Origin of the sequence: Cellulophaga sp. F20128 (genome assembly GCF_023015805.1) — a bacterium.
Lineage (GTDB): Bacteria > Bacteroidota > Bacteroidia > Flavobacteriales > Flavobacteriaceae > Cellulophaga.
Genome location: NZ_JALKBA010000002.1, coordinates 57,672 through 173,014, shown reverse-complemented (window position 1 = coordinate 173,014; position 115,343 = coordinate 57,672). Strand labels below are relative to the sequence as shown.

The following is a 115,343-nucleotide window of genomic DNA, read 5'->3' as shown; positions in this document are numbered from 1 at the left end:
AGTTAAAGCTATTAAAAGCAAACTACTTTTGTAATTAATCATAAAGGTACTCCTCTTATTAAATTGAATAAAGATGTTCATTCGGTTGGCTAAAATGCTTAATATGGCTGTCATTTTTTTGATATATTTTATACTTAATTTATGTTTATCTTTCGTTTTACAGTGCTCTAGCCTCAATAAAACCATATGTTTTAAGAATTTACAAAGGATATGTTTGAGTTGTCCATTTTTTTTAATTGTTCCGATAATAGGATTGCAATAAATAGCACTCCATTTTTCTTAGTAGGTGTACTTTATATAAACCCAAGCTGTAAGGTTTTGTACTATTTAATAACAACACTTTAATTAGGCTTTCAAAATCAAAATTCTATTTACTCATAAAATTCCACTGTAAAGCGCCGTAAGACCAATTACTTTCAGATTTTAAATCAGCAATAGTTCCCTTTAATTTACCGTTGTTTTTAACTGTTTTTAATATTTTTTGCGAGTACGCTCCCTTCTCATAGTCATAGGATTCCCCATCGTCGTCATATAAAATAAATTCATTAGGAGTATTACCATATACACGAACTTCTAAAGTTGTATTATTTCCCCATTCCGATGTATTTCTAATGGGCTTCATCATTGGAATAATAGCGCCCTCTTTTACATACAACGGAATTTTATCTAAGCCATGATTCGCTGTAATAATACCTCCATCACCTACAAGTTTACCCGTATAAAAATCATACCATTTTCCCTTTGGCAAAACAACTGTTCTTGTTTTTTGACCAGCAAACATTGGAGCCACCAAAATACTTTCTCCCATCATGTACTGATCTTTAATTTCTTTTTTTAACGCTGCAACATATGGGTTCTCGGTAGAATTTAAATCGCCTTGTTCAATCAATTCAGGGATATGCGTAAAGCCTTCTTCCATAGCCATAGCTCTAAATGGAGGAGTTCCCTTGAAATAATAATCTGAAAAAGTAGTATAGATATAAGGCAATAACTGCATTCTTAAAAAAGCAACATCCTGACAATATTCATAGACTTCTGGATATGACCAAGGTTTGGTACCGTCTGCCCATGCATTTATCATTGCCATCGGTGAAAAACAGACCGATTGCATGCGTCGTATCCAATCTTCTGGAGAACCTGAACTTCTAACTTCTGGCGTCCAAAGCACGCCAGCGAAACTACTGTTAATTAAGGCTGTTATAAAGTCTTCATGCTTGTAATAATCATTGTAAAGAACATAAGGTAAAGAAACGGAGCCTACATTTCCGGCTCTAACCAAACCATAGGTTCTTGTGTTTTGTTTCCTATACAAATCGGCACTCCACTTTTGAGTTAATGTACCATAAATAGAACGCATAGTTTCGCCATCTAATCCCGATGGAAATTGCGCATAATCTGGCCACAACCACCTGTCGAACCCATCTACTTCATCAATTTTAAGACCACTAACACCTACTGAAACTACATTTTTCTCAAACTGTTGAGTCATAATTTCATGTGCCTCAGGCACTAAAAAATCAGGAACAATTCCAGTCCATACCGTATGAGTTGCCGTAAAAGGTTTAATTTTTTCATAAATAGAAGAACTTGGAGAAACATACGGATTAATCCAAGAGTTTAAATGAATCCCTTGATTTTTCATATCCTCAACGAATATTTTCGGATTAGGAAATCGTGTATTATCCCATTCAAAAGTACATGGGTATGATTTACTATGCCACCCGGGTTCTAATCCAACAACATCAATGGGGAAATTATTATTCACGAATCCATTTACTTCTTCCTGAACTTCTTTTTCTCCGTATAAAGTAGGGGTTCTTTGCCAAAACCCAAGCCCCCATTTTGGAGGTATAAAACCACCACCACAATATAAATTAAATCGTTGAACGGTTTCCTGAATGTTTTTTCCAGCAAATAATACCAATTCAACCCCTTCATCGGGAATGACCAATTCAATATTATCAGATTTTGGTTGAGGCGTCCATTTTTTATCGGTATTTCTATCTCTAGACACATCTGGATTCTTACTATCTTTGGTAACGCCCGTACCCATATACACATCAATATACTTGGCCGAATTGATTAATAACCCATACCCGTTCGTAGAAACAAAAAAAGGTGTAGGCGCATGGGTTCTACCATTATCTTCACCTCCGTAATGGTCCATATGCAAACGCATAATACGACCTCTTTGCTCTACAGTTTTAAAATTTAAACCCAAACCAAATATTCTTTCACCATCCTCTAAAGGAAGTCTTACATAGGTTTTTCCATTTTTCGAAAATGCCTTTATTTCTGATTTTTCCAAAGGAAAATCTGATCCTTTAATTTTTGACAAAGCTTCTTCTCGGGGTAAAGCACCAGAAGTATTTAATAAATTATATTCTTGAGGAGTATTAACAATAGATTTCCAAACCCCGTTATGGAGATTTGTCCACGATGGACTATCGTTTAGTTCAGTAAGTAAATTATGATGTTTCTTTTGCTCACATGATAACAAGCCAATAAAAAGGCTTAGTACAATTAGTTTTTTTACCATTGTATCGTATTTATAGTTTTCTTAATATCTCCTATTTTTAATATAAGTCGTATTTTTCAAATTTTAATTCATAGCTACTATTTCGGGTGTATCTATGGTTTATAATTTACGCTTGCCTTTTCACTTCCTTCAAAGTACTATCAAATTTAATTTTCAATATGCCTATAGCTGTTTATTTTTTTGAACAAAAATTCACGATCATTTCAGGGCCAGCAACTCTTCCTTTACCTTTATAATCAAACTCTATAAGGTTTTGACCTTCAGTTATGGCAATACTGCCACCCGGAATAACCACTTCATTCTTAATTTGATGATCTTCAGAATACTGCATATACGTATCGCTTCCCTTATTAACAATATAATCACCCGGTTTTAATGTAAATGGCATTACAATTTTTTGAGGCCCCACCTTGACGTAAATGCCATTTACCACCTCTTTGGATAGTTTTGGTAGGCGAATTACAAATTGTAATTTTTGTGCTGGACCAGCACTAAAATATTTCCAGATAGAAGCTGTTGGTTGCCCTGGCTCTGTTGTTACATTCAAATGCTTATAATCTATAGAAACAGGAGCTTCTGAACTACTTTTTAATATGGATGTTGGCAATGTATTTACCTCTTCTTCACTTTGAGAACTTTCACCTTCAGGCTCCCATGACTCAATAAACACCAGTTGTAAGCTATCCTGGTTTTGCTCAAGACCATAGAAGGTATACGGATCGCGAAGTTTTTCCTTTTGGGCTTCGGTAAATAGTCCTTTCATTCTTGCCTCTTCCCACTTTTTAATTTCTGCCAATATGGAACTAGCTTCCTTATTCACCTCTTGAAAATTAGGGCTGATGTAAAAATCGACACCTGCATCATAACCAGTACCCAAGCCCATAACCCATTCGATATCCTTTTTAGTGGTTTTTGCATTGATGCTAAATTGCCCCATTTTACGCGGTAGCAAGTCTTCTTTTAATGCTTTTTGAACTTCTAATCTGTGGCTTAAATGTGCCTCTCTAAAATTATCAGATGTCCAAGGTTCGCCCCAACTTTCATTCGAAAAATAATGCCATCCAAAATGGGTAACATCAGACGAATTAGCAACAATATTGGGATTCTTTAGATTATCATAAAAAACCTTTACAAAACGATCGCTCCCATAGCGTCCATGACCACTTGCTAAACCACCTTCAATACCATCAAAACTAATACGCTTCAAATTAGCCTCATTAAAGAATTTAGCTAGATTTTTAGCCATTTGATCTTGTAGGTTAATATCAGGAAAAAATACTTTATAGCCGTGCGACATAAGTCGACTTACCTGTGCTCCCTTTTTATGTTCAACTGCAATGGTACCAAAAGCCCCACGCTTACAGTCTTTTAAAACCAACTTACCATTGGCCGTTGCAAAAGAGTACTCTATAATTTCATCACCTATTCGAACTGCGGTATGCTCACGCCACCTTGGGTTTACTTTGTCTAAATCCGGTTCGTAATATGCAGGTCTCATCAGCTCATCATGCAATACCAATTCATCATCAGTTACAGATATACTTTTTTCAAGTTTTGTGATTCCAGCCAACACTAAACCCGGATGAGGTTTAGGAGTAACTAAAGGATCGTTTGTAGTTATAAAATTTGTTAATGTATGAGCTCCCAAATTAATTCCGTGCTTTTCTGCCTCATCCGTACACTCCCTTACGGACTGATAACCGTTGGGGAAATCCTTTTCTGAAACCTTAAAAGTTCCCCAAGTTTCAAAAATTCCACCGTGATAGATACAAGTAATACCCGCTTTTTGAGCAATATCAATACATGCATCAATATTATTCACATTAAAGGACATAATAAATTTGGAAGATGTAGAATACTTTGAAGTTTTATTCCATGTATCTCCATTTTTTATATGAGGTAAGTTTTCTTCGAGCACAATTTTCTCTAGTACTTGCGTAAGATTTTTAGAGGGAATGCAATACATTGCAAACTTAGCTCCAACTAGTTCAGCATCGCTATCGTTTACAGGTACTGCTTGTCCTAATTTTTGCTCCCAATTGTCTACAATTCGGTAGTTAGAACGATCCCGCACAAAACCTGTTAAGCTAGCACCACCATCAATCTTCTGAGCGGCATTTCCAAACCTTTCACGTGTTCCAATTTCAAATCCACCACGACTTTTAAGGTTAAGTCCCATAAATCCAATGGCTGTTTGATCATCATATGCGATCCCAATTGATTGCCCAATTTTTTCAGAAGTTAGTACATGATATGGGCCCCAAATTATTTTTTCAATTAATTTCTCACTAGTAACCTCAATAATCTCATAGGTTAGATACTCTTTTTTAGAAGTAACCTTTATACTAATTTCTGCTCCAAGTTCATCAAATTTAAATTGCAACACATCCCCACTACGTTTCCAACTTTGTATAGGATAATCCACACCTTCACTCACAACGGTTATTAGAGAAATAGCAGATCCAGGAATTAATAGATTCTTCCCCGTTTCCTTATCTAATAATTCTGTTAATTTACCTTCTTTGTCTAGGGTGATTTTGAAAGAATTATTCTCAAGAAGTTCCTTGTATTCAGTGTTAATACAGCTAGTTGTAAATAGTACACTTAGTACTATACAAAATAATTTACGCATAAAATTCATTTATTTACTGTTTAAAACTTATTTTAAATTAAAAGAAATCAGAGCAAAGTACCTCTTTACTTTTATTAATTCCAGATGAAAAATTACTACGAATATATTAGAATCAAAAAGTAAAACCTATGGTTATAAACTCAAAATTTCCTAATTTTAGTTGGCGGCTATAAAGCACCTTTGTGTTTAACTCTTGCGTAAAATTTTACCTAAGCTCCCATATGTCTTCAAATTGGATGGAAATCACCCCTACATCCTAAAATTTATATTTAAAGTTTTTACAATAGTATCAAACCAGGGTACGAAACAAATATAAAGGCATTTAAAATCATTTCATTCTAAAATTTAGGCATAAAACAGCACTATATGCTCAATATATTGTAATATTAAGGCTACTAACATCATAAATTTGCTGCATTGCGATCAATACAAGTAGAACAATTTAAACCATCACAGGGTATTTCCTTTGACATTAGCGTTTATAATACCCTAGACTCAAAAGGACCAACTGTCTTGAGAGTACATGAAGATTATGAGTTAACCGTGCTTTTTAATTGTTCAGGAAAAAGAATTGTAGGGAATAGCATCCATAATTTTTATGGAGAAGATATGTTTTTATTAGGGTCCAATCTTCCCCATTCCTTAATAGTGGACAGTCCTGAAAAAGGAAATGCCGTCTGTATTCATTTTACAGAAGAGTCTTTTGGACAAAATTTCTTCAATATTCCACAAAATGCTAACATCAAAAAATTACTTTCCAGAACTTCCCTGGGATGTCACTTTTTTGGTTCTGAAGTTATAGAAATAAAGAAAAAAATGAAATCCATTAAGAGCTTAAGTCCCTTTCATCAGATGATTTGTTTTTTAGAAATGTTGCATACCCTTAGTAACGTAAAGGAATATTCGGTATTGAGTAGTCCAGGCTATCAGCCCACAACAAAAAGAAAGGAATCCAAAAGAATGTCACTGGTCAACGACTATATTTTAGAGAACTTTACCAAAAAAATAACCATTGATGAACTTGCCGATTTAATTAATGTTTCTCCAGCAACTTTTTGTAGACTTTTTAAAAAATCGATGAACAAGAATTTTTCTGAATTTATTACGGAAGTCCGAGTGGGGCACGCCTGTAAATTACTTATGGATTCTGACCTTTCAATTGCAGAAGTATGCTACATGTCTGGTTACAACCATTTAACCCATTTTAACCAAAAGTTCAAACATACAATGAGAAAGACGCCTAAACAGTATCGAAATGATTTTCAACTGGGCTATGAATATTAACCAAATAATTCTTTTCTTTTTTTATTACTGCCCAACACAAAATAGTAGCTTGATTAAAAACAAAGAAAGGCTTCCAATTTCTTGGAAGCCTTTCTTTGTTACTGTGGGCCCTGAAGGATTCGAACCTTCGACCCCCTGCTTGTAAGGCAGGTGCTCTGAACCAACTGAGCTAAGAGCCCTTTTCACTTGTGTTGAAATTAATTTCTCTGCAAGCGAGTGCAAATATAGAATAGTTTTTCATTTACCGCAAAGAAAAAAGAAAAAAAATTAAACAATTTCTGCAACCACAAATGTACTACCTCCAATATAGATAATATCCTCTTTGCTCGCTTGCGATTTAGCAAATTTAAACGCTTCTTTTACAGACGAATAAGATTCACCGTGTAGTGAAAACAAACTGGCCTTTTCTTTGAGCTCATTGGCATCTAATCCTCTTTCTATTTTTGGAGAACAGAAAAAATAAATGGCATTTTTAGGAAACAAGGGTAAAATGGAGCTCAAATTTTTGTCTTTTACAAAACCCAAAACAATATACAACTCCTTATAAGATTGTTTTTTCAATTGAGACATGGTTAATGAAAGTCCTTCTGAGTTGTGTGCCGTATCGCAAATAACAGTAGGCTCTTCCTGTAAAATCTGCCATCTCCCCAACAGGCCAGTATTTTCAACTACCTTTAACAATCCGTTTACAATATGCTTATGTTGCACTGTAAAGCCTTTTAAGTTTTGTAATACTACTAGCACCCCTTTGACATTCTTCTGTTGGTACTCGCCTAACAAGGATGTAACGTATGTTTTCTCAACATCTGTAGCAAAACATATACTTGCATTCTTAGCTGCTGCTATGGCTTTAAAAACGGCCGCAGTTTCTTCTTGATACTCACTCACCACCACCGGAACTCCTTCCTTTATGATGCCTCCTTTTTCAACCGCTATTTTTTCAATAGTATCCCCTAAAAAATCAGTATGATCTAAACCGATATTGGTAATTAAAGAAACTTCTGGAGTAATAATATTGGTAGAATCTAACCTACCACCTAAACCAACCTCAATAATTGCGATATCTACCTGTTCTTGTGCAAAATGATCAAAGGCCATACCAACTGTCATTTCAAAAAATGACAGTTTATTTTCATTGAAAAATTCTTTGTGATTGGTTATAAATTGAACAACCGATTCCTTAGCGATTTTTTTTCCGTTAATTCTAATGCGTTCCCTAAAGTCTTTTAGATGTGGAGAAGTGTACAAACCTACTTTATAGCCCGCTTCTTGCAAAATAGAAGCCAACATATGACTGCTAGACCCTTTGCCGTTTGTACCTGCTATATGAATACTTTTAAAATGATTTTCTGGAGAACCCAAGGCCTTAGAAAACAATTTGATGTTGTCTAATTTACCATTAAACGCTGCCTTCCCTTTATTCTGATAAATAGGAAGTTGCGCAAACATCCACTCCAATGTCTTGTTATAAGTCATTAAGTACAATTAAAATTTATCAAAAATAGTACGAAGTCGATTGTGTTTAAAAATTATTCCCCCAATTTGAAGTTAACAACAACAAAACCTGTTTGCTGACTAGGAGCATTAGAGTCTAAATTCCATTTGTGCATAAAAGCCGTTTTTTTAGCTGGCTCTAACAAACAAGGATGACTATTGGTCGTTCCTTTTACACCGGGAACTGCACTAATTACTTTTCCGTTTCTATCTACAGTTATTTTAACCACAACCCTACCCTCTTCATTGCAGTCTTGCTTTACCTTTCCTTTATTAACTAAAGACCTACCAGACAAGCCATAGCCACCAGAACCACTTCCTGACCCTGGAGCACCATAGTAACTCGTGGCATAAGGATCACCTGCGGGATCACCTTTATCACCAGCCTTATTATCATCTCCTTCTCCACCTTCTACCGCTCCATCAGACTCACTTAGTCCTCCAAAAAGATTATCGACTTGATCTCTTTTTGCCTGCTCTTCTTTTCTTTTTCTATCAGCTTCTGCCTTAACTGCAGCCACCCGTTCTTGTTCTTTTTTATCTGCTTCAGCTTTTGCCTTCTTGGCTGCTACTTCTGCTTTACGTTTGGCTTCTTCTTTTTGTTTAATTACAATAGATTCTTCACTCTCTTGGGTAATTACCTTTTCAGCTTCTTGCTCTACAACAGTTTCTTCTTTTGCCACTTCAGGTTCGGTAATAGGCTTTACCTCCTCTACCTCTTCTTCTACCTCTTCTTGAGCAGTTTTTGGAGGCTGGGATTTAATTTTTTCTTTGGGCTGTACCTCCCCTTTTCCAAAATCCATCTGACCAAAATTAATGGCTATTCCTTTTTCTTCAGGCGGATCCAAATAGGTTAAACCGACATAAAAAAGCAATAGAAGGAATGCACTTAACAATAGTGTTGTAAGTGTAAAAGATTTTTTCTTGTGTTTCGTATCTAATAATGACATTAATTAGGTCGCACTGCCATAATAACTTTGTAATTATTTCTATTGGCGATATCCATAACGTTGACTGCCTCTTTAACAGGTACGCTTTCTTCTGCCCTAAGAATAATTGTAGGTTTATCTTGACCTTTAAGTGCTTTCTTTAATTCAATTTCTATATATTTCCCGTTAATTTTCTCATTGTTTACAAAATATTCCAGATTTTTATTGATACTTACTGAAACATTCTGTGTATTGGTCGATTTCCCCTTTGCTTTTGGCAGCAACAAATCTAGCGCATTGGGAGAATTTGATGTTAGCATAAAAAATACTAACAACAAAAACACGATGTCTGTCATTGAAGACATGCTAAAATCTGGACTTACTTTATTTCTTCCTTTTAACTTCATCTATAGAAATTTAAAGCGGTTCATTTAACAAATCCAGAAAGTCCATTGTATTTGCTTCCATAGAGTGCACTACTTTATCCGTTCTGTTTACAAGGTGGTTATAACCAATATAAGCTATAATACCCACAATTAAACCAGCAACTGTTGTTGTCATTGCCGTGTAAATACCAGATGCCAAAGAGCCCATTTCTGCTTGCCCACCACTGCTTGCCATTTCATGGAATGCCAAAATCATACCAATTACGGTTCCTAAAAAACCAATCATTGGCGCAGCACCAGCAACAGTTGCCAATATACTTACATTTTTCTCTAGTTTGTACACCTCTAAGGTGCCTGCATTTTCTATAGCTGTATTTATATCATCTAAAGGCTTACCGATACGCGATATTCCTTTTTCTGTTAACCTCGCTACGGGAGAATCTGTTTGGGCACATAACATTTTAGCAGCATCTAGCTTCCCGTTCGTAATGTGATCCTTAATCTGATTCATGAAGTTCTTATCTATTTTAGAAGCTGCCTTTATAGCAAAAACTCTTTCAAAATAAATATACAATGCAACAAACAAAAGAATGCCCAATATTGTAATTATAATAATACTCCCTGCTCCTCCATTTACAATTAAATCTATGACAGAAAGTGTTTTTTCTTCGGAAATACTTTCTCCTATCCCCGCAGTATCAGCATCTTGAAACAATACCATATTTTTTCTCTTATTTAAGTTGCACTTATAACGTTATTTTGCGAATAAAATTATACGTTTAGTATAAAATCTCTAATTAAAATAAAAGCTAGAGCTCCTCCAAGGAATCCAACCAAAGCCAACCAAGCTATTTTTTTGAAATACCAAAAGAAATCTATCTTCTCCATACCCATTGCCACAACCCCTGCAGCAGACCCAATAATTAGCATACTACCACCTGTTCCAGCAGAATACGCTATAAAGTGCCATAATGGATCATCCATTGCTTGTGGAAACATACCTAAACTTGCAGCTACTAAGGGTACATTGTCTATAACAGCCGAGCCAGCTCCTAATAACATAACAACGATATCAGAATTTGGTATCGCAGCGTTGAGGCCTTCTGCAAAATGAAACAACATTCCTAAAGATTCAAGAGCTGCAACTGCCAATAATATTCCTAAGAAAAATAGGATACTCGGCAATTCTATTTTTGCCAAGGAGTGATGCACTGGACTATGGTGAGAAGCCGCATTGCTTTCGCCTGCATCTACCGAAGAAATATTGAATTTCGTATTACTATATATCTCTGCAAAGGTAGCAACCACAGCTAAAGAAAGCATCATACCTACATATGGTGGCAAATGCGTTATAGTCTTAAAGAAAGGAACAAATACAATTGCCCCTAATCCAAGATATAGCATTGTAGAACCAAATTTACTTTTTACAGCCACCTCTTCTTCAACACTACTCTCTATATTACCCTTAAATGCCTTAAATCTGCTAGCTATTAAAACAGGTATTACCATACACACAATTGAAGGTACCAACACATGTTCTATTAATTGAGCCGCCGAAACTTTATTTGCAATCCACAACATGGTTGTTGTTACATCACCGATGGGCGACCAAGCACCACCAGCATTGGCAGCAATAACAATCATCCCCGCAAACCACAAGCGTGTTTCTCTTTCTCTAATCACTTTCTGTAAGATTGTAATTAGTACAATTGTTGCCGTTAAATTATCAATTATTGCAGACAATATAAAGGCCAAAATGGAGAACAACCACAATAATTTTCTTTTACTCTTGGTTTTTATAAAGCCCTTTATTGTAGCAAAACCATCAAAATAATCAATGATTTCTACAATGGTCATCGCCCCTAATAGAAATACTAATATTTCTGCTGTCTTGCCAAGGTGATGCAGGAGAATCTCATCAATATGTGAAGGCACCAACTGCCTCAATGCAGCATCAACCTCAAATACAGGCATATGAGCAAGAGCTATTACAGCCCACAATAATGCCATCATTGCCAGTGCCGGTATTAGCTTATCTATTTTTAGATTATGCTCAAGGGTTATTGCTAAGTAGCCAACGAAGAAAATAATAATTACAATGGTCTCCATGTTTTATTTGGTTTTGGTTTAAATTAATTGTTTTAATGCTATTTCAAAAGCTGTTTTACTAATATACTTCCTAGATGCATTCTTTTTGAATACATTCTGCAATGCCCTTTTTATGGTTTCTGAGGTATCATTAAATACCAATTCATCATCCATTGCCACTCTTCTTTCCATAAAATAAGCAAACACCCTGGCCATACCACAATTTGATATAAAATCTGGGATTACACTAACACGCTCATCTGTATACTCCATAATAGGGCCAAAGAAAATTTCTTTATCGGCAAATGGTACGTTAGCCCCACAAGTTATCACTTCCAATCCCGTTTCTATTAATTGTGTAATTTGATCTTTTGTGATTAACCGAGATGCCGCGCAAGGTGCAAATATTTCTGCTTGCAACTTCCAAATTCTTTCATTTATTTCTTGAAAAGGAATCGTATGGTCTGCAACCAATGTATTCCCTTTTTTAGCAAGATAAAGTTCTTTTATTTCTTCAAAAGTAAAACCCGTTTCATTTATTAACCCTCCATCTCTATCAATGATACCAACTATTTTAGCACCCATTTGACTTAAATAAAACGCTGCTGCTGCCCCAACATTTCCAAAACCTTGAATTATAGCTCGCTTCCCCTGTATAGTTCCGCCGTAAATATCGTAGTAATGCTTTGCTGCTTCTGCTACTCCAAACCCAGTAATCATATCAGCCACGGTATATTTTCTCTTAAGTGAGGGAGAGTACTTTTCACTTTCCAACACCTTTATAACGCCCAGTCGCAATTGACCTATTCGGTTTATTTTATCGGCTTCTGTCGGTTTAAAGTGGCCATTAAAAACACCCTCTTGCGGATGCCAGACACCAGCATCTTCTGTGATGGGAATTACCTCATGTATTTCATCGACATTTAAATCGCCTCCTGTGCCGTAATAACTTTTTAATAGCGGTGCAACGGCATTGTACCAACGTTTTAACACACCCGCTTTTCTCGGGTCATTGGGATTAAAGTTTATTCCGGATTTTGCTCCACCAATAGGAGGTCCGGAAACCGTAAATTTAACTTCCATTGTTTTAGCCAAAGAAAGCACCTCGTTCATATCTAAGCCTTCACGCATTCTTGTGCCACCACCGGCAGCACCTCCGCGCAAAGAATTAATAACCGTCCACCCTTCAGCCTCTGTTTCTGAATCTTTCCAGTTAAAAACTATTTCGGGTTGTTTATCCTCGTATTTCTGTAGTAATTCTCTCATTGAAATAATAAAAATTATGTGATTTTTGTTAGGCACTCCTAATTCGTATTGTAAAACAATCTCCCTATAGGAGCTAATGCTGCCTCATAATTTTAGTATTAAATCGATTTTAAAATCTAATCTCCAACAAATATAAAAATATTGCTGTGTTTTTTAAGATTTAACACCCACAGAATGTTAAATATTTATTTAAATTTACTTTCACATCATTTTACATGTAGAATACATCCAGAATACTACATTATATATTTCACAATATAAACGTATATTTGCAACTTATAATTAACATTATCTCAATAAAATGGACTTTAAATTAACAGAAGAACAGTTAATGATTCAACAAGCGGCAAGAGATTTTGCTCAAAACGAACTTTTACCCGGTGTAATTGAAAGGGATGACGCTCAAAGATTTCCGAAAGATGAAGTTAAAAAAATGGCAGAGCTGGGCTTTTTAGGAATGATGGTAGACCCAAAATACGGCGGCAGTGGCCTAGACACATTATCCTATGTTTTGGTAATGGAAGAATTGTCTAAGGTAGACGCATCTTGCTCTGTTATTGTTTCTGTAAATAATTCATTGGTTTGTTGGGGTCTAGAAACCTATGGTAGCGAAGCACAAAAACAAAAATATTTAACACGCTTGGCTACAGGAGATTGTATCGGGGCTTTTTGCCTTTCTGAACCAGAAGCTGGTAGCGATGCTACCTCTCAAAAAACAACAGCCCTAGACAAGGGAGATCACTATATCTTAAATGGCACCAAAAATTGGATTACTAATGGTAGTTCGGCAGAAATTTACCTTGTAATTGCCCAAACAGACATTGAAAAAGGACACAAAGGCATTAATGCGCTCATTGTTGAAAAAGATGCTGAAGGTTTTGAAATTGGCCCTAAAGAAAATAAATTAGGCATACGAGGAAGTGATACACACTCTTTGATTTTTAACGACGTTAAAGTCCCTAAAGAAAATAGAATTGGCGAAGATGGCTTCGGATTTAAATTCGCTATGAAAACACTAGCAGGTGGCAGAATTGGTATTGCCGCACAAGCATTGGGTATCGCTGCCGGGGCTTATGATATGGCCAGAGATTATTCCAAACAGAGAAAATCTTTTGGCACAGAAATCTGCAACCATCAAGCCATTGCATTTAAACTCGCAGACATGCACACCTCTATAGCTGCCGCTCGAATGTTAGTTTACAAAGCGGCCATGGACAAGGACAACCATGAAAACTATGATTTATCTGGCGCAATGGCAAAATTATATGCATCTAAAGTAGCTATGGATGTTTCTGTGGAAGCAGTACAAGTACATGGAGGCAATGGTTTTGTTAAAGACTACCATGTAGAACGCCTGATGAGGGATGCAAAAATTACCCAAATTTATGAAGGCACCTCTGAAATTCAAAAAATTGTAATTTCCAGGAGCATATTAAGAGATTAGCAATTATAGACATCATTTACTACTTAAAAAGAGGCTACTTAAATAATAGGTAGCCTCTTTTCGTTTTTTTTACCAAAACATCATTATCAAAATCATAATTTAGCTAGACAAAAAATATAATATTTAATGTATTCCGGCAATTTTATCACAAATGATGAATTTTTTATTGGATTAACCTCTTAGTGTTAAACATAATTTAGCATTTGTGGTATATTTGAAGAAATACGACAATTATATGAAGCTGAAAAAACAAGGGTTATACCTTCCAGAATTTGAACATGACAATTGTGGAGCTGGATTTATCTGTAGTCTAAAAGGTGAAAAATCTAATGACATTATACATAAAGCATTAGAGATATTAGACAAATTAGAACACCGTGGCGCGGTTAGTTCCGATGGAAAAACAGGGGATGGCGCTGGTATTTTAATAGATATTCCACACGCTTATTTTACAGAAGTTTGTAGTTTTAAATTACCCGAACCAGGAGAATATGCTGTTGCCAATGTATTCTTACCTCAAAAAGAGAATCAACGAAATTTTTGCATTGCTGCATTTGAAGAAAACATAAAAAAACAAGGTTTAAAGCTTATTGGATGGAGAGATGCTCCAGTAAACAAAACAGTTCCCGGGCGTATCGCTATGGAAACAGAACCTTATGTAAAACAATTATTTATAGGGAAAGAAAATTCTTCGCAAGATTATTTTAGCTTTAACCTGAAACTATACATTGCAAGAAAAGTTACAGAACATACTATTTTAAGCTCCAAACTGTCGGAAAGTGAATTTTTCTATGTTCCTAGTTTATCAACCAAAATCATTATTTTTAAAGGCCTTTTAATGCCGCAAGACATTAAGTTTTACTTTAAAGACTTAATGGACCCTAGAGTTGTGACACGTTTGGCATTAGTACACCAAAGATTCTCTACCAATACCTTCCCAACATGGGATTTAGCACAACCATTTAGATACATGTGCCACAATGGAGAAATAAATACACTACGTGGAAATGTATCTAGAATGCGCTCGCGAGAAGAGTTATTAAAGAGCGATTTGTTTGGCGATGAAATAAAGAACATATTACCAATTATATTACCAGGAAAGTCTGATTCGGCTACCATGGATATGGTAGTAGAATTGTTATTAATGACTGGCCGTTCTTTACCCGAAGTTATGATGATGTTGGTTCCAGAAGCTTGGGAGAAAAACCCAGACATGTCTCCTTCAAAAAAGGCTTTCTACGAATACAACTCTTGTATGGTAGAACCTTGGGATGGTCCTGCTTCAGTTCCGTTTACAGACGGAAACTACATTGGCGCCGTATTGGACAGAAACGGTTTACGTCCTTCTAGGTACACGGTTACCAAAGACGGTTATGTTATTATGTCTTCCGAAACGGGAGTTGTAGATATTAAACCAGAAAACATTCAATTCCATGGTCGTTTAGAGCCTGGAAAAATGTTCTTGGTGAATATGGAAGAAGGTAGAATCATCAATGATGAAGAAATTAAAGAAGAAATTGCACAACTTCGTCCGTATGAAGAATGGTTAAAAAACAACCTGGTTCACTTAAAAGACATTCCTTATAATGATTGTCCTTTGTTCTTAGGAGAAGAATCATTAGAAAAAAGAAAATCTCTTTTTGGATACACCTTAGAAGATATCAATACAATTATCTTACCTATGGGGAAAACGGCAAAAGAGCCAATTGGCTCTATGGGATCTGATACCCCAATTGCTGTATTATCTGAAAAACCACAATTACTATACAACTATTTTAAGCAGTTATTTGCGCAAGTAACCAATCCGCCTTTGGATGGTATACGAGAAGAATTAATTACAGATATTAGCCTTACCTTAGGTAGTGACTATAATATTTTCGATTTCACTGAATTGCACTGTCGCAAATTAAAAATTCAAAACCCTGTGATTTCCAAGGAAGATTTGGATAAGATAAAAAATTACGATGTTAGCCCAGATTACAAAGTAAGGTCCTTAGAGATCTTATACAATATATCACGTGGACACAATGCCTTGGAAGAAGCCTTGGCATCTCTTCTGGATCAGGCTTGCAAAGCTATAGATGACGATACCAATATCATCATCCTATCGGATAGAGGAGCAAACAAAGATAGAGCACCAATCCCAGCTTTATTAGCTCTTTCTTTTGTAAACAGTGGACTTCAAAAATTAGGAAAGCGTTCTAAACTCAGTATCATTGTAGAATCTGCAGAACCTAGAGAAGTACATCATTTTGCCTTGTTATTTGGATATGGTGCAAGTGCCGTAAACCCATACCTCGTAAATGAAATAATTGCCGAACAAATTGAAGAACACGATATCACAGAGTTCACCCAAGAGGAAGCAATTAAAAACTACAACAAAGCTATAGGCAAAGGGGTGTTAAAAGTTATGAACAAGATCGGGATCTCTACCTTAAATTCGTACAGAGGATCTCAATTGTTTGAATGTGTTGGAATAAACACCAAGGTAGTAGAGAAGTATTTCCCGAACACACCCACAAGAATACAAGGTATTGGCTTGTACCAAATTGAAAAAGAAATAGCCAAAAGGCATCTTAAAACCTTCAACAAAAAAGAAGTTGCAGCCAATTTAGAATTGGAGATGGGTGGTGCCTACAGATGGAGAAGAGATGGTGAAAAACATCTTTTTAACCCAGAGACTATTGCTAAACTTCAAAAATCTGTTCGTAATAATGAACCAGACACCTATAAGGAGTACTCTAGCTTAATAAATGAACAGTCTAAGAATTTAATGACCATAAGAGGTTTATTTGAATTCTCTAATTTTGATCCAATTCCTATTGATGAAGTAGAGCCTTGGACCGATATTGTAAAGCGTTTTAAAACAGGTGCCATGTCTTATGGCTCTATTAGTAAAGAAGCGCATGAGAATTTAGCTATCGCAATGAACCGAATTGGTGGAAAAAGCAATTCTGGAGAAGGTGGGGAAGACGCAGAACGTTTTTATAAAAACGAAACTGGCGATTGGAGAAATAGTGCTATAAAGCAAGTTGCCTCCGGTAGGTTTGGTGTTACCTCAAATTACCTAACAAGCGCTAAGGAAATACAAATAAAAATGGCTCAAGGTGCCAAACCGGGTGAAGGCGGACAATTGCCTGGACCAAAGGTTAATCCTTCCATAGCAAAAACAAGAAATTCTACCCCTTATGTAGGTTTAATTTCACCACCACCACATCACGATATTTATTCTATTGAAGATTTATCACAATTAATTTACGATCTAAAGTCGGCTAATAGAAAAGCTAGAATAAACGTAAAATTAGTGTCTGAAATAGGAGTTGGTACCGTTGCAGCGGGTGTTGCAAAAGCAAAAGCAGATGTAATTTTAATTTCTGGTCACGATGGTGGAACCGGAGCATCTCCCCTAACCTCATTAAAACACGCTGGTTTACCTTGGGAACTAGGAATTGCTGAAGCCCAACAAACCTTGGTTATGAACGACTTAAGGAACAGAGTTGTTGTAGAATGTGACGGACAGTTAAAAACAGGACGTGATGTTGCTATTGCTTGTTTATTAGGTGCCGAAGAATTTGGTTTCGCAACCGCACCACTTGTCGCTTCCGGTTGTATTATGATGCGTGTTTGTCATTTAAATACATGCCCTGTTGGTATAGCTACTCAGAATCCAGAACTGCGTAAGAAGTTTAAAGGGAAACCAGAGCACGTTGTAAACTACATGTATTTTATAGCCCAGGAACTACGTGAAATTATGGCACAATTAGGTTTTAGAACCATCAATGAAATGGTTGGACAGGTTCAAAAACTAGACAGAAACAAAGCCATAGAGCACTACAAGGCAGACGGGATAGATTTAACCCCTATTTTACATCAGATAAAAGTACCTTTTGGGACTAAATTATACAATACAGAAAAGCAACAACATGACATTAGTAAGTCTATAGAGTTTAAAATTATAGAGAAAGCTAATCCGTCATTATTTAGAAAAGAGAAATTAACCTTGGATTACCCTATTTGCAATACAGATAGAGCTATAGGCGCCATTATAAGTAATGAAATTTCTAAAACCTATGGTGCAAAAGGATTGCCTATTAACACCCTACGATTAAACTTTACAGGATCGGCCGGACAAAGTTTTGGTGCATTTGCCACTAGAGGATTAACTTTGACTGTAAACGGAAACACGAATGACTATTTAGGAAAAGGACTTTCTGGAGCTAAACTAGTTATTAAAGTACCAGAAGGAGCTACTATAGTTCCGGAAGACAATGTTATCACTGGTAACGTAACTTTATATGGTGCTACTGCAGGTAGAGCGTATATTAATGGAAAGGCTGGTGAGCGTTTTTGTGTTCGTAACTCTGGCGCAAAAACCGTTGTAGAAGGTATTGGGGATCACGGTTGTGAATACATGACTGGAGGTATTGCTGTGATCTTAGGCGAAGTAGGCCGGAATTTTGGTGCAGGAATGAGTGGTGGTATTGCCTATGTTTATGACAAGAATAAAACCTTTGAAAAAAACTGCAACAAAGAGGCTTTAAATTTATTGCCTGTTAATGAAGCAAAGGATATTGCTGAACTAAAAGACTTAATTGAAAGTCACTACAACCATACGATGAGTCCTTTAGCACAACAAATACTGGAAGACTGGGAAGATTGCTTACCTAAATTCGTTAAAGTATTCCCTGAAGAATACAGACAAGCATTATTAAGATTAGAAGAAGAAAAAGCTAGCATTATATAAATCGATACTATGGGAAAGATAACTGGATTTTTGGAATTCGATAGAAAAATAGAAGACTACGCTCCTGTTGAAGAGCGCATAAAAAATTATAAAGAATTTACACAGCCATTAAAAGAAACTGAATTAAAAAATCAAGGAGCACGTTGTATGGATTGTGGCGTTCCCTTTTGTCATAGCGGATGCCCGTTAGGCAATTTAATTCCCGATTTTAATGACGCTGTCTACAAAGGAAAATGGGAAAAAGCAGCAGACATATTACATTCCACCAATAATTTTCCTGAATTTACAGGAAGGTTATGCCCGGCGCCTTGTGAAGAAGCCTGTGTACTAGGAATTAACGAAGACCCGGTTTCTATTGAAAATATTGAAAAAAATATTGTAGAAACTGCTTTTTCTAAAGGATGGGTTGTGGCACAACCTCCAAAAACAAGAACAGGAAAAAAAGTTGCAGTAGTAGGCTCTGGTCCGGCAGGATTAGCAACAGCCCAACAACTAAATAGAGCAGGACATTTGGTTACTGTTTTTGAGCGCGATGCAAAAGTAGGCGGATTATTGCGTTATGGCATTCCAGATTTTAAATTGGAAAAAAATATTATCGATCGTAGGGTTAAAGTCTTGGAAGAAGAAGGCATTGTATTTAAAACTAACACGCATATAGGTGTCGATATCAAGGCAGACAAACTAAAGGAAGACTTTGATGCCATAGTACTTTCTGGTGGAGCAACCGTGCGTAGAAACCTACCAATTAAGGGAGCCGATTTAAAAGGAGTGGTACAAGCAATGGATTTTCTTAAGCAAAATAACAAACGTGTTGATGGAATTACGGATCTTGGCGAGGAACTAAAAGCGACAGACAAAGACGTTGTTGTCATTGGTGGTGGAGATACAGGATCTGACTGTATTGGCACATCAATTAGGCATGGAGCAACCTCTGTTTCTAATTTTGAAATCATGAGCAAAGCAACTCCCGAAAGACCGGAGGATCAGCCTTGGCCATTTTGGCCTATGCGTTTGCGCACAAGCTCATCACACAAAGAAGGAGCCGATCGCTTTTTTAGCATTTCTACCAAAGAATTTATTGGTGATAAAGACGGCAACCTAAAAGGATTAATTACTGCTGAAGTAGAATGGATTAAGACACCTGGACAAAGACCTAGCTTAAAGGAAGTTCCCAATACCGAAAAAGAATGGAAATGTGAACTTGCATTACTCGCTATGGGTTTTACAGGTTCTGAAATGACGGTGGCCGAGCAATTGGGTTTACAATCAGATCCAAGAACAAACATTAAAGCATCGATCCAAAACTACATGACCAATGTACCCGGTGTATTTGTAGCAGGAGACCAACGCAGGGGACAGTCTTTAATTGTTTGGGCTATTTCAGAAGGAAGAGAAGCTGCACACCATGTAGACAAATTCCTCATAGGAAACTCCACATTACCCCTGAAAGGTGATGGCGATTTACCAAGAGTATAAGTAAACAGGACGCCAAGCGTTCTACATACATTATTGGCTGCCAATTTTTTAATTGGCAGCTTTTTTATGGATATAGACTACAAAAATCAACTTTTTTCAACACGGCTACAATCCATCTCAATGATAGTATCGTGCTAAATATTTAAAACCCAAACTACCTTCTACACCAGGGTAAATTGGATCTAAGCTATATTCTACATTTAACCAGTTAACGAAGTTGTTTGGCCTAAAATAAAGATTCAAACACAATAGATCCTGCGAGACCAAAACAGACCATTTTTTTTCATCAAAACACCAATTTGGTTGTCATTACCACCTAAAAGCAGCTGTTAATTGATAAATAACGGACTGTAATTGCACCAATAGTGCAATCTAAATATACAGACAATCAATCCTTTAACTGTAGTAAATATGCCCATTGGGCAGCCAAATTAATTTTCTTTGGTTAAAAAATTCGAAAAAGAAAAGAATGAATCCATAAAAATATAATGATTATTTTATAAAAAGTTAAATTGTATTGATATTATTCTATCTTTGCACTTTAATTAAAAATAATATTATGAGTAACGGTACAGTAAAATTTTTTAACGACTCTAAAGGTTTTGGATTCATCACTCCAGACGATGGCAGTAAAGACGTTTTTGTTCACATCAGTGGATTAACTCACGAAATAGCTGAAGGAGACAAAGTTAGTTATGACGTTGAAGAAGGAAAAAAAGGACCAAATGCAATTAACGTTGAAGTCCTTTAATACTATAAAGAATTTAACACATTACATTTTAAAGCCTGTCTAAATAGACAGGCTTTTCTGTTTTATATACTTTCCGTAACCACTTTCTATTCACAGCAATTTAGTACTTTTGTAAGTACATCAACACCTAAACAATGAGCAATACTAAAATAGCACCTTCATTATTAGCAGCAGATTTTGGAAACCTACAACGCGATGTAGAAATGGTGAACCTTAGTTTGGCAGATTGGCATCATATCGATATTATGGATGGCGTTTTTGTACCCAATATATCTTTTGGTATGCCTGTTTTAAAAAACATTGCTAAACACGCCACCAAAACCTTAGATGTACATTTAATGATAGTAGACCCCGATCGCTACATTAATACCTTTGCTGATTTAGGAGCCACTAATTTAACGGTTCACTACGAAGCTTGTCCGCACCTGCACAGAACCTTACAAGCAATTAAGGCCGCAGGAATGAAAGCAGGTGTAGCCTTGAATCCACATACTACTATAAACCACTTAGAAGATATTATTGCCGATATTGATATCGTTTGTATTATGAGTGTTAACCCAGGCTTTGGAGGACAGTCTTTTATTGAAAATACCTATACTAAGGTAAGTGCTTTAAAAGCCTTAATTACTAGTAAAAATGCTAAGACCCTTATAGAGATTGATGGTGGAGTAACCGATAAAAATGCCAAAGCCTTGGTTGAGGCGGGCGCGGATATACTGGTTGCAGGCAGTTTTGTTTTTAAGAGTAACGACCCAACGACTACTATTAAAAACCTTAAAAAAAGCATTGCGTAGTGAATAGATTGGACATTGTAATAATTGGAGGCGGACCTATTGGAATAGCCTGTGGATTAGAAGCTAAAAAAAACGGACTCTCTTATCTTATTCTAGAAAAAGGATGCATTGTTAATTCATTGTATAACTATCCTTCAAAAATGCAATTCTTTTCTTCTTCGGAAAAATTAGAAATAGACAACATTCCATTTATTAGTAATGAGGCCAAACCAAAAAAGAGTGAAGCTTTAGAATATTACAGAAGAATAGTAAGCACAAACGATTTACACATACATCTATTTGAGAAAGTAGAAACTATTACCACTGAGGATGAAGGTTTCACCATAACAACTAGCAAAACAACCTATACAGCCCATAATGTTATAATAGCTACTGGATTTTATGATATTCCCAACAAAATTAATGTGCCTGGCGAAGACCTTCCTAAGGTATCCCATTATTACAACGACCCACACTTTTATGCTAAGCAAAAACTAGCAGTGATAGGAGCAAGCAATTCTGCCATTGATGCCGCCTTAGAGTCTTGGCGCAAGGGAGCAGAGGTTACTTTAATTATTAGAGGTCCGGAGGTTGGTAAGCGTGTAAAATATTGGGTACGCCCAGACATTATAAACAGAATAGAAGAAGGTAGCATCAAGGCTATCTACAACGCCACCATCACCGAAATCACAGCAACTGAACTACAAATAGATACTCCAGAAGAAAAAATAACACTTGCAAATGATTATGTTTTGGCCCTTACCGGCTATCGACCAAATTTTAATTTCCTGACATCCATTGGCATCGACTTGTCTACAGATGGAAGAAAGATACCAAGCCACAACCCTGAAACAATGGAAACCAATATCGCCAATATTTATTTAGCGGGTGTAATTTGTGGCGGACTTGAAACGCACAAATGGTTTATAGAGAACTCTAGAGTGCATGCCACAGCTATTGTTAAAAACATACTGCATAAAAAAGCACTATAACCCAATTTAAATTTGTGTTATAGTGCTCTTAAAAAATTGTTAGCAATTCTATTTTACTGCTTTTATTATATCTAAAGCCGCTTTTACATCCTTGGTTAATTTTGCGTAGTCTTTATTTTGTAAGATTTCTTTCGAAATTAATTTAGACCCCATACCCACACAAGTTACTCCTGCATTAAACCAACCAGAAAGATTCTCCTTGTCTGGCGATACTCCGCCGGTAGGCATTATACTTGTCCATGGACTTGGTCCTTTGATTCCTTTAACAAAATTAGGCCCATACAAATCCCCTGGAAAGAGTTTTACAATTTCACAACCCAGTTCTTCCGCTCTTGCAATTTCTGTTAAAGAACCACAACCCGGAGACCACAATACTTTTCTGCGGTTACACACGATCGCTATATCCTCTCTTAAAACTGGAGTTACTATAAAATTAGCTCCTAAAGACATATACAAGGAAGCTGCAGCCGCATCTGTAATTGAACCAACGCCCATAATCATTCCCGGCAATTCCTTGATGGCGTACTTTGTTAATTCGGCAAAAACTTCATGTGCAAAATCACCTCTTGCCGTAAATTCGAGCAAGCGTGCACCACCATCGTAACAAGCTTTTAAAACTTCTTTACCTAGTGCTATATCACTATTGTAAAACAAAGGAACCATTCCTGTTTCCTTCATTACTGTTGCTACTTCTATTCTAGAATATTGCGCCATATTTAATCTTTTATAAATTATCGTGCTACACGACCAGAGGCATCACCTCCCATTAATTTCTCTACCTCTTCTACGGTTACTAGATTTGCATCGCCCTTAATGGTATGTTTTAAACAAGAAGCAGCTACTGCAAAATCTAATGCATTTTGATCGTTTTCAGGGTATTTTAACAAGCCGTATATTAATCCGCCCATAAAAGAATCTCCACCACCTACTCTATCCACAATATCTGTTATTTGATATTGGCGGGTTTCGTACATTTTGGTACCGTCATACAGAACACCAGCCCATGTATTGTGTGATGCTGATATAGAACCTCTTAATGTGGTAATTACCTTTTTCGCTTTCGGAAATTTATCCATCATCTGTTTACAAACAGACAAGAATGCTTCCGCTTTTACATCATGCCCTTGGGTGGTTATATCTAAACCTTCTGGTTTAATACCAAAATGCTTTTCTGCATCTTCTTCGTTTCCTAAAATAACATCACAATAGGAGGTTAATTCGGTCATGATTTTTTCTCTATCTCCTCCAAATTTCCAAAGCTTAGCCCTGTAATTTAAATCTGTTGAAATAGTGATCCCCATTTCACTAGCTACTTTTACAGCTTCTAAACAAGCATCGGCAGCACCCTGAGAAATAGCCGGCGTAATCCCAGTCCAATGAAACCAAGCCACATCTTTAAACACTGATTTCCAATCTATCATTCCCGGTTTAATCTCTGCAATGGCTGAATGTGCTCTATCATACACCACCTTACTCCCTCTACTTACCGCACCCGTTTCTAGGAAATAAATACCCAAGCGATCGCCACCATAAATAATATGATCTACACCAACGCCTCTCTTGCGCATTTCCATCATGGCGCATTCCCCTATATCATTTTTAGGCAAACGTGTCACAAAATCCACAGGAACACCGTAATTAGCCAATGAAACTGCTACGTTAGATTCTCCTCCACCATAGACAACATCAAAAGAATTGGCTTGTGAGAATCTTAAAAATCCAGGAGGTGCCAATCTTAACATGATTTCACCAAAGGTTACTACTTTTTTCATTTTTAAGTTTTTGTGCTTCTTAATATTCCAAATTTATCGATTTATTATTTATTGGACCTAGGATTAAAAAAAATATAACAAAGTAAATGCTGTATTGATTTTTTCATACACTAACAAAGCCTTCTAACTATTCTGAATCCCTAGGTATAAATTACGCAGTAAAACCATAAGCGTGTACTCGTTTAACTCAGAGTAAAACCATATCAACGCCAAAGGTTATACTAAAAAAAGCGAGTTTCTAAAAAGAAACTCGCTTTAGTATTCACCTATCTTGGTGACTCAATTGTGACCCCGGAGGGATTCAAACCCCCAACCCTCAGAGCCGAAATCTGATGCGCTATTCAGTTGCGCCACGAGGCCATTTTAATACACCGCAAAATTACATTTTACTGTGAATTAACCTAAATTATATTAATTTACTTTTCACAATAGAAGAAATGGTTTTACCATCGGCCTTACCTGCTAATCTTCCAGAAACCACACCCATTACTTTTCCCATATCTTTCATTCCTTGGGCTCCACTTGCTGCAATTACTTCTAAGACTACCTTTTCTATCTCATCTTCCGACAATTGAGCAGGTAAAAACTGAGCAATAATTTCGGCTTGTGCCAATTCTGGTTCCGCCAAATCTGCCCTTTTCTGCTCCAAATAGATAGCAGCACTATCCTTACGTTGCTTTACAAGCTTTTGAACTATTTTTATTTCTTCATCCTGAGATAGTTCCGTTTTAGCACCAGCCTCTGTCTGCGCCATTAACAACACAGATTTTATAGCACGTAACGACTCCAATGCCACTGCATCTTTAGCTTTCATTGCTTCCTTCATAGCGGACATTACTTCTTGCTGTAAACTCATAACCAATTATTTTTGGACTGCGAAGATAAAAAAATAAACCCAAAAACTATAACTGCTTTTGGGTTTATAAACTACTTTAATTCGTAAGCTGATGCTACTAATCTACATTATCATGCAAAAAAGAATTATTAGAACGCAATTGAATTTCATCATTATCATCCTCACTTAACGAAGTACGTGACACTCTATTTTCAGGGGAGTTCTGATTTAAATTTATTCCTTGACGCAAATAAGCTGGTTTATTTTCCATATCATTTACATTATTGATATTGTTCTGGAATTTATGGTTGAAATCTTTTAATTTTCTTCTACGAACATCTGCCCGATCCTTTAAAAGCTCTTCTATAGGTGTATCCATAGGATCTATAACCCTATCTTCCTTCACACTTTCTTTAGCGATTGTTTTTTTCTCAAAGACTATTTTGTCTTCAACAATTTTAGGATTGTATTTTTCCGCCTTAGATTTTGCACCTGTCAATTCATTTTCTAACTCCATATAATCATCCAAACTATATCGAGTTTCTCCCTCTTTGTTGTATTCTAAAACGGGTACAACCTCTACATGCTCCTTAACATCCATCTCCGTAACATCATCGTCTAGGCTAAATGAAATAACAACCTCTTGCTCATCTTCCTCTTTTACTCTTTTTTCTGCTTTAGGCATATCAAAACTAAAAGCAAACTGATCTTCTTCTTGAACTACCTTTACCTCCTCAGCGTCTACAACATTTATATCCTTTACATCTATAATGACAAAATCATCTTCTTTAGTCCCTTCTGCAACCACCTCGTCATAAAAGACATTGAAGTTCTTAATAAAATTCGTAGTCGGAATTAAATCCATATCTGGTTGCTCATCTGCAACTAGGGTGTGTTTAATCACCGCTTCTTTTACAGGAGCTACTTCTTCTGGCGCTACAACTTCATAAACAACATTAGCATTAGCTGGTGTTAAATTATGCTCTGCTTTTTGCTCATCTCCTAGGGTATGAATAATTTTTTTTGACTCTGTATTGACAATATCATCTTGCTGATCTATATTAAAACCCGTGGCAATAACGGTAACTCCAATGGCATCTCCAAGGTTTTCATCCTCACCAACACCCATTATAATGTTTGCTCCATGACCCGCTTCAATTTGAATATGATCATTGATTTCACCTATTTCATCAATCGTGATTTCCTGAGCACCAGAAACTATTAAAAGCAATACATTTTTAGCTCCTGCGATCTTATTATCATTTAACAACGGAGAATCTAAGGCCTTCATTATCGCTTCTTGAGCTCTAGAAGAGCCTGAAGCATTTGCAGACCCCATTATTGCAGTTCCACTGTTAGAGAGTACGGTTTTAGCATCCCGTAAATCTATATTTTGTGTATAGTGATGCGTAATAACTTCGGCAATACCTCTTGCTGCAGTTGCTAAAACTTCATCGGCCTTAGAGAAACCAGCTTTAAAGCCTAAGTTGCCGTATACCTCTCTAAGTTTATTATTATTAATAACGATTAATGAATCTACATTTGCACGAAGTTTTTCTATACCAGTCTGAGCTTGCTGGCATCTCATTTTTCCTTCAAACAGAAAAGGCATTGTAACAATACCCACGGTAAGGATATCCATACCTTTTGCTTGTTTTGCAATTATTGGTGCAGCACCTGTACCGGTACCACCACCCATCCCAGCTGTAATAAAAACCATTTTGGTGTTCTTGTCCAACATATTTTTTATGTCTTCCATGCTTTCAATGGCGGCTTGTTCACCAACCTCTGGATTGGCACCTGCACCTAAACCTTCTGTTAAAGTAACACCTAATCTAATTTTATTAGGCACACTACTATTATCAAGCGCCTGTGAATCTGTATTACAGACCACAAAATCTACTCCGTTGATACCAGCTTGGAACATGTGGTTAATGGCATTGCTACCACCGCCACCTACGCCAATGACCTTAATTACGTTACTTTGATTTTTAGGCAAATCAAAAGAGATACTACTTTCTAATTCAGTGTTCTTGCTCATACTATTTTTTTACTGATTCATTTTTTTATTCTTCGATGCACTACTCGGCATTATCCAAAAAGTCTTTCAACTTGTCGGACCATTTTTCAAAAATGGATTTACGTTCTATTTTTAAGGCTGACTTAGGTGCCTGTCCAGAAGTTGACCCCGCTTCTACATAGGGACCCTCTTTATTTACACTCTGATTTTCAGCTACTTCTACTATCTTTTTCTTGGCATTTGTTTCTATAGCATTCATTAACAATCCAACTCCTGTGGCATATAACGGACTCGCTATATCCTGATCAGAGTCTCCTGCCAAATGCTCATTGGGATAGCCTATTCGGGTATCCATCCCTGTTATATATTCTACCAATTGCTTTAAGTGATTTAACTGGCTGCCACCACCCGTTAAAACAATACCACCAATAAGCTTTTTCTTTTGGTCTTCATGCCCGTAATTCTTGATCTCCATATACACCTGCTCTACGATTTCAACCACCCGAGCGTGTATAATTTTAGAGAGATTCTTTAAGGTTATTTCTTTCGGTTCCCGTCCTCTTAAGCCTGGAATAGAAACAATCTCATTGTCCTTATTTTCACCTGGCCAAGCAGAACCAAACTTTATTTTTAAAAGTTCCGCTTGCTTTTCTATGATAGAACAGCCTTCTTTTATATCTTCAGTTATAACATTTCCTCCAAAAGGGATTACTGCAGTATGCCGAATAATACCATCTTTAAAAATTGCAACATCGGTTGTACCACCACCTATATCGATTAAGGCAACACCTGCTTCTTTTTCCTCCTGACTTAAAACAGCATTTGCAGAAGCCAAAGGCTCAAGCGTTATACTCCCTAATTCTAAGCCGGCACTCTTAATACATCTACCCACATTTTTTATGGAAGACACCTGACCAACAACTACATGAAAATTAGCTTCTAGTCTACCGCCATACATTCCTATAGGCTCCTTTATTTCTGCCTGTCCATCTACCTTATACTCTTGAGGCAACACATGTATAATCTCCTCTCCAGGAAGCATTATTAATTTATATACCTGATTGCACAAGCGGTCTAAATCATCCTCATCAATAACCAACTCAGAATCACTTCTGGTAATATAATCGCTATGTTGCAAACTGCGAATGTGCTGTCCCGCAATTCCAACAACTACAGAGCTTATCTTTAAGCCAGAACTCGCTTCTGCTTCTTCAATAGCCTGTTGTATTGATTTTATTGTCTGGGTAATATTGTTTACTACACCTCTATGTACTCCTAAACTTTTAGATCTACCAATACCCAAAACCTCAATTTTACCGTATTCGTTTTCCTTACCAATTATGGCTACAATCTTTGTAGTTCCTATGTCTAACCCTACTGAATATTTAACTGGTTCCATAACTTATATTTTGGTGCACACCACTTGATTATTATACTCTAAACTAACAGCCTTGTACTTATCTAAGGCTTGGTCCTTTACTGCTTTTCTATAAAAAGCTTTGTAATTATTAAACTTTCCTTCTAGATTCTCTAGACTACCTACTGTGACTACAAAATCTTCTAACCTAAGCCGCAACTGTATCTTGTCTTTTTGAGTGATATGAATCCCAATAATATCTTTTTTTAAAAAATTATCTGCATTCACAAACTGTATCAACTTAAAACAATCATTAAGACTTTCATCCGTAATCTTACCCGTAATTATAGGCACTCTTGCAGAGTGATTTTTTGACAATGGCATACGTTTACCTTCATCATCCAAATAAAACTTGGAATTCCCTTCTATACGCCCCAAAGGTTTGCGCTGAATGATTTTAGATGTAAGTTCCCCATTTACAGCAAGATAAACCTGAGCACTTTTAACCATTTCATTGGCTTCTAAAACCTTTTCTACCGTATTCAAAACTAGCGCATCTTTTGGCACGTTTGTAAGACTACCTAAATTTTGTATTAACAATTTATTAACCGTTTGGTGCGTGATAAATAAATTGTCTTCGCCTATAAATTCTATCGTTGAGTTTTTTACTTTTTTAGCATCATTCCTATGCCCAGAAAAAGCATAAACCCCTGATAACAAGAATAAAAGAAAACCTATCTTTGTATAATTCCAGTTTATTTTCATACCTCAAAAGCATTTTTAATTTTAACAACTTCTTGTCCTATATCGCCTGCACCCATAACCACAAGCACCTCTGGACTTTGATTTTTAATTTCATGAATCAAATCTATTTTCGTACAGATTTTTTTATTCGGATTTTTTATTTTAGACAACAACCATTCCGCAGTTACTCCTTCAATAGGTTCTTCTCTTGCCGGATAAATATCCAGTAAAATAATATTTTCAAATTTTGATAAACTCGTCGCAAAATCATCAATAAAATCCCTAGTTCTAGAAAACAAATGAGGCTGAAAAACAGCCAGTGTTTTTTTATTTGGATGAATTTCTGAAATGGCATCATACACAGCATTAATTTCAGTAGGGTGATGGGCATAATCATCTATAAATACAAAATCTTCTCTTTTTATACGGTATGAAAATCTGCGTTGCACTCCTTTAAAAGTATCCAAAGCAGCAGCTAGGGCCCTAGGAGATTTTCCGGCTTCCAAAGCCATTGCAAACGCCACCAAACCATTTAACAAATTATGCCTTCCTGGCTTATTAAAACGCACCCCTTTTAACAACACATCTGGTGTTTTAATTGAAAATACGTAGGCCCCATTTTGCACTTCAAGGTCAGTAATGCAAAAATCTGAATCATCATCAATCCCATAGGTAATACCTTCTAACCGTAATCCATTGCGAACAAAGAGCTTACCATCAGGTTCTATTTTGTTGGTAAAATCTACAAAGGCTCGTTTTAGTTCTTCCCCATCCCCATAAATATCCAAATGGTCTGCATCCATTGAAGTAATACATGCCACATTTGGCGATAATTGCAAGAATGAACGGTCAAACTCATCGGCTTCCACAACCGAATACTTCGTTCCTTCTACTAAGAAATTACTATTAAAATCTTCAGAAATCCCACCCAAGAATGCGGTTAAAGGAGCCCCTGTTTCATAAAGCAAATGAGCCAAAATACTAGAAGTTGTAGTTTTACCATGGGTACCTGCAACTGCAAAACAAAAGCTATTTTTAGTAATGATTCCCAAAACTTCTGATCGTTTTTTGACATCGAAGCCTTTCTCAATATAAAAATTGAGTTCTTTAAGGGTTTTAGGTAAGGCTGGTGTATACACCACTAAAGTACTGTTCAAATCTTTAAATCGGTCTGGAATATTTTGCACATCATCCTCAAAATGAATAGCAATATCGGTGGCAGACAAAGCTTCCGTTAAGGGAGTCTGTGTTTTATCGTACCCAGCTACTTCTTTACCTATGAACTTAAAATAGCGTGCCAAAGCAGACATACCAATGCCTCCAATACCCAAGAAATAAACACTATGTATGTCCTTTAAATTCATTTTTTTACTAATTTTTCTACTTCAAAAGCTATGCTTTTTGTCGCCTCTGGCAAAGCTTGTTTTTTTATATTGTCAGCTAATGCTTGTTGTTTTTTATCATCCTTTAATAATGCTGTAAAAACTCCCATAAAGTCCAACTCCAGATCTTTCTCTTTAAGTAAGATTGCTGCATCTTTAGCCACATAAGCCAGTGCATTTTTAGTCTGATGATCTTCAGCAACATTGGGCGATGGTATAAAAATAACCGGCTTGCCAACAATACTTAATTCTGATACAGCCCCAGCTCCGGCTCTTGAAATAATAATATCTGCAGCAGCATAAGCACAATCCATTTTATTTAAAAAATCGAACACCAAAACCTCCTCTGTTTGGAGATTTTTATACGTTTCATAATACAATTTCCCGCATTGCCAAATAACCTGAACTCCCAAGGATTTAAACAAAGGCAGCTGTTCCTTTATGAGTTGATTAACCCTTTTTGCTCCCAAACTACCCCCCAAAACAAGTACTACCAGTTTTTCTGGATTCAACCCAAAAAAATGCAAAGCCTCCGTCTTAGAAATCTTTAGCTCTACCAAATCTTTACGCACTGGATTTCCAGTTTTAACAATTTTATCCGCAGGAAAAAACCGTTCCATATGATCATATGCAACACATATTTTCTTCACTTTAGACGCCAATAATTTATTGGTGATACCTGCATAAGAATTTTGTTCCTGCAACAGGCATGGAATATTTTTAGCTGCTGCCATACGCAGGAGCGGACCACTAGCAAATCCTCCGGTACCAATTACTACATCTGGTTTAAATTTCCGGACAATACCTCTAGCTTTAATTAAACTACTCACCAACTTTATAGGAAACATCATATTTTTAAACGTCAACTTTCGTTGCAATCCCGAAATCCACAACCCTTCTATCTCATACCCTGCCTGTGGCACTTTCTCCATCTCCATTCTATCCTTTGCTCCCACAAACAAAAACTCTGCCGTAGGAAACATCTCCTTAAGTTCATTGGCTATGGCTATTGCCGGATAAATATGTCCGCCCGTACCTCCTCCAGATAATATGAATTTATAATTGTCCACTTAAAACTTCTAAAGGGTTAGTCTCATCTATATCTTCCAATTCTTTATCTGCATTTTTATTACTTGCACTCAATACCACGCCTATTGCCAAACATGTCATCCAAATTGATGTACCACCACTGCTTATCAGCGGTAAAGTCTGCCCTGTTACCGGAAACAACTCAACGGCTACCGCCATATTTATAAATGCCTGAAATACTATAGGCAACCCAACACCAACCACCAATAACTTACCAAATACAGTTGGGTTTGCATTTGCTACAACAACGATCCTAAACAGCAACAAGAGGTAAAAAAACATTAAAGTTAACCCCCCTACCAAACCATATTCTTCAACAATAATGGCAAAAATAAAATCTGATGAACTCTGTGGCAAAAAGTTTTTTTGCACGCTTTTACCCGAGCCTTTCCCTACAATTCCACCTGATGCAATTGCAATTTTAGCCCGTTCTATTTGGTAATCTTCTACAGAATCTTCTCCATTTAAAAAATTAGAAACTCTATTTTCCCAAGTATCAATTCTATTGTCAAACAAATCTGGAACAGCCTTAGCTATTAAGACAAACAGCGCCAAACTTGCGATCCCCGTACCAACAATCATCAACAAATACCGAATAGGGTATCCTCCTAAAAAAGTCAACATCAATACCATAAAAAACAGAATTGCGGCTGTTGAAAAATTTGCCGGAAGTATCAACACAATGACCAAAAAAACAGGAATCCAAAGGGGTAAAATACTTTCCTTAAAAGTAACCACCTTATCCTTAATTTTTGCCAGGTACCGAGCTACATAAATCATTAATACCACCGTTGCCAATGTTGATGTTTGAAAAGAAAAACCAACAAAAGGTATGTTAATCCACCTACTTGCGTTTGCTCCTCCAATGGTTTTGCCTTGAGCCAAGGTATATACTAGCAAAAGCAATACCAAGGGCAGCGCAATCATAGATAAGCCTTTAAAAAAATGCATCGGTATTTTATGCACCCCAAAAATAATCCCAAAACCGAGCAACAATAAAAATGCATGCTTCACCAAATGACTCACTGTAGTGCCATTGCCAACCACATACACCAGATTACTACTAGCACTATAGACGGGTAAAAATGAAAACAGAGCCAATAGGGCAACGATGCCCCAAATAGCCTTATCTCCACTAATATTTTTGATAAAATGCAACACCCCTATAAGTTTTTAACCGCTTCTTTAAATTGATTTCCTCGATCTTCATAATTTGTAAACAAATCGAAACTAGCACAAGCTGGGGACAACAAAACAGTATCTCCACGCTCTCCTATTTTATAAGCCACTTTTACAGCCTCTTCCATTGCACAGGTTTCAACTATTAAATCTACCACATTCCCAAATGCCTCCTTAATTTTTGAATTGTCTACACCCAAACAAACAATGGCTTTTACCTTTTCTCGGACTAACGGCATCAACGATTTATAATCATTACCCTTATCTACACCACCAACAATCCAAACAGTTGGCGTTTTCATACTGTCTAAGGCATAATAGGTTGCATTCACGTTCGTAGCTTTAGAATCGTTTACATATTGCACATGTGCAATTTTTAAAACACTTTCTAAACGATGGGGAGCACCTTGAAAATTTTCAATACAAGCACGTATCGTTTCTTTTCTAATTTGCAACAATTTCCCCGCAGCAGATGCAGCCATTGTATTCTTAAGATTGTGTTTTCCTTCTAAAGCTAAATTATCAGTCGTCATCTGTATCGTTATATTTTGGGTTGTTATATTAATTTTATTCTCCTTGAGAAATGCTCCTATTTCCAACTCTTTCTCTATGGAAAAGGGTATTAATTTTGATTTTACTGGATGCTTTTCTAACCAATTTACAAGCACGGTATCATCGGCATCGTAGATTAAAAAATCTTCTTCGGTTTGGTTTTGAGCTATTTTAAATTTTGATGCTATATAATTATCAAACTCATATGCATACCTGTCCAAATGATCTGGCGTAATATTGGTTATAATGGCGATATGCGGTTTAAAGTCTAGAATACCATCGAGCTGAAAACTACTAATCTCCAACACGTAGTAATCAAAGTTGTTTTCCGCCACCATTTTAGCATAACTATCACCAATATTCCCTGCCATTCCCACAGCTAAACCTTCACCTTTTAAGATATGATTTACCAACATTGTTGTTGTAGTCTTTCCATTGCTACCCGTTATTCCTATTATTGTTGCATCCGTATACTTAGAAGCAAATTCAATTTCAGAAATCACAGGAATGTCTAATTCTACCAACTTTTGCACCAAGGCCACCTTATCGGGTATGCCAGGGCTTTTCATCACTATATCCGCATTAAAAACCTTAGCCTCTGTATGCTGTTCCTCTTCCCAGTCAATTTCAAAATGTTCAAGAACCTTCTTGTATTCCTCTTTTATTTTGTTATTATCAGACACAAAAACTTCGTATCCTTTTTTTTGTCCTAAAAGCGCCGTACCCACACCACTTTCACCCGCTCCAAGTATTACCAGTCTTTTCACTATCGTACTTTTAGGGTCACAAATGTTAGTATTGCCAGTAAGATGCTCACAATCCAAAAACGGGTAACAATCTTACTTTCGTGGTATCCTTTCTTTTGATAATGATGATGCAAAGGCGCCATTAAAAAAATACGCTTACCCTCACCACTTCTTTTTTTCGTGTACTTAAAGTAGGCCACCTGAAGCATGACCGATATTGATTCAGCAAAGAAAATTCCACACAACAATGGGATTATAAGTTCTTTGCGAACAATAATGGCAATTACAGCAATGACTCCTCCAATTGTAAGGCTACCAGTATCTCCCATAAAAACGGTTGCAGGAAATGCATTATACCACAAGAATCCAATTAAGGCACCTACAAAGGCGGCTATAAACACTACCAGCTCACCAGACCTAGGAATAAACATAATATCTAAGTAATCTGAGAAAATGATATTACCAGAAACCCAAGCAAAAATACCAAGTGTAAATACAATTATTGCCGAAGTACCAGCTGCCAACCCATCAATACCGTCGGTTAAATTTGCGCCGTTAGATACCGCTGTTACTATTAGCATTACTATTGGAATAAATATTAACCACGCATAATCTGCGGCTCCATCACCCATCCAAGAAATAAAAGCGGTATAATCTAATTCATTGTTTTTTATCAAGGGAACCGTAGTTGTCATTGATTTTATTTCAGGCACAGCTATAGGAATCGCAGTAGATCCTTTTTGAACAATACCTGCAATTGCATTTTCCTTAATTGTAACTTCTGGATGAAAATAAAGCGTAGCCCCTACAATTAAGCCCAATACCACCTGACCTAATATTTTAAACCTTCCTTTTAAGCCCTCTTTATCCTTTTTAAAGGTTTTAATATAATCATCTAAAAATCCAATTGCCCCCATCCACAGCATGGTAACTATTAATAAAATGACATAGATATTATCTAAACGCGCAAACAGTAATACCGGAATTAAGGTTGCAAGAATAATGATTAATCCCCCCATCGTAGGAGTACCAGCCTTTTGCTTTTGCCCATCTAAACCTAAATCTCTTACCGTTTCTCCAATTTGTTTCTTTTGAAGAAAAACGATTATTTTTTTTCCGTAAACAGTTGCTATCAACAAGGAAAGCATAACCGCCATAGCCGCCCTAAATGTTATAAATTGAAACAAGGTTGCCCCTGGCAATTGATATTCTTTTTCTAAAAATTCAAATAAATAATATAACATACGGTGTGTTCCTTATCTAACTAGCCCTATTTATCTAAGCCAATCAATATTTTTTTTACAATTTTAAAATCATCAAATTCTATTCGAACTCCATTCGTTTCTTGATAGGTCTCATGGCCCTTTCCTGCAACAAGAATAATATCCTTGGCATTCGCCAATTGGCAAGCTGTTTTTATAGCTTGTTCTCTGTTTTCAATAGTCAGAACCTTACGTACATTTTGAGCCTCTACACCCGCCTCTACTTCTTCTAAAATGACAGAAGGCGATTCTGTACGAGGATTGTCTGATGTAAAAATCACCTTAGTACTCATCTCTGAGGCAATATGACCCATAACCGGACGTTTAGACTTATCTCGATCCCCACCGCACCCCACCACGGTAATAACATTTTCATTTCCTGTCCTCAACGAATTAATCGTTTTCAATACATTTTTTAAGGCATCCGGCGTATGGGCATAATCAACAATTGCCGTTATTTTTTCTTTTGATATATAATATTGAAATCTTCCATCTACATTTTCCAACTCACTTAAAAGCCGTAGAATTTCCATTCTTTCTAAGCCCAACAATTCTGCAGTAGCATAAATTGCCAGCATATTGTAAGCGTTAAATTCACCGATTAATTTAGACCAAAATTCATTTTCACCGATCTTTAATAATTGCCCATCAAATTGATTCTCCAAAATTTGAGCCCTAAAATCGGCATAGGTTTTTAAGGCATACGTTTTCTTTTTAGCCTTGGTATTTTGCAACATAACAGCGCCATTCTTATCGTCTATATTGGTCAGCGCAAAACTCTTTTTAGACAAGCCATCAAAGAGCATTTTCTTGGTATCTCTATACTCTGCAAAGGTTTTATGATAATCTAAATGATCATGTGATAAGTTTGTAAATAGAGCACCTTCAAAAACCAAACCTTCGGTTCTTTTCTGGTGAATACCATGTGAACTAACTTCCATAAAACAGAACTCGACTCCTACATCACTCATTTCAGAGAGCGCTTTATTTATGGTAAGCGCATCTGGTGTTGTATGGGTTGCAGGCACTTCTTTTTCATCAATCATTATTTTTATGGTTGACAATAACCCCACTTTAAAACCTGCCTTTTTAAACAACTGGTACAATAAACTCGTAATTGTTGTTTTACCATTGGTTCCGGTAACACCCACCAACTTTAAATTCTTAGAAGGGTTCCCGTAATAATTAGCAGCCATTATGGCCAATGCTCGGTTTCCATTGGCTACTTGTACATAGGTAACTCCATTGACTAAAGTTTCTGGTAATACCTCACAAACAATTGTATTTGCTCCAGCCTTTAAGGCAATGTCTATATAGTTATGTCCGTCTACTAACGTCCCTTTTATTGCAATAAACAGATCATCTAATCCTACTTTTCTAGAATCAAAACAGATCGCATTGATCATACTATTGGTGGTACCGTTAACAGCAACGATACTTACGCCATACAATATGTCTTTAACTAATTTCACGATAATTCTAGGGTTATTTTAGACACTCCTTTAACTGCTGTACCTTGGGTAACAGACTGACTCTTTACTTTTCCATTTCCTTTAACCTCTACTTGCAATCCTAAATTTTCTAAAAGAGAAACAGCATCCATACCACTCATTCCTTTTACATTGGGGATACTTGTGTGTTGTTTCTGAGCCGTGGTGTAGTACGATTTGTATTCGCCTTCTAAAGCCGTAGCATCTATTTCTAAACCTTCTATGATATCTGTTTTAGGTGATGTTGCATACACCTTATGCGCAACGGACTTAAAAACAGGCCCCGCCACATCTGCTCCGTAAAAGCCTGCAGATTTATTAGGCTCATGTACAACTACAATACACGAATATTTAGGGTTATCTGCTGGAAAATAGCCAGCAAACGAAGAAATATATTGCAACTTATCTGGATCTTTAGTCACATAGTTTTTTTGCGCTGTTCCTGTTTTCCCGGCCATAGAAAAGTTTGGCGAATACAAGCTATGTCCGGTTCCTTTTTTGTGCTCCACTACATTTTTTAACAAAGCCTGCACTTTCTTTACCGTTTCTTGAGAACAAATAGCCTCATTAATTACCTCCTTATCAAACTTATGAATTGTCTTGTTCCACTCTTTAACTTCTTTTATAAGTCTAGGCCTAACCATTTCTCCATCATTAGCCACGGCATTATAAAAAGTTAATATTTGCAAGGGAGTTAAAGAAACCTCATACCCATGAGACATCCATGCCAGAGAAATACCAGACCAACCTTTATCTCCAGGATACCTGATTACTGGTTTTCCTTCACCAACAATTGGCAGGTCTAAATCTCTATTCAGATTCATACTCATTAATCGATTAACAAATCGCTCTGGCTTATCTTTATAGCCGTTGTGAATTAGTTTAGCAAAAGCCGTATTGGAAGAGTATTCAAAAGCTTTAGCTAAAGAAATCTCTCCATACCCTCCCCATTTTGAATCTCTTACTGTTCTGTCGTAAATTTTCCAACGCCCGTTTTCCGTATCGATCACCGTACTCGTATCTGCAACCTTATCTTCTAAGACAGCAACCAAGGACATTAATTTAAAGGTAGAACCCGGCTCCGAAGACTCGCCTATAGCATAATTTAAGCGCTCATAATACGTATTCTCCTTGGTGAGCCCTAAATTAGAAATTGCCTTCACTTCTCCTGTTGCAACTTCCATAACAATAACACAACCGTGATCTGCCTGGTACTTTTCCAATTGCCCCAACAAGGCATGGTGCGCAATATCTTGGATATTAATATCAATGGTAGAAACCACATCATACCCATCTTTTGGCTCTACATCGTTATCTGGCCCTATGGGTTTCCATTGGTTTTTCGCTATTTTCTGTTTTAATCGTTTACCCTCTGTGCCTCGCAAATATTCTCCAAAAGCACCTTCTAATCCAACCCTGGTGTAATGACCTTCCTCATCTACACGTTCATAACCCACACTTCGTTCAGCAATTTTTCCTAACGGATGCTCACGCACTGTTTTTTGCTCCACAATAAGTCCACCTCTATTTGGGCCTTTTTCAAACAGCGGTAATTTTTTTATTTTGATATACTCTGAATAATCTAAATTTCGAGCAATAAGCTTATACCTATTCTGATTAGACTTTGCTTTTCGCAGTAATTGTTGGTAATAAGATGACGGTTTACCCAACATTTTACCCAAAGCATCAGACAAGGGCTTTACATTTTCATTAAAATCCGAATTGTGCACCGTAACAGCATCAAAGCGAATAGTGTATTTGGAAACAGAGGTTGCCAATAAACTACCATCATCAGAAATAAGATTGCCGCGATTAGGTTCAATAACAAAAACACGTTCGGTACGGTCCAATGCCAGTTTATTATACTTCTCACCATCAACCAACTGAATGCTAACCAATTTCACAGCCACAGCCACAGCAAACAAGAATAGAACACCTGCTACTATATACAAACGGGTTAATATTTTTTTTTCTGTTGTTGGCACTATTTTATGGGTATTACTTTTATTTTCTTTGGTGGTGTTTCTGACGGATATAATTCTGATTTCTGAACCTCTTTTACAATAGAAGATTCTAATTTTAATTCCTGCACATTTGAACGACCATCTAAAAACTGACTACGCAACTCCTTAACTTCTTCATTCAAGGCTGCAATTTTATGCACCTTACCATCTGCACTATGTGCACTAGCAATCATTAAAGCCGCCAAAAAGGATGCAAAAAAAATAAACATCCAATTTTTAGGAGCATCACCGCTCACCAAAAATTTTCCTTTTAAAATGTCTAAAAATCGAGTCCTCATAATTACTTTTTCTCGGCGATTCTCAATTTTGCGCTTCTGGCTCTATTGTTCAATTTTATCTCTTCTCTAGACGGAATTATTAATCCCCCTACTTTCTTAAACGGAACATCAATATTTCCATAAAAATCCTTTTCAGGCTCCCCATCAAACTGTCCAGCTCTAATAAATCTCTTCACCAATCTATCTTCTAAAGAATGGTAACTAATAAGACTTAACCTTCCTTTGTCATGCAACAGTTCTTCTGCCTGTTCTAAAAATTCTTTTATAACCTGAATTTCTTGATTCACTTCTATCCGAATAGCCTGATAGATTTGTGCTAATATTTTATGCTCTTTAAATCCTGGTAAAAACTTAGCCAACACCTGCTTTAACTGGTCCGTTGTTTTAATTTCTTGCTCTCCCCTTGCCTCTACAATAGCTGTTGCCATAGCATTGGCATTTCTTAAATCTCCATACTGAAACAAAACCTGGCGTAAATCATCATAGGAATACCGGTTCACCACATCATGGGCAGACACCTTATTCTTCTTACTCATTCGCATATCCAAATCAGCATCAAAACGAGTTGAAAACCCCCTATCTGCCACATCAAATTGATGCGACGAAACTCCAAAATCACCCAAAATTCCATCGACCTTACGCACGCCATAGAATTTTAAAAACTGGGTAACAAAACGAAAGTTTTCATTGATCAACAAAAACCGATCATCTTCAATGGTATTCGCCAAGGCATCTTCGTCTTGGTCAAAACCAATCAACCTCCCTTTTTCACCCAACCTACTTAAAATTTCCCTAGAGTGTCCTCCACCACCAAAGGTGACATCTACATACACTCCATCTTCTTTTATGTTTAGTCCGTCTACAGACTCTTTTAACAAAACCGGGTTATGATAACTCATCTTCATCTCCTCCCATCACTTCTTCTGCCAAGGCTGCGAAATTTTCCGCATCCTCCTCAATTACTTTTTCATAACTATCCTTATCCCAAATCTCAATAATGTTTATTGCAGAACTCAACACCACATCTTTTGAAATGCCCGCAATCTCAACTAAGTTTTTCGGAATTAATAGACGCCCTGTAGCATCTAATTCTACTATTTTTACACCTGCCGAAAAACGACGTATAAAATCATTATTCTTTTTCTTAAATCTATTTTTCTTGTTCATCTTCTCCATTAGAAGATTCCATTCATCCATAGGATACAGTTCCAAACAAGGCTGAAAAACAGAGCGTTTTACAACAAAACCTTTGTTTAGAACGCTAGCCATCTGACCCTTAAGAGCTGTGGGTACCATGACCCTGCCCTTAACGTCGGCTTTACATTCGTATGTTCCTATGAAGTTTACCATTTAAAATCAGCTGAATTTTAAAACTGATATCAAAGATAAAAATAATTACCACAAATTACCACTAAATACCACATTGTTAATAAGTTTCCCCACCCAAAAGTCAACTTCTAGACTAAAAGCTTAAAAAACAAGATGTAAGGAAGTGGTAAAAATAGGATGGAGTATAAAAAAAGAATACCCAAATCTTTTTGCGGAAATACCTATATTTGCTAACTAATAGTATAATAGCTATCCTTTAATGGAAAAGATAATTATCACAGAAGACAAATACCGATATATAGAAATTGGAGAAGGCACACCTATCATTATACTACATGGTTTAATGGGCGGACTTAGCAATTTTAATCGTGTAATGGAACATTTTCCTGAAAAAGGATATAAGGTTATTGTACCAGAATTACCTATTTACGACAGACCATTATTAAAAACTACTGTGAAGAGTTTTGCCAAATTTGTCAAGGAATTTATTGAATACAAAGGATTAGATAATGTTATATTATTGGGAAATTCCTTAGGGGGACATATTGGGTTATTGCACACCAAAATGTTTCCAGAAAGCGTTAAAGCATTAGTAATCACTGGAAGTTCTGGGCTTTATGAAAGCGCAATGGGTGATGGTTACCCTAAAAGAGGTGATTATGAGTTTATAAAAAAGAAGGCACAGGATGTATTTTATGACCCAGCGGTGGCGACCAAAGAAATTGTAGATGAAGTATTTGCCACAGTTAATGACCGTATTAAATTGGTAAAAACCTTAGCAATTGCGAAAAGCGCCATAAGACATAACATGGCAAAGGATTTGCCAAAAATGCATACGCCAACCTGTATTATTTGGGGAGAAAATGACAATGTTACCCCTCCAAATGTTGCCGATGAATTTCATAAATTGTTACCAGATTCTGATTTGTTTTGGATAAAAGAATGTGGACATGCTCCAATGATGGAACACCCGGAAGAGTTTAATACAATTTTAGATGCTTGGCTAAAACAGCGTAAATTTTAATAAAAAAACAAGTATTCCACAACTAAAAATATTCTTTTGAAAATTAAATCAGCTAGCTTTGTTATCAGTAATTCTAATGTGCGTTCGTGCCCTAACGAATCCATTCCCGAATACGCTTTTATAGGAAGGTCTAATGTTGGAAAATCTTCATTGATAAATATGCTAATGCAAAAGAAAAGCTTAGCAAAAACTTCTGGAAGACCAGGAAAAACACAACTTATCAATCATTTTAAAGTGAATGATAATTGGTTTTTAGTAGACTTACCAGGCTATGGTTATGCTCGTGTTTCTAAAAGAGACAAGAAAACTTTTCAAAAATACATCACAGATTATTTTTTAGAAAGAGAGCAATTAGTTTGTGCTTTTGTTCTAATTGATATACGCCACGAGCCACAAAAGGTAGATTTAGAATTTTTAGAATGGATGGGCGAAAATCAAATTCCATTTGCCTTAATTTTTACAAAGGCAGACAAACTAAAACCGCAAGTAATTAAGAAACAAGCCGAGGCTTATATTAGCCAATTACTTTCTGGCAGTTGGGATGAAGCTCCCCTCTACTTTGTAACTTCTGCTTCTAACACCCTTGGAAGAGAAGAAGTTTTAGAGTTTATAGATGGAATTAATACCGATTATTTTAAGGCTACCGCAGTCAAATAAGCTATACCACCAACTTCTCATTTATTAAACCTATAAGAGCCTCAGCAGTACTTATCGCATTTAATTCCTCTGCAGATATAACGATTTCTAAAGATCCGTCTAGCTCAGTAAAAACAACAGGCAAGCTACCATGTAGTGCTTTACTCTTAGGGAACCGTTCCTTAAATTCATCCTTATGAAGAAATTCAAGTTCCACCGCTGTGGTTTCTCTAAAATTTTTCCAAACTGCATTTTCTTTAAACACACCAAAAGTTATATCGCACAGCTTACAATTATAGGTAGCGGGACTAAATATTTTATGAGCACTATCTAAAATAGAGTTCCCTATACCAGAATTGGCATTATAGACAAACACTAATTTTTTAAAATCTTTAGGAACCATTGTATCAGGTATTGGTTCTAACTACAGTCTAAAACCATCCAAAAAACTTACACATCTACAAGATTAATATTTTGTTAATTTTACACTTTCAAACAACAAAGTACCTTACAATTGGGTATTTTCGCATTGCTATGAAGTTAAGAGAGATCCTTTTGTCGGTTTTTAGCCTAGTTATGATTGGCTTCCTTTTCTTAGGATCCCAAAACATACACGCTTTTACCTACCACTCTGCTGATGAAGCCAATGATGTTATTGTTCATTGTGAACAATGTGATTTCATTTACACCAACAACCACACTTCTTTTATAAATCACGGTTGCACACAACTTACAATCTATCCATTAAAGGAGGTACGCGCTATTTTTGCAATTACTTACAATGCGCCTTATACTCAAAGTACACATACATCCTATTACTTAAATAGGCCTCCTCCAGCAAAACGATAAGTACATTCCATTTTTTATTTTTCTTCTTTTTACACAAAAGAAGCTGTATTTATTTATAACAAAATCATTTATTATGCGAAATACGCTAACATTACTGTGTTTGCTAGTAGCTAACACCATACTGTATGCACAAGACTGCAACAACATCCTTATTGGTGAGGTTATTGATTACCACGACAATACGCCTTTATCTAATGCTACAATTCAAATACAAGGCAAGGAAAAGCATTATTTATCAGACGCTATGGGAAAGTTTACGATAAAAAACCTCTGTAATGGCACTATAGAATTAGAAGTTTCTCATCCTGAATGTAGCACCCGTTTTATCAGAATAGAAATTTCAGGAAACACCTATAAACAAATTGTTCTAGAGCACCATTTAGAGGAATTGGATGAAGTAAAGGTTACAAGCAGCACTATAAATAAAACCAATTCCGCACAGGAAAACATTTTAAAAACTGATCAGCTAGAACGTTTTAGCGGCAATACCCTTGGCGATGCCCTAAAGCAAATAAACGGCGTGTCTAGCTTAAGTACAGGATCCAATATTGTTAAACCTGTAATACAAGGACTTGGCGGTAGCCGTATCCTAATTCTCAACAATGGCATTCGCATGCAAGATATGGAATGGGGAGATGAACACGCACCAAACATAGACCTTAATTCTGCAGAAAATGTAACCGTTGTAAAAGGAGCTGCTGCATTACAATTTGGCGGCGATGCCATTGGCGGCATCATTTTGTTAGACCAGAATAGAATTCCTAAAAAAGATTCAATTTATGGAAAAACACTACTTCATGGCATATCCAACGGCCAAGGCGGCAACATTTCTACAGCACTTACTAGAACCTATAAAAATGGGGCTTATATAAAAGGGCAGGCATCCTACAAAAAACTAGGTGACGCAGAAACTTCCCAATATATTTTATCCAATACAGGCGTATCACAACTCGGTGCATCAATCGATTTTGGAAAACTAAATTTTGAAGAAGGCTGGAATGCCTATTATACTTATTTCAATACAACTATTGGTATTTTAAGAGCTTCCCATATTGGCAATGTAGACGATCTTATAACAGCAATAAACAACAATGAACCAACCATAGTCAACAACTTCACCTATACCATTAATGATCCTCATCAAGAAGTTAGTCACCACTTAGGAAAACTAAATTATTACAAACGTTTTCAAGGCGTAGGAAAGCTAAACGTGCAGTATGATTTACAACAAAATCATAGGTATGAGTATGACATACGTGTTGGTGATGATAAGGACAAGCCTGCGTTAGACTTAAAATTAACAACACAAACGGTAGCTGTAGATTTTAAGGCAGATTCTTATGACAAGAAAAAAATAACCTTTGGAATTTTAGGAAGGCATCAAGAAAACTACGCCAATCCAGAAACCGGTGTTCGTAGGTTAATACCTGATTACAAAAAGGCAGACTTTGGAGCGTTTACCACTATGGAATACCAACTCTCTGACAATAGCTCCATAGATGCGGGATTACGATATGACTATAGTAAAATTGATGCTAAAAAATATTACCGCACTTCTAGATGGGAGGAACGCGGGTATGATACTGATTTTTCTGAAATTATCATTGATGATTTGGGAACCCAATTACTCACTAATCCAATATTAGAGTATCATAATTTTTCTGGCTCAGCGGGGTTACATTACATTTTCAAAAATAATGACCAATTTCGGTTTAACTATACGTTGGCCCAACGCACACCCAACCCAGCTGAATTATTTAGTGACGGCTTGCATCATTCTGCTGCACGAGTAGAATTAGGCGATTTACGTATAAAAAGTGAAACTTCACACAGATTTGCTGCTTCAATCAGCAAAGATGACCTTAGCTGGGGATACGAACTATCGCCCTACATCAATTTTATTTCAGATTTTATATTGTTAGAGCCCACGGGGATAGAATTTTCTATTCGCGGTGCATTTCCTGTATGGGAGTACAGGCAAACCGACGCAAGGCTTATAGGTATTGACGCATCAATGTATGCCCTTTGGTCTTCTAATTGGCGTACAGATCATCAATTTTCACTTACAAAAGGTAAGGAGACAAATAACGATATGCCACTAATTAACATGCCGTCAGCTAGATTCCAAAACGGAATTACGTACACAAAAAAAGAGTGGAATAACTTTCATATCGAATTACAAAGTGAATATGTTTTTAAGCAAAATGAGTATGTGCCAAATATTGATGTGTATTCACCCCAGCAAGACCAAGAAGTAGAACTAAAAATTAACACTCCTCCAAATGCATATCATTTATTAAAACTAGATTCAGAAATGAAGTTTAATTTTGACAACAAAGCACTAACCGTAGGCTTAGGTATCACTAATTTTTTAAATACAACGTATCGGGAGTACCTGAATAGACAACGTCTTTTCACTGACGACTTAGGAAGATCTATTACACTTAAACTAAAATTTAATTATTAATTTAAATACACACAAAAATGACAATTACAAACACAATTTTCAAAAGCATTAAAAAAGCAAGTATCGTTGCATTTTCTAGCATTGCATTATTTTCTTGTTCTGATGATGATGACGCGCCAGAAGCAGTAAACGAAGAAGAAGTTATAACAACGGTAACAATAAACTTAACTCCTATTGCAGGGGGAGACGCAATTACGTTAATGTCTCAGGATCTGGATGGCGACGGACCAAATCCTCCTGTGGTAACAGTTGAAAATTTAGCCGCAAATACAACTTACAACGGAACTATTACTTTACTAAATGAAACCGAAAGTCCGGCGGAAGATATTACTGAAGAAGTTGCAGATGAGGATGATCATCATCAGTTTTTTTATACCGTTTCCGGATCAATCAACAATACAACTTACTCGGATACAGATGAAAATGGGAACCCTGTAGGAATAATGTTTACCTTATCTACCGGTGATGTTGGTGCCGCCACATTGGGCGTAACACTTAGACACGAACCTAAAAAACCAAACAATGGTACTTTAGCAGATGCAGGTGGTGCTACAGATGTAGATCAAAGTTTTTCACTAACAGTAGAGTAGGCAGAAAACATATATAACAAAAAACTCCTAGAAAAGTCTGGGAGTTTTTTATTTTATTCTACTACCTTAATCTTTTGCTAGCTCCAATTTTTCAGCAAAATAATCGCAAAAATCCTTCATTGTGGCGGTCATTTTTTCATCTTGAGTAGCTTTCATAAAGGTATCAGATAAGGAAACCAACGTCTGATGAAAAAACAATTTCATTTCATCTACTGGCATATCTTTTGTCCATAAATCTATTTTTAAAGACTCTTGGTTTTTACTATCCCACACAGATAAAAGCATAGCTTTAGCTTCTTCATTGTTAATTCCTCCATCTTGGGCAGACCAATTTAAAGTTTCTGGCACTCTATTTTCGTCTAATCCCACGGTTAGTGTAATTTCTGAAGTATGTATTTTAGACATTTATCGTTTTGGTTTATAATTAGATTTTTTAAAAATTTCTGTGGCAGGCAATTCCAACAACTGTTGCAAGGTTACATTATTGTTTTCCATAAAAGAGCGCACTATTTGCCAACCGAGATAGCGCCCTAATCTACCTGGGGATTCGCTGTCCAATTCCAATTGAAATTTAGAAAAAGGAGCAGGGTCTAAAAAGCGAAGTGCTAGTTTTTTATCCGTACTATACAAATATTCATTCTCTATAAAATTACGCCATATTTGTTCCTCATTAATAGCAGCCCAATCCATATCTTCTTGGGAGTATTTTATCTTAATGGCATCGCTTTCAAAAGGAATTAATTTGTCTTTTAAATACAATACCTTTCCATAATATACGAGTTGCGCCAAAAATGTTCTGTCACTGCTTGGGTACGCCACTACTTTTTTAGAAAAGGCACTAGCAATATCACTAAGCAAGTACTTCTGATCTAAACCAGCGGCAATGTATTTTTGAAAACCTTGATAAAATTTATGTTCAGGGCCTAAATAATTATCCAAACCCAACAATACTAATTCATTGGTTATGATCACTGGGTTATTGTAGTCTACATTAGAAATTACCGTAACCACTTTTGGTAGTCTTTCTTGGGGAAAAGCATACAAAACATGTTTGTAAAACCGTTCTATTTTTTCTGCTTCTTCCTTAAAATCTCCAAAAGCACCTTCTACTTCTTTCAATATAGAAATCTGAAGGGTATCCTTTAAATTGTTAACCCATATACTATCTGGGTATTGCTCAGGAAACAAATACGGATACTTTTCTTTTAATAAAGGGATGTCACTTGCTTGAGCTGCTGCTATTTCCCTATCAAATCTGGAAATAGTTAGATCTACCTTTATTTTATTAATTTCTTGGGCTTCTTTAGAATCTTCTTTACACCCAAAAAAGAGTGCAAAAAGGACAAAAAGTGCGTAAATAGGCTGTTTCATTCAAAAGTAATTGAGTTAACATTATAATATTAAGATGTTACACTTTATTTTTACGCTGACAAAGTTAATAGTTTTCAACGTAATAAAGGTGTTCTATGCAAACAGAAAAAGTAACGAATCATATTGTAAGCTGGCTTAAAGATTATGCAACCAAAGCCAATATTAAAGGTTTTGTCATTGGAATATCTGGAGGAATCGATTCTGCCGTGACTTCTGCCCTGTGTGCCAAAACAGGTTTGGATTTACTTTGCCTAGAAATGCCTATTCACCAAGCAGAAAATCAAGTTTCAAGAGCCGCTAGGCATATTGAGTGGCTGCAAGGGAATTACAATCATGTAGAACGACAATTGGTAAACCTCACTCCTGTATTTGATAGTTTTATAGACACACTACCGAGCGTTGCAAATGAAGATGATCGGTTTTTATCGCTCGCAAATGCAAGAGCACGGTTGCGAATGACCAGTCTTTATTACTTTGCAGGCCTGCACGGTTATTTGGTAGCAGGAACTGGTAATAAGGTAGAGGATTTTGGCGTTGGCTTCTACACCAAATACGGTGATGGTGGTGTAGACATTAGTCCTATTGCGGATTTAATGAAAAGCGAGGTCTATGAAATAGCCCAGTTTCTCGGTGTGAATTCTGACATTATAAAAGCAGCCCCTACAGATGGACTTTGGGGAGACGATAGAACTGATGAAGATCAAATAGGTGCTTCTTATCCAGAATTAGAATGGGCTATGTTAGCCGATGAGCAGGGAATGAATACTGACCATTTTACTGACAGACAAAAAGAAGTATTTGTATTATACAAAAAGTTGAATACTGCCAACCAACATAAGATGAATCCAATCCCTATTTGTAAGATCCCCAATGGATTAAAATAACCAATCAACCTATATTTTGTAAAATAAAACGAATAAAACGCCAATAATGCTTATATTTAACAATTAAAAAAGACTTTTGCTCTTGAAATATATGATTTAACCTGACTTTTCTTGTATGAATTTTATTATCTAAACAGGAAGTAAGCTTAAATTTTAATAAAACAAAAGAAATGAAAACAGTATTTATTGCAGATAGCCATCCTGTTGTACAAGTTGGAATTACACAAGTTTTAAATAATGATACAGGCTTCAAGGTAATTGGCACCGCTAATTCTTCAGCAGAGCTTTTTTACAAATTGGAAAACGAAATTCCTGATGTTTTAATGTTAGAGATGGATTTTCCTGAAATAAATGGGATTGCCTGCTTACGAAAAATGAAGAAGAGCTATCCAGACGTTAAAGTTCTTATGTACAGCGGACAGTCTGAAGACGTTTATGCCATTAGCTCTATTAGAGCCGGCGCTCAAGGATACCTATCAAAGTCTGCCGATTTAGATTATATTGTTGCAGCCTTAGAAAAAATTAGTGATGGAAAAATGTTTATCACCAATGAATTAGCACAGCGACTTGCCTTTGACGAAGGCACTCAAAAACCTAGGAGATTGTTTAGAAAACTATCTACAAGAGAGGTAGAGGTCCTAAAAATGCTTGCTAGTGGCAAAAGAAATAAAGATGTTGCCGAAGGCCTTAGCCTAAATGAGAAAACGATTAGCACCTATAAGGCGCGTTTAATGAAAAAATTAAATGTAGATAATATGGTAGATTTATTACAACAAGCGAAAGCTTTAGATATTTACTAGTTATTTAAAATTTTATCAAAACAAAAAACCAGCAATATGCTGGTTTTTTTGTTTTGATTTCTTATTGGAATATTTGCTTTACGAAAGTACGCGAGCTAATTTTTTACCCAACAAAACGTTCAGCTGTAAATACCCCATAATTTCTTCCAGAGTTTCTGCGTTGTCATTATCTAGTACTTGCGTTTTCTCCTGAAGGGTTCCAATTCTCTTCTTAATGAGGTAACACCGAAGCGTTAATATTGTTTCACTAACCAACTGCCCTATTCCAGATGATTTTTCCTTGGGATATATCTCTTTGCGCTCCCAATCATGTAATATGTACTTTTCTTCTTCCATTAAAATGGATGAAATCTCTATCACCAATTCTTGATCTAAGTTAGCAATGAACTTATTGGCTTCAAAATGTTCTTTCTCATTCAATTCTTCCATCAATTTAAAATAAATACTTTTAAATTTCTGATTGGCAAGCTCAATTTCATCTTCCTGCAGGTCTAAATATATTTTCTCATAAACCTTAGATTTTATTATTTCTTTCTCCAGCACCAATTCTCCCTTATCATCTTCCTTTAACAACAAATCATCAAACTCTTGTTGTGTGTCACCATACAACAAGAGTAATTCTATAATTTTCTTTTCCAACAAATACTGTACATCTAGTTTTTCTTGAACTGGTTCATTCTTAACAACTTCAAAAGATTTTTGCTCTTGTCGCTCTTTCTTATGCGTATCGGCAATGTCTTTTTTTCCAATTTGAGCCAGTGTATTAAATAGAACAGCTTCCGAAATGTTCATTAAACTAGCACACTCTTGAATGTATATTTCCTTCTTTATCTGATCTGGAATTTTAGAAATACTTTGTACTATATCCCGAACTGTTTCTGCTCTTTTTATGGGATCATTCGCCGTTTCCTTTATAAGCAAGGAGGCTTTAAATTGTATAAAATCTTTAGAATTATCTTCTAAATATTGAGTTACATCTTCAAGGGAGTTGTTTTTAGAAAAACTATCAGGATCTTCACCTTCCGGAAAGGTACAGACCCTAACATTCATTCCTTGTTCTAAGATTAAATCTATCCCACGTAAAGAGGCTCGCAACCCAGCCGCATCCCCATCAAACAATACCGTAATATTCTTGGTAAGCCTGTTTATTAAACGAATTTGGTCTGATGTAAGAGCCGTACCACTAGAGGCTACAACATTCTGTATGCCTCGTTGGTGAAATTGAATAACATCGGTATAACCTTCTACTAAATAACAATTATCTTCCTTTGCAATGGCTTGCTTGGCATGGTAAATACCATAAAGCACTTTGCTTTTATGGTAAATATCACTTTCAGGAGAGTTTAAGTATTTCGCTGCCTTTTTATCACTCGTTAGAATACGACCTCCAAAACCCAGCACCCTTCCACTCATGGAATGGATTGGAAACAAAACACGCCCCTTAAACCTATCGAACTTTTTAGCCTCTTGGCCTTCTTGAGGTTTTACAATGGTTAACCCTGTTTTCTCTAAGTATTCAATTTTATACCCCTTGCCTAATGCTGCCGTTGTAAAAGCGTCCCACTGGTCTAAACAATAGCCTAAACCAAACTTTTTTATGGTCTCCTCGGTAAACCCTCTTTCTTTAAAATAGCTTAACCCTATGGCCTTTCCTAGCTCACGTTCCCATAGTACTTCTGAAAAGTATTTTTGTGCATATTCAGAAACCAGGTACATGCTTTCCTTTTCATCAGCCTGCTCCTTCTCTTCGTTTGTACGTTCGGTTTCTTCTATTTCAATATTGTACTTTCTCGCCAAATATTTAATGGCCTCTGGATAGGTAAAATGCTCGTGTTCCATTAAAAAAGCAACCACATTCCCCCCTTTACCACTACTAAAATCTTTCCAAATTTGTTTTACAGGTGATACCATAAAACTTGGTGAACGCTCATCTGTAAACGGACTAAGGCCTTTGAAATTAGAACCCGATTTTTTTAGCTGTACAAAATCACCAATGACCTCCTCTAAACGAGCAGTTTCATACACTTGATCTATGGTAGATTTTGATATCAATTTTTGGAAGTTTTTTTACTGGGGTAAATATACTGAACTCTGTTTTATGATTTCATTCTAATGGATTAAAATAAGAACTAATTCTATAAAATAGACTAACAATAAAAAAAAAGCCCTAAAACAAAATTGATTGTTTTAGGGCTTTTTATTTGGCACGCATTTATTTTTACAAATCGAACCGAAGCCCTATGGATATATTGTGTTGTTCCACCAAGGCATTGGTGAAAATTGGATTTAAATCATACTTCACATACAACTGTGTTTCTCCCACGCCCATATAAGCACTTAGTCCGTAAATTAAATCTGAGGTATTGTAATCTCTTTTAAACTTATCCTTAGTACGGTCACCATCTACTTTATATTTTAGTTTTTGCCGCGTTCCAATACTAAAACCACCATAAGCTCCAATCCCAAACCTAAATTTTTTATCCAAATAGTATCGCATACTGTTGTCCTTGACAACCTTATTAGACCCGCCAAATTCTAAATGCACAGGAAAAACTAAATTATCCATTCGCAATTTTGATTTTTTTAGGTTATACTCAAATTCTTGCAATTCTGTCTGCTCACCATTTTCAACAAAATACTGGTTATCTTTAGCTTTTAAACCATTAAACTGAAAAGAAAAACCGTAGTGCAAGCGTACCGCATTGGTGTGCTTAAACACTCTTGTTCTCCAGGTTACGCCCATTTCAAAAAAGCGACTACCTCCAATTTTGTAAGGAGAATCATCTAAAGACTGCCCATCAATTATGGCGTTATTTAAACCTATAGCCCAAACAAAATCTGACTTTGTACGGACATCATACTTTACAGAGTCCTTTGTTCTATTTCCCAGTAAAACCGATTTATCATTGAGTTTCAAATCAAAAATTTTAACTTCCAATTTCGATCCCATAGAATCGGAAACTACTTCAGTTGTTCCATTTCTTTCTAACAATGCTATCTTATTCTCTAAAATAGCTATTCTGTTTTCTATATTTAAGGCCCTATTTTTTGCCGCCTCCGCCTTTAAGTTTTGGGCTTCTTGCGCCGTAATTTCATTTTTAGTAAAACGTTTGTTTATGGCTTCAATTTCTAATTTAAGTGCCTCTTTTTCAAACATTCTAATTTGTTCCTTTTCCTTTATCAACTGTTCAACTTTCTCTTGAACAGTTTCTTGAGCTACCACATTTTGCAGGCAAAAGGAGCTTAAAAATAAGGCGATGTAAAGTGTAATTTTTTTCATAATGATTAAATTTTAGCTGTGTTTTATCGCCCTTCCAACATCTCAACCTAAGGAAATGTTAGAAGAACTCAATAAAACTTTGATTGATGAATGTTCTTAATTATTGCGATCTGCCACTGCAGTTTTTAATTTTAGGTATCCCTTTTTAAGGTTGTCAAAGATTTGATCTCTGAAGGTTTTATCTAGCTCATCTTCAACCTCTAGAAGCAAGGCCATAGCATCTACAGAAATACCTGCCTTTACCGCCTTTTCTGTCAGTATTTCTTGTTGTGCTTTGCGCAAGAGCGCATCTACTTCGGCATCAGAAACCACAATATTATTTTTTTCCAACAAGGCTAGTTTTTGCATCACTCCACTAAGCTTGGTATCTACAAGGCTATTTCCGGGCATACTATCTGTAAAATCAGGCACACTTTTAGCTTCATTTTGCACAATTACCCTTGGAGATGTTTCTGGCGAAAGTCTTTGTTTTGGTATATTTTTAGGCTGCTTTTTGGCTAATGGCGCTATAGTTTCTTGCTTTTCAGCGGCTTTAACGATTGTCTCCACCAACTGTTCTTGGTCGCTTTCTGTTTTAGGCTTAACTAAATTTAACTCCTGATCAACTTTAGGTTCAACATCAACTATTTGAGGTGTACTTCCTGTCTCTGGGGCTTTATTCACGAACCAAACAGTTGCTATCACCAAACCAATAAGGCAGGCTGCAATTGCATAATAAGGCATTTTTATTTTCTTGGGCTTTTCTTGCTGCTCCAATCCATTGGCAATTTTAGCCCATACGTTTTTAGAGGGTTTTATGTCCCGCTCTTTTAACTTATCTCTTAAATGCTCTTCAAATTTTAAAGGTGCCATTTATTTTATTTTTTAGGATTCAAACGATATGATTTCCGTTTTTTTAATTTTTTCCAATTGTTCTTGCAACATTTTCCTTGCCTTAAAAAGTTGCGATCTTGATGTATTTTCTGAAATCTGTAATTGTTCGGCGACCTCACTATGGGAATACCCTTCTATAGCATAGAGTACAAATACTATTTTGTATCCATTAGGCAAGGCATCTATAAGCATTTGTACTTGCTCTACATCCAAGTCTGGAGCACTTGTAATATGTTTTGGTGCTGATCGCTCAAACACTTCATCATCAAATACGATAGGCTTTTTTTTGCGCAAAAAGGTGATACTCTCTCGCACCATTATTTTTCGAACCCAGCCTTCAAAACTCCCTTCAAACTTAAATGTATCTAAATAGGTAAACACTTTTAAAAATCCCCCAACCATAACATCTTCCGCAAATTGGAGATCTTTCACATACTGTCTACAAACGCTCAGCATTTTAGGAGCATAAGTAGTGTACAAACGTTCTTGCGCTTCCCTGTCTGCCTGGGCTGCCTTTTTAATAAGGGTTTTTTCGTTAGTATACAGTGTAATTATTTTCACGATTAAGGTCTTCTTTCTATATAGACAACAGACGTTCTACAAACGTTGCCTGCAACGGAATAATTTTTAAAATTAAATTATACCGAACTGATTTACAAGACAATAAAAGTATTATTTTTTTCTATCAACTACATAGCTCACCATAAGTACAAGGGAACTTTTATAGTCAGAGGCAGGATATTTATCTAAAAGGAGGAGTGCTTCCCTTTTAAAAGTGTTCATTTTTTCTTCAGCATAGGTTAGCCCACCGCGTTCTTTTACAAAAGCAATGACTTCTTTAACCCGCTTTTTGTCTTTATTATATTTCTTCACTGAATTGATCAACCAGCTTTTTTCTTTTTTAGAGCAATTGTTTAATACGTGGATTAACGGCAATGTCATTTTTTGCTCTTTAATATCTATTCCGGTTGGCTTGCCTATTTCCGCATCACCATAATCAAACAAATCATCTTTGATTTGAAAAGCCATTCCAATAAGCTCTCCAAATTTCCGAAACGTTTCAACATCGTCAGAATCTGGACTTACAGAACAGGCGCCCAGGCTACAACAAGCAGCGATAAGCGTTGCTGTTTTTTGTCGGATGATTTCATAATAGATGTCTTCCGTAATATCTAACCTTCTTGCTTTTTCAATTTGCAGTAATTCGCCTTCACTCATTTCTCGTACTGCGACGGAAATAATCTTTAAAAGGTCAAAATCACCATTGTCAATAGAAAGCAATAAACCTTTAGAGAGTAGAAAATCGCCCACTAAGACAGCAATTTTGTTTTTCCACAAGGCATTTACGGAGAAAAAGCCACGTCGTTTGTTACTGTCATCCACCACATCATCATGCACCAAAGTAGCGGTATGTATGAGTTCTATTACAGCTGCCCCCCGATAGGTTCGCTCGTTCACTGTACCACCAGAAACCAATTTGGCGGTAAGGAACACAAACATAGGTCGCATTTGCTTGCCTTTTCTATTTACAATGTAATAGGTGATTCTGTTAAGTAAGGCAACCTTAGACGACATGGATTCATGAAACTTTTTTTCAAAAAGTTCCATTTCCTTATTTACAGGTTCCTTTATTTGTGCTACGATTTTCAAAAAGGTAATTCGTTGAATTTGGAAAGGCAAAAGTAACTAAAATATTATACTCCCTAGCATAAGTTAGACTACCGTTATTAAAATTAGGGTAAAGGAATAATGACGACCTTATTTCTTAGCTTTTATTCGCTAATTGTCCACAAGCTGCATCGATATCTTTTCCTCTAGAACGCCTTACTGTAACCGTAATTCCATTGCGCTCTAATGTTTTTACATACATTTCTATGGCCGCATTTGAGGCTTGTTGAAATTCTCCATCATCAATAGGGTTGTATTCTATTAAATTTACTTTTGATGGGGCAAACTTGCAAAAATCTACCAAGGCATTGGCATCGTTTTGGGTGTCATTAATACCCTCCCATACTACATACTCATAGGTGATTCTACTTTTGGTCTTAGCATACCAATATTGTAAGGCTTCGCGTAAATCTTTTAATGGAAACGTAGCATTAAACGGCATTATAGAAGTTCGTATTTCATCTATAGCCGAATGCAAAGAAACTGCCAGTTTAAATTTCACGGCATCATCTGCCATTTTCTTAATTAATTTTGGCACACCCGAGGTAGATACAATTATTCTTTTAGGCGACATCCCTAAGCCTTCCTCAGAGGTAATCATCTCTATTGCCTTTAAAACATTATTATAGTTCATTAAAGGCTCTCCCATGCCCATAAAAACGATATTACTCAACTTGCGATCAAAATACAACCTACTCTCGTTGTCAATAGCAACCACCTGATCGTAAATCTCATCCGGATTTAAATTACGCATGCGTTTTAATCTAGAGGTAGCACAAAACCGACAATCTAAACTACAACCAACCTGACTAGAAACACAAGCCGTTGTTCTCGTTTTTGTTGGAATTAAAACCGATTCTACAATTAAACCATCATACAATTGTACCGCGTTTTTTATAGTACCATCGCTACTGCGTTGCATTTGATCTACCTTGATATGGTTTATGACAAAATGAGCATCTAACAACTGCCTTGTTTCCATAGAAACATTGGTCATGGCTTCAAAGGAATGCGCTCCCTTGTGCCATAACCACTCGTATACTTGATTGCCTCTAAAGGCTTTGTCGCCTTGGGTTACAAAAAAATCTCGTAATTGATCCTTGGTTAATGCCCGTATGTCTTTTTTCTTCGTTTTTTCCACACTATTAAGGTAGTCTATAAAAGTTAATCCCGCCAATTTCTATGCAATGATAGAAAACAGGCGGGATTTAATATATTTAATTTGAATACTTATTTAAACAATAAGCATTGCATCACCGTAAGAGTAAAACTCATAGCCTTCTAAAATGGCCTCTTTATAGGCTTTCTTCATTAAATCATGCCCTATAAATGCAGAAACCATCATAAGTAAGGTAGATTTAGGCAAATGAAAGTTAGTTACCATACAGTTCGCTATACTAAAGTCATAGGGAGGGAAGATAAACTTGTTGGTCCACCCTTCATAAGTATTTAGTTGACCACTAGTAGACACTGCACTTTCTAGACCACGCATTGCTGTTGTTCCTACTGCACAAATTCTACGTTTCTTAGCTTGCGCATTATTTACAATCTCTGTTGCTTTCTCATCAATAATGAGTTCTTCACTATCCATTTTATGTTTAGAAAGATCCTCTACTTCAACTGGGTTAAACGTTCCCAAACCAACATGTAGCGTTAGCTCAGCAAAATCGATACCCTTGATTTCTAATCTTTTTAACAAATGCTTCGAAAAGTGCAAGCCAGCTGTTGGTGCTGCCACTGCGCCTTCATGCTTTGCATAAATAGTTTGATACCGCTCTTCATCAGACTCTTCTACATCTCTTTTGATGTACTTTGGAAGTGGTGTTTCTCCTAATTCTTTTAATTTTCTTCTAAAATCTGTATAAGAACCATCGTATAAAAAACGAAGTGTTCTTCCTCTAGACGTCGTATTATCTATAACCTCAGCTACTAGCGTTTCATCATCACCAAAATACAGTTTGTTTCCTATTCTAATTTTACGAGCAGGATCTACTAAAACATCCCATAAACGCTGTTCAGCATTTAACTCGCGCAATAAGAAAACTTCAATTCTAGCACCTGTTTTTTCTTTATTACCATACAAACGAGCAGGAAAAACCTTTGTATTGTTTAAAACCATCACATCTCCCTCATCAAAATAATTGATAAGGTCTTTGAACATTTTATGTTCAATTTTTCCGGTTTCCCTATGGATCACCATCAATTTAGCTTCATCCCTGTTTTCTGATGGGTATTCTGCTAATAAATTGTCTGGAAGTTCAAAACTAAAGCTCGATAATTTCATTTAGAATAATTTTAGTAATCATTTTTGAGTTTGCAAATATACTATCATCGCATAGGCGTTGTCAAGTAAAACACCATTTAATTACTATGATGCCTCTATTATATTAAATTGAAGTTGCTTTAAATCTGTCCAGAAATCTGGATATGATTTTGAAACAACACCCGCATCGTTAATGAATAGGGATGTTTTTAGAGCTAAGGGGGCAAAAGCCATGCCCATTCTATGGTCATTATAAGTATCTATGGCGATATCTTTATTTATAGAATTTGACGGCTCCAAGGTTAAACTATCATTAGTAACAACAATAGTTGCTCCTAGTTTTGATAATTCGACCTGCAAGGCCTCCAAACGGTCTGTTTCTTTAATTTTTAAGGTATGTAATCCTGTTAAATGACAACCAAGCCCTAATCCAAAGCAAGTTACCGCTATGGTTTGCGCTATATCTGGTGCATTGCCCAAATTGAATTGCAACTTGGTTTGCTGTTCGCTTTTAATTTTTTTCAAAACAATATGGTGTTCCCCAAAAGTAGTTTCCACTCCGAATTCTGTATAAATCTCAGCCAAAACGCTATCTCCTTGCAAACTATCTTTTTTATAGGCCGATAATTTTATTGATGTACCTACTTCACCTAAGGCAACTATACTATAAAAATAAGAGGCAGAACTCCAATCTGATTCTACAACCATAGTAGTGGCAGGAATTGTTTGTTTTGACGCCACTTTAATGGTATTGCCTTCAAAGGAATTCTCCACACCTATTTGTGATAGTAGGGCTAATGTCATTTTTATATAAGGCACCGATGTTATTTTACCAACCAATTCTAGTTCTAGACCATTTTCTAAACTAGGTGCAGTGAGCAATAAGGATGAAATATATTGACTGCTTATGTTTGCAGGAAGACTAACGTTTTTCTTGTGTAATTTTTTTCCTTTGATATGTAGCGGCGGATACCCTATATTATTAGTGTATGTTATATCTGCCCCTAAAGCGGTTAAAGCATCTACCAAAACTCCAATGGGTCGTTCTGTCATTCGTTTAGACCCGGTAAGCACAACTTCTTTTCCTTCCTGGGATGAAAAATACGTTGTTAAAAAACGCATGGCAGTTCCTGCGTGATGAATATCTACTTCACCCTTAGAGATCGCAATCCCTTTTTCCATGACTTGGGCATCATCTGAATTGGATATGTTTTTAATCTCAATATTTGGATAGAGTGCTTTTAGTAGAAGTAAACGGTTAGATTCACTTTTACTGCCTGTTATTTTAATTGCAGACTGTAGCAAATTAGACGGTGGTGGGGAAAGGTGTAATTTCAATGTTATTGTTTTAAAAATGTAATTATTTTAACTTCTCGTTGTTGTGATGCCTATCGTGATCTCGCTTTGTTTTTATGTCGAGCTTTTTATCAAAGGCCTCTTGTAAATTTATTCCGGTTTGGTTTGCCAAGCACAGCACTACAAAAAGCACATCTGCTAACTCCTCCCCTAAATCTTTAGATTTGTCTGACTCTTTTTCACTTTGTTCTCCATACCTACGAGCGATGATCCGGGCAACCTCACCAACTTCTTCTGTAAGTTGTGCCATATTGGTAAGTTCGTTAAAATAACGTACGCCATGGGTTTTAATCCAAGCATCAACGGCCTCTTGTGCGTTTTCTATATTCATTAGACTTTTATTAAAACTACTTTTTCGTTTTCTTTTTCAATTAATTGTTTAAAATACTCTTTTAAAACATCGTAATAAACTGGCGTTATAAGCGCATTATTCATTGTTGTTCTTACAAGTAACTGCACTTGTTTTCCGTTCTCGGTAATCGTAAACATAAAACTTCCTAAGTTCTCAGGCAAGGACATGGATTTAGCCTCAGGTAAAGAGGCTACCTTATAACCCTCTGGTAAATTCACCATCACCCGATACGTGTTTTCTGATGGATACCCAAAATCTATAGGAAATTCTCTTTTCTCCATTTTAAATGGATTTTCAGCGGTTCGTAAAAAGAACAATGGTGAAAAATAAATCTTATCGCCGATAATATCGGCTTGATTTTCCTTTACAAATTTAAAGGTTTCTGTAATAGGCATCTCTAATTCCTTGGCGTTATCCACTTTAAAATCTTCAATCTCCATTTCATATTTATTCTCTAATTTTTCAATAAAATTATCTTCATCAGCACCGTTAAAGACATCCCTATACAGTTTAGCATCATGTAATGTTTTAACATTCCGAATCATCCCTGTTAGGCTTGCATCTTCCTGCAAATTGGCCAACACATTTTTTGTCTCGGACGACAACGCATTAGGATATAAATTTACTTCTAAAGATTCTTCTCCTTTTTTGATCATTCTACCACGCCAATTCAAAGCCCTTACAGGCAATACATTGGGCAAACTATTAGTATCTGAAGCATCTAATAACACCAAACTATTACCTATATTTATACCCGCTATTACATAATTATACCCCTCCCTCGTAGGAAAAATAGCAACGCCGTTCCCTCTTGTACTTACCAAAATTGGATTGGCATCCAAACCAGCATAGCGCAACATAGAGGTTAACATTAAATTGACATCTGCAATATTTCCCGTTTGCTCTTTATAGGCTTTTCTAACCCCTAAATTGGTATTGTATCCGTAATACCCATTCCACTTTACCCTTGATTTTACATAATTAAATAGGAGTGCAAGCTTGTTAGCTGGATCCGTAACTCCCTCAATTAATACATCAATATCATCCTCATAATATCCGTTTTTATTAAGCTCCTCTCCAAACCTCGGATTATCGTAAATGGATTTTACCACATCTTCCCAGGTGGTTGAATAATACTTGGGGATGCTATTTGGGTATTTTACATACGATAATTCATATTTTACAGTAGATCTATAATTATCTATATTATTCACATAAGGCTCTTCCCGCATAGCCGGCACATTGGCTAAAGTATAGGTATGAATGTGATCTATATATTCTAATTTATTGGCATTAAAAGAGGTAACATTACCAGATCTGTCTGCTCCACTCGAGATTATAGTTTTACGATTAGTAGTCTTAACTGGACTCACGCTCAAATATCCCTTAACATTAATCTTAAAATTATAAAACTCCGGTGCACTAAAGCTAGCCTCTATTTTATTAATAGGTACATTTTCTTGCATTACATACTCATCTACATTGTAAATAAAGGGAGAGGTTATTCTATATTTATATTCTACTACAGTACCTTCTTTTACATTGGGCATTGTAAATTTAGTCTGATCGTAATAATCGGATAATTCAGTTTCAAAAATACCGTCTTTCTTTAATTTGGATTCTTCTATTTTACCTTTTACCAAATTATAAGAGGCAGCCTTAAGGCCCGTAAATTTTTCTTTGTTGCCCTGGTTAGCCCTATACAAATTAACTTGCTTTGTAGCGTAATCAAACCCCTCTTTGTCATAAATTTTAATACGCTCATAAATTTCAGTAACCACCTGAAAACCTTCACTATCACTAAATTGAAAAAAAGTAGTTCGCTGTTTGAATAAAAAAGCAGCACTGGCTGAGGAATCTATGGGATGTGTTTTCTCTTCCAATTCCAATTTAGACACCTTGCCATAATCGAACTCTTGAGCCATGGCAACCTGGCTTACGACTAAAAATAAGGCTATTCTTAAACACTTCTTCAACATAGATTTTGGTTTATGGCTGGTTAATCTCTTTTAATCAGTACAACCTTGGCACTGTCTTCTAGTGAAACTTTCTTTCTAAAATCTCTATAGTCTTTATATTTTTCTTTAGCATATTGTCCATTTTTAATGAATAAACTGCGCTTATACCGAATACTATTTTTGTCTTCTGACAATTCCAAGCTTGTTGTATACAAACCAAATTCGTTCTCAATAGTAGTGCCTTTAGGCATAGCTTCAACCTCATAACCAAGGGGTAGGAAAATTACAAACTCGTCTTCATCAAAGTATCCCCTTTGTATTTCTAATGGAAATTTTCTATTCCTTTCCCGATCCGGAACATTCTTATTTTTATTGAATACATTAGGCATAAATAAAATTCTATCTCCACTTATAGAACCATAATTTGCGGCGGTAACCTGTACCGTTTCCGTAAAGACTATTTTATTTTTATCGTTCTTAAAACCAAACTGGTCGATGTTTAAATTATTGATATACCCCCAATACGATTTGTAGTATTTCGTAATATCATTGGCTGCTTTATTTTCCAAATAAAACCGATCATCGTATTGAATTCCTTTGGTTACTATATCTACGACAGCTGCAATTTCCCCATCCTTATTCAGGGTGATTTCTGCTGTGGTGGATTGATGATTATCTTCTCCCACATAGGTTGTGGTCGTCGCTATTTCTCCTCCATCTGGCTTAATAATTAAAACCTTTCTACCATCTGTAAAGTCTCCTATAAATCCGAAGGGGTGAATCTGAGATGTACAATCTATCCAATAATAGTTGCCTTGATACGGAATTGCTAAAATTACGTGATTCCCATCTGCCAAGGAAGCAAAGTCGTCCTCAAAGTCAACCTTATAATTCCCTGCCTCAACATGGGTATAATAAGAGGTGACACCAACGGTTTCTAGGAGCGCTTTGGTATAATTAGACAAACCTTTACAGTCTCCGTACTTCACTCTATCAACATCTATAGCACTGATGGGTTGCATACCCCCAATACCAACTTGCACACTAATATATCTGGTATTGTCCTGCACGTATTGATACACTATTTTAGCCTTCTCTAAATTGTCTGTAACTCCATTTGTTAAGGACTTGATACTGCCTTTTGTACTTTCTGTTAATTCATCTCTACCGACAATAAGATTGTTATACATCCATTTTCCTAAATCATCCCAAGTATGTATACTGGCATCATAACCCTCATAGGTGAAATTTACTGGCCTGATGATTAACTTAGGTGCAATCTTACCAAAAGACGGACTTAAACTTTCCTGCCTATAGGCTGCAATATTCTTGGCTTCATAGACGATACTATTCTCATTGACCGTCTTTACAAATTGAATCCCCTCCAAATTTTTTTCTTTTATCTCTGGTTTTAAGTCTTCCTCATCAAAAAGAAAGCTTATTTTACTCTTTTCGGTACTTACTAAATACCCGTCTAAAAAATACCAACTTGGGATGATTTCTCCTGTATTAGGCGTAGTATATTGGTAGTTAAACTCCATCGTATAAGGATACTTTACCGGAGTATAATTTAAATATTTAACTCTATAATCTGAGTATAGTGTGCCTCCGTCTACGGCGCTTACGTCTGTAAAATCTTTTTCCTTAAACTTATCCAATTCATTCCCGAATTGGTCATAAGCCACTGCATATAATTTATTTATTTTCCTACTATTATCATACCCAACAGAAGTTTGAATGTCGCTATCTCCATATTTATTTAAAACGGTAACAACTCTTCTTAAGGTTACCTTCATTTCTTTTTTTGAAGTGGTATGTATAACCATCTCATCTGAACGAACTACAGCATTCACATTTTTAGTTAGGCTTTCATCAATAAGAATGGATTGGTATTCATTGTTCTGTGCAGTTAATAGATCAAGAAAGAAAAGAAAAACAATGAAGGTATATATGCGCATGGTTATGGTTAGGAATTGCCTAAATATAATAAATCGAAATTTTAGAACAAACTGATTTTTAAAATTACTCTTTATTTTTTGAATCGATGAGAATGGTAACCGGACCATCATTTAATAAATCGACCTTCATGTCTGCACCAAAAACACCTGTCCCTACTTTTTTACCCAAGTCCTTTTCCATTTGCTTTACAAATTGCTCGTATAGGGGTACTGCTAACTCTGGACCTGCAGCTTTAATATACGAAGGTCTATTTCCCTTTTTTGTAGCCGCATGTAATGTAAACTGACTTACAACAATAACATCACCTCCTATTGCGGTGATCGATGTATTCATGACACCATCTTCATCATTAAAAATCCTAAGATTTGCAATTTTGCGAGAAAGCCATTCAATATCTTCTTGAGCATCGTTATTTTCAATACCCAATAAAATTAAAAGACCACTATCTATTTTTGAAATTAGCTTCCCTTCTACGGTTACACTTGCCCGGGAAACTCTTTGTATTACTGTTCTCATTTTCCTTCTGCGTAAATATCTACTCTATAATTTTCATCCTCATCGGTTATCATTTGCACATAACTCTTATACCTACTCCAAGCAATTTTATCTGCTTCTAACGCATCCTTAATGGCGCACTTTGGTTCGTCTATATGCAAACAATTATTAAATTTACATTGATCCTTTAGCTTAAAAAATTCAGGGAAGTAATCTCCTATTTCCGCTTTATCCATATCTACAATACCAAAACCACGAATCCCAGGCGTATCTATGATTTGAGCTCCAAAATCTAAGTCGTACATTTCTGCAAAGGTTGTGGTATGTTGCCCTTGCATGTGTTGTTCAGAAATTGCTTTGGTTTTAATATCTAGTGTACTGTCTATGGTATTGATTAAGGTGGATTTCCCAACTCCGGAATGTCCAGAAAACATACTAGTTTTTCCTGTCATTAATTCTTTCACCTTTGCCACGTTATGCCCTGTTTGGGCTGAAATTCCAATACAATGGTAGCCAATATTTCTATATAAGGCTGCCAAGTATTTAACTTCTAACAGCTCTTCTTCATCATAAGAATCTATTTTATTAAACAATAGAACCGCAGGAATCCGATAGGCGTCTGCTGTAATTAAGAACCGATCTATAAAACTTGTAAATGTCTGTGGATTGTTTAGGGTAATCATTAAGAATACCTGATCTAAGTTGGCAGCAATGATATGGGTCTGTTTGGACAAATTAACAGATTTACGAACAATATAGTTTTTTCTGCCTTTAATCTCCGTAATGGTTGCGTTGGTTTCATCCCCACTTTTTTCGAGATCAAAAGCTACGCGATCCCCTACCGCGATAGGATTTGTACTTTTTATCCCTTTTAAGCGAAACTTCCCTTTTATTCTGCAATCATAAAACTTCCCGGCATCTGTTTTTACAGTGTACCAGCTGCCTGTAGATTTATAAACAGTTCCTATCATTATTCGTTATTTTTTACAAAGAAACAATATAAGCAATATACTACACTATTTTTTTTACCGTTTGATTTTAATAATTAAATTAAAATTCCATGAAAAAATTAGTATTTGTTGCCTTTATTATTTGCTGCACCACTTTAGAGTTGTCTGCACAACAATTTAAAATTATTACCAGTGTAGAATCTATAGTTCCTAACGGATTAGGACGTTCTAGACTAATCTCAGCGAATGAAGATAAGGATTACAAAGAATTTACATCTACACAAACTGAAGAAGACAACACTAGAAACAAGTCTAAAAGAGATGAGATTAGAGTTAAAGATTTTGATGAAACCAAACTATTAAACTTTTATAATATTGGCGGCATAAGGTTCCAGAATATTGCGGCGAATGATGCTATTATTTCTTCAAAGATCAATGCGATGATACAAGAAGGATGGGAACTTGCTTTTGTAACTAGCGCTGTTGAAAGCGAAGGCGGCAAAGGCGATGGCCAGGGCATTTTTATTACCCGTTATATTTTTAAAAAATAATAATTTTACCAAAAATTTAAATAAAAATCCCGATGTTACCATCGGGATTTTTTATACTCTTTTTATCCGTTTACTATTTTTTCCTGGTGATTTATAGACTCTTGGTGTATTGCCTTAAACATTTTTAAAACAAACTCTTCACTTAATCCTTTAGATTCCCCTTCAAGAATCATAGCGCCTAAAATCTGGTTCCACCTGGTAGATTGAAGCACTGCAACATTCTTTTGCTTTTTTAAAGCACCAATACCATCAGAAATTTTCATTCTTTTTCCCATTGTATCAATCAACTGAGAATCAATAACATCAATTTGAGCTCTTAAATTACTCAACTCTTTATTGTATTCTGCTTCTGGATCAGACTCTTTTCTAATTTTTAAATCGCGCATAATTTGCACTAACTTGTCTGGTGTTACTTGCTGTGCAGCATCACTCCATGCATTATCAGGATCAAAATGAGTTTCTATCATTAAGCCATCAAAATTAAGATCTAAAGCTGTTTGTGAAACATCAAAAATCATATCTCTGTTTCCTGTAATATGCGAAGGATCACTAATTAAAGGTAAATCAGGGAATTTGTTTTGAAACTCAATAGCCAATTGCCACTCTGGAATGTTTCTATATTTTGTTTTTTCATAGGTTGAAAAACCTCTATGAATAGCACCTAAGTTTTTAATACCTGCTGTATACAAACGCTCAATACCACCCAACCACAATGATAAATCTGGGTTTATAGGATTCTTTACCAAAACAATTTTATCTGTACCTTCCAAGGCATCTGCAATTTCTTGCATGATAAACGGACTTACAGTAGATCTAGCACCAATCCACAATAAATCTACGTCATTTTCCAACGCTAATTCTACGTGTGCTCTGTTTGCTACTTCTGTTGCTGTCTTTAATCCAGTTTCTTCTTTTACCTTTTTTAACCATTTTAATCCTAAAGCGCCAACGCCTTCAAAATTTCCTGGTCTTGTACGTGGTTTCCAAATACCTGCACGGTAATAGTTTACATCTGTATCTTTTAGTTGATGTGCAATTTTTAATACTTGCTCTTCTGTTTCAGCACTACAAGGTCCTGCAATTACTAACGGATGGTCCAATTTCATATCGTCCAACCAAGTTCTCATTTGTTTTGAATTTTCCATTTTACTATTTAGTTTTTATTCTGAGGGATTCCGTTTAATATTTCTTTTATTTTATTTGCTTCACGCATTTCACTATAAATGCCTTTAAAATTGTCCTCAACAATCATTTGCTTAAAGGCTTCTAAATTTTGTATATATTCTTCTAATGTTTCTAAAACATTTTCTTTGTTCTGTTCAAAAATTGGTGTCCACATAGCGGGTGAACTTTTAGCCAATCGCACTGTACTTTCAAATCCACTACCGGCCATATCAAAAATATCGCGTTCATTTTTCTCCTTTTCAATCACTGTTTTCCCGAGCATGAAGGAACTAATATGTGATAAATGAGAAACGTAAGCAATGTGTTTATCATGCGCCTCCGCATTCATATACCGAATTCGCATTCCCATTTTCTGAAAAAGATCCAAAGCCTTTTCTTGTAATTTAAAAGCCGTTTTTTCTACCTCACATATAATATTTGTTTTGCCTTCAAACAAATTTTCAATCGCAGCAGAGGGGCCAGAGAATTCGGTTCCAGCTATAGGATGACAGGCTAAAAAATTTCTTCTTTTTACATGATTATCAACTACTTTACAGAGCAATGCCTTTGTAGATCCGGCGTCTATAACTATGGCATTATCATGAACCGCATCTAAAATTATAGGCAACTCGCGCACCAACACATCTACTGGGATACTTACAATAACAATATCGGCAATTGCTAAATCTGCATACGAAGCTTTCTCATCAATAAGACCTAAGGCAAGTGCTTCATCTACATGCGCCTCATTAATATCCACACCATATATTTTAGCAGCAGGATTAAATCTTTTGATATCCTTGGCCATTGAGCCTCCTATTAATCCTATGCCAATTACAAATACATTCATCCCTACCCTAGTCTCTTAATTGCTTCTTTTATTTTTTCCTCAGTTACACAGAGTGAAAATCGAATATAACCTTCTCCATTACTACCAAAAATGGTTCCTGGGGTTAAAAAAATATTTTTATCGTACAAAATGGCATCTATAAATTTTTCTGAAGAAACACTATCTTCAGGTAATTTAGCCCAAACAAACATGCCAACAGCATTTTTGTCATAGCTACAATTTAATTTATCTGCTAATTGAAAAATTAATTCCCTACGAGCTGTGTACACCTTGTTTAAATCTTGAAACCACTGCTTACTACTCTGCAAGGCTGCAATGGCTCCTTTTTGTATGCCGTAGAACATACCCGAATCCATATTGCTTTTCACTTTTAACACCGCTGTGATATGGTCACTACTACCCAACACCATGCCCACACGCCATCCGGCCATATTAAAGGTCTTACTCAAAGAGTTTAATTCCAAGGTACATTCTTTTGCTCCTTCAATACTTAAAATGCTTTTTGGCTCATCATTTAAAACAAAACTGTATGGATTATCGTTCACCAATAATATGTTGTTTCTTTTTGCAAATTGCACCAAGGCAGCTAACTGTGTTGTTGTAGCTGTTGCCCCTGTTGGCATGTGAGGGTAACATACCCACATTATTTTAACCTTAGATAAATCTTGTTTCCCTAATGCTTCCAAATCTGGAAACCATTGGTTTTCACCTACTAAATCATAGTATTTAGGTACGGCACCTACTAAATTAGTTACAGAAGTATAGGTTGGGTATCCAGGATTTGGAATTAAAGCCTCATCTCCTTCGTTTAAAAAAGCCATACTAATATGAAGAATCCCTTCCTTAGAACCCATCAACGGCAAAATTTCATCCTCTGGATTTACACTTACCTGAAAATTAGTCTTATAAAAATTGGCAATGCCCGCTCTTAGCTCTGGCAAACCTTGATAACTTTGATATTGGTGAGCACCTGCATCATCAACCGCATTTTTTATGGCAGCAACAACACTAGCGGAAGGCTCCAAATCTGGACTACCGATACCCATATTAATTACGGGTCTACCTTCTGCCATTAATCCACGTACTTCTCTCAATTTTTTAGAAAAATAGTACTCCTGAATATGGGCTAATCTATCAGCTGTTTTCATACTCTAGCGTTTTTATATTCTCCTAATACTTTAAATTCTTCTGCCATTATTTCTAACAGAGCCTTTGCTTTTTCGTAATGCGAATATTTATCAAAAGTAACATCCACAAAAAATGAATATTTCCAAGGTCGTTCTATAACAGGCAAGGATTGCACTTTGGTTAAGTTTAAGTTACAGTCGCTTACCACATTTAATACCGCTGCCAAACTGCCGCGTTTATGATCCAAAACAAAGCGTAAAGAAGCTTTATTAATTGCTGTTTCCTGAGTTGTTCTATCTTCCTTTGAAAGCACAATAAAACGGGTAGAATTATTACTTATCGTTTGTATTTCTGAAGCTAAAACTTCCAGGCTATATAATTCTGACGCTACTTTAGGAGCTATTGCCGCTATCCCTTTTAAGTTGTTTTTTTGAATCCGCTGTGCTGTTTCTGCCGTATCTACAGATTCTACCAATTTTATATGAGCGTGACTTCTTAAAAATTCTTTGCATTGAAGCAAAGCCATGGGGTGCGAATGCACTTCTTGAATGTCTTCAATTTTCTGCCCCGCCAAAGCCATCAAATGATGATGAATATTTAGGTAATGCTCTCCAATAATATGCAGGTTATTATTATATACCAAAGCATAATTAGGTATGATAGAACCTGCGATGGAATTTTCTATAGCCATAACAGCCTCATCGGCATAGCCCGTCATAAGTTGATGAATTAACTCATCAAAAGAAAGACATTCTACCAATTCTACCTTATTACCAAAATACTCATTGGCAACTTGGTGGTGGTTAGATCCCTTTATACCTTGTATTGCAATTCTTAATGCCATTTCTATTCTTATCCTATTATTTTTAAGCATAAAAAAAGTCCCGTTTTTCACGGGACTTTTTTATTATATCTATATTACAAAATATTACAACAGTCCCTAACCTCTCTTAAAGAAGTAAAAATAAAAACCGTTCCAGAAATATCTTGTATTCATTATTCTTATAATTATGGGGCTAAGGTAGTTATTAAATTTAAAAAACAAATTTTATCCTACATTTTTTTTAAACCTAACACAATATTTAATATCCTTATGTATTTTTTTAACAAAAAATTAAAAGACGTTTTTTTAAAATGTTAAGGTTTTGTTAACGAAACAATGGGGAAAGACGGTATTTCCAACAAATTATTGAATTACAATTTTACAACTGAGTTTTGTATTATTTACATTATTTTTGATGAAAATCTATAGCTATGTCTATTTCCGTAGAGAATATTTGCAAAAATTTTGGAACCCAAAAAGCACTAAATAAGGTGTCTTTCAATATAAATAAAGGGGAAATTGTTGGCTTTCTTGGCCCTAATGGAGCAGGTAAATCTACCTTAATGAAAATCCTTACCACTTATATATTGGCAGATAGCGGGGAAGCGGCAGTAAATAACTACAATGTTACCGACAAAATCAATGTACAAAAAAGCATTGGGTATTTGCCAGAACACAATCCGTTGTATTTAGATATGTATGTAAAAGAGTATTTAGCTTTTAATGCTAATGTATACAATGTACCCAAAGAAAGAATTGCAGAAGTTATAGCACAAACCGGGCTTACGCCAGAGGCACATAAAAAAATTGAACAATTATCCAAAGGCTATAGGCAACGGGTTGGGTTGGCCGCTGCTTTGTTACACAACCCAGAAGTTTTAATTTTAGACGAACCTACAACGGGTTTGGACCCAAATCAGTTGTTGGAAATTCGGAAACTGATCAAGGACATCGGAAAAGAAAAAACCATTTTACTATCTACACACATTATGAAAGAGGTGGAAGCGGTATGTGATCGTGTAGTCATAATAGACAAAGGGGTTATCGTGGCTGATAAAAAACTAACCGACTTGCGCGAAAATCAAGAACAGGTAATTGAGGTGGAATTTGATTATCGGGTTGAAGAACAACTATTGCAAAAATTACCCCATGTAGTGCAGGCAAAAAATACTGGAGGTTTTGTCTATGAAATTGTTTTTGACACCACAAAAGATATGCGACCCGTAGTGTTCGATTTTGCACATGACAATCAGTTAAAAACACTTCAATTAAGTAGAAAGAATAAAAATCTTGAAAGTTTGTTTACGGAGATTACTGGATAGTCTCTTTGGTTTTAGCCACAAACATTTCTACCACCCTATCCAGAACTTCCTGGATATTAGGATTGGTGCCATTGGTTAAAATACAAACCACCACCTCTTCTTTGGGATATACAAAAAAATTAGAGTAGCCTCCTACCCCATTTCCTATATGCCCATAATAGGTTCTACCCATAACATCTGAACTAACCTGCCAACCCAAGCCGTAATAGGTAGATACTCCATTTATGGTTGCTGCGGTTAAAAACGCATCTTTTATGCTTTCAGGAATCAGAGAATTGTTTAGAAATGCGTTCCCTAATTTTAGAATATCTGAGGTGGTGGACAAATACCCGCCACCTGCCAGCTTAAAAAAATTATTTACCGACATTGCCTTTCTAAAGCCTGTCCTATTTTTAGTATAAAATTTTGTTGTATTCGACTTAGAATTTCCTATTACTTCCGGAAAGGTATTGAACATCTGCAAGGGCTGCAACACCTTTTCTTGCACATATTTTTCAAAGGGCATTCCGCTTGCCTCTTGTATGGCTAAGGAAATTAACACCCAATCATAACTGGTATACTGATACGCAGTACCCGGTTTAAACAATAGGTCATCATCCTTAAAAATCACGAGACTGTCTTCTATGGTGTACGGTTTATTTAAGCCATATTCTGTACCCCGATACCCTCGAATACCGGCAGTATGACTTGCCAATTGCCGAATACTAAAATCGAACTCTTTTTTGGGATAATACGGAACATAGTTATAAAACGAGGCATCCAAATCTATTTTACCTTCAGCTACCAATATAGCCAAAGCTGTAGCTGCAATAGGTTTGGAAACACTTGCTATTCTAAAAATAGTTTCTTGGGGAATAACCGGAATTTTATTTTCAAGATCTGCAAAACCATAGCCTTTTTCAAAAATGATTTGATTGCCCTTGGATACCGCAATTGATATCCCTGGAACTTTGTTTTCAGTGATCAAAGACTGAAGCAACGCATCAGCTTCTTCAAATGCAGTAGTTTTTCCTTTTTGGAGTAATTTTGACCCTCTTAAGAAGCCTTTTAGGAAAGCGAATAATGATTTCACACTAGTGTATTAATTTCTAAAGATCAGTCTTCCTTTGTACAATTCGGTTACGGTTACCGATGGTGGTTCTGTAAAACTGATCACATCTCCGGTTCCCCTAATTTCTCCACTGATAGCTACTTGCGGATTTACCAGCATATCGTTAGAGCTTCTATGATTTACACGTACGTTCTGCGCTACTAAATTTTCTGCACTCAGTCTAGAATCACCCGCTGCAAAGGTGATGTTAAAATTCTCCGTACTTCCATTTAACTTAAAATAAGCCAACCCATTGGAGACAATTGAGACCGTAGTGTTTTGTATTTCCAAATTAAACAAGCCACTGGTAGAATCTGTTTCAGGATTGTTAAAACTTTCAGATACTAGCACTAAAGAATTATAGGTCAACACCCCGTCACTACTAATATCTAAACCGGTGCTACTTCTAATTTCTGTAATATTAGGAGACGTAATATAAAATTTGGTAATCCCATACTCTCGTGTAAAATTACAAGCGTTACTGTTACGTAAAACCAATCTCCCATCTTCAACAACTGCGCTAATATCATTGCGAAGAAACTCGCCTGTTTCTACTTCAACTTTCTGTTCCAGTCCTTGTTTTACTATGAGTTCTATATTTTCAAAAACGATAATCTTTGAAAAATCTGGAACTGAAATTTCCTCCCGCATTATTGCTCCTGCATTCTGAAAACAATCAGACACATGTTCACTATTGCAACCTAAAAACCCAATTGCAATACCAAAAAACAATACCAATCTATTCATTATCTTCATACCATTACCATCTAATACCTACACCAAATTCAACCGCTTCTGCCTTGGCTCCGTGCGATTTTAAGGTTATTGCTCCAAATACTTTATTTCCAAAATAACGTTTTAATCCAATTCTATTGTATACCCTACCTTCAAAATCAAACGGATAATAAACATAATACCCCAACTGGGTGATCACAGACATTTCATTAATATACAACTCATGTCCTAAAAACACACCTACTCTTTTATAATCGTCATTGGGCTGCACATTCAACTCCGGAAAGGCAATGGATTTATAAACGATTAATTCTTTTAAAAAGTTAGAGAAAAACACATCTGCGCCAATTTGCAAACCGCTTTTTCTTCCAATTCGTTTGTCGGCATAGGCCGACAAAATATAAAAGGGTGATTGCCCCATATTAATAACATCACTCTCATTTAATCCGCCTCTAAAAACAAAATTGTAATGCACAGGTTCTTTAAAATCTGTAGTATCTGCTATGGTTGTATACTCAATCTTTTCTCCCCCATCCAAATCATAGGTAAGTCCCGCATTAAAGGCAAAGGTATTGGTAGAGGTATTCGGGGCTTTAAAATTAGCATTGGAATAATGAATGACTGAAATTCCTGCCTTAAATCCTAATCCTTTGTATATATTTTCCTTCTGATAATTCAACATCAAATAGGTAGAACTCATAAAGTGAGATCCGTAGGCATTGTTCCTAAAATTGGTTTCCTTGTTGTAGGGGTTGGTGGTATAGGCGATACCTTGCCCCATTCTAAATTGAATATTACGCTTTAAAAAGTAAAAATTATAGTGGGCATACACACTGTAATTTTTTCCCAAGGTACTATTATTCATATCCTGATATACAAAGGAAAAGCCTACATCTGGATAGTTAAAATGTTGCTCCCATGCCTCAGCACCGTAGGTTTTTCTATTGTAACTTAGAATTAAACCCGCAGGATGCGCCTTAATTAAATGTGAAATATCATTATTATGTAGCAATATAGAGCCATAAAACTGATTGGCATCTACAACAATTTTACTGTTTTGCTGTGCATAACAGCCTATTGAAAACAGCGTTAAAAAGAGAAATTTTATTTTCATTGCGTGCAAAAGTAGGGATTTTAGTTGATGGATAACTATAGACTAGACATTCAAAATTAAACCATCAAAATCTACCTCTTAAAAAATCTCCTGAGCAATCGCTTTAATATTATCAGATTTCCCCATAGAATAGTAATGCAATACCGGAACTCCCGCTGCTTTTAATTCTTTGGATTGCTGTATGGCCCACTCTATACCTACTTGGCGCACCGCTTTATTATCCTTACAATTTTCTACCCCATCTATTAAGTCTTGTGGCAGGTCTATTTTAAATACCTGTGGCAATAATTGCAAATGTCTTTTTACAGCAATGGGTTTAATCCCTGGAATTATAGGTACATTAATACCAAAATCTTTGGCAGCGGCAACAAACTCAAAGTACTTTTCGTTATTAAAAAACATCTGGGTTACCACATAATCTGCCCCAGCATCTACTTTTTGTTTCAAGCGTTTTAAGTCGGACAATAGAGAAGGAGCTTCCATGTGTTTTTCAGGATAACCGGCAACTCCGATACAAAAATCTGCACAATTATCTGTTTCTATCACTTCATGTAGATAGGAACCACAATTTAATTTCTGAATCTGATCTACCAAACTTACAGCGTATTGGTGTCCGCCTTTGGTAGGTTCAAAATATTGTTCTTCTCGCATGGCATCTCCGCGCAAGGCCATCACATTATCTATACCTAGGTAATGACAATCTACCAAAAGGTACTCTGTTTCTTCTCTTGTAAATCCACCACAAAGCACATGCGGTACAGTATCTACATTGTATTTGTGTTTTATAGAGGCACAGATACCCACGGTACCCGGGCGCATGCGCGTTAGTTTTTTATCTAACAACCCATCCCGGTCTATATAAATATACTCTTCCCTAGAGGTTGTAACATCAATAAACGGAGGCTTAAACTCCATTAAGGGGTCTATATTATTGTATAATTCCTGAATGTTCCTTCCTTTTACTGGCGGAATAATTTCAAAAGAGAACAATGTTTTTCCCTTTGCGTTTGTGATGTGATCCGTTACTTTCATCTGTCTATATTATCTCTTTTTTGGCGTTCCTATCGGTCGGGCTATCGGTAGTCGCTTTTTAATGCTTGCACTTCGGCTACGCTCAGTGCCCACATTACAATAGCTTCAACAATACCTCTATCCCTAACGCAATACCGCTATTTTAATCGTCCGCAATATTTGGTGCTAGCCATCGTAAAGCGACTTCTAATTCTATATTTTTTCGCGTTGCAAAATCTGCTACTTGATCTTCCTTTATTTTTCCTACTCCAAAATAGCGTGCTTCCGGATTTCCGAAATAATACCCAGAAACCGATGCTGCTGGCCACATCGCCATACTATCTGTTAGTTCTACCCCAATGGCTTCTTTTACATTTAAAAGCTCCCATATGGTTGGTTTTTCTAAATGATCTGGGCAAGCAGGATATCCTGGTGCGGGCCTAATGCCTTTGTATTCTTCTTTGATTAAAGCCTCGTTGTCTAAGGTTTCATCCGTAGCATAACCCCAGTGTTTTAATCGAATTTCTTTGTGCAAACACTCAGCAAAAGCTTCCGCTAAACGGTCTGCTAACGCCTTTACCATGATAGAGTTATAATCGTCTAAATTCTTCCGAAATTCCTCTGCCATTTCTTCGGCTCCAAAACCGGTACTCACACAAAAACTGCCTATATAATCCTGTACTCCACTTTCTTTGGGTGCAATAAAATCTGACAAGGCAAAATTTGGTTTGCCTGCATATTTTTTTAATTGCTGACGGAGGGTTCTAAACGTATAGGTTTTACTTTCCCCCTCTGCTTCACTTGGAGCGCTTACTTCTATATCATCGTCATTGATGGTATTCGCAGGAAATAGTCCAAAAACAGCTTTGGCTGTGAGTAATTTTTCATCAATGATTTTGTTCAACATGGTTTTGGCTTCGCCAAACAATTCTGTTGCCTGTTCCCCAACCACCTCATCGGTTAAGATCGCTGGATATTTTCCGTGCAGCTCCCAGCTTCTAAAGAAGGGTGTCCAGTCAATAAATTCTTTTAACTTACTTAAATCATAGGCTTCTATAACTTGAATCCCCAATTGATTTGGTTTTACAATTTCTGATGTATTCCAATCAATTTGATATTTATTTTTTCTGGCGCCTGCAATGGTTAGGTATTCTTTATGCTTACCACGCTTTAAAAACTGCTTGCGAAACTCTTCGTAGTCTAATTTTATGGTCTCCTTGTATTTTTCAGCGGTTCCTTTTTTTAATAAATCGCCCACTACCGTTACCGCTCGTGAGGCGTCATTTACATAAACCACTGCATTTTTATACTGTGGGTCTATTTTTACAGCCGTGTGCGCCTTACTTGTTGTTGCCCCGCCTATAAGTAATGGGACTTTAAAATTTTGGCGCTCCATCTCCTTGGCCAAGAATACCATTTCGTCCAAAGAAGGTGTTATTAAACCACTTAATCCAATAACGTCTACTTGTTCTTCTTTTGCTTTTTGAATAATTTTTTCTGGTGGCACCATCACCCCCATATCTACAATCTCGTAATTGTTACATGCTAGCACCACACCCACAATATTTTTACCAATATCATGCACATCTCCCTTAACGGTTGCCATTAGTATTTTACCTGCATTTTTGGAATCTCCTGCTTGCGGATTTCTCAATTTTTCCTCTTCTATATAGGGCAACAAATAGGCTACTGCCTTTTTCATTACACGGGCCGATTTTACCACCTGTGGTAAAAACATTTTTCCGCTACCGAACAAATCACCCACCACGTTCATCCCTGTCATTAAATGCCCTTCTATAACCTCTATAGGCTTGTCTACTGCCTGCCGTGCTGCTTCAACATCTTCTACAATATATTGATCTATTCCTTTTACCAAGGCTCTGGTAATTCTACTCTGAATGGGTTCTTCACGCCACGATAAATCGACCGTATTTTCTTTTGCTTTGCCAATTACGGTTTCTGCAAAATCTAGGAGTCGCTCTGTAGCATCATCTCTTCTATTGAGCATAACGTCTTCTACGCGTTCCAATAAATCTTTTGGAATATCGTCATAGACTTCTAACATGGTTGGGTTTACAATCCCCATATTCATACCCGCTTGAATGGCATGGTATAGAAATACCGAATGCATGGCTTCTCGTACTGGGTTATTTCCTCTAAACGAGAACGACACATTACTAACGCCACCACTTACATTACAATGTGGTAGGTTTTGACGCACCCAAGCTGTGGCTTTTATAAAATCTAAGGCATTGAGCTTGTGCTCATCCATTCCGGTGGCCACGGGAAATATATTTAAATCAAAAATAATATCTTCCGGTGCAAATTTTACTTTGTTGACCAAAACATCATAGGAACGTTTTGCTATTTCTATACGCCTTTCGTAATTATCTGCCTGCCCCACCTCATCAAAAGCCATGACAATGACTGCTGCACCATAGCGCTTAACCAATTTTGCATGCTGAATAAATTCTGCTTCTCCTTCTTTAAGGCTAATAGAATTTACCACACATTTGCCTTGGACTACTTGAAGTCCGGCTTCTATAATTTCCCATTTAGAACTATCGATCATTATGGGCACTCTAGAAATATCTGGCTCTGCAATAACAAGATTTAGGAACTTAACCATGGCCTCCTTGCCATCTATAAGTCCGTCATCCATATTAATATCTATGATCTGCGCCCCACCTTCTACTTGGTGTCTGGCAATATCTAGGGCCTCTTCAAAATTTTCTTCTTTTATTAACCGTAGAAACTTTTTAGAACCTGCCACATTGGTACGCTCTCCAACGTTTACAAAATTGGTATCTGGTGTCACCACCAAAGGTTCCAATCCACTTAGTTTTAAAAATCTAGGTATTTGTTGATCGTTGTTCGTACTCATTATATATAATGTTCTACTATTGGAAATGGTTTGTAATAATGGTGCAATAATGCCTTCCATTGTTGATATTCCTTAGATTTTCTAAATCCTTCTTCATGATCTTCTACAGTCTCCCATTGTACCAATAGTATGTATTTATTGCTGACTTCTATGCACTTTTTTAATTCATGTGAAATATAACCATGGCTTGCTGCAATTATCTTTTGAGCTTCCTTAAAATTTTTCTCAAAATCTTCCGAAAACCCAGGCTTAATATTTAAAATAGCAACCTCTAGAATCATAATTACTTCCTTAATTTCTTAGGACAAAAAACCATTAACGGTCTTCAAAAACTGACCTTGGATCATAATCCTTCACCAAATTGGCAATGGCACTAATATGTTCTGGTGTTGTACCACAACAACCGCCAACGATATTTACCAATCCTTTTTCTACGTATTCTTTAATCTGTTCTGCCATTTGCTCTGCAGTTTCATCATACTCTCCAAAGGCATTTGGTAGACCTGCATTTGGGTGCGCAGAAACCCCAAATTGGGTCTTTGCTGCTAGCACTTCTAAATGGGGTACCAACTGATTGGCACCTAAGGCACAGTTAAACCCAACAGACAAAATTGGAATATGACTGATGGATATTAAAAAAGCCTCTGCTGTTTGTCCAGATAAGGTTCTCCCTGAAGCATCGGTAATAGTACCACTCACCATTATAGGCACTTCTATTCCGCGCTCTTCCTTTACCTCTTCTATGGCAAACAATGCTGCTTTGGCATTCAGGGTATCAAAAATTGTTTCTACCAATAAGATATCTGCACCGCCATCTAACAAGGCTTCAGTTTGCAATTTATAAGCGATACGAAGCTCATCAAAAGTAACGCCCCGAAATCCGGGATCGTTGACATCTGGTGACATGCTTGCCGTTTTATTGGTAGGACCAATACTCCCTGCTACAAACCTAGGTTTGTGTGGTTCTTTTGCTGTAAATTCATCAGCAACTTGTTTGGCAATGCGTGCCGACTCATAATTGAGCTCGTACACTAAATCTTCCATAAAATAATCTGCCATAGCGATGGTAGTCCCCGAAAAGGTATTGGTTTCCACAATATCTGCACCTGCGGCAAAGTATTTGCGATGTACTTCTGCAATGGCTTCTGGTTGCGTTAAGGACAACAAATCATTGTTTCCTTGCAAGGGATGTTTCCAATCTGCAAAACGTTCCCCGCGAAAATCTTCTTCCGTAAATTTATAGCGCTGTAGCATAGTCCCCATGGCACCATCTAGCACTAAAATTCTCTCTTTTAATATGTCTTGTATTGGTTTCATAACCTCTTATCCGTATCTACTGTTCACTGTTGAAAACTTGACTTTGGGCGCGTTAGGGATTGCGGTTTTGTTGAAGCTCTTTTGATGCGCGCCCGGAGCGAAGCCGAAGGGCAAACATTAAAAAGCGACTACCAAAAGCCCGGCCCACATTGCGAAACAAATTATGTTGAGCGAATGGGAACGCTAGTTAAAAAATATCAAGTAAGGAAAGGAAAAGAAAATTGCTTTTCATTTGTGTTGTTATCTGCCGCAGTAGCCACCTATGGAGCACTTTGGTAGAATGTAGCACCTTCTTTACTAGATAAAGGGTTGCTAAGGTTTCAGCGGGTCTAATCCCTCCACCTTTCTTGATAACTATTTTCAGTTTTGTAATGAACTAATTAAGCTGCAAAGTAACACCACAGCTTTATGAAAACCAAAATAATGATGGCTTTTTTATAGACCTATATGGTTTTTACTCCATATAGGTCTAGAATTTCTGTTTTAGGAAATGCTTTGTACCACTTCTTTTTTGGCCACTTTTTTGCTGCCGTCAAAGCCTTCTACCCCACCAACGGTGGTATACTTCATAACATATCTTTTCCCAGGGTTAATGCGTTGGTACGCACTCTGACACATTACAGCGGCCTCGTGAAAACCAGATAAAATTAATTTTAATTTTCCTTTGTATGTATTTACATCCCCAATAGCATATACACCGGGAATGTTTGTTTGGTAGTCGTAGGAGTTATCTACCTTAATGGCGTTTTTCTCTATTTCTAGTCCCCAACTTCCAATGGGACCTAATTTTGGCGACAAGCCAAACAAGGGAATAAAATTATCTACTTCTATATAGCTTTCTCCTTTTTCTTCATCGTTGTATTTTACAACTACGGCTTCTAAATGATCGTCTCCGTATAACTTTTTAACCTCAGCCTCGGTAAACAATTTAATCTTACCAATTTTAGCTAAGGCTGCTGCTTTTTCAACGGAATCTAAAGCCCCTCTAAATTCATTTCTTCGGTGCACTAATGAAACTTCTGACGCAACATCTGCTAAGAATATAGCCCAGTCTAAGGCAGAATCCCCACCTCCAGCAATAAGTACTTTTTTATTGCGATATACTTCTGGGTCTTTTATCATATAGGCAACACCTTTATCTTCAAAATCCAAGATATTCTCAAGGGGTGGTTTTCGGGGCTCAAAAGAACCCAAGCCGCCAGCGATCACTACAACTGGAGCATTGTGTTTTGTGCCTTTGTTTGTGGTAACCACAAAAGAACCATCTTCTAGGGTATCTAGTGTTTCTGCACGTTCTGCCAAGGTAAATCCAGGTTCAAAAGGTTTTATTTGTTCCATAAGATTGTTGACCAGATCTCCTGCAAGGATTTCTGGAAAAGCGGGAATATCATAAATGGGTTTTTTCGGATAAATTTCTGAACACTGTCCGCCTGGTTGCGGCAAAGCATCAATTAAATGACATTTTAATTTTAGCAATCCTGCTTCAAAAACCGTAAATAATCCTGTTGGTCCTGCTCCTATTATTAGAATATCTGTCTTAATCATTTGTATTGAAATTTAGTAAAAACCGGCACTTGCTTGGAAGTTTAGCCTTTACAGTTTGTACGCTCTATTTTTTAATTTTTCTTCTTACTTATTAATCTTCCCGATCTACTAGGGAACTCGTAATTTGGTTCATTTGATCTACCTTTTGCTCAAAATCTCCTTTGATGGTCTTTCGATAGGCATTTAAATTTTGAACCATTGTATTGATATCTTCTGGAATTACATCTTCGAAAAATTGTCGTAACCGCTTTGCAGTTGTTGGCGATTTTCCATTGGTAGATATCCCTATTTTTACATTGCCTTTGGTTACAATACCCCCCATATAAAAATCACAATAAGGCGGATTATCGGCTACATTCACCAAAGTATGTTGGGCTCTGCAATCTTTATACACTTGTTTGTTTACCGCTTCATCATTCGTCGCCGCAACTACCAGTTGCTTTGCTTCCAAATATTTTGCATTGTACACATCTGTAATTGTAGTTACCTTAAATTGTGATGCCAGTTGCACCGTTTTTTCTGCAAACAAAGGCGCTACCAAGGTTACATTAGCATCTGGACTAGACTTGGTTAAAAAACGCAGCTTTTCTTCTGCCACATTACCCCCACCTACAATGAGAATCTGTAATTGCGTTGTTTTTAAAAAAATAGGATATAGATTGTTCCGTTCCATTTTTAATATACTAAGGCTTTGGTTGCTGCTTTTTCTTGCACTTTTAACAACTGTTCTCTGTGTTTTACCACCTCACCAATTACAATAATGGCAGGGTTGGATAGGCCTTGCTCTTTTACTACATTTTCTATGGTGGCAATAGTCCCTATCCCCACTTTTTCATTGATTCTAGTTCCATTTTGAATGATTGCAACTGGAGTTTCTGATTTTCCTTCCGACTGAAAAAGTGCTATGATTTCTGACAATTTCCCCATCCCCATTAAAATAACCACGGTAGCACTAGACTTGGCAGCCAAGGCAACATCTGCAGATAGTTTATGGTTTTTGGTTGTTCCGGTGATGACCCAAAAGCTTTCTGAACTACCTCTTTTAGTCACGGGAATATTCTGGAATGCCGGTACGGCTACCGAAGAAGATATCCCAGGTACCATTGCCACAGCAATACCGTGACTAGCGGCATATTCCATTTCTTCAGATCCACGTCCAAAAATAAAGGGGTCTCCTCCTTTGAGGCGAACCACCTTCCCTTTGCTTTTTGCACGTTGTACAATTAGTTCATTGATTTGTTCTTGTTGGTAGGCATAACATCCTTTTCTTTTACCTACAAAGATTTGCTCGGCATTCCCTGCATATTCCAATAAATCTTCATTTACAAGGGCGTCATACAAAACCACATCGGCATTTTGCAATGCTTTTATTGCCTTTAGGGTAATTAGCTCTACATCTCCAGGACCTGCACCAACAACGGTAAGCAGTCCATTTTCATTGGTATCATTTTTTCTTACCTCCATCATCTATGCTTCTACCAGTTCTTGTTTTCTATATTCCTGTACCACTTGCAAAAAGTTTTTAGAATCTTTTAAATATTGTGTTGCAAATGCTTTTGTTGGCTCATTGCTCTTTAACTGCAATGCAATCTCTTCAAAAGTCGCTTCCAAACTAATTCTATTCGTTGCTACAAAATGCGTATCAAAATCTTTGATGATACTGATATGTGTATTTGTTTTTGTATTCTCTGCTGTTAATAAGGCCTTAGCAGAATTCACCATGGCCGAATAGGAATGGTAAATACTAGCTGCCCATTTCTCTTCTTCCAAGGCTACCGATGCACTTTCTATTTTCTCATCGCTTTCAAATAACAATGTTGCTATTAAATCGATGACAACACCGGCACATTCTCCTACTCCAATGGCTTTTTCGTAGCGTTCTGTTGTTCCCCAATCAATAAAATCGTCTTGGGTTAAATTGTCTACATCTGTTAAATGCTTTAAATAGTCATAGAAATAATGTTCTCCTTTGTCTACATAATAAGCCGTAAACGATTGTCCGTTTCCATTTGCATTATAATCGTCTAAAATTAATCGCAAGGCTTCTGGTCCTCTTTTACTAGGTACTTTTACAACCTTATCTGCAAAACGACCATTTCCATTCCCAAAATTGCCACCCCCCAACAAGACTTGCAGTGCTGGAGCCACCAATTTATTTTTAGTACGCACAGACATTCCTTGGAATCCGATGCTAGCCATATTGTGTTGCCCACAGGCATTCATACAACCACTAATTTTTATATTAATATCTTCGTTATTGATGTATTGTGGATATTCCGCAGTTATAAGTCGCTCTAACTCATCTGCAATTCCTGTACTACTCGCAATTCCTAAATTACAGGTATCAGTTCCTGGACAAGCAGTTATATCGGACGCCTTATTATAACCTGCTTCTACAAATCCTAATTTTTTAAGTTCTGTGTAAAAGAAGGGCACTAACTCCTCCTTTACATAGGGTATTAATATATTCTGACGCAATGAAAGTCGCAATTCACCTGCAGCGTATAGGTCAACTAAATCTGCCAATTGACGCGCTTCTTCAATATAGAAATCGCCCAACTTTACTTTAATACCTATGGCAACATACCCTTTTTGTTTTTGTGGCACCAAATTGGTGTTTTTCCACTGCTCAAAAGCGCTGTTGTCTTCTATTTCTACTGTAGGCGTAGCGGCATTTGCTATGGAAACCGCAGGATACGCGGCTACATCTACTGGAAAAGTCTGAATGGGAACTGCTTTTTGTTCTTCTTCCAACAAGGCTTTAAATCCGTCTAAGCCGATGTCTTTTAACAAGAATTTCATTCGCGCCTTGGCCCTACTTTTACGTTCTCCGTACCGATCAAAAACACGAACAACACCATCCATTAACGGGATAATCTTATCCGTAGGAAGAAAGGCAAATAACTCATCTGCATGCCGTGGTTGCGAACCTAATCCACCAGCAAGAACTACTTTAAAGCCTCGGACTCCATTTTCAATTTTGGCAATAAAACCAAGATCATGCATGTAAGACAGTCCTGTATCTTCGTCACTAGAAGAAAAAGAAACTTTAAACTTTCGTCCCATTTCTTGACTAATAGGATTGCGTAAAAAATACTCGAACAAGGCTTGTGCATAGGGAGAAACATCAAAAGGCTCTTTTACATCTATACCTGCAGTTTCACTAGCCGTTACATTACGCACTGTATTACCGCATGCCTCTCTAATGGTCACATCATCCTTCGCCAATTGCGCCCATAATTCTGGGGTGCGTTCTATATCTACATAATGAATTTGAATATCTTGACGGGTGGTAATATGCAAACGTCCGGTTGAATATTCTCCAGAAACATCGCAAATACGTTTTAGTTGCTTGCTTGAAACTTTGCCGTAGGGTAATTTAATACGAATCATTTGCACACCTGGTTGGCGCTGACCGTATATACCACGGGCTAAACGTAGGCTTCTGAATTTTTCTTCATCGAGCTTACCTTCATTAAACTCTCTAATTTTAGCCTCTAAAGCAAGAATATCTTTTTCTACTACCGGGTTCTCTATTTCTGTTCTAAAACTTTGCATCTCCTAATTCTGGTTTCTTTATAATTAGTAATCTCCTATAGACTTAATAGGTTATTAGACATAAAAGAGTGTAAAAAACACTCTTTTATGTCCCCTTTTTTTTAGTTGATAAATCCTGCTCCGGCCGTTGTATTGGTCTGCGGATCTATTAAAATAAAGGACCCATTGGTTCTGTGATCCTTGAAAGAATCATAAAAAATTGGTTTGTTTAATTTAAATGTAACTTGGGCAATATCATTCATCTCTAAGCCGTTGATAGCCGCATGTACCCCTGAATAATCTGGGTTAATTTTATGGTGGATGTTGTCTACTTTGGCCAACACTTTATTGACTCCGTGTTGCACCACATATTTTTTCCCCGTTGTTAGCTTGTCTGAATCCATCCAAGAAACTGTGGCTGTAAACTCCTTGCCTATGGTAGGAAGGTCACCTACTTTTACCAACATATCTCCTCTACTTACATTCACCTCATCTTCTAAGGTAATGGTAACTGAAGAACGCCTTGTAGCGGTTTTGTATTTTTTATCGTAAAAATAAATGTCTTTTATTTTAGACTTTGTCATGGAGGGCAATACTACTACTTCATCGCCTACATTTAATTCCCCACCGTATACTTTCCCTGCAAATCCTCTGAAATCATGAAATTCATCGGTCTTAGGACGAATTACATATTGTACTGGAAAGCGAGGGGTTCCTACATTAAAAATATCCTTGCGATCTAGATCTTCAAAGTGTTCTAAAAGTGTTTGCCCTTTATACCACTCCATATTTTCAGATTTATTCACCACATTATCACCCTTTAAGGCACTCACGGGAATAAATGTAATTTTTTGATCTTGATATTCTCTTTTTGCCATTAATTTCTCAAAATCGGCCTTAATTGCATTGTATTTTTCTTCGGAAAAATCGACTAGGTCCATTTTATTAATCGCTACAATAACATCTTTAACACGCAGCATATTATTGATAAAAAAGTGACGATTGGTTTGCTCTATCACTCCTTTTCTAGCATCTATTAAAATAATTGCCGCTTGGGATGTGGAGGCACCAGTTACCATATTACGGGTATACTCTACATGCCCTGGTGTATCTGCAATAATATAACTTTTGGTTGCTGTTGAAAAGTAAATATGTGCAACATCTATGGTTATCCCTTGTTCTCTTTCTGCTACGAGTCCGTCTGTTGCCAAAGAAAAATCCAAATAGTCATATCCTTTTTGCTTACTCGTTTTTTCGATAGCTTCTAACTTATCATCGGTTAGCGATTTTGTATCGTACAGCAATCTCCCTATCAAGGTACTTTTACCATCATCTACACTCCCTGCTGTTGCTATTTTTAGTACGTTCATTCTTAATTCGTTGATCGTTGTTGGTTGTTCGTTTTAAAACCTTTAGGATTCAATAAAATCAGCCACAACTATTTTTAAAAAATATCTTAATTCACTTAATACTCTGCACTATCTACTAGAAGTACCCTTGTTGTTTTCTTTTTTCCATAGCTGCCTCGGAACGTTTATCATCGATACGCGCACCTCTTTCTGAAATTTTAGAATCTCTAATTTCTGCCACTACTTTTTTGATAGAATCGGCATGCGATAATACAGCTGCTGTACATGACATATCGCCAACAGTTCTAAAACGTACCCATCGTTCTTCTACGACCTCATCTTCTGCTCTAAAAACAACATCATCTTCCGCAGACCAGATTAAACCATCTCTTAAAAAGATGTTTCTTTTATGTGCAAAATAGATGGATGGAATTTCAATTTCCTCTTTTTCTATATAACTCCAAACGTCTAATTCTGTCCAGTTACTGATTGGAAAAACACGAACATTTTGTCCTATTTCTATTTCTCCGTTCAACATATCAAACAATTCTGGTCGTTGCTTCTTTTCATCCCATTGCCCAAAATCATCCCGAACCGAAAAAATACGTTCTTTGGCTCTTGCTTTTTCTTCATCTCTACGAGCTCCACCAATACAGGCATCAAACTTAAACTCTTCAATAGCATCTAAAAGCGTAGTAGTTTGCAACATATTTCTGCTCGAGTACTTTCCTGTTTCCTCGATAACTTTTCCTTCGTCAATAGAATCCTGAACGTTTCTAACGATAAGTTCTACACCTAATTCTTTTACCAATTTATCTCTAAAAGCAATCGTTTCTGGGAAATTATGCCCCGTATCAATATGCATTAATGGAAATGGAATTTTCGCAGGCCAAAATGCCTTTTGCGCCAAACGCACCAATGTGATGGAATCTTTTCCTCCAGAAAACAAGAGTACTGGACGCTCAAATTGAGCAGCTACTTCTCGCAATATATAGATGGCTTCGCTTTCGAGTGCATTGGTATCTACCTTCACTAGGTTATTCTTAATGGTTGTTTCTATTTCAGCTATTTCCAAAATCTAATTTTTTTTTAATTATTCGTTTACACCCGCTTAGGTATGCAAGCCACATTCTCTATTCTCCAATACTTTTGTAGGGTCAAAGTATTTGTGTTCGTTGGGCAAATTGCGTTGTTCCAAATACGCATCTAACTGTGTATCGCTCCAATGGTAAAACGGACTCACTTTTAATACCCCGTCTTTACTTAGACTTAAAATTCCCAAAGAATCTCGTAAGGCAGTCTGCCCTTTTCTAAGGTTTGTAAACCAAACGTCTGGCTTGTGTTCTGCCATTGCCCTTTTAAAAGGCTCCAACTTTACTTGTTCTGTAAATGCTGCATGCCTTGGATCCTCTATAGCGGGGATACCCATTACGGCATCTCTATGAGCAGTGGTTTGCAAGGGAACATACAGTTTTACATTAAGATCTAAACTAGAAATTATGGTTTCTGCATGTTTATAAGTATTGGGCGTATTATAGCCCGTATCACACCAAATTACAGGAATATCCTTTTTAATATCGGTAACTGCATTCAAAATAGCGACCTCATAAGGTCTAAAATTTGTAGTTACCACTGCATTTCTAGCATACTCTATGGCCCAAGAAATTATTTCTACAGGCGGAATCCCCCTAAACTGAGCATTCAAATTTTTAATAATATCTTCTGTAAAACCCATCTTATCGCTACTTATACGTTCTTATTTACCCCACTTAATTGAATTCCAAATACGCTCATGAAAAAAATACAAGGCCATTTTTGTCACCAACTCTATTAACCCAATTGAAAAGGCTAAGGTTAATGCTCCTGTAACAAACCAAGAAATTATAACGGTATCTATTGTTCCTACAATTCTCCAACTTATAGACTTTACTATACTCCTTTTGGGGCTCTCTGACTGTATGTCTGACTTGTAACTTCCTTTAGAAGTTTCTTTATTTAAAATCAATTGATCAGCAATCATTTGGTTAATTTTTATTACCCTATATAATTAGTAGGGATTACAAAAGTAAACTAAATTTTGAAAAATCATAATAAAAAACAAACAAATCCTATAGTTTTAGTAGATTACTAAAAATACATAGGGATTATTATGGATTGTGAAAAAGGCTTTTGTGTTGCTGTTTGAGCCCCGTAGAATATTAAGAAAGAGCAACCTACGGTATCGTTAGCTTGCCTATTACGCAGTGTACCTAAAAGCTGAATTACCTTTAGGCTTTGTAAAAAAATTAAATAAGATCGGCTAAGGTATTGCTCCGGTATATTTCTAAGGCACTATCTCTAACCTGAAGCATTAATTTATGTACGGAACAAGCCACCTCATCTGGGCAATCGTCACATTTTTCATAAAAATTAAGACTAACACAAGGTACCATAGCAATGGGGCCTTCTAACACCCGTATAACATCTGTCATCTGAATATTGGCCGGTTCTTTTAATAAATAATAACCCCCGCCTTTGCCTTTTTTAGATGCCAAAACCCCTGTTCTTCTGAGGGTCAGCAAAATACTTTCTAAAAATTTTTGAGAAATATTATTCTGTTGGGCAATTTCTCCAATAGGAACAGGATTCCTGTCTTTTTTTTGAGCTAAATAGGTTAAAGCCTTTAGTCCGTACTTGGTTTTTTTGGATAGCATGGTACAAAGATAGGCAAAATTGGGATTTAAATAATTTTCGTTTTTTGGAATAAACAAAATTTATGATCACCAGTCCATTTCTTTTTTAAAATCACAAATAGAATAATCATACGATGACAGCAATAGAAGTACTGTGGTAAAAAAAACGCTTTTTTTTACCACAGTACTTCATAAGTTTATTATTCCTAAAATTAGAAATAATCAGAAAAGACAAAAGAGAGAAAGTCAGCGTGATTTTTTTATACAGTTTAGGCAATAGAATTTTTGTTAACAAGAAGTTTAGAAATTTTTCTTATATTCATAGTATGAATTTGCCAGGTGATTTTTATCAGATAATTATTTTAATTATTGTTATAAGCATAGTTTGGGCTTTTGTAACGTATTATACCAAAAGTGGTAGGAACTTCCGAAGTAGTAGAAACAAAAAGGCTAGAAGACAGTTATAATTAGCTGAATCTCTCTATATACATATCCCAGGTTGTCCACTACTTTTCTCAATCATTTTCATTTTTCTATTCTAAAAGCCAAATTTAAAAATTTGACGGTCTTGGTAAACACGCACTAACCTTCTAATTTAACACTTTATAGCTCTGTCCTTTTTTGGCATTTCGTATTTTATTTTTTTCATTTAAAATGATTCTACTTTATTTGGTTCAAATAAGTTTTTGTTCCAATCAGTTCAAATTTCAATTCATTCGGAAGTATCGAAAATAAATGTAATAAGATATATACCCTCAGCTAATTCAATATACTCTTTTTCAATTTGTTTTGATTGATTAATTTTTCATCAATAGACAATGTTTATAAATTTTCATCTTCAGAGAGAAGCAGAGTTTACTTAATTTGAACTTGCATCAATAACAGACTTGAACGCTGGTTTGGGCCGCAACTGCCCATCAAATAAAAGCGCAGCTTGTCCCCTGCGCCATGATCGGGTATCGCTAATCCCCCAAAAAGTGACGCGATCGATGACATCGGAGTGACGCATAAAAATCTCGAACAGTTCTTTGTATACCTCCGCCTGTTTTTGATAGTTTTCTACCGGTATAGTTCTCTCTCCTTGGTTTACGCCAAAAGCACCACTATTATGACCAGTTGCGGTTACGTCCAATTCTGTAATAGATACCCTTAGCCCAAGAGATGCATAGTTTTCAATTGCCTTTTCAACATCTGCTAGGTTGGTGTCTAAGTGCCAATGTCCCTGAATTCCCACCCCAGTAATTGGAGCACCTTCTTTTATGAGACGCTTTAGTAGTAACATAGAACTGGCGTGTTTGCCCTTATTTTCAACTGCCCCTTGCTCAATATTATAATCGTTGTAATAAAGTTGTGCGTCAGGATTGGCCTCGTGCGCCCACTTGAAAGCCAAAGTCAATACATCTGGGCCAACAACTTTATACCAGCTAAAATCTCGCAGGTTTTCTGTAGTTCCGTCACCGCCATCGGCAATCGATTCATTGACAACATCCCATCCAATAACGGATCCTTTGTATCGCCCAGCAACGGTCATAATGTGATCCTTAAGACGCTGCAGCACTACTTGACGGCTCGCTATCTTACCCTGGATACTATTACGCCATATTTCTGTCGCAGTAGAACGAGGTGCAATAGGATTCCTATTCACTACGCGATGCCTAGCTGGTTCTACACCTTCTTCTATCTCTGGGTTCTCTGCCTGGAAAAACCAAGGGGACGTTTGTGAATGCCACACCAAGGTATGTCCCCAAACCTTTACACCATTCTGCTTAGACCATTCAACTATGGCATCAGGAGTCTTAAAATTGTATTTACCTTCCGAAGGATGAAGAGGTTGCGGTTTCATACAATTCTCTGGAGTAATGATGTCATATTGCGTTTTAACGCTCGTAAGCTCGTCCTCAGAAATTCCTCTCAAATCGCTTGCAGTTCCTATGAGAAATTTGCCAGCGTATGCTTCCTTTAGCGTCTTTTGAAATGCCGAGTTGGTATTGTGCTGACCGTAGACAGTGGCAGCTAGTGACACAGTCAGAATAAAGCTAGTAATTGAATTTTTGCTGACCATAATTTTATCTCTTTAGATAATTTTGTGCATTTTTTTAGTATAAAAATACGTAACAAAGCGATTCGTATGCTTTTATTTTCCATTGAGGTTAAGTGTCTTTATACAGATAAAGAAGAAAGACCCTCTGAAAGTTCATTAGGATTTTTAACGTTTAACTATTTGAAGTTCGTTACAATGTTCTTTTTCTTTGCCAAAAAGAATATACCCTCTGCTATTTTGAAACCCATTTTTAGAATACTTTCCAAACTGTTCAATTGCTATACATAAAGACCATTTTTCTGAACCGTCAATGAATCATGAAAGTCTTAATTTTAGGTGGATTGTTCTAATATTCTAAAATAGAATTCTGAATTTTTCTTTCAGTTTTTGCGTCATTACATTCTCTTAAATTACATACAACATACGAATATATCTATAATACTGTTATTTCTTTTATATCCGTAGTACTACTCTAATGGATTTTTAGTGTTATAAAAGTATTTGCAGTCATATGCATCTAAATTTCTACTGTTTAACAAGAACTATGCTTTACCATAAGTGCTTATACAATTATCTTACCCTATACACCACAAAAAAATCCTCAAGATTACGTCTTGAGGATTAAATTTATTTAAAAGGTGATGTACCTATTATAGAACGTCTACTACAATTTCCAGTTCTGCCGTTAATTCTACGGTTACAGAAACAGGTGCATTCTGAGCTGTTCCTTCAAGAACAACTGTTGCTTCTGCTCCATTTTTTATGGCCTGTGCAAATGCATTAAGCACATCTGTATTGGTTATGGCAACCGCTTGACCTTCTATGGTTGTTGGATTTACATCACTAAAAGAAATACTTGCCATACCAAAGGTCATACTCCCCGATAGCGTAGCATCTGCATTCCCTGTTACATTTTTAAAGGTATAGCTCAGGTTCTTTACGGTAACACTTTCTATACGATCTAGGTTATCTTGAACCTGTTCATCGTCTACAGAAATTGTAATACTTTCACTAAAACTGCTTTCACCTTGCAAAACTGCAACGGTAAGACTTGCTGTTTCCGTAACATTGACATCTACTTCTGTAAGCTCATCCAATTTATCACATGAATAGAATGCGAGAAAAAGAAATGCCAGGGTACTAATTTTTAATAGTTTCATACGAATTGATTTGTTTTTTATTAAGGGTGTTTATGACAAACGAAGTTCTAGACAAAATAGTATTAATAGACTAAGAAAATAGGACAACGAAGGTTGCCCCTGGTAAGAAGCGCATCTCTATTATTTTAGAGCACCGGACTATGGCTTTTTAAAGGATACGGTATTGTAGACAAAAGTTATTTTTCAATCGTAAATATAAATTTTGCCCCCTTTTTCAGTTTTGATTCTACTTTTATCAACCCTCCGCTTTTTTCTACTACTTTTTTTACTGTGGCTAAGCCTATACCATTACCACGTTTACCATATTTATCTTGGGGTGAAATAACTTCAAAGATTTCAAAAATCTTGTCTTGATCTTCCAAAGCAATGCCAAGTCCGTTGTCTTGAACATAAAGTTCATAGTGACTCGCAGTAGCTGTTATTCCAACTTCTATTTCAATAGTCTTCTTATCATTATATTTAATAGCATTAGCAACAAGGTTTATCAAAATTTGCTCCAGCGCGGCTCTGTTTGTAGTTATGCTTTTAATTGAAGTCTTTAAATTGAGTTTCAAATTATTCTCATAAGCGAAAAGCCCAGTAATGCTTTCAATTAAATCTGTAAGATTTATTTCTGATTTTTTTTCTTTTAAAACACTTTCAGATCTCGTATATTCTAGTAATCCGTCGATCATATTATTTAGATTATCAGATGATTTCGAAATTAAGCTTAGCATTTCCTGGCCTTCAGCATCTATCTTAGCACTATACGCTTCTGTAACTAGTTGTGACAATACTATGATGTTTGCCAAGGGTGCTTTTAAATCATGCGCTGCAACCGATGCAAAACGATCTAAGTCTTGATTTTTTTCTTCCAATTTTAATAAAGCTTCCTCTAAGGTTAACCGCGTCTTTCTAAGGTTTAACATATTCATTACCTGATTCCCTAGAGCTCTTAGAGATCTTAATTGACCCTCGCTTAGTAATTTTGGCCTTCTGTCTATAACGCACAAAGTCCCTAAAGGAAGGCCATTATCACTTATTAAAGGCACACCTGCATAGAAGACTATCTTTGGATCTCCTGTTACTAAGGGATTGTCAAAAAAGCGCTCATCTGTTCTGGCATCATCAACAATGAATATGTTGTCTTGGTCATTTATGGCATGCACACAAAAGGCATATTCTTTAGGTGTTTCTGATGCATCTACGCCATAGTGAGATTTGAACCATTGACGCTTACTATCAATTAAGCTAATTAAAGAAATTTGAGTCCCACATATTTCTGCTGCAATGGCAGTTATGTCATCATAATCAGATTCTGAAAGCGTATCAAGTATGGAATAGGATTCTAAAGCCTTTAATCTTTCTTTTTCATTAGCATGCTCTTTTGCTTCTTTCATAGTATCATTATTATGGCAAACAGCTCGGCTATGGCAAAAAGGGAAACTTTTTGTTTCCGTCTATGTACGAAGCTAAAGCTTTATGTTTTGTTTATTTTTTTAGTTAACCATTATTTTTTTATAGAAAATAATAACTTCAAAAAACAATAATGGTATACCCGCTGAGTACTCCAGCTTTTTTTTGGATGGTAGGGCGTTTTCCTTCAAACCCTTTTACAGCCCATATTGTTTTAGGGCCATAGAAGCTTATTCTATAATTTCGTAGTCAATACTTAATTTCCGCAAAGCTCTTAAGGCGGAACCGGAGCTTTTATCTTCCATTTCAATAGCAACGGAATCTCCTTCTAAAAGAATGTCTGTAAGTTGATGAGACAAAGATTCATCCATATTAGTTGCTATCTCTGCAATACAGTTGGCAATTGCCCTTCTATCTGGTCTTTGGGCATCACATGACAATAAGTTTACTTTCATAAGAATACCAATGATTTTAATTTTATGAGAATGCTGCATTTACATATTACACTTCTTGTGAGGGTCCTTGTAGGCTTCCGCAACGAAGTTAACCAATAAAAAATGAACCTGTCTGCAGGAAGGCAGAAAATGCGACAGCCCCAGCGCTTCGGGCTTCACAAGTAGGCAAGAACTAGCAATAAATTATATATGGTATTTGCAACAGTATTTTTATTCAGTTATTTTGGCTGATATGATTCAAATTTTCGAATGACACAAGGTTTTTCAGTTTCAAAAATTCCTTTTTGGAAGGCTTGAGAGTGCAACTCGGGTAATTTCTCAAATTCTTTTTTCCGATGTCTGTCAACTTTTCTAGGTGACATAAAATCGTAGGTAGTTGCCAAAAACAAAATTATCTCTTGATTTTCACATTCCTTAGAGACTGTAATCGTTGCCCATTCATAGCCAACACCAGCAAAAATTAATTTATCCGTTTCTTTGGGTAATTTGATTTGGAAATACCCATTCAAGTCAGATTGTCCAATTTTGATTGTGTCTTTGTCGAATATTGTAATTCCTATGGCACTTTCTAAAAATTGGTCGATAGTTTTCCCCCTTAAAGTCCGTTGTCCAAATGCAGAAAAAATGCAAAAAAAGAATGATATGAAAAATGCTGTTTTAAATCTCAAAGTTTTCGGTTTTCATATTGTTGCCAACGTTTAATCTATAACTGCTGTCTGAGAAATCATTTAGGATTTTTTAGAATTGGAATCGATCCAGATTAAAAGTACTGAATTTATTCATAGGAAATAGCAAGACTGAATTGTAGGTGTTGTTGTGGTGCGTTTTTTTATACAATCTGCTTAATTGTATTCATTGAAAGGAACATTTTTTCACTATCTGGTAGTTGTTCAAATCCAAACTTTTTATAAAACTTCACGGCATATTTATTAATTGGATCAACGACCACAGCCATTGCACCGATACTTTCTTCGGATAGGGTAAAAGCTCTGAATAGAGCATCTAGCAAAAGGTGTTCTCCGAGACCGGAGCCTTTTTCCTTTACATCCCTGGCTAATCGACCAAGTAAGATTACAGGCGCATTATAATTCTTGGGTACTTTTTTGAGGTATTTTTCAGGTATTAGCTCTCTTCCAAGACTTTCGCTGGTAAGAGTATAATAGCCTATAACATTATAATCCTCATCTGTAGCTACAAAACAAATTGCAAGTCTTTTTTTTACATCTTGACTAACTTGTCTTTGGATATAGTCTGTAAGCGACTGCTCTTCACATTCAAAATTCTTTCTATTGTGAGTCTTGTCTAGTATAGAAATATCCAATCTTAGGCTTTTTTTGATTTGTATCTTTTAGCAGCTGCTACTAAATTTTTATTTGGTTTTGTATTGCTAAAGACGGCATCAAAAAAAACTTGACGGTCATTTTCAGTAGTAATAATCCTATCCTTTTCAGCAACAATTTCTTCTGCTTTCTTTTTAACTATACGAACAACAAAGCTGCTGAATGACTTATCCCCGCTAAGCTTTTGAGCTCTTTTGAAAATTCTTTTGTCAGTAGAGGAAACTCTTAACTCTATCCGTTCGTCTTTGCTTATTTGTGCTCCCATTATAAATTTGTTTGATACAAATGTACGGTTATTTGCCGTACAATGCAAATTTTATTCAAATGCACTACAACAAACGGATAACTGTATGTGTACTGTTATTTCTACTATAGGGGGAAGGGGGAGTCCTAATCTAGTTTATTTTTTAGTATTATAAAAGTAACCCGAATTGTAGGTGTTGTTAGCTTTAGTTTTATTATTTTTCATTCACTCGTTTTCTAATATTCAAAAGACTTGGGATTATTAATACGAACTGTACAAAAATCACAAATAAAATCAGAGCAATTACAATAGTCCAAATATTTTCATTTTCTAAATTTTCATAATAATTTATAATGACCAGTGCTATTGGGATAAAAATAAATGTATAGAAATTCGGAATTGGGGTTATTTTTATCTTTAAATCATTATCTGTTTTAAAAATAAATATAGGCGAATAATAGTCGGCATAATTTCCAGGTTTATATTTCACGAAATATTTGAATTCGGATTTATATTTAGTTGTTATAGAAGAACCGTTTTCAAACATAACTTTTCTTTTCCCTTCCAATTCAGTCGGAATAAAATGTTCTAAAAAAAGTTGTTTGTCTATGTCGGTCATTCAAATTAAAGCTAACGGTTTAGCTATGAACAGTACGGGAGCAAACTAGCGTTTGCTTTCCGCCACGCACGTAGCGAAATCTTTTGGTTTTGTTTTTTCTTTTTTTTGTTCAAAAGCGAAATCCCAAAGATTTCGCGACTTCATAAAAATACACAAACCTTTCGATTTAGCCCTAAACTCCGCATTACGTTTAGGTTTTGTTGTGCATAGTTTTTTAAGTGGTGTGAAGCGGGGGACTCGAACCCACAAAACCCTCTGTCCTAAAAAAGTTTAAGTTTCATCAGCTACTAATATTCCAAAGCAAAGGCTCCATTCTTCACACGAGGGTCGCTTCACGAATAATCATTTTCAATTTTTCCATAATTACAGATTTTATCAATTCAATAAACATTATTGCTAACGCGAAGAACAGAAGTTGACTGAGGTCCAATAGATAACTGGTTACTAATTCTACTTTATTGCATAGGCTCTTAGATATGTTTAAAATGGCAAATCTTCCCAATTTGCTGATTCCGTTTCTACTTTTTGGTTTTCTATTTCAATTGTTTTCTCAATTGATTCGATAAATTTTATCGAGTTTGTTACGTTGTTGAAAATTAGTACGCTTTCGGGATAATTTAAAATAGCATTATCGTGCGCAAAACTTCTATTGTTTCTTATATCGTTGAAAGCCTCTATAACGTGAATGGAATATTTTAAAATTCGCTCAGTCATTACGGATTCAATTTTGTCGCTAGCCACAATGAATTTAACGTATTTGCCAAATATTGCATTTAATGATTCATCTTTATTAACCTCAATCTTGTGGTTTTCACAAAGCTGTCTAATAAATTTCATTACGTAAGTATGCAATCTATCTAAGGCAACTTCTGGCTCATTTTTATTAATGCTTTCACGAATAGATTTTGCAAGCAAGCTAAAATCTCTATCATCTTCAACTTCCTTAATTACTTCGATTTCACTAACAATCGTGTCCGATTTTAGCCTTTCAGATATCTTTTCACACTCATTATGTAATCTTTCTAAGAGGTTATCTATTTTACGCTCCCCCATATTCACTTGTACGAGCCAATATTCTAATAATTTCTCAATAAGTAGTCCAACATTATAGTTTGATTCTGTATCCCAAAATACTCTCAATCTTCTCGCTTTTGATTCTCCGTTGCTATAATATTTTTCTTCTTCTATATTAAACTTAATTGAATCATAAATGAAATTATGAAAAGTGCGATTACTAAAGTCCAAGACATATCCACCTTCCATTTCAAACATTCTTTCTAAATATCTTTTGTCTTGAAAACTTAGGTCTGCCATTCTTTTTTTAAATTATGCACAACGTACAGCTATCTGTATGTGTACTGTTATTTCTTTTATGGGGGGAGCGTACTAATCTAGTTTATTTTTTAGTATTATAAAAGTAACTGTAGGCGAATGCCTATAAATTTCCATAGTGTACTAGATCTTGGGACCAGGAATGGTTGATGGTTGATGGTTGATGGTTGATGGTTGAAAAAACAAAATCTGGTGACAATAGCAACACATAAACAAAAAACAAATCCACAATTTAAATCAAAAGTGATTCATGATTCTGGATACCCTACTGTCGACTTCGTATTTTGTACTTTTCACTGTTTCCACTACCCTAGCGCCTGTTGAATATCGGCCATAATATCATCTATATGCTCCAAGCCAACAGAAACCCGTACCGTACCGTCTGTAATACCCACAGATTCACGATCTTCAACGGTTAATTTACTGTGTGTGGTAGAAGCAGGATGCGTTACAATACTTCTAGAGTCGCCCAAGTTGGCAGACAGCGATAGTAATTTTATAGCATCAAAAAATTCTTGTCCGGCTTTAAGGCCGCCTTTTACTTCAAAAGCCACAATACAACCCCCGGCTTTCATTTGCTTGATAGCAATTGCATGTTGAGGATGCGATTTTAAAAATGGATATTTTACCCAATTTACTTTGGGGTGGTTCTCTAAATATTCCGCCAATTGCAAGGCATTGCTACAATGCCGGTCTACACGTACCGCAAGGGTCTCTAAACTTTTAGACAATACCCATGCATTAAAAGGAGAGAGTGCCGGTCCTGAGATTCTAGAAAAACGATATACCTTGTCTATTAAATCGGCACTACCAACCGTAATACCAGCTAACACCCTACCTTGACCATCCATTAATTTGGTCCCCGAATGGATGACCAAATGGGCTCCAAACTTTATAGGTTGTTGTAAATAGGGGGAGGCAAAACAATTGTCTATTATCAGTATTAAATTGTGTTTTTTAGCAATGGCACCCAAGACTTCCAAATCCAACACATCTACTGCTGGGTTTGTGGGTGATTCTGCATACAACACCTTAGTTTTAGGGGTAATTAGTTTTTCTATGGAGGCTACATCATCAATATTAAAATAACTGGTAGAAATGTTCCATTTCGGAAAAAAATTGACAAACAAACTATGGGTAGACCCAAAAATACTCTTACAAGACACCACATGATCACCACTTTCTAATAAGGCGGCAAAGGTGGAAAAAACAGCTGCCATACCAGAGGCAAAAGCAAAACCAGCTTCTGCGCCTTCCATCTGACATACTTTTTCTATAAATTCTGATGTATTGGGATTGGAATATCTGGAATATACATTTCTGTTCTTTTCTTCCGCAAAGGAAGCACGCATATCTTCTGCATCTTCAAACACATAACTAGACGTTAGGTACAAAGGCACTGAGTGCTCTAAATGTTGTGAGCGTTCTAGCTGTGTGCGTATGGCGTTTGTTTCAAATTTTTTCTTTGTCATTATCTCTATGTATACAAATGGTGACTGAGCGTAGCCGAAGTCAATTTAGGTCACAATCTACCACCATTTATTCATTTCTTTTTTCTTTATACAATGTATGGCTTGTTTCATTTGTACATTCAGACAACTGTGATAAATCAGCTAACTTGCCTGCAATTAAAGCCTCTTTTTTTGCCCTGCCCCATCCCTGAATCTGTTTTTCTCTATAAAATGCTTTTGCAATAACACTATAGGCTTCAACATATATCAAGGTAACAGGCAATCTTTTTTTAGTATAATTAGCTCCGGTCCCTTCTTGGTGCTGCATCAACCTCTTTTCAAGATCAATTGTACTTCCAGTATAAAACTACCATCAGCGCACTCCAAAACAGAAACCCAGCCTTTTTTCATAACTGTATTATTTTTAATCCTTTGGCTTCGACTACGCTCAGCCACCATCGACTACGCTCAGCCACCTTTAGCCTTTACAAAACTACTACCCTTTCTCGGCTATCCGTAAAATATCACCAAAAACACCTCGAGCCGTTACTGCTGCTCCGGCTCCTGCGCCCTGAATAACAAGCGGGTTTTCTCCGTAAGACTCGGTATATATCTCTATTATAGAATCGGATCCTTTTACTTGCCCCAATGCACTTTCTTTAGGTACCGAAACCAACTTGACATCTAAAATTCCTTTTTCTTCTTGTAGGTTGCCGTGTAAATCGCCAACATAACGCAATACATGATTGGGTTTTTGTGCTTCTTTTATGGCAGCAAATGCGCTATCCAAGGCATCGGTTTGTTTTAAAAATTCAACTTTATCCCCTGCTCGGAGAGATTCTGGTATTAAATTCTGAATATTAATATCTGAGAATTCATTGCTTAATTCTAATTCTCTAGCCAAAATTAATAGCTTTCTACCCACATCATTTCCACACAAATCTTCTCGTGGGTCTGGTTCTGTATACCCTTTTTCCATAGCTTCTTTTAAAATGCTAGAAAAAGGCACATCGCTCTCAGAAAACGTATTAAATATATAACTCAAGGATCCTGAAAACACCCCCTTTATACGGGTGATGTTTTCACCCGATAAATGCAGTAACTTGATGGTATCTATCAATGGTAAGCCAGCGCCTACATTTGTCTCATACAAGTATTGTTTTTGATGCTTATCTAACTCTTCTCGTAATTCTTTGTACAGACTAAATGCTAAGGTATTTGCTATCTTATTGGAGGAAACTAAATCGAATCCATTTTTTACAAAATCGATATAATGCGCCACAAAGTTTTCATTGGCGGTATTATCAATCGCAATTAAGTTTTCTAAATGATGTTTTTCTGCATATTCAAAAACATCTTTTAGCTCATAGGCTTTGCCCTTTGCTTCTAAATTAGTTTTCCAGTTTTTAGTAATCCCTTTTTTATTTAGCAGTACTTTTCTAGAATTAGCAACGGCAAAAACATTGATATTGATTCCTTTGCGCTCTTCAATAACTTTAGAAGATTTTAAAATTTGCTCTATCAGTGTACCACCAACGGTACCATGCCCAAAGATGGCAATGTTGACTTTTTTACTCACCCCAAAAATCTGACCGTGCATGACATTTAATGCCTTGTGTAAATTCGATTTTTTAACGACCAAACTCACGTTTTTACCAGATACCGTATTGTTGAACAATAAGGGCACTATTCGGTTTTTAATTAACGCATTGTAGGGTTTGTGAAAAGTGCTTAAATCTTGCCCCACGATTGAAATCACAGAGACATCTTTTACCACGGTTATTAAATTAATATCCTTGGAATGGAAATCTGATGTAAATTCTTTTTCCAATACTGTTTTTGCGGTTACTGCTTTGGCAGCATCTACAACCAAACCAATACCTCTTTCCGAAGATCCTTGAGAAATGATACTTACACTAATATTGGCATCGCCCAGAGTTTTAAAAATACGAGCATCGATCCCAGCTTTTCCTAACAATCCGCGACCTTCTAAATTTACCAAGGCTACATTTTCTATCACAGAAAGCGATTTAATACCTTCTTTAGACGTTTTGGCGCTTATTAAAGTCCCCTCATTATCATTGTTGAAGGTATTTAATATACGCAGTGGAATATTTTTTTCTAGTAATGGAATAATGGTTTTTGCATGCAAAATAGTGGCTCCAAAATTAGCCAGTTCATTGGCCTCAGAATAACTGAGCTGCTCTATTCGCTTAGCATCTGCAACATAATCTGGATTGGCTGTAAAAATACCATCTACATGGGTATAACTTTGCAACTCTTCCGCATTTAAAAAATTAGCGAATAAAGAAGCAGAATAATTACTGCCATTTCTTCCCAAGGTGGTTGTTTTCCCCTCTTCATCAGATCCAATAAATCCTGTGATAATCGGAATAGTATCTCCTTGGAGCTTTGCAAACGCAACCTGTACATTTTCTTTGGAAATTTCTTCCAATACATTGGCGCTACCATAGGTAGCATCGGTCTTTATAAGTTTCCGGGCATCCAAAACCTCTGCTTTAATCCCTTCTTTTGCCAATAAGGCCACCAACACTTTTGCAGAGATTAATTCTCCAAATGCCAATACTTGGTCTTTTATACGCAAGCTATAATCGCCCAACAATGCCACTCCATCTAACAGTCTAAGGAGTTCATTAAATTCCGAAGATAAATCTATATCCAAACCATTTTTTTGATAGCTAGCGAAGGCCTCAAAAGCCGATTTGTACGGGCTGGCATTCGCTGCTAAATCTAACAATGCTTCCAAATCATCTGTAGAGTTTCCCCGTGCAGAAACAACTACGGCAATATTCTCTTCGGCCTTTACCTTTGATGCTATTTTAGCAATCACATGAGAGATCCCATCGCCATTGGCTAAAGATTTACCCCCAATTTTAATGACTTTAATCTGTTTTGATTTTCCGTTAGCACTAAAAACGTTTTTTAAGATCTGTTCCAATTGTTGAAACTCTATTAAGAAAGCATCGTGCCCATGAAGGGAATGTATTTCACCGTAAGTCACGTTACTATTGGCTTGTGCCAATTGCTTAAAAGTATCTTTATTCTCTTTGGCTGTAAAAAACAGATCGGAATCTACCCCTACTATATGAATATTGGTATTGCTATTTTGCAAGTTTACAAACGACTGATTGCCTTCTCTTGTGACATCAATTGTTTTTAGCAGTTGGTTCATTAACTTATAAGCCGACAATTGAAAGCGTTCTTGCAATTTTTCACCGTGATGTCGCAACCAACTTTCCACGCTAAAAATTTGCTGCTCTGTATTTGTACTGCGATTAAAACGCTCCTTAAAAGATTCTGGGGTGCGGTAACACAACATGGCATGCATCCGCGCATCATGAACAGGCTGTTTAGAGTTAACCAAAAACTGCTCTTGAATTTGGCAGTTTGCAATAAGCCAATCCGTAGATTTCCAATCGGATGCTACGGGAATTAAATGTTCGGTTAAGCTTGGGTTTAATGCTGCCATTTCCCATGCTATGCCCCCACCTAAAGAGCCGCCAATAGTTGCAAAAACCGAATTTATTTTCAGCTCTTTTAAGCCGGCCAAAAAGATATAGGCGATATCTCTAGCTACAAAATCTTTATAATTATCAATAACAAAACTATCAAAGCCATTCCCAGGAATATTAAAGGCTAAGACCGTAAATTTCTTAGTGTCTATACATTTATCATCCCCAATTAAGGAGGACCACCAACCCCCTTCTCCAGAGACATTAGAGTTCCCCGTTAAGGCGTGATTTACCAGCACAATGGGAGCCGTATGTAAGGCAGCTCCAAAAACTTGATAAGACAGGTCTATATCCTGAGTTACCCCACTTATGGTTTTATAATTATTGATTTTTAAATGATGTAGCATCGCGTTCTATTTAAATTTACCACGAATTACCGTGGTAAATTTTAGTTATGAGTTTTAATAAAAAATTAAAGTGCTGCAAAAGCTGTTTCCAAATCGGCCTTTAAATCCTCAATATCTTCCAAACCAACAGACAAACGAATTAAATCTTGACCAACTCCTGCTGCTGTTTGTTGTTCTGCTGTTAATTGTTGGTGCGTAGTACTTGCTGGGTGAATAATTAAAGATTTTGTATCTCCAATATTGGCAAGCAGTGAAAATATTTTAGTTGCATCTGTTACTTTCTTAGCAGCTTCAAAGCCTCCTTTTACTCCAAAAGTCACCAACCCACTTTGACCGTTTGGCAAGTATTCTTTTGCTAAATCGTAATATTTACTACTCTTTAAACCTGGGTAATTTACCCATTCAACTTCTTCTCTACCTTCTAACCAAGTTGCAAGTTCCAGTGCATTTTTACTGTGTTGCTTAATACGCAATGGCAAGGTTTCTAACCCTTGAATTATTTGAAATGCATTGAACGGACTTAAAGCCCCTCCAAAATCTCTCAATCCTTCCAAGATTAATTTAAAAGTAAATGCTGCAGCTCCTAAGGCTTCACTGTATACTAATCCGTGGTATCCGGCAGATGGCTCTGTGAATTCCGGAAATTTTCCGTTGGTCCAGTCAAAAGTACCTGCATCTATTATGGCACCACCCAAAGAAGTTCCTTGGCCACCAATGTATTTTGTCAAGGAATGGATCACCAAGTTAGCACCATGCTCAATAGGGTTTACCAACACTGAAGTTGCCACAGTATTATCTACGATAAATGGCACTTCGGCTGCTTTTGCTTGCTTAGAAATAGCCTTAAGATCTAAAACATCTAATTTAGGATTCCCTAAAGATTCCACAAAAAAGGCTCTTGTATTGTCTTGTACCGCTGCCTTAAAATTTTCTGGGTTTGAAGCATCTACAAAGGTTGTAGTAATTCCTAATCTTGGCAAGGTAACATTCAATAAATTAAACGTTCCACCGTATAAACTGCTAGAGGCTACAATATGGTCTCCTGCTTTTAAAAGCGTAAGTAATCCTGTAGAAATAGCAGATGCACCTGAAGCAAAAACAACGGCTCCAACGCCACCTTCTACTGCGGCCAATCTATCTTGTAAAATTTGATTTGTAGGGTTGTTTAAACGCGTGTAGATATACCCCAATTCTCCCAAGGAAAACAATCGAGCTGCATGATCTGTATCGTTAAAAACGTAAGAGGATGTTTGATAAATTGGCACCGCTCTAGCGCCTCCAGTTTGTGTGGTGTCGTGACCTGCGTGTAATGCGTTTGTTGCAAATTTTAGTGTACTCATAATTTCTTCTTTTAATTGTTAAATTGATAAAATAAAAATCCAAACCCAAATCATGCCGACAGTGCACGGAGGTTTATAAATTAAAAAGTTAAAAAGAAAATAGAAATTCACGATCCAAAATTGGATGGTTTGTCTCGTTATCTGCCTATGGTACAAAAGTACGTGGTAGAATTTAGCACCTTCTCTATTTGCATAAAGGGTTGCTAAGGTTTCACAGGGTCTAATCCCTCCGCCTTTCTTGATAACTATTCAATAAGTGTTTGAACTTTGTGTTGCAAATATATGCTCAGAAAAATTTAAAATCCTAATCTTTCGGTATAAAATATATAAAATGCTAAATAAATTAAATATTCCGCAAAAAACAACAGCGGTCTTTTCTACATTCCTAGCAAACTCGAAACCACACTAGTTAACCTTACAAACCAAAAGCAGCTGTAATAGCATTGACCATATCTAGTTTCTCCCATGTAAACAACTCTACTTCTTTTTCTATTCTTCCGTTATAGGGAGATTCAAAAACCTTGGTAACCGTTCTTGGTTCTTTTCCCATATGTCCGTAGGCTGCCGTTTCTAAATAAATTGGATTTCGCAATTTTAGGCGGTCTTCAATAGCAAAAGGTCGCATATCAAAAAGCTGGCCTACTTTCTTTGCTATTTCTCCATCCGTTAAATTCACTTTTGAAGTGCCATAGGTATCTACATAAATAGAGGTAGGCTCTACAACTCCAATAGCATAACTCACCTGTACCAAAATCTCATCGGCAACACCAGCAGCTACTAAATTTTTAGCGGCATGCCTTGCTGCATAGGCTGCACTCCGATCTACCTTACTAGGATCTTTACCACTAAAGGCACCACCACCGTGGGCTCCCTTACCGCCATAGGTATCTACAATAATTTTACGCCCCGTTAAACCAGAGTCGCCATGAGGCCCTCCAATTACAAATTTACCGGTAGGGTTAATATGATATTTAATCTTATCTGTAAACAACTTTTGCACATATCCTGGCAATTGGGCAATTACCTTTGGCATTAAAATAGTAATGATATCTTCCTTTATTTTAGCCAACATTTTATCATCATCAGCATCAAACTCATCGTGTTGTGTAGATACAACAATAGTATCTATCCGCTGCGGAACATTATCGTCTGAATATTCTATGGTTACTTGAGATTTGGCATCTGGACGCAGGTACGGTATGTCTTTCCCATCTCTTCTAAGCACCGCTAATTCTTTTAAGATTCTATGCGACAAATCTAAGGCCAATGGCATGAAATTTTCTGTCTCGTTGGTAGCATAACCAAACATCATTCCTTGATCACCTGCCCCTTGTTCTTCTTTAGTACCTCGATCTACTCCTTGGTTAATTTCTTTAGATTGCTCGTGTATTAAAGATATGATACCGCAAGAGTCTCCACTAAATTGATAGGCTCCTTTAGTATATCCAATTGCATTAATTACGTCTCTTGCAATACTCTGCAAATCAACATAGGTATCACTTTTAACCTCTCCTGCCAGCACTACTTGCCCTGTGGTCACCAAGGTTTCACAAGCTACTTTACTTTCTGGGTCAAAAGCTAAAAAATTATCCAATAATGCATCACTAATTTGATCTGCAATTTTATCAGGATGTCCTTCACTAACCGATTCTGATGTAAATAAATATGCCATAACACTATACTTTTATTGTAAATGAGAAAAAGTGTTGCCGATTGCAAAAAACAGGGGAAAGTGTTGAAAAAAATCAACGAATACTCTGTTTTAGCATTTTTTGTATTACTGAAATCAGTATACGAGGTTGCAATCAGTCAAATCCTTCCTCTTAATTAGAACCACAAAAGTATAAAATTAGTTGGATTTGAAAAATCATTTCAAAGAAAATCTAAATCTTAGTAAAAATAAAGAGGCCATGGTTACAAATTTATTTGTTGACCACAGCCCCTATTGCAAACAAACAATATTGTTTATAGGTTGTATCTAATTTTTAAGGTTACGTATCTAGGTTGAATAAAATATTCACTAGTACTCACAAACAAGGCGTTATCACTATCTTGGTTTAAAGAGGTAGTATTAAACAAATTGGTAACTCCAACTATATATTCCCATTTGCTATCTTTCTTCTGATATCCTAATGAGGCATCTAAAAACGTATAGGTATTAATAGATTCTACTTCATTTTTATAATTGTAATAAGAATAGTCTGCATTAAATATAAAACCTTTTAAGAACGCTGCATCTACTTTTACATTGGGTCTATGCGTATAATAGGTGATTGCGGAACCACTGGGTTGCTCATAGGTATTCACCGATAAATTATAACCCACTTCAATATTTGGAGCATTCTGAAATCTAGTCCCTAAACTACCGTTATAGGAAGTAGAGAAAGATTCGTTAATAGCCTGTTCATTATCCACAATCTGATTGAATTTAGAATAATTTAAGTTGGCTCCTAAACCAGCTTTTATCTTCCCAAAAGTTCTTTCAAAAGAACCATTTGCTGAAAAGGTTTCATCTGCAAAATTTGAATTGAATGGCGATGATATCCTGTTTGATGTCTGTATAAATTCATCGTCTGAAGTCGCCGGGTAATCTGGGTTTGGATAATTTAAGAAATCAGAAATATTACGAACTTGGTCTACTCTTTTATTATAGGAAACCGAGCCTCTGATATTGCTAAAATTAAACATATTAAAATTATTATAGCGCAGACTTATGTTATGCGATAAGGCGCTTTCCAAATCCCTATTTCCTTGAAACAAAGAGTTGTAATTGTTCATAACAAAGGCTGCCGCAAACTGACTTACATCAGAAAAACTATTGGTTAATCGATAGTCAAAGTTTATATCCTCACTCTTCTTCAATTGCACTCTTGTATTAAAACTAGGTAGTAATCTTACAAACTCATCTTTTACCGTAGTACCCAATTGAGCATTTTTGGTTGTATAATTATGTACAGAAACCCCTGGAGTAATCGTAAAAATACCAGCCTTAAGTCGGTATTCAAAGGCAAGATAGAGATCGTTAAAATTGTATTTCACATCATTTGCAACATCATTGATAGCACCATCTAAGGTGAATTTATTTCCATTGTCTAAAATTTGAAAGATATCAGAACTAAACTCCTGTGTACTTAGCAAAGAACCTGCTGTAAATTTAATATTACTCTTATCTCCTGTTATATGCCAGTAATCTATTTTAGCATCTAACTTGTTTGTTTTTATCAATTTGTCTTGCACTACATCAAAACCAGTTTGTGACTGATCCATCCCCAATACATCATCCAATCTAAATTGATCACTTTGCGATAAAGAGGCATTGTAAAAAGGATCATCTTCTTGAATTAAATACTGCGCCTCTACTGCAAAAATATTTTTCGCATCTAGGGTGTAGTAGTAATTTGCATTTTGGTTGATACTATACGGGTTTTGTTTTTGAATTTCAGTAACATCTCCTGTAAGTGTTGAAAACAAATCCTGATCTTCTTTTTGGGTTGAAATTCTACCAAAAATATCGTAATCAAAATGATTGTTTGCATTTGGCTTGTAGCTAGAACTCAACTTTAACAACCCTAAATCGCTCTTTTGAGCAGTAACGCTCTCCGTAGATTCATCAGGAGAGGGTTGTGAACCATCTGTTCTTGCTTTATACTGTCTAAAGGTATTCTGTTGCATATCTGTAGAGTTGCCAGAGTAAATGGCAAATCCGCTTAAATCCCAGGTTTTTTTAGGAGAAAAACTAAAGTTTGCCGCACCAAATCGCGCATTAATATCTTTGGCTCTGTTGTTTTGCGTTGTTAAAAAACCCATATCACTAGATCCTACATTAAAGCTTGTACCACTACCAGCGCTACCTCCACCACGAAAACCACCAGTAAACCTGTAGTAATCTCTACGGGTAAATGGCACCTCGCCTATATTATTAAAATTAGTTATCAGGTTGATACTGTATTCTGGATGGTAATAAAATAATTTAGGGTGGGCAATAAATCGCTCGTCATTACCACCACCAGCAGTAACCTCTCCAAACCAAAAGTTCTTTTTGCCTTCCTTAAGTTTGATATTTATAGCGTAACTATCTTGATTGTTACTAACACCACTTAATTGCGTTACTTCACTGAAGTTTTTTAAAATCTGAATTTTATCTAACGCATTCGATGGAATATTTTTGGATGCCAATTTACTATCCCCATCAAAAAAGTCTTTTCCTTCAACCATTACTTTACCAACAGTTTTACCTTCTACCTCTATCTCTCCATCGTCATTAACTTCAACACCCGGAAGGTTTTTTAACACATCTTCTAACTTTTTCTCTGTTCCAGTTTTAAAAGAATCTGCGTTGTATTCTATGGTATCACCTTTGATGGTCACTGGCATTTCATAGGTAATCTCTACCCCATCTAAACTTTGAGCTTCCTCTGCCAATATATAATTCGCTGTAATATCTGCATCTTTGGTCTGTATTAAAACCTCTCTGGTTTTATACCCTAAATAGCTAATTTTTAAACTGTAATTGGCATTGGCGTTTACATTAATCTTATACATTCCTTTTACACTCGTTATTCCAAAACCGTCTAAAATTTTGGTGTCTTGATTTATGGCAACAACATTTGCCATATCTAACGGATTGTTAACACTATCTGTAACTATACCTGAAAGGGTTATTTTTTGAGCAGAAACCGTGCTAGTTGCAGCAAACAATACTGCAATAGCAAAAAACCTCATTAATTTAATCATTAATTCTTTGTGTATTTATATGTGTATTTAATTGTATGATCGGAATTAACGTCTACCGCCACCGCCTCTACCGCCACGTCCTTGAAAGTTCTGCATCATTTCCATACGTTTTTTTGCCATGAGCTCATCAAAATCTTCCTGATTAATGCTTTTCCCCTTAGAGGGTGCTTCTACCTCAACAATATCCGTAGCATTCATAACAATTTTAGAACATACTAGTATAGATCTATCTTGTTCAATTTCCAGAATTAAACCAGGAAGCCCCCAATATTCTGCAGGCCCAAGGCTAACAGGGATATCTAAAGTATACCATGCTGTCACAGTTTTTTCTGTAGGAATCTCTCTTGGAGTACTACCTTGACCATTTCGGTTTCTACTAAATATTCTAGCCATTTCTCCTGCACCTGTTGTATCTATTGCCGTGGTAAGCGTAGCCTTATACGCTGTATAGTTCCCAATTTTTTTAGTTTCCGCGCCCATTTTCCATTCTGGCGTTTTTAAGTCATCTTCTATTAAAAACAACTTGCTGTACATCTCTATTTGTTTGACGTACTTTTTATCTTTAATATTTTTATACAGTTTACCAGCTTCTTCTCCGCCTCCAAATCGAAACCCACGGCCACCTCCACCACCGCCTGGCGCTTCTAACTTTTCATTTTCCTCATAATACGATGATGTTCTGTCAAAAGAAAGGGTGTAACTTTTTTCTATGCCACTCTTCATACGCTCTGTAAATTCTTTCTTTTGAGCATCAGACAAATCCCTACCTCCAAAATCTGGTGCTTGCGTCATTCGTATTTCATAAATAGCCTTCCCTTGAAAATCTTGCGCATTACCATTTAAAGTGAAACACAGTACCGCAAAAGCGGTTAAAAATATATTTTTCATTCTATTAATTTTTATATCCAAAAAAAATGGATTGATTGTTTGTTCTGGTTTTAGATTATAAAAAGTGTAATTGGTTTAAACTGCTTGTGTTAAAATATTGCCAAAAAAATTAAGCACTATCAAATTTCGCAAAACAAACTATGCCTTAAGAAGAGGCCATAAGCAGAGTACCGATTTGCCGTAAACGAAAACCGATACAAAGTAAAACATGGATTATCAAAGATTAGAAATTGTTTTTCTTAATCAAAAAGATCACAAAAAAAAGGTTATGACCAACTAAAATAAGTTTGTCATAACCGCTAATTCATTGAATTAAGGCCAATGCTAAAAAGTTAGAGTATGGCGTAACAAAAACAATATTGCTACCTTCTTACTTCAATTACCTGCATAGTCTGACTCGTTTTGACATTTTTTTTAGCCAAAATATTATCAAAATCTTTCTGATTAATAACCTTCCCTTTCTCAGGGGCCTTGATTTCAATTTTTTCAGCTGGATTCAGAATAATTTCAGAGCACACCAATTTGCGTCCTTCTAATTCAACTTCTAAGATTAAACCAGGAAGTCCCCAATAGTCTCCAGGCCCATGACCCACTGCAATATCTAAAGTATACCAAGCAGTGATTGTTTTTTCTGTTGGTGTTTCTGGAAGATTATTATCTTTATGAGCAGCATTACTTGCATTGTTTATTGGAGTTGTAAGCGTAGCCTTATAACAGATATACTTTCCTATTTTTTTAGTCTCGCCTTCCATTTTCCAATCTGGTTGCTTTAATTCATCTTTAATTAAAAACAACTTATTAGAAATAGACGCTTCTTTTACGTATTCTTTGTCAGTACTGTTTATATAAAGCTGACCTGTGTCATAACCAGCTCCGCTGAAAATCGGCGAACCTACAACTGCGCTCTTAGAAACACCTACAACTGTCCACTTAGAACCTCCTGCACTGGGTGGTGGAGGCGGTGGCGGGGCAATTAGCTGTTTTTCAATTTGTTGGTAAAGCGAGGCTGTTCGATCAAACGTTAAAGAGAAGCTTTTTTCCATTCCTCTTTTCATCCGATTGATAATATTAGTTCTATCAGGCTCTGAAATGTCATTGCCGTCAAAACCCGGTATATCCGTAATTTTTAAATCATACATTGCTTTGCCCTGAAAATCCTGGGCCCTAGCCGTATATGAAATCCCCACCACTAAAAAAAAGCTTAAAAAAATTATCTTCATTGTTTTTGTGTTTAAAGTTCGATTAATCACATTTCATGTTGCTACAATTGATTCTCAATATAATTTTTGCTTTAACATGCTCTATAAATAACATTACTAAATTGGTGTTTTTTATTTGTTTATGCTCTAATTTACAAAGAACAAAACTAACTTAAGCACTATTGCTACTAGAACACCAAAACATACTAGTGATTAGCAATTACTAAAATTGATCCTTATTCTACGGAACCAATCTAAAAAAATTATTTGCTTTAATCTGCTAAACATTTTTAGATATACCCCTTATCACCTATCTTGTGCAACCTTTTTGTCTTAAACAAACAACAACAAAACACGTAAACAAGATGCATATTGCCGTAGCAGGAAACATAGGTGCCGGAAAAACAACATTAACGAGATTACTTGCCAAACATTACAACTGGCAACCCAATTTTGAGGACGTAGTAGACAATCCCTATTTGGATGATTTTTACACACAAATGGAACGTTGGAGCTTTAACCTGCAAATCTATTTTTTAAATAGTAGGTTCCGACAAATATTACAAATTAGAGAAAGCGGAGAAGAAATTATTCAAGATAGAACCATCTATGAAGATGCCTATATTTTTGCTCCTAACTTACATGCTATGGGCCTTATGACCAATAGAGACTTTACGAACTACACAAGCCTTTTTGAGCTTATGGAAAGTTTGGTGCAACCACCAGATTTATTAATATATCTAAGAAGTTCAATCCCTAATTTAGTAAACCAAATTCACAAAAGGGGTCGCGAGTATGAGAACACCATTTCTATTGATTACCTAAGTCGTTTAAATGAACGCTATGAAGCTTGGGCACATGGCTATGACAAGGGTAAATTATTAATTATTGATGTTGATAATTTAAATTTTGTTGACAATCCTGAAGATTTAGGGTTTGTAATTAACACCATAGATGCAGAGATAAACGGCTTGTTTTAGCATTTTATCTTCTAAATTAAAACAAAAAAACCACACGAAATCGTGTGGTTTTTTTATTTCTATAAGCAGGAGGGTCTTACTCCTCAATAACCGTTTTTACTTCTACAGTTTTATTTTCTTCTCCTTTTAAAGTTGCTACTTGCTCTTTTACTTCTTCCAAAGAACCTGTAATCACTTCTGCATTGCTTTCTTTAACTCCGTTCTTCATTGTCACGGTAGTAATTGTAGCCATTGCCATTTTATCTGTATCTGCAGTTATTTCTACTTTAATTTCTTTTCTAATTTCTGAAGTATTGTTTGCAACCCCCTCTACAGCGTGTCCACCTAAGATTGGCGCAATGACCAATCCTATTAAACAAGTTAACTTAATTAAGATGTTCATAGAAGGACCTGAAGTATCTTTAAATGGATCACCTACCGTATCACCAGTTACAGCCGCTTTATGTGCCTCAGAACCTTTGTACGTCATTTCTCCGTTAATCTCTACACCTGCTTCAAAAGATTTTTTTGCGTTATCCCATGCACCACCAGCGTTGTTTTGAAATATTGCCCAAAGCACACCAGAAACAGTAACACCTGCCATATAACCACCTAACATTTCAGCAATTGCTAAATTATCCATACCAAAAATCATAGGAACAAATGCAATTACCAAAGGAAATCCGATTGTTAACAATCCTGGCAACATCATTTCTTTTAAAGAAGCTTTGGTTGAAATGGCTACACATTTATCGTATTCTGGTTTCCCAGTACCTTCCATAATTCCTGGAATATCTCTAAACTGTCTACGTACTTCTTGCACCATTTCCATAGCCGCTTTACCTACTGCATTCATTGCCAAGGCAGAAAATACTACGGGTACCATACCCCCGACAAACAACATAGCTAAAACCGGTGCTTTAAAGATATTTATTCCGTCTATTCCTGTAAACGTAACATAGGCAGCAAATAATGCCAATGATGTTAATGCAGCAGAAGCAATAGCAAATCCTTTTCCTGTTGCTGCAGTTGTATTCCCTACTGAATCTAAGATATCTGTACGCTCTCTCACTATAGGTTCTTGTTCACTCATTTCTGCAATACCACCTGCGTTGTCAGAAATTGGTCCAAATGCGTCAATTGCCAACTGCATAGCAGTGGTAGCCATCATTGCAGATGCTGCAAGGGCAACACCGTAGAATCCTGCAAAAGCATAAGAAGCCCAAATTGCTCCAGCAAATAACAATACAGAAGGGAATGTAGAAATCATCCCTGTAGCCAAACCAGCAATAATGTTGGTTCCTGCTCCTGTACTAGATTGTTGTACTATTTTTAAAATAGGTTTTTTACCCAAACCTGTATAATATTCTGTAACCGATGAAATTACCGCACCTACAACTAAACCTACCAAGGTTGCATAGAATACACGCATCGATGAAATCTCAATTAATCCTTCGCCAAAGAAGTTCATTTGCATTGTTTCTGGCAACATCCAAGTAACCAACCCAAAACATGCTGCTGCAACTAAACCAATAGAAACCCAGTTGCCTAAGTTTAAAGCACCCATTACTTGCGCTTCTTTAGCATCATTACTTTTTATTTTAACCAACATAGTACCAATTATGGAAATAATTATTCCCACACCTGCAATGGCCATTGGCAATAAAATTGGTCCAATTCCTCCAAAAGCATCTTGAATTGCACCGCCCATATCTTTAATCACATAGTTACCTAACACCATAGCTGCTAATACGGTTGCTACGTAGGACCCAAACAAATCGGCTCCCATACCTGCAACATCACCTACATTATCACCAACGTTATCTGCAATAGTAGCAGGGTTACGCGGGTCATCTTCTGGAATACCAGCTTCTACCTTACCTACTAAATCTGCACCAACATCTGCTGCTTTGGTATAAATACCGCCACCTACTCTAGCAAACAAAGCAATAGACTCTGCGCCTAGAGAAAATCCTGCTAGCGTTTCCAAAACGATTGTCATATCCATCGTATTGGTCCAAGTGCTATCCATAAAGAAATAGAAGAAACCAATAAAGAAAGTAGTAAGTCCTAAAACTGCCAAACCGGCAACTCCAAGTCCCATTACTGTACCTCCACCAAAAGAAACCTTAAGTGCATTTGGCAAACTTGTTTTTGCAGCTTGCGTAGTTCTCACATTTGTTTTGGTAGCTATCTTCATTCCTATATTACCTGCATAGGCAGAAAATATTGCTCCAAAAATAAATGCCACAACTATTAACCAATGTGTTGTTGGCACTACAAAGGATACAATCGTTAAAAGTATACTCACAATTACTACAAATATGGCCAACAATTTATATTCTGCCTTTAAAAAAGCGAGAGCTCCTTCATAGATATGGTCCGAAATTTCTTTCATCTTACCATCTCCGGCATCTTGCTTCATTACCCATGATTGTTTTACAACCATATAAATTAATCCTAATACTGCCATGGCAATTGGCATATAAATCATCATTGATTCCATATTATTTTATTGTTTGTTAATTATTTAGCGGGGCAAAAATAGGAAAATCAACCTTAATACAAAAGCCCTTGCAAATGTATCTGCAAGGGCTTTTGATTTTATTTAAAGCGTACAATTCTTAAATTGTAAAATTACCGTTCACTTTATGCTCACTTTCATTGTATCTATTTATACATTTATTAAGGATATCATAGGCTTCTTCAGCATTTCCCCAGCCACCAACATCTACTTTTTTCTTTTCTAAATCCTTATAAACTTGAAAAAAATGTTCAATTTCTTTAATCTGATGTGGGTTCATATCAGATAAATCGTTCAAATTATTCCAAATAGGGTCCGAAACTGGAACACATATAACCTTTTCATCAGGCCCTTTTTCATCAGCCATATGAAAAACTCCTATTGGTTTTACTTCTACAACACACATAGGAAATGTTGGCTCCCCACCCATTACCAAAACATCTAATGGATCCCCATCCAATGCTAAAGTTTCTGGTACAAAACCATAATCTGCTGGGTACATCATTGAAGAAAACAACATTCTATCAAAACGAATTTTTTTCAATTCAAAATCATATTCATATTTATTCCTGCTTCCCTTAGGGATTTCGATCAACACATCAAAAGATGTTTTACCTTGTTTTGTCATTCTTATTGTTAATTATATTACAAAAATAGTTTAATCTAAACGAAATAAAACCGTTTTTAGTTTAAATTAATGGGAACATTTTATCAAAAACTAAATCCAAAAGAGCCGGTAACACTAAATGGTCTGGCATTTGGATTCTCTAAATAATTCCCTCTAAAGTTAAAATCTACTCTTAAAATTTTAAAAATATTACCTACTCCAAACGAATACTCCCAATACATTTTATCAGATGGTGCTAATAGCGGAATATTGGTTGGGGCACTCAAGGCTATGTTTTCGGTCGACAATTCTCCCCAAACTCCACGTAACCCCACAATTTCACGTAAATTTAATTTCCGCATAAATGGAATGCGCGAAAATATTCTGCCATTAAAATTATGCTCTAAGTGTACTGCGGCATAGGTATCTGTTACAAACTCGTAAAAGTCTAAATTGGGAAAGGTATTGTAAATTGAAAATAAGGTCTGGTTCCCCGGTATCACATTCAACAAACCTAAAGGAACTTCTCCAATTGTTTTACCCACCTCTACGGTACTGTACAACCTTCCAAAACCTCCTATCTGCCATGGCTGACCGTAAGAAAACTGAATTTTATCATATTCAAAATCACTTTCCATTGACCCTTTTATACCTCGGGTATAATTAAATAACAAGGTACTATATTCATCATTAATATCTTTTCGCTCTACCCCGTACCCAATAGTTCGTTTGCCTGGAGTATAAACTAAGGTTGTAGTAAGGTCTAGTTGTTTTATTTCGGATGATACTCCCGTAGGCGATTCCGCATCTACATAATCCAAACTAAAGGCATCGGGCAAGGCCGAACTTAGCTCTCTAAAAGAACCGCCAAGTCGTACTCTTAAATTGTGCACGGGTTCAACCTCTAAACTCAAGGCCGACAATTGTATATTTGTTAACCGATCATTAGACCCCACCGTAAAAACAGAGGAAGAAGCTATACTTCTACCCATCACATCGTTGGTTGCGGTTAAACTCAAACCCAATTGCTCTATATCTTTCCGACTACCACCAGAAATAATCAGCCTACTTTTTTTATCGATAAGCCACTTTGCAGAAAAGCCGTGTTTTATTTTTTCATCTTTTAATCCATAGGCCAAATAACCCTCTAAACGCCAAGGATCATTTTGCCCAAAAAATGTTCGAGCCCCTCCTCGCATACGAACACCCTCTGCATCATTATACCCAAAAACACTATAGACATCACCAATATCTATATTCCATTTATCAATCTCTATATAGCCAGAGCCTAGTATACTCACAATATTATAATAGCTTTTAAACTTGGGAATGGTTTTTAGGGTATCTAATAGTTTATACACCCCCTTTTCATCTTTGTTTAAGCCCTCAAGCCTATTCACACTCCAATAGGCATCATCCCTACTAAATGCTTCCGGATTGTATTCTTCTCC

At 36.3% G+C, this 115,343-nt stretch carries 98 protein-coding genes, 2 tRNA genes and 2 riboswitches (2 of these 102 cut by a window edge); of the genes, 17 read left to right on the top strand and 83 right to left on the bottom strand.

Features of this window, described 5'->3' with window-relative positions; genetic code table 11:
• The 3 genes from MWU65_RS02880 to MWU65_RS02870 all read right to left on the bottom strand — a co-directional run.
• Positions 1-114: the beginning of a hypothetical protein gene (locus tag MWU65_RS02880; protein ID WP_247075600.1), read on the bottom strand. It extends 2,241 nt beyond the left edge of the window; 114 of the gene's 2,355 nt are visible here — the first part of the coding sequence; it begins with the start codon at positions 112-114; its stop codon lies off the left edge, out of view.
• A 253-nt stretch (positions 115-367) separates the two neighbouring features.
• Positions 368-2,539: a TIM-barrel domain-containing protein gene (locus tag MWU65_RS02875; RefSeq protein WP_247075599.1), complete on the bottom strand. Its 2,172-nt coding sequence runs from the start codon at positions 2,537-2,539 to the stop codon at positions 368-370.
• A 172-nt stretch (positions 2,540-2,711) separates the two neighbouring features.
• Positions 2,712-5,171, bottom strand: a complete 2,460-nt coding sequence (locus MWU65_RS02870; RefSeq protein ID WP_247075597.1) for a hypothetical protein — start codon at positions 5,169-5,171, stop codon at positions 2,712-2,714.
• A 417-nt stretch (positions 5,172-5,588) separates the two neighbouring features.
• Here MWU65_RS02870 and MWU65_RS02865 point away from each other — a divergent pair, with 417 nt between their 5' ends.
• Positions 5,589-6,455, top strand: a complete 867-nt coding sequence (locus MWU65_RS02865) for an AraC family transcriptional regulator (protein WP_247075595.1) — start codon at positions 5,589-5,591, stop codon at positions 6,453-6,455.
• A 104-nt stretch (positions 6,456-6,559) separates the two neighbouring features.
• Here MWU65_RS02865 and MWU65_RS02860 read toward each other — a convergent pair.
• The 7 genes from MWU65_RS02860 to MWU65_RS02830 all read right to left on the bottom strand — a co-directional run bounded on the left by MWU65_RS02860 (position 6,560) and on the right by MWU65_RS02830 (position 12,618).
• Positions 6,560-6,634, bottom strand: a tRNA-Val gene (locus MWU65_RS02860).
• A gap of 88 nt (positions 6,635-6,722) precedes the next feature.
• Positions 6,723-7,931, bottom strand: coding sequence for a folylpolyglutamate synthase/dihydrofolate synthase family protein (locus tag MWU65_RS02855; protein WP_247075593.1), 1,209 nt, complete (start codon positions 7,929-7,931; stop codon positions 6,723-6,725).
• Positions 7,932-7,984: 53 nt separating this feature from the next.
• Entirely contained in the window at positions 7,985-8,899 is a 915-nt protein-coding gene (locus tag MWU65_RS02850; protein WP_247075591.1) for an energy transducer TonB, read from the bottom strand.
• Positions 8,899-9,285 carry a biopolymer transporter ExbD gene (locus MWU65_RS02845; protein ID WP_247075590.1) on the bottom strand — a complete coding sequence of 129 codons (387 nt, stop codon included), beginning with the start codon at positions 9,283-9,285 and terminating at the stop codon, positions 8,899-8,901. Before MWU65_RS02845 ends, MWU65_RS02850 begins: the two co-directional genes overlap by 1 nt.
• Before the next feature lie 10 nt (positions 9,286-9,295).
• Positions 9,296-9,985 (bottom strand): MotA/TolQ/ExbB proton channel family protein, encoded by a 690-nt coding sequence (locus tag MWU65_RS02840; protein ID WP_247075589.1) that lies wholly within the window; start codon positions 9,983-9,985, stop codon positions 9,296-9,298.
• A gap of 50 nt (positions 9,986-10,035) precedes the next feature.
• On the bottom strand, positions 10,036-11,373 hold the full coding sequence (gene nhaD, locus MWU65_RS02835) for a sodium:proton antiporter NhaD (protein ID WP_247075588.1): 1,338 nt from the start codon (positions 11,371-11,373) through the stop codon (positions 10,036-10,038).
• 18 nt (positions 11,374-11,391) lie between these two features.
• Complete coding sequence (locus tag MWU65_RS02830) at positions 11,392-12,618, bottom strand: Glu/Leu/Phe/Val dehydrogenase dimerization domain-containing protein (protein ID WP_247075587.1); 1,227 nt, start codon at positions 12,616-12,618, stop codon at positions 11,392-11,394.
• Between the two features lie 301 nt (positions 12,619-12,919).
• On the opposite strand from MWU65_RS02830, the gene MWU65_RS02825 reads away from it, so the two are divergent.
• The 6 genes from MWU65_RS02825 to MWU65_RS02800 all read left to right on the top strand — a co-directional run bounded on the left by MWU65_RS02825 (position 12,920) and on the right by MWU65_RS02800 (position 22,798).
• Complete coding sequence (locus tag MWU65_RS02825; RefSeq protein ID WP_247075585.1) at positions 12,920-14,062, top strand: acyl-CoA dehydrogenase; 1,143 nt, start codon at positions 12,920-12,922, stop codon at positions 14,060-14,062.
• Between the two features lie 235 nt (positions 14,063-14,297).
• Positions 14,298-18,806 (top strand): glutamate synthase large subunit, encoded by a 4,509-nt coding sequence (gene gltB, locus MWU65_RS02820; protein ID WP_247075584.1) that lies wholly within the window; start codon positions 14,298-14,300, stop codon positions 18,804-18,806.
• A gap of 9 nt (positions 18,807-18,815) precedes the next feature.
• Entirely contained in the window at positions 18,816-20,282 is a 1,467-nt protein-coding gene (locus MWU65_RS02815) for a glutamate synthase subunit beta (RefSeq protein WP_247075583.1), read from the top strand.
• 559 nt (positions 20,283-20,841) lie between these two features.
• Positions 20,842-21,033 carry a cold-shock protein gene (locus MWU65_RS02810; RefSeq protein ID WP_247075582.1) on the top strand — a complete coding sequence of 64 codons (192 nt, stop codon included), beginning with the start codon at positions 20,842-20,844 and terminating at the stop codon, positions 21,031-21,033.
• 134 nt (positions 21,034-21,167) lie between these two features.
• Positions 21,168-21,827 (top strand): ribulose-phosphate 3-epimerase, encoded by a 660-nt coding sequence (gene rpe / locus MWU65_RS02805; RefSeq protein ID WP_247075581.1) that lies wholly within the window; start codon positions 21,168-21,170, stop codon positions 21,825-21,827.
• Complete coding sequence (locus MWU65_RS02800) at positions 21,827-22,798, top strand: YpdA family putative bacillithiol disulfide reductase (RefSeq protein WP_247075580.1); 972 nt, start codon at positions 21,827-21,829, stop codon at positions 22,796-22,798. The genes rpe and MWU65_RS02800 overlap by 1 nt, the downstream gene beginning before the upstream one ends.
• A 48-nt stretch (positions 22,799-22,846) precedes the next feature.
• Here the strand turns inward: MWU65_RS02800 and MWU65_RS02795 are convergent, their stop codons facing one another.
• The 17 genes from MWU65_RS02795 to mraZ form a co-directional block, all read right to left on the bottom strand.
• Positions 22,847-23,512 carry a bifunctional 4-hydroxy-2-oxoglutarate aldolase/2-dehydro-3-deoxy-phosphogluconate aldolase gene (locus MWU65_RS02795; RefSeq protein WP_247075575.1) on the bottom strand — a complete coding sequence of 222 codons (666 nt, stop codon included), beginning with the start codon at positions 23,510-23,512 and terminating at the stop codon, positions 22,847-22,849.
• A gap of 17 nt (positions 23,513-23,529) precedes the next feature.
• Complete coding sequence (locus MWU65_RS02790; protein WP_247075574.1) at positions 23,530-24,570, bottom strand: sugar kinase; 1,041 nt, start codon at positions 24,568-24,570, stop codon at positions 23,530-23,532.
• Between the two features lie 286 nt (positions 24,571-24,856).
• Positions 24,857-24,930: transfer RNA gene (locus tag MWU65_RS02785), tRNA-Arg, on the bottom strand.
• Positions 24,931-24,976: 46 nt separating this feature from the next.
• The gene (locus tag MWU65_RS02780) at positions 24,977-25,426 is read right to left on the bottom strand and encodes a GatB/YqeY domain-containing protein (protein ID WP_247075572.1); all 450 of its coding nucleotides are present in this window, start codon (positions 25,424-25,426) and stop codon (positions 24,977-24,979) included.
• 97 nt (positions 25,427-25,523) lie between these two features.
• Entirely contained in the window at positions 25,524-27,446 is a 1,923-nt protein-coding gene (gene ftsZ / locus MWU65_RS02775) for a cell division protein FtsZ (protein WP_247075570.1), read from the bottom strand.
• Between the two features lie 40 nt (positions 27,447-27,486).
• Positions 27,487-28,824 carry a cell division protein FtsA gene (gene ftsA, locus MWU65_RS02770; RefSeq protein ID WP_247075568.1) on the bottom strand — a complete coding sequence of 446 codons (1,338 nt, stop codon included), beginning with the start codon at positions 28,822-28,824 and terminating at the stop codon, positions 27,487-27,489.
• Positions 28,825-28,827: 3 nt separating this feature from the next.
• Entirely contained in the window at positions 28,828-29,547 is a 720-nt protein-coding gene (locus MWU65_RS02765; RefSeq protein WP_247075567.1) for a cell division protein FtsQ/DivIB, read from the bottom strand.
• Entirely contained in the window at positions 29,544-30,890 is a 1,347-nt protein-coding gene (murC, locus tag MWU65_RS02760; protein ID WP_247075566.1) for a UDP-N-acetylmuramate--L-alanine ligase, read from the bottom strand. The genes MWU65_RS02765 and murC overlap by 4 nt, the downstream gene beginning before the upstream one ends.
• Complete coding sequence (gene murG, locus MWU65_RS02755; protein WP_247075565.1) at positions 30,887-31,978, bottom strand: undecaprenyldiphospho-muramoylpentapeptide beta-N-acetylglucosaminyltransferase; 1,092 nt, start codon at positions 31,976-31,978, stop codon at positions 30,887-30,889. Before murG ends, murC begins: the two co-directional genes overlap by 4 nt.
• Complete coding sequence (locus tag MWU65_RS02750) at positions 31,965-33,158, bottom strand: FtsW/RodA/SpoVE family cell cycle protein (RefSeq protein WP_247075564.1); 1,194 nt, start codon at positions 33,156-33,158, stop codon at positions 31,965-31,967. Before MWU65_RS02750 ends, murG begins: the two co-directional genes overlap by 14 nt.
• 2 nt (positions 33,159-33,160) lie before the next feature.
• Complete coding sequence (murD, locus tag MWU65_RS02745; protein WP_247075563.1) at positions 33,161-34,495, bottom strand: UDP-N-acetylmuramoyl-L-alanine--D-glutamate ligase; 1,335 nt, start codon at positions 34,493-34,495, stop codon at positions 33,161-33,163.
• Positions 34,495-35,718: a phospho-N-acetylmuramoyl-pentapeptide-transferase gene (mraY, locus tag MWU65_RS02740; protein WP_247075562.1), complete on the bottom strand. Its 1,224-nt coding sequence runs from the start codon at positions 35,716-35,718 to the stop codon at positions 34,495-34,497. Before mraY ends, murD begins: the two co-directional genes overlap by 1 nt.
• Positions 35,719-35,744: 26 nt before the next feature.
• Entirely contained in the window at positions 35,745-37,208 is a 1,464-nt protein-coding gene (locus MWU65_RS02735) for a UDP-N-acetylmuramoyl-L-alanyl-D-glutamate--2,6-diaminopimelate ligase (protein WP_247075561.1), read from the bottom strand.
• Positions 37,205-39,211: a penicillin-binding protein gene (locus tag MWU65_RS02730; protein WP_247075560.1), complete on the bottom strand. Its 2,007-nt coding sequence runs from the start codon at positions 39,209-39,211 to the stop codon at positions 37,205-37,207. The genes MWU65_RS02735 and MWU65_RS02730 overlap by 4 nt, the downstream gene beginning before the upstream one ends.
• Complete coding sequence (locus tag MWU65_RS02725) at positions 39,211-39,528, bottom strand: FtsL-like putative cell division protein (RefSeq protein WP_247075559.1); 318 nt, start codon at positions 39,526-39,528, stop codon at positions 39,211-39,213. The genes MWU65_RS02730 and MWU65_RS02725 overlap by 1 nt, the downstream gene beginning before the upstream one ends.
• A 2-nt stretch (positions 39,529-39,530) precedes the next feature.
• Positions 39,531-40,427 carry a 16S rRNA (cytosine(1402)-N(4))-methyltransferase RsmH gene (rsmH, locus tag MWU65_RS02720; protein ID WP_247075558.1) on the bottom strand — a complete coding sequence of 299 codons (897 nt, stop codon included), beginning with the start codon at positions 40,425-40,427 and terminating at the stop codon, positions 39,531-39,533.
• Complete coding sequence (gene mraZ / locus MWU65_RS02715) at positions 40,414-40,878, bottom strand: division/cell wall cluster transcriptional repressor MraZ (protein ID WP_247075557.1); 465 nt, start codon at positions 40,876-40,878, stop codon at positions 40,414-40,416. The genes rsmH and mraZ overlap by 14 nt, the downstream gene beginning before the upstream one ends.
• Before the next feature lie 238 nt (positions 40,879-41,116).
• Here mraZ and MWU65_RS02710 point away from each other — a divergent pair, with 238 nt between their 5' ends.
• Together MWU65_RS02710 and yihA are read left to right on the top strand one after the other, a co-directional pair.
• Positions 41,117-41,881, top strand: coding sequence for an alpha/beta hydrolase (locus tag MWU65_RS02710; RefSeq protein ID WP_247075556.1), 765 nt, complete (start codon positions 41,117-41,119; stop codon positions 41,879-41,881).
• Between the two features lie 36 nt (positions 41,882-41,917).
• Positions 41,918-42,538 carry a ribosome biogenesis GTP-binding protein YihA/YsxC gene (gene yihA, locus MWU65_RS02705; RefSeq protein WP_247075555.1) on the top strand — a complete coding sequence of 207 codons (621 nt, stop codon included), beginning with the start codon at positions 41,918-41,920 and terminating at the stop codon, positions 42,536-42,538.
• A 1-nt stretch (position 42,539) separates the two neighbouring features.
• Here the strand turns inward: yihA and MWU65_RS02700 are convergent, their stop codons facing one another.
• Entirely contained in the window at positions 42,540-42,920 is a 381-nt protein-coding gene (locus MWU65_RS02700; RefSeq protein WP_247075554.1) for a GTPase, read from the bottom strand.
• A 131-nt stretch (positions 42,921-43,051) separates the two neighbouring features.
• Between MWU65_RS02700 and MWU65_RS02695 the strand changes: the two genes are divergently transcribed.
• The 3 genes from MWU65_RS02695 (at position 43,052) to MWU65_RS02685 (ending at position 46,423) form a co-directional block, all read left to right on the top strand.
• On the top strand, positions 43,052-43,366 hold the full coding sequence (locus tag MWU65_RS02695; RefSeq protein ID WP_247075553.1) for a hypothetical protein: 315 nt from the start codon (positions 43,052-43,054) through the stop codon (positions 43,364-43,366).
• A 73-nt stretch (positions 43,367-43,439) separates the two neighbouring features.
• Positions 43,440-45,833, top strand: a complete 2,394-nt coding sequence (locus MWU65_RS02690; RefSeq protein ID WP_247075552.1) for a TonB-dependent receptor — start codon at positions 43,440-43,442, stop codon at positions 45,831-45,833.
• A gap of 17 nt (positions 45,834-45,850) precedes the next feature.
• Positions 45,851-46,423: a type 1 periplasmic binding fold superfamily protein gene (locus MWU65_RS02685; protein WP_247075551.1), complete on the top strand. Its 573-nt coding sequence runs from the start codon at positions 45,851-45,853 to the stop codon at positions 46,421-46,423.
• A gap of 66 nt (positions 46,424-46,489) precedes the next feature.
• Here MWU65_RS02685 and gldC read toward each other — a convergent pair whose 3' ends face one another.
• The gene (gene gldC, locus MWU65_RS02680; RefSeq protein WP_247075550.1) at positions 46,490-46,828 is read right to left on the bottom strand and encodes a gliding motility protein GldC; all 339 of its coding nucleotides are present in this window, start codon (positions 46,826-46,828) and stop codon (positions 46,490-46,492) included.
• Positions 46,829-47,794, bottom strand: coding sequence for a gliding motility lipoprotein GldB (gene gldB / locus MWU65_RS02675; protein WP_247075549.1), 966 nt, complete (start codon positions 47,792-47,794; stop codon positions 46,829-46,831).
• Between the two features lie 95 nt (positions 47,795-47,889).
• On the opposite strand from gldB, the gene nadE reads away from it, so the two are divergent.
• Complete coding sequence (gene nadE / locus MWU65_RS02670) at positions 47,890-48,678, top strand: NAD(+) synthase (RefSeq protein WP_247075548.1); 789 nt, start codon at positions 47,890-47,892, stop codon at positions 48,676-48,678.
• Positions 48,679-48,848: 170 nt separating this feature from the next.
• Entirely contained in the window at positions 48,849-49,478 is a 630-nt protein-coding gene (locus tag MWU65_RS02665; RefSeq protein WP_247075547.1) for a response regulator transcription factor, read from the top strand.
• 78 nt (positions 49,479-49,556) lie between these two features.
• Here the strand turns inward: MWU65_RS02665 and dnaG are convergent, their stop codons facing one another.
• The 13 genes from dnaG to rsgA all read right to left on the bottom strand — a co-directional run bounded on the left by dnaG (position 49,557) and on the right by rsgA (position 64,653).
• On the bottom strand, positions 49,557-51,530 hold the full coding sequence (gene dnaG, locus MWU65_RS02660; RefSeq protein ID WP_247075546.1) for a DNA primase: 1,974 nt from the start codon (positions 51,528-51,530) through the stop codon (positions 49,557-49,559).
• Between the two features lie 166 nt (positions 51,531-51,696).
• Positions 51,697-52,758 carry a hypothetical protein gene (locus tag MWU65_RS02655; RefSeq protein ID WP_247075545.1) on the bottom strand — a complete coding sequence of 354 codons (1,062 nt, stop codon included), beginning with the start codon at positions 52,756-52,758 and terminating at the stop codon, positions 51,697-51,699.
• Between the two features lie 96 nt (positions 52,759-52,854).
• Complete coding sequence (locus MWU65_RS02650; protein WP_247075544.1) at positions 52,855-53,610, bottom strand: hypothetical protein; 756 nt, start codon at positions 53,608-53,610, stop codon at positions 52,855-52,857.
• A 12-nt stretch (positions 53,611-53,622) separates the two neighbouring features.
• Positions 53,623-54,192, bottom strand: a complete 570-nt coding sequence (locus MWU65_RS02645) for an RNA polymerase sigma factor (RefSeq protein WP_247075543.1) — start codon at positions 54,190-54,192, stop codon at positions 53,623-53,625.
• 111 nt (positions 54,193-54,303) lie between these two features.
• The gene (locus MWU65_RS02640) at positions 54,304-55,281 is read right to left on the bottom strand and encodes a polyprenyl synthetase family protein (protein ID WP_247075542.1); all 978 of its coding nucleotides are present in this window, start codon (positions 55,279-55,281) and stop codon (positions 54,304-54,306) included.
• Between the two features lie 115 nt (positions 55,282-55,396).
• Positions 55,397-56,440: a 23S rRNA (adenine(2503)-C(2))-methyltransferase RlmN gene (gene rlmN / locus MWU65_RS02635; protein WP_247075541.1), complete on the bottom strand. Its 1,044-nt coding sequence runs from the start codon at positions 56,438-56,440 to the stop codon at positions 55,397-55,399.
• A 93-nt stretch (positions 56,441-56,533) separates the two neighbouring features.
• Entirely contained in the window at positions 56,534-57,583 is a 1,050-nt protein-coding gene (gene queA / locus MWU65_RS02630) for a tRNA preQ1(34) S-adenosylmethionine ribosyltransferase-isomerase QueA (protein WP_247075540.1), read from the bottom strand.
• A gap of 84 nt (positions 57,584-57,667) precedes the next feature.
• Positions 57,668-58,900 (bottom strand): 3-phosphoshikimate 1-carboxyvinyltransferase, encoded by a 1,233-nt coding sequence (locus MWU65_RS02625; RefSeq protein WP_247075539.1) that lies wholly within the window; start codon positions 58,898-58,900, stop codon positions 57,668-57,670.
• Between the two features lie 22 nt (positions 58,901-58,922).
• Positions 58,923-59,249 carry a nucleotide pyrophosphohydrolase gene (locus MWU65_RS02620; RefSeq protein WP_247075538.1) on the bottom strand — a complete coding sequence of 109 codons (327 nt, stop codon included), beginning with the start codon at positions 59,247-59,249 and terminating at the stop codon, positions 58,923-58,925.
• Complete coding sequence (locus tag MWU65_RS02615) at positions 59,249-61,249, bottom strand: DUF3857 domain-containing protein (protein WP_247075537.1); 2,001 nt, start codon at positions 61,247-61,249, stop codon at positions 59,249-59,251. The genes MWU65_RS02620 and MWU65_RS02615 overlap by 1 nt, the downstream gene beginning before the upstream one ends.
• Before the next feature lie 20 nt (positions 61,250-61,269).
• Positions 61,270-63,186, bottom strand: a complete 1,917-nt coding sequence (locus tag MWU65_RS02610; protein WP_247075536.1) for a DUF3857 domain-containing protein — start codon at positions 63,184-63,186, stop codon at positions 61,270-61,272.
• A gap of 64 nt (positions 63,187-63,250) precedes the next feature.
• Positions 63,251-63,703 (bottom strand): D-aminoacyl-tRNA deacylase, encoded by a 453-nt coding sequence (dtd, locus tag MWU65_RS02605; RefSeq protein WP_247075535.1) that lies wholly within the window; start codon positions 63,701-63,703, stop codon positions 63,251-63,253.
• Positions 63,700-64,653: a ribosome small subunit-dependent GTPase A gene (rsgA, locus tag MWU65_RS02600; protein ID WP_247075534.1), complete on the bottom strand. Its 954-nt coding sequence runs from the start codon at positions 64,651-64,653 to the stop codon at positions 63,700-63,702. The genes dtd and rsgA overlap by 4 nt, the downstream gene beginning before the upstream one ends.
• Positions 64,654-64,742: 89 nt before the next feature.
• Between rsgA and MWU65_RS02595 the strand changes: the two genes are divergently transcribed.
• Complete coding sequence (locus tag MWU65_RS02595; RefSeq protein ID WP_247075533.1) at positions 64,743-65,183, top strand: hypothetical protein; 441 nt, start codon at positions 64,743-64,745, stop codon at positions 65,181-65,183.
• Positions 65,184-65,245: 62 nt separating this feature from the next.
• On the opposite strand, the gene MWU65_RS02590 is transcribed toward MWU65_RS02595, so the two are convergent.
• Genes MWU65_RS02590 through MWU65_RS02575 form a run of 4 tightly spaced genes read right to left on the bottom strand, consistent with a single transcriptional unit; the run spans position 65,246 to position 69,169 of the window.
• On the bottom strand, positions 65,246-66,328 hold the full coding sequence (locus MWU65_RS02590; RefSeq protein ID WP_247075532.1) for a bifunctional 3-deoxy-7-phosphoheptulonate synthase/chorismate mutase type II: 1,083 nt from the start codon (positions 66,326-66,328) through the stop codon (positions 65,246-65,248).
• A gap of 8 nt (positions 66,329-66,336) precedes the next feature.
• On the bottom strand, positions 66,337-67,197 hold the full coding sequence (locus tag MWU65_RS02585) for a prephenate dehydrogenase (protein ID WP_247075531.1): 861 nt from the start codon (positions 67,195-67,197) through the stop codon (positions 66,337-66,339).
• Between the two features lie 2 nt (positions 67,198-67,199).
• The gene (locus MWU65_RS02580; protein ID WP_247075530.1) at positions 67,200-68,345 is read right to left on the bottom strand and encodes an aminotransferase class I/II-fold pyridoxal phosphate-dependent enzyme; all 1,146 of its coding nucleotides are present in this window, start codon (positions 68,343-68,345) and stop codon (positions 67,200-67,202) included.
• Positions 68,342-69,169 (bottom strand): prephenate dehydratase, encoded by an 828-nt coding sequence (locus tag MWU65_RS02575; RefSeq protein WP_247075529.1) that lies wholly within the window; start codon positions 69,167-69,169, stop codon positions 68,342-68,344. The genes MWU65_RS02580 and MWU65_RS02575 overlap by 4 nt, the downstream gene beginning before the upstream one ends.
• A gap of 410 nt (positions 69,170-69,579) precedes the next feature.
• On the opposite strand from MWU65_RS02575, the gene gldA reads away from it, so the two are divergent.
• Positions 69,580-70,470 carry a gliding motility-associated ABC transporter ATP-binding subunit GldA gene (gene gldA / locus MWU65_RS02570; protein ID WP_247075528.1) on the top strand — a complete coding sequence of 297 codons (891 nt, stop codon included), beginning with the start codon at positions 69,580-69,582 and terminating at the stop codon, positions 70,468-70,470.
• On the opposite strand, the gene MWU65_RS02565 is transcribed toward gldA, so the two are convergent.
• The 33 genes from MWU65_RS02565 to MWU65_RS02405 form a co-directional block, all read right to left on the bottom strand.
• On the bottom strand, positions 70,460-71,542 hold the full coding sequence (locus MWU65_RS02565) for a serine hydrolase domain-containing protein (protein WP_247075527.1): 1,083 nt from the start codon (positions 71,540-71,542) through the stop codon (positions 70,460-70,462). The genes gldA and MWU65_RS02565 overlap by 11 nt on opposite strands.
• A gap of 9 nt (positions 71,543-71,551) precedes the next feature.
• Positions 71,552-72,316 (bottom strand): head GIN domain-containing protein, encoded by a 765-nt coding sequence (locus tag MWU65_RS02560; protein ID WP_247075526.1) that lies wholly within the window; start codon positions 72,314-72,316, stop codon positions 71,552-71,554.
• Between the two features lie 4 nt (positions 72,317-72,320).
• Positions 72,321-73,409: an acyloxyacyl hydrolase gene (locus tag MWU65_RS02555; RefSeq protein WP_247075525.1), complete on the bottom strand. Its 1,089-nt coding sequence runs from the start codon at positions 73,407-73,409 to the stop codon at positions 72,321-72,323.
• A gap of 78 nt (positions 73,410-73,487) precedes the next feature.
• Complete coding sequence (gene metF / locus MWU65_RS02550) at positions 73,488-74,441, bottom strand: methylenetetrahydrofolate reductase [NAD(P)H] (protein ID WP_247075524.1); 954 nt, start codon at positions 74,439-74,441, stop codon at positions 73,488-73,490.
• A 142-nt stretch (positions 74,442-74,583) separates the two neighbouring features.
• Positions 74,584-77,304, bottom strand: a complete 2,721-nt coding sequence (gene metH, locus MWU65_RS02545; protein WP_247075523.1) for a methionine synthase — start codon at positions 77,302-77,304, stop codon at positions 74,584-74,586.
• Positions 77,304-77,585: an antibiotic biosynthesis monooxygenase gene (locus tag MWU65_RS02540; RefSeq protein ID WP_247075522.1), complete on the bottom strand. Its 282-nt coding sequence runs from the start codon at positions 77,583-77,585 to the stop codon at positions 77,304-77,306. The genes metH and MWU65_RS02540 overlap by 1 nt, the downstream gene beginning before the upstream one ends.
• Before the next feature lie 34 nt (positions 77,586-77,619).
• Positions 77,620-78,621, bottom strand: a complete 1,002-nt coding sequence (locus tag MWU65_RS02535; RefSeq protein ID WP_247075521.1) for a homocysteine S-methyltransferase family protein — start codon at positions 78,619-78,621, stop codon at positions 77,620-77,622.
• A gap of 237 nt (positions 78,622-78,858) precedes the next feature.
• Positions 78,859-78,978: riboswitch (SAM riboswitch) on the bottom strand.
• A gap of 126 nt (positions 78,979-79,104) precedes the next feature.
• Positions 79,105-80,166, bottom strand: a complete 1,062-nt coding sequence (locus MWU65_RS02530) for an NAD(P)/FAD-dependent oxidoreductase (RefSeq protein ID WP_247075520.1) — start codon at positions 80,164-80,166, stop codon at positions 79,105-79,107.
• A gap of 91 nt (positions 80,167-80,257) precedes the next feature.
• Positions 80,258-80,839, bottom strand: a complete 582-nt coding sequence (locus MWU65_RS02525; protein WP_247075519.1) for a bifunctional precorrin-2 dehydrogenase/sirohydrochlorin ferrochelatase — start codon at positions 80,837-80,839, stop codon at positions 80,258-80,260.
• 2 nt (positions 80,840-80,841) lie between these two features.
• Positions 80,842-81,633, bottom strand: coding sequence for a uroporphyrinogen-III C-methyltransferase (cobA, locus tag MWU65_RS02520; protein WP_247075518.1), 792 nt, complete (start codon positions 81,631-81,633; stop codon positions 80,842-80,844).
• A complete protein-coding gene (locus MWU65_RS02515) occupies positions 81,634-83,724 on the bottom strand; it encodes a HEPN domain-containing protein (protein ID WP_247075517.1) in 2,091 nt (696 codons plus the stop codon). It lies immediately after the preceding gene.
• Between the two features lie 101 nt (positions 83,725-83,825).
• The gene (locus tag MWU65_RS02510; RefSeq protein ID WP_247075516.1) at positions 83,826-85,073 is read right to left on the bottom strand and encodes a GTP-binding protein; all 1,248 of its coding nucleotides are present in this window, start codon (positions 85,071-85,073) and stop codon (positions 83,826-83,828) included.
• A 115-nt stretch (positions 85,074-85,188) separates the two neighbouring features.
• The gene (gene cysD, locus MWU65_RS02505; protein WP_247075899.1) at positions 85,189-86,121 is read right to left on the bottom strand and encodes a sulfate adenylyltransferase subunit CysD; all 933 of its coding nucleotides are present in this window, start codon (positions 86,119-86,121) and stop codon (positions 85,189-85,191) included.
• Positions 86,122-86,163: 42 nt separating this feature from the next.
• The gene (locus MWU65_RS02500) at positions 86,164-86,787 is read right to left on the bottom strand and encodes a phosphoadenosine phosphosulfate reductase family protein (RefSeq protein WP_247075515.1); all 624 of its coding nucleotides are present in this window, start codon (positions 86,785-86,787) and stop codon (positions 86,164-86,166) included.
• 21 nt (positions 86,788-86,808) lie between these two features.
• A complete protein-coding gene (locus tag MWU65_RS02495) occupies positions 86,809-87,072 on the bottom strand; it encodes a DUF2061 domain-containing protein (protein WP_247075514.1) in 264 nt (87 codons plus the stop codon).
• 265 nt (positions 87,073-87,337) lie between these two features.
• Positions 87,338-87,745 carry an Rrf2 family transcriptional regulator gene (locus MWU65_RS02490; protein WP_247075513.1) on the bottom strand — a complete coding sequence of 136 codons (408 nt, stop codon included), beginning with the start codon at positions 87,743-87,745 and terminating at the stop codon, positions 87,338-87,340.
• 838 nt (positions 87,746-88,583) lie between these two features.
• Positions 88,584-89,747, bottom strand: a complete 1,164-nt coding sequence (locus tag MWU65_RS02485) for an endo-1,4-beta-xylanase (protein WP_247075512.1) — start codon at positions 89,745-89,747, stop codon at positions 88,584-88,586.
• Between the two features lie 668 nt (positions 89,748-90,415).
• The gene (locus MWU65_RS02480; RefSeq protein ID WP_247075511.1) at positions 90,416-90,925 is read right to left on the bottom strand and encodes a hypothetical protein; all 510 of its coding nucleotides are present in this window, start codon (positions 90,923-90,925) and stop codon (positions 90,416-90,418) included.
• A gap of 176 nt (positions 90,926-91,101) precedes the next feature.
• Positions 91,102-92,304 (bottom strand): GAF domain-containing sensor histidine kinase, encoded by a 1,203-nt coding sequence (locus MWU65_RS02475; protein WP_247075510.1) that lies wholly within the window; start codon positions 92,302-92,304, stop codon positions 91,102-91,104.
• Positions 92,305-92,550: 246 nt separating this feature from the next.
• Positions 92,551-92,775: a hypothetical protein gene (locus MWU65_RS02470; protein WP_247075509.1), complete on the bottom strand. Its 225-nt coding sequence runs from the start codon at positions 92,773-92,775 to the stop codon at positions 92,551-92,553.
• Positions 92,776-92,993: 218 nt separating this feature from the next.
• Positions 92,994-93,443, bottom strand: a complete 450-nt coding sequence (locus MWU65_RS02465) for a carboxypeptidase-like regulatory domain-containing protein (protein ID WP_247075508.1) — start codon at positions 93,441-93,443, stop codon at positions 92,994-92,996.
• Positions 93,444-93,604: 161 nt separating this feature from the next.
• Complete coding sequence (locus tag MWU65_RS02460) at positions 93,605-94,096, bottom strand: GNAT family N-acetyltransferase (RefSeq protein WP_247075507.1); 492 nt, start codon at positions 94,094-94,096, stop codon at positions 93,605-93,607.
• Positions 94,097-94,098: 2 nt separating this feature from the next.
• Positions 94,099-94,380: a DUF1778 domain-containing protein gene (locus MWU65_RS02455; protein ID WP_247075506.1), complete on the bottom strand. Its 282-nt coding sequence runs from the start codon at positions 94,378-94,380 to the stop codon at positions 94,099-94,101.
• A 193-nt stretch (positions 94,381-94,573) separates the two neighbouring features.
• Positions 94,574-94,978 (bottom strand): hypothetical protein, encoded by a 405-nt coding sequence (locus MWU65_RS02450; RefSeq protein WP_247075505.1) that lies wholly within the window; start codon positions 94,976-94,978, stop codon positions 94,574-94,576.
• Positions 94,979-95,458: 480 nt separating this feature from the next.
• Positions 95,459-96,292, bottom strand: a complete 834-nt coding sequence (locus MWU65_RS02445; protein ID WP_247075504.1) for an abortive infection family protein — start codon at positions 96,290-96,292, stop codon at positions 95,459-95,461.
• A 323-nt stretch (positions 96,293-96,615) separates the two neighbouring features.
• Positions 96,616-97,782 carry an aminotransferase class I/II-fold pyridoxal phosphate-dependent enzyme gene (locus MWU65_RS02440; RefSeq protein WP_247075503.1) on the bottom strand — a complete coding sequence of 389 codons (1,167 nt, stop codon included), beginning with the start codon at positions 97,780-97,782 and terminating at the stop codon, positions 96,616-96,618.
• A 67-nt stretch (positions 97,783-97,849) separates the two neighbouring features.
• Positions 97,850-98,089 (bottom strand): GIY-YIG nuclease family protein, encoded by a 240-nt coding sequence (locus MWU65_RS02435; RefSeq protein WP_247075502.1) that lies wholly within the window; start codon positions 98,087-98,089, stop codon positions 97,850-97,852.
• Positions 98,090-98,257: 168 nt separating this feature from the next.
• Entirely contained in the window at positions 98,258-101,641 is a 3,384-nt protein-coding gene (thrA, locus tag MWU65_RS02430) for a bifunctional aspartate kinase/homoserine dehydrogenase I (protein WP_247075500.1), read from the bottom strand.
• Positions 101,642-101,706: 65 nt separating this feature from the next.
• Complete coding sequence (locus MWU65_RS02425) at positions 101,707-102,981, bottom strand: O-acetylhomoserine aminocarboxypropyltransferase/cysteine synthase family protein (RefSeq protein ID WP_247075495.1); 1,275 nt, start codon at positions 102,979-102,981, stop codon at positions 101,707-101,709.
• 134 nt (positions 102,982-103,115) lie between these two features.
• A riboswitch (SAM riboswitch) is annotated at positions 103,116-103,229 on the bottom strand.
• 167 nt (positions 103,230-103,396) lie between these two features.
• A complete protein-coding gene (metK, locus tag MWU65_RS02420) occupies positions 103,397-104,653 on the bottom strand; it encodes a methionine adenosyltransferase (RefSeq protein ID WP_247075494.1) in 1,257 nt (418 codons plus the stop codon).
• Positions 104,654-104,946: 293 nt separating this feature from the next.
• A complete protein-coding gene (locus MWU65_RS02415; protein ID WP_247075487.1) occupies positions 104,947-107,715 on the bottom strand; it encodes a carboxypeptidase-like regulatory domain-containing protein in 2,769 nt (922 codons plus the stop codon).
• A gap of 45 nt (positions 107,716-107,760) precedes the next feature.
• Positions 107,761-108,603, bottom strand: coding sequence for a GLPGLI family protein (locus MWU65_RS02410; RefSeq protein ID WP_247075485.1), 843 nt, complete (start codon positions 108,601-108,603; stop codon positions 107,761-107,763).
• A 362-nt stretch (positions 108,604-108,965) separates the two neighbouring features.
• Positions 108,966-109,823 (bottom strand): GLPGLI family protein, encoded by an 858-nt coding sequence (locus tag MWU65_RS02405; RefSeq protein WP_247075483.1) that lies wholly within the window; start codon positions 109,821-109,823, stop codon positions 108,966-108,968.
• Positions 109,824-110,167: 344 nt separating this feature from the next.
• Here MWU65_RS02405 and MWU65_RS02400 point away from each other — a divergent pair, with 344 nt between their 5' ends.
• Positions 110,168-110,782 carry a deoxynucleoside kinase gene (locus MWU65_RS02400; RefSeq protein WP_247075481.1) on the top strand — a complete coding sequence of 205 codons (615 nt, stop codon included), beginning with the start codon at positions 110,168-110,170 and terminating at the stop codon, positions 110,780-110,782.
• 76 nt (positions 110,783-110,858) lie between these two features.
• Here the strand turns inward: MWU65_RS02400 and MWU65_RS02395 are convergent, their stop codons facing one another.
• The 3 genes from MWU65_RS02395 to MWU65_RS02385 all read right to left on the bottom strand — a co-directional run.
• A complete protein-coding gene (locus tag MWU65_RS02395) occupies positions 110,859-113,267 on the bottom strand; it encodes a sodium-translocating pyrophosphatase (protein ID WP_247075479.1) in 2,409 nt (802 codons plus the stop codon).
• 118 nt (positions 113,268-113,385) lie between these two features.
• Entirely contained in the window at positions 113,386-113,913 is a 528-nt protein-coding gene (locus MWU65_RS02390) for an inorganic diphosphatase (protein WP_247075478.1), read from the bottom strand.
• An 83-nt stretch (positions 113,914-113,996) separates the two neighbouring features.
• Positions 113,997-115,343, bottom strand: partial view of a DUF5686 family protein gene (locus tag MWU65_RS02385; RefSeq protein WP_247075476.1) — the 3' portion only. Its footprint extends 1,149 nt past the window's final position; 1,347 of the gene's 2,496 nt are visible here — the last part of the coding sequence; its start codon lies beyond the right edge, outside the window — the gene reads right to left on this strand; it ends in the stop codon at positions 113,997-113,999.

Bases quoted from the DNA above. Each gene is read 5' to 3' on its own strand.
- gldB (WP_247075549.1), bottom strand. From the start codon at position 47,794: ATGAAACAGCCTATTTACGCACTTTTTGTCCTTTTTGCACTCTTTTTT.
- MWU65_RS02440 (WP_247075503.1), bottom strand. From the start codon at position 97,782: ATGACAAAGAAAAAATTTGAAACAAACGCCATACGCACACAGCTAGAA.
- MWU65_RS02515 (WP_247075517.1), bottom strand. From the start codon at position 83,724: ATGCAAAGTTTTAGAACAGAAATAGAGAACCCGGTAGTAGAAAAAGAT.
- MWU65_RS02825 (WP_247075585.1), top strand. From the start codon at position 12,920: ATGGACTTTAAATTAACAGAAGAACAGTTAATGATTCAACAAGCGGCA.
- ftsA (WP_247075568.1), bottom strand. From the start codon at position 28,824: ATGGAACCAGTTAAATATTCAGTAGGGTTAGACATAGGAACTACAAAG.
- MWU65_RS02470 (WP_247075509.1), bottom strand. From the start codon at position 92,775: ATGAAAGTAAACTTATTGTCATGTGATGCCCAAAGACCAGATAGAAGG.
- MWU65_RS02555 (WP_247075525.1), bottom strand. From the start codon at position 73,409: ATGAAAATAAAATTTCTCTTTTTAACGCTGTTTTCAATAGGCTGTTAT.
- MWU65_RS02685 (WP_247075551.1), top strand. From the start codon at position 45,851: ATGACAATTACAAACACAATTTTCAAAAGCATTAAAAAAGCAAGTATC.
- MWU65_RS02840 (WP_247075589.1), bottom strand. From the start codon at position 9,985: ATGGTATTGTTTCAAGATGCTGATACTGCGGGGATAGGAGAAAGTATT.
- MWU65_RS02560 (WP_247075526.1), bottom strand. From the start codon at position 72,316: ATGAAGATAATGAATAGATTGGTATTGTTTTTTGGTATTGCAATTGGG.
- MWU65_RS02695 (WP_247075553.1), top strand. From the start codon at position 43,052: ATGAAGTTAAGAGAGATCCTTTTGTCGGTTTTTAGCCTAGTTATGATT.
- MWU65_RS02815 (WP_247075583.1), top strand. From the start codon at position 18,816: ATGGGAAAGATAACTGGATTTTTGGAATTCGATAGAAAAATAGAAGAC.
- MWU65_RS02620 (WP_247075538.1), bottom strand. From the start codon at position 59,249: ATGAATATAGAAAACGCACAAGAGGCCGTTGATGCTTGGATTAAAACC.
- MWU65_RS02535 (WP_247075521.1), bottom strand. From the start codon at position 78,621: ATGAAACCAATACAAGACATATTAAAAGAGAGAATTTTAGTGCTAGAT.
- mraY (WP_247075562.1), bottom strand. From the start codon at position 35,718: ATGTTATATTATTTATTTGAATTTTTAGAAAAAGAATATCAATTGCCA.
- MWU65_RS02405 (WP_247075483.1), bottom strand. From the start codon at position 109,823: ATGAAGATAATTTTTTTAAGCTTTTTTTTAGTGGTGGGGATTTCATAT.
- MWU65_RS02530 (WP_247075520.1), bottom strand. From the start codon at position 80,166: ATGATTAAGACAGATATTCTAATAATAGGAGCAGGACCAACAGGATTA.
- MWU65_RS02450 (WP_247075505.1), bottom strand. From the start codon at position 94,978: ATGACCGACATAGACAAACAACTTTTTTTAGAACATTTTATTCCGACT.
- MWU65_RS02390 (WP_247075478.1), bottom strand. From the start codon at position 113,913: ATGACAAAACAAGGTAAAACATCTTTTGATGTGTTGATCGAAATCCCT.
- gldC (WP_247075550.1), bottom strand. From the start codon at position 46,828: ATGTCTAAAATACATACTTCAGAAATTACACTAACCGTGGGATTAGAC.
- MWU65_RS02510 (WP_247075516.1), bottom strand. From the start codon at position 85,073: ATGAACGTACTAAAAATAGCAACAGCAGGGAGTGTAGATGATGGTAAA.
- MWU65_RS02525 (WP_247075519.1), bottom strand. From the start codon at position 80,839: ATGGAACGGAACAATCTATATCCTATTTTTTTAAAAACAACGCAATTA.
- MWU65_RS02395 (WP_247075479.1), bottom strand. From the start codon at position 113,267: ATGGAATCAATGATGATTTATATGCCAATTGCCATGGCAGTATTAGGA.
- MWU65_RS02810 (WP_247075582.1), top strand. From the start codon at position 20,842: ATGAGTAACGGTACAGTAAAATTTTTTAACGACTCTAAAGGTTTTGGA.
- MWU65_RS02425 (WP_247075495.1), bottom strand. From the start codon at position 102,981: ATGAGTACACTAAAATTTGCAACAAACGCATTACACGCAGGTCACGAC.
- MWU65_RS02855 (WP_247075593.1), bottom strand. From the start codon at position 7,931: ATGACTTATAACAAGACATTGGAGTGGATGTTTGCGCAACTTCCTATT.
- MWU65_RS02875 (WP_247075599.1), bottom strand. From the start codon at position 2,539: ATGGTAAAAAAACTAATTGTACTAAGCCTTTTTATTGGCTTGTTATCA.
- MWU65_RS02575 (WP_247075529.1), bottom strand. From the start codon at position 69,169: ATGGCATTAAGAATTGCAATACAAGGTATAAAGGGATCTAACCACCAC.
- MWU65_RS02400 (WP_247075481.1), top strand. From the start codon at position 110,168: ATGCATATTGCCGTAGCAGGAAACATAGGTGCCGGAAAAACAACATTA.
- MWU65_RS02410 (WP_247075485.1), bottom strand. From the start codon at position 108,603: ATGAAAAATATATTTTTAACCGCTTTTGCGGTACTGTGTTTCACTTTA.
- MWU65_RS02500 (WP_247075515.1), bottom strand. From the start codon at position 86,787: ATGGGTTTTACAGAAGATATTATTAAAAATTTGAATGCTCAGTTTAGG.
- nadE (WP_247075548.1), top strand. From the start codon at position 47,890: ATGCAAACAGAAAAAGTAACGAATCATATTGTAAGCTGGCTTAAAGAT.
- ftsZ (WP_247075570.1), bottom strand. From the start codon at position 27,446: ATGAGCAAGAACACTGAATTAGAAAGTAGTATCTCTTTTGATTTGCCT.
- MWU65_RS02700 (WP_247075554.1), bottom strand. From the start codon at position 42,920: ATGGTTCCTAAAGATTTTAAAAAATTAGTGTTTGTCTATAATGCCAAT.
- MWU65_RS02690 (WP_247075552.1), top strand. From the start codon at position 43,440: ATGCGAAATACGCTAACATTACTGTGTTTGCTAGTAGCTAACACCATA.
- MWU65_RS02490 (WP_247075513.1), bottom strand. From the start codon at position 87,745: ATGCTATCCAAAAAAACCAAGTACGGACTAAAGGCTTTAACCTATTTA.
- thrA (WP_247075500.1), bottom strand. From the start codon at position 101,641: ATGCTACATCATTTAAAAATCAATAATTATAAAACCATAAGTGGGGTA.
- MWU65_RS02415 (WP_247075487.1), bottom strand. From the start codon at position 107,715: ATGATTAAATTAATGAGGTTTTTTGCTATTGCAGTATTGTTTGCTGCA.
- MWU65_RS02765 (WP_247075567.1), bottom strand. From the start codon at position 29,547: ATGAAAATAAACTGGAATTATACAAAGATAGGTTTTCTTTTATTCTTG.
- MWU65_RS02480 (WP_247075511.1), bottom strand. From the start codon at position 90,925: ATGAAACTATTAAAAATTAGTACCCTGGCATTTCTTTTTCTCGCATTC.
- MWU65_RS02610 (WP_247075536.1), bottom strand. From the start codon at position 63,186: ATGCGCATATATACCTTCATTGTTTTTCTTTTCTTTCTTGATCTATTA.
- MWU65_RS02475 (WP_247075510.1), bottom strand. From the start codon at position 92,304: ATGAAAGAAGCAAAAGAGCATGCTAATGAAAAAGAAAGATTAAAGGCT.
- gltB (WP_247075584.1), top strand. From the start codon at position 14,298: ATGAAGCTGAAAAAACAAGGGTTATACCTTCCAGAATTTGAACATGAC.
- MWU65_RS02615 (WP_247075537.1), bottom strand. From the start codon at position 61,249: ATGTTGAAGAAGTGTTTAAGAATAGCCTTATTTTTAGTCGTAAGCCAG.
- metH (WP_247075523.1), bottom strand. From the start codon at position 77,304: ATGAGTACGAACAACGATCAACAAATACCTAGATTTTTAAAACTAAGT.
- cobA (WP_247075518.1), bottom strand. From the start codon at position 81,633: ATGATGGAGGTAAGAAAAAATGATACCAATGAAAATGGACTGCTTACC.
- mraZ (WP_247075557.1), bottom strand. From the start codon at position 40,878: ATGGTAAACTTCATAGGAACATACGAATGTAAAGCCGACGTTAAGGGC.
- rsmH (WP_247075558.1), bottom strand. From the start codon at position 40,427: ATGAGTTATCATAACCCGGTTTTGTTAAAAGAGTCTGTAGACGGACTA.
- metK (WP_247075494.1), bottom strand. From the start codon at position 104,653: ATGGCATATTTATTTACATCAGAATCGGTTAGTGAAGGACATCCTGAT.
- metF (WP_247075524.1), bottom strand. From the start codon at position 74,441: ATGAAAGTAACGGATCACATCACAAACGCAAAGGGAAAAACATTGTTC.
- rsgA (WP_247075534.1), bottom strand. From the start codon at position 64,653: ATGATAGGAACTGTTTATAAATCTACAGGCAGCTGGTACACTGTAAAA.
- MWU65_RS02580 (WP_247075530.1), bottom strand. From the start codon at position 68,345: ATGAAAACAGCTGATAGATTAGCCCATATTCAGGAGTACTATTTTTCT.
- MWU65_RS02445 (WP_247075504.1), bottom strand. From the start codon at position 96,292: ATGGCAGACCTAAGTTTTCAAGACAAAAGATATTTAGAAAGAATGTTT.
- queA (WP_247075540.1), bottom strand. From the start codon at position 57,583: ATGAAATTATCGAGCTTTAGTTTTGAACTTCCAGACAATTTATTAGCA.
- MWU65_RS02780 (WP_247075572.1), bottom strand. From the start codon at position 25,426: ATGAGTTTACAGCAAGAAGTAATGTCCGCTATGAAGGAAGCAATGAAA.
- dtd (WP_247075535.1), bottom strand. From the start codon at position 63,703: ATGAGAACAGTAATACAAAGAGTTTCCCGGGCAAGTGTAACCGTAGAA.
- MWU65_RS02585 (WP_247075531.1), bottom strand. From the start codon at position 67,197: ATGAATGTATTTGTAATTGGCATAGGATTAATAGGAGGCTCAATGGCC.
- MWU65_RS02655 (WP_247075545.1), bottom strand. From the start codon at position 52,758: ATGAAAAAAATTACACTTTACATCGCCTTATTTTTAAGCTCCTTTTGC.
- MWU65_RS02540 (WP_247075522.1), bottom strand. From the start codon at position 77,585: ATGATTCTAGAGGTTGCTATTTTAAATATTAAGCCTGGGTTTTCGGAA.
- gldA (WP_247075528.1), top strand. From the start codon at position 69,580: ATGTCTATTTCCGTAGAGAATATTTGCAAAAATTTTGGAACCCAAAAA.
- MWU65_RS02595 (WP_247075533.1), top strand. From the start codon at position 64,743: ATGAAAAAATTAGTATTTGTTGCCTTTATTATTTGCTGCACCACTTTA.
- nhaD (WP_247075588.1), bottom strand. From the start codon at position 11,373: ATGGAGACCATTGTAATTATTATTTTCTTCGTTGGCTACTTAGCAATA.
- MWU65_RS02850 (WP_247075591.1), bottom strand. From the start codon at position 8,899: ATGTCATTATTAGATACGAAACACAAGAAAAAATCTTTTACACTTACA.
- MWU65_RS02710 (WP_247075556.1), top strand. From the start codon at position 41,117: ATGGAAAAGATAATTATCACAGAAGACAAATACCGATATATAGAAATT.
- MWU65_RS02455 (WP_247075506.1), bottom strand. From the start codon at position 94,380: ATGGGAGCACAAATAAGCAAAGACGAACGGATAGAGTTAAGAGTTTCC.
- MWU65_RS02665 (WP_247075547.1), top strand. From the start codon at position 48,849: ATGAAAACAGTATTTATTGCAGATAGCCATCCTGTTGTACAAGTTGGA.
- MWU65_RS02870 (WP_247075597.1), bottom strand. From the start codon at position 5,171: ATGCGTAAATTATTTTGTATAGTACTAAGTGTACTATTTACAACTAGC.
- MWU65_RS02790 (WP_247075574.1), bottom strand. From the start codon at position 24,570: ATGAAAAAAGTAGTAACCTTTGGTGAAATCATGTTAAGATTGGCACCT.
- MWU65_RS02845 (WP_247075590.1), bottom strand. From the start codon at position 9,285: ATGAAGTTAAAAGGAAGAAATAAAGTAAGTCCAGATTTTAGCATGTCT.
- MWU65_RS02795 (WP_247075575.1), bottom strand. From the start codon at position 23,512: ATGGCGCAATATTCTAGAATAGAAGTAGCAACAGTAATGAAGGAAACA.
- MWU65_RS02590 (WP_247075532.1), bottom strand. From the start codon at position 66,328: ATGGAAAATTCAAAACAAATGAGAACTTGGTTGGACGATATGAAATTG.
- MWU65_RS02435 (WP_247075502.1), bottom strand. From the start codon at position 98,089: ATGCAGCACCAAGAAGGGACCGGAGCTAATTATACTAAAAAAAGATTG.
- MWU65_RS02830 (WP_247075587.1), bottom strand. From the start codon at position 12,618: ATGAGAGAATTACTACAGAAATACGAGGATAAACAACCCGAAATAGTT.
- MWU65_RS02725 (WP_247075559.1), bottom strand. From the start codon at position 39,528: ATGAGGACTCGATTTTTAGACATTTTAAAAGGAAAATTTTTGGTGAGC.
- rpe (WP_247075581.1), top strand. From the start codon at position 21,168: ATGAGCAATACTAAAATAGCACCTTCATTATTAGCAGCAGATTTTGGA.
- MWU65_RS02650 (WP_247075544.1), bottom strand. From the start codon at position 53,610: ATGGCACCTTTAAAATTTGAAGAGCATTTAAGAGATAAGTTAAAAGAG.
- MWU65_RS02495 (WP_247075514.1), bottom strand. From the start codon at position 87,072: ATGATTGCTGATCAATTGATTTTAAATAAAGAAACTTCTAAAGGAAGT.
- murC (WP_247075566.1), bottom strand. From the start codon at position 30,890: ATGAATTTAAAGGACATACATAGTGTTTATTTCTTGGGTATTGGAGGC.